Annotated in this window: 115 protein-coding genes, 4 tRNA genes and 2 pseudogenes (2 of these 121 cut by a window edge); 35 read left to right on the top strand and 86 right to left on the bottom strand. The window is 69.8% G+C overall.

What is annotated here, in order from left to right:
• Positions 1–617: the 3' portion of a DUF389 domain-containing protein gene (locus WJM95_RS19370; protein WP_339130951.1), read on the top strand. The gene continues 319 nt to the left of window position 1, outside the view; the window shows 617 of its 936 coding nt (coding positions 320–936); its start codon lies off the left edge, out of view; it ends in the stop codon at positions 615–617.
• 136 nt (positions 618–753) lie between these two features.
• Here WJM95_RS19370 and glmM read toward each other — a convergent pair whose 3' ends face one another.
• The 4 genes from glmM to WJM95_RS19350 all read right to left on the bottom strand — a co-directional run bounded on the left by glmM (position 754) and on the right by WJM95_RS19350 (position 4736).
• Entirely contained in the window at positions 754–2112 is a 1359-nt protein-coding gene (gene glmM, locus WJM95_RS19365; RefSeq protein WP_339130950.1) for a phosphoglucosamine mutase, read from the bottom strand.
• Positions 2113–2308: 196 nt separating this feature from the next.
• Complete coding sequence (rpsI, locus tag WJM95_RS19360; RefSeq protein ID WP_339130949.1) at positions 2309–2830, bottom strand: 30S ribosomal protein S9; 522 nt, start codon at positions 2828–2830, stop codon at positions 2309–2311.
• 42 nt (positions 2831–2872) lie between these two features.
• Positions 2873–3316, bottom strand: a complete 444-nt coding sequence (gene rplM, locus WJM95_RS19355) for a 50S ribosomal protein L13 (RefSeq protein ID WP_037626954.1) — start codon at positions 3314–3316, stop codon at positions 2873–2875.
• 223 nt (positions 3317–3539) lie between these two features.
• Positions 3540–4736, bottom strand: a complete 1197-nt coding sequence (locus tag WJM95_RS19350; RefSeq protein WP_339130948.1) for a glycosyltransferase 87 family protein — start codon at positions 4734–4736, stop codon at positions 3540–3542.
• 74 nt (positions 4737–4810) lie between these two features.
• On the opposite strand from WJM95_RS19350, the gene WJM95_RS19345 reads away from it, so the two are divergent.
• Complete coding sequence (locus WJM95_RS19345; RefSeq protein WP_339130947.1) at positions 4811–5698, top strand: hypothetical protein; 888 nt, start codon at positions 4811–4813, stop codon at positions 5696–5698.
• Positions 5699–5809: 111 nt separating this feature from the next.
• On the opposite strand, the gene truA is transcribed toward WJM95_RS19345, so the two are convergent.
• The 33 genes from truA to WJM95_RS19180 all read right to left on the bottom strand — a co-directional run bounded on the left by truA (position 5810) and on the right by WJM95_RS19180 (position 24988).
• Positions 5810–6676: a tRNA pseudouridine(38-40) synthase TruA gene (truA, locus tag WJM95_RS19340; RefSeq protein ID WP_339130946.1), complete on the bottom strand. Its 867-nt coding sequence runs from the start codon at positions 6674–6676 to the stop codon at positions 5810–5812.
• Between the two features lie 93 nt (positions 6677–6769).
• Positions 6770–7267 (bottom strand): 50S ribosomal protein L17, encoded by a 498-nt coding sequence (gene rplQ / locus WJM95_RS19335; protein ID WP_339130945.1) that lies wholly within the window; start codon positions 7265–7267, stop codon positions 6770–6772.
• 212 nt (positions 7268–7479) lie between these two features.
• Positions 7480–8502, bottom strand: coding sequence for a DNA-directed RNA polymerase subunit alpha (locus tag WJM95_RS19330; RefSeq protein WP_003966937.1), 1023 nt, complete (start codon positions 8500–8502; stop codon positions 7480–7482).
• Positions 8503–8680: 178 nt separating this feature from the next.
• Positions 8681–9085 carry a 30S ribosomal protein S11 gene (gene rpsK / locus WJM95_RS19325; protein WP_003956432.1) on the bottom strand — a complete coding sequence of 135 codons (405 nt, stop codon included), beginning with the start codon at positions 9083–9085 and terminating at the stop codon, positions 8681–8683.
• Between the two features lie 69 nt (positions 9086–9154).
• A complete protein-coding gene (gene rpsM / locus WJM95_RS19320; protein WP_060901485.1) occupies positions 9155–9535 on the bottom strand; it encodes a 30S ribosomal protein S13 in 381 nt (126 codons plus the stop codon).
• A gap of 217 nt (positions 9536–9752) precedes the next feature.
• Positions 9753–9866, bottom strand: a complete 114-nt coding sequence (gene rpmJ / locus WJM95_RS19315) for a 50S ribosomal protein L36 (protein ID WP_003998809.1) — start codon at positions 9864–9866, stop codon at positions 9753–9755.
• A 68-nt stretch (positions 9867–9934) separates the two neighbouring features.
• Complete coding sequence (gene infA / locus WJM95_RS19310) at positions 9935–10156, bottom strand: translation initiation factor IF-1 (RefSeq protein ID WP_003948620.1); 222 nt, start codon at positions 10154–10156, stop codon at positions 9935–9937.
• A 289-nt stretch (positions 10157–10445) separates the two neighbouring features.
• On the bottom strand, positions 10446–11285 hold the full coding sequence (map, locus tag WJM95_RS19305) for a type I methionyl aminopeptidase (protein WP_339130944.1): 840 nt from the start codon (positions 11283–11285) through the stop codon (positions 10446–10448).
• Positions 11286–11509: 224 nt separating this feature from the next.
• Complete coding sequence (locus WJM95_RS19300; protein ID WP_339130943.1) at positions 11510–12166, bottom strand: adenylate kinase; 657 nt, start codon at positions 12164–12166, stop codon at positions 11510–11512.
• On the bottom strand, positions 12166–13479 hold the full coding sequence (secY, locus tag WJM95_RS19295; protein WP_339130942.1) for a preprotein translocase subunit SecY: 1314 nt from the start codon (positions 13477–13479) through the stop codon (positions 12166–12168). The genes WJM95_RS19300 and secY overlap by 1 nt, the downstream gene beginning before the upstream one ends.
• 242 nt (positions 13480–13721) lie before the next feature.
• Positions 13722–14177: a 50S ribosomal protein L15 gene (rplO, locus tag WJM95_RS19290; protein WP_189190330.1), complete on the bottom strand. Its 456-nt coding sequence runs from the start codon at positions 14175–14177 to the stop codon at positions 13722–13724.
• 2 nt (positions 14178–14179) lie between these two features.
• Positions 14180–14362: a 50S ribosomal protein L30 gene (gene rpmD / locus WJM95_RS19285; RefSeq protein WP_055553514.1), complete on the bottom strand. Its 183-nt coding sequence runs from the start codon at positions 14360–14362 to the stop codon at positions 14180–14182.
• Positions 14362–14967 (bottom strand): 30S ribosomal protein S5, encoded by a 606-nt coding sequence (rpsE, locus tag WJM95_RS19280; RefSeq protein ID WP_006376045.1) that lies wholly within the window; start codon positions 14965–14967, stop codon positions 14362–14364. Before rpsE ends, rpmD begins: the two co-directional genes overlap by 1 nt.
• Before the next feature lie 66 nt (positions 14968–15033).
• Entirely contained in the window at positions 15034–15417 is a 384-nt protein-coding gene (gene rplR / locus WJM95_RS19275) for a 50S ribosomal protein L18 (protein WP_060901491.1), read from the bottom strand.
• 3 nt (positions 15418–15420) lie between these two features.
• Positions 15421–15960 (bottom strand): 50S ribosomal protein L6, encoded by a 540-nt coding sequence (gene rplF / locus WJM95_RS19270; protein ID WP_339130941.1) that lies wholly within the window; start codon positions 15958–15960, stop codon positions 15421–15423.
• Between the two features lie 24 nt (positions 15961–15984).
• The gene (rpsH, locus tag WJM95_RS19265) at positions 15985–16383 is read right to left on the bottom strand and encodes a 30S ribosomal protein S8 (RefSeq protein ID WP_010986352.1); all 399 of its coding nucleotides are present in this window, start codon (positions 16381–16383) and stop codon (positions 15985–15987) included.
• A 211-nt stretch (positions 16384–16594) separates the two neighbouring features.
• Positions 16595–16780 (bottom strand): type Z 30S ribosomal protein S14, encoded by a 186-nt coding sequence (locus tag WJM95_RS19260; protein ID WP_003948630.1) that lies wholly within the window; start codon positions 16778–16780, stop codon positions 16595–16597.
• Positions 16781–16785: 5 nt separating this feature from the next.
• Positions 16786–17343, bottom strand: a complete 558-nt coding sequence (gene rplE / locus WJM95_RS19255) for a 50S ribosomal protein L5 (protein WP_037626984.1) — start codon at positions 17341–17343, stop codon at positions 16786–16788.
• Complete coding sequence (gene rplX, locus WJM95_RS19250; RefSeq protein ID WP_006376030.1) at positions 17343–17666, bottom strand: 50S ribosomal protein L24; 324 nt, start codon at positions 17664–17666, stop codon at positions 17343–17345. Before rplX ends, rplE begins: the two co-directional genes overlap by 1 nt.
• A gap of 2 nt (positions 17667–17668) precedes the next feature.
• Entirely contained in the window at positions 17669–18037 is a 369-nt protein-coding gene (gene rplN, locus WJM95_RS19245; RefSeq protein ID WP_003998823.1) for a 50S ribosomal protein L14, read from the bottom strand.
• Between the two features lie 100 nt (positions 18038–18137).
• Entirely contained in the window at positions 18138–18422 is a 285-nt protein-coding gene (rpsQ, locus tag WJM95_RS19240; protein WP_037626988.1) for a 30S ribosomal protein S17, read from the bottom strand.
• A complete protein-coding gene (gene rpmC / locus WJM95_RS19235) occupies positions 18422–18646 on the bottom strand; it encodes a 50S ribosomal protein L29 (protein WP_003998824.1) in 225 nt (74 codons plus the stop codon). Before rpmC ends, rpsQ begins: the two co-directional genes overlap by 1 nt.
• Positions 18646–19065 (bottom strand): 50S ribosomal protein L16, encoded by a 420-nt coding sequence (rplP, locus tag WJM95_RS19230; protein ID WP_010986348.1) that lies wholly within the window; start codon positions 19063–19065, stop codon positions 18646–18648. Before rplP ends, rpmC begins: the two co-directional genes overlap by 1 nt.
• Positions 19066–19070: 5 nt before the next feature.
• The gene (rpsC, locus tag WJM95_RS19225; RefSeq protein WP_339130940.1) at positions 19071–19901 is read right to left on the bottom strand and encodes a 30S ribosomal protein S3; all 831 of its coding nucleotides are present in this window, start codon (positions 19899–19901) and stop codon (positions 19071–19073) included.
• Complete coding sequence (rplV, locus tag WJM95_RS19220) at positions 19901–20248, bottom strand: 50S ribosomal protein L22 (protein ID WP_003974262.1); 348 nt, start codon at positions 20246–20248, stop codon at positions 19901–19903. Before rplV ends, rpsC begins: the two co-directional genes overlap by 1 nt.
• A 42-nt stretch (positions 20249–20290) precedes the next feature.
• Positions 20291–20572, bottom strand: a complete 282-nt coding sequence (gene rpsS, locus WJM95_RS19215) for a 30S ribosomal protein S19 (protein WP_024755409.1) — start codon at positions 20570–20572, stop codon at positions 20291–20293.
• 12 nt (positions 20573–20584) lie between these two features.
• The gene (gene rplB / locus WJM95_RS19210) at positions 20585–21421 is read right to left on the bottom strand and encodes a 50S ribosomal protein L2 (RefSeq protein WP_081218889.1); all 837 of its coding nucleotides are present in this window, start codon (positions 21419–21421) and stop codon (positions 20585–20587) included.
• Positions 21422–21460: 39 nt separating this feature from the next.
• A complete protein-coding gene (gene rplW, locus WJM95_RS19205) occupies positions 21461–21877 on the bottom strand; it encodes a 50S ribosomal protein L23 (protein ID WP_037626998.1) in 417 nt (138 codons plus the stop codon).
• Positions 21877–22533: a 50S ribosomal protein L4 gene (rplD, locus tag WJM95_RS19200; RefSeq protein ID WP_037627000.1), complete on the bottom strand. Its 657-nt coding sequence runs from the start codon at positions 22531–22533 to the stop codon at positions 21877–21879. The genes rplW and rplD overlap by 1 nt, the downstream gene beginning before the upstream one ends.
• 4 nt (positions 22534–22537) lie before the next feature.
• A complete protein-coding gene (gene rplC, locus WJM95_RS19195) occupies positions 22538–23182 on the bottom strand; it encodes a 50S ribosomal protein L3 (RefSeq protein WP_339130939.1) in 645 nt (214 codons plus the stop codon).
• A gap of 17 nt (positions 23183–23199) precedes the next feature.
• Positions 23200–23508 (bottom strand): 30S ribosomal protein S10, encoded by a 309-nt coding sequence (rpsJ, locus tag WJM95_RS19190; RefSeq protein WP_003948644.1) that lies wholly within the window; start codon positions 23506–23508, stop codon positions 23200–23202.
• Positions 23509–23978: 470 nt separating this feature from the next.
• Positions 23979–24179, bottom strand: a complete 201-nt coding sequence (locus WJM95_RS19185; protein ID WP_339130938.1) for a DUF397 domain-containing protein — start codon at positions 24177–24179, stop codon at positions 23979–23981.
• A complete protein-coding gene (locus WJM95_RS19180; protein WP_339130937.1) occupies positions 24176–24988 on the bottom strand; it encodes a helix-turn-helix transcriptional regulator in 813 nt (270 codons plus the stop codon). The genes WJM95_RS19185 and WJM95_RS19180 overlap by 4 nt, the downstream gene beginning before the upstream one ends.
• A 175-nt stretch (positions 24989–25163) precedes the next feature.
• On the opposite strand from WJM95_RS19180, the pseudogene WJM95_RS19175 reads away from it, so the two are divergent.
• A pseudogene (locus tag WJM95_RS19175) lies at positions 25164–25583 on the top strand (ATP-binding protein); the annotation flags it as partial.
• Between the two features lie 230 nt (positions 25584–25813).
• On the opposite strand, the gene gdhA reads toward WJM95_RS19175, so the two are convergent.
• The 5 genes from gdhA to rpsL form a co-directional block, all read right to left on the bottom strand.
• Complete coding sequence (gdhA, locus tag WJM95_RS19170; protein WP_339130936.1) at positions 25814–27169, bottom strand: NADP-specific glutamate dehydrogenase; 1356 nt, start codon at positions 27167–27169, stop codon at positions 25814–25816.
• Between the two features lie 359 nt (positions 27170–27528).
• Positions 27529–28722 carry an elongation factor Tu gene (tuf, locus tag WJM95_RS19165; RefSeq protein WP_339130935.1) on the bottom strand — a complete coding sequence of 398 codons (1194 nt, stop codon included), beginning with the start codon at positions 28720–28722 and terminating at the stop codon, positions 27529–27531.
• Between the two features lie 143 nt (positions 28723–28865).
• Positions 28866–30995 (bottom strand): elongation factor G, encoded by a 2130-nt coding sequence (fusA, locus tag WJM95_RS19160; protein ID WP_339130934.1) that lies wholly within the window; start codon positions 30993–30995, stop codon positions 28866–28868.
• Between the two features lie 39 nt (positions 30996–31034).
• Entirely contained in the window at positions 31035–31505 is a 471-nt protein-coding gene (rpsG, locus tag WJM95_RS19155; RefSeq protein WP_003992340.1) for a 30S ribosomal protein S7, read from the bottom strand.
• 2 nt (positions 31506–31507) lie between these two features.
• Positions 31508–31879 (bottom strand): 30S ribosomal protein S12, encoded by a 372-nt coding sequence (gene rpsL, locus WJM95_RS19150; protein ID WP_003948652.1) that lies wholly within the window; start codon positions 31877–31879, stop codon positions 31508–31510.
• 431 nt (positions 31880–32310) lie between these two features.
• Between rpsL and WJM95_RS19145 the strand changes: the two genes are divergently transcribed.
• The 5 genes from WJM95_RS19145 to WJM95_RS19125 all read left to right on the top strand — a co-directional run bounded on the left by WJM95_RS19145 (position 32311) and on the right by WJM95_RS19125 (position 39277).
• Complete coding sequence (locus WJM95_RS19145; protein WP_339130933.1) at positions 32311–33024, top strand: Crp/Fnr family transcriptional regulator; 714 nt, start codon at positions 32311–32313, stop codon at positions 33022–33024.
• A gap of 216 nt (positions 33025–33240) precedes the next feature.
• Positions 33241–34128, top strand: coding sequence for a hypothetical protein (locus tag WJM95_RS19140; protein WP_339130932.1), 888 nt, complete (start codon positions 33241–33243; stop codon positions 34126–34128).
• Complete coding sequence (locus WJM95_RS19135) at positions 34125–36302, top strand: hypothetical protein (RefSeq protein ID WP_339130931.1); 2178 nt, start codon at positions 34125–34127, stop codon at positions 36300–36302. Before WJM95_RS19140 ends, WJM95_RS19135 begins: the two co-directional genes overlap by 4 nt.
• Before the next feature lie 3 nt (positions 36303–36305).
• A complete protein-coding gene (locus WJM95_RS19130; protein WP_339130930.1) occupies positions 36306–37757 on the top strand; it encodes a PE-PGRS family protein in 1452 nt (483 codons plus the stop codon).
• A gap of 92 nt (positions 37758–37849) precedes the next feature.
• On the top strand, positions 37850–39277 hold the full coding sequence (locus WJM95_RS19125) for a M48 family metalloprotease (RefSeq protein WP_339130929.1): 1428 nt from the start codon (positions 37850–37852) through the stop codon (positions 39275–39277).
• A gap of 86 nt (positions 39278–39363) precedes the next feature.
• On the opposite strand, the gene WJM95_RS19120 is transcribed toward WJM95_RS19125, so the two are convergent.
• From WJM95_RS19120 to WJM95_RS19070, 11 genes are all read right to left on the bottom strand, one after another.
• Positions 39364–43263, bottom strand: coding sequence for a DNA-directed RNA polymerase subunit beta' (locus WJM95_RS19120; protein ID WP_339130928.1), 3900 nt, complete (start codon positions 43261–43263; stop codon positions 39364–39366).
• Between the two features lie 114 nt (positions 43264–43377).
• Complete coding sequence (gene rpoB / locus WJM95_RS19115) at positions 43378–46863, bottom strand: DNA-directed RNA polymerase subunit beta (protein WP_339130927.1); 3486 nt, start codon at positions 46861–46863, stop codon at positions 43378–43380.
• Positions 46864–47511: 648 nt separating this feature from the next.
• Positions 47512–47892, bottom strand: a complete 381-nt coding sequence (gene rplL / locus WJM95_RS19110; protein ID WP_328449285.1) for a 50S ribosomal protein L7/L12 — start codon at positions 47890–47892, stop codon at positions 47512–47514.
• A 109-nt stretch (positions 47893–48001) separates the two neighbouring features.
• Entirely contained in the window at positions 48002–48532 is a 531-nt protein-coding gene (gene rplJ / locus WJM95_RS19105) for a 50S ribosomal protein L10 (protein WP_037627039.1), read from the bottom strand.
• Between the two features lie 322 nt (positions 48533–48854).
• Complete coding sequence (locus tag WJM95_RS19100; protein WP_339130926.1) at positions 48855–49715, bottom strand: DUF1396 domain-containing protein; 861 nt, start codon at positions 49713–49715, stop codon at positions 48855–48857.
• Positions 49716–49855: 140 nt separating this feature from the next.
• Complete coding sequence (locus WJM95_RS19095) at positions 49856–50803, bottom strand: hypothetical protein (protein ID WP_339130925.1); 948 nt, start codon at positions 50801–50803, stop codon at positions 49856–49858.
• A 215-nt stretch (positions 50804–51018) separates the two neighbouring features.
• Positions 51019–51744, bottom strand: a complete 726-nt coding sequence (rplA, locus tag WJM95_RS19090; protein ID WP_328449291.1) for a 50S ribosomal protein L1 — start codon at positions 51742–51744, stop codon at positions 51019–51021.
• 94 nt (positions 51745–51838) lie between these two features.
• Positions 51839–52273: a 50S ribosomal protein L11 gene (gene rplK, locus WJM95_RS19085; RefSeq protein ID WP_261705301.1), complete on the bottom strand. Its 435-nt coding sequence runs from the start codon at positions 52271–52273 to the stop codon at positions 51839–51841.
• A 193-nt stretch (positions 52274–52466) separates the two neighbouring features.
• A complete protein-coding gene (nusG, locus tag WJM95_RS19080) occupies positions 52467–53333 on the bottom strand; it encodes a transcription termination/antitermination protein NusG (protein ID WP_339130924.1) in 867 nt (288 codons plus the stop codon).
• Positions 53334–53410: 77 nt separating this feature from the next.
• The gene (secE, locus tag WJM95_RS19075; protein WP_153289137.1) at positions 53411–53692 is read right to left on the bottom strand and encodes a preprotein translocase subunit SecE; all 282 of its coding nucleotides are present in this window, start codon (positions 53690–53692) and stop codon (positions 53411–53413) included.
• A 109-nt stretch (positions 53693–53801) separates the two neighbouring features.
• A tRNA-Trp gene (locus WJM95_RS19070) sits at positions 53802–53874 on the bottom strand.
• 247 nt (positions 53875–54121) lie between these two features.
• Here WJM95_RS19070 and WJM95_RS19065 point away from each other — a divergent pair.
• Both WJM95_RS19065 and WJM95_RS19060 read left to right on the top strand, forming a co-directional pair.
• Positions 54122–55348 (top strand): pyridoxal phosphate-dependent aminotransferase, encoded by a 1227-nt coding sequence (locus tag WJM95_RS19065; protein WP_339130923.1) that lies wholly within the window; start codon positions 54122–54124, stop codon positions 55346–55348.
• A gap of 172 nt (positions 55349–55520) precedes the next feature.
• The gene (locus tag WJM95_RS19060; RefSeq protein ID WP_339130922.1) at positions 55521–56552 is read left to right on the top strand and encodes an adenosine deaminase; all 1032 of its coding nucleotides are present in this window, start codon (positions 55521–55523) and stop codon (positions 56550–56552) included.
• Here the strand turns inward: WJM95_RS19060 and WJM95_RS19055 are convergent.
• The gene (locus WJM95_RS19055; RefSeq protein ID WP_339130921.1) at positions 56549–57202 is read right to left on the bottom strand and encodes a helix-turn-helix domain-containing protein; all 654 of its coding nucleotides are present in this window, start codon (positions 57200–57202) and stop codon (positions 56549–56551) included. The genes WJM95_RS19060 and WJM95_RS19055 overlap by 4 nt on opposite strands.
• A 127-nt stretch (positions 57203–57329) precedes the next feature.
• Here WJM95_RS19055 and WJM95_RS19050 point away from each other — a divergent pair, with 127 nt between their 5' ends.
• Complete coding sequence (locus tag WJM95_RS19050; protein WP_339130920.1) at positions 57330–57962, top strand: NAD(P)H-binding protein; 633 nt, start codon at positions 57330–57332, stop codon at positions 57960–57962.
• A gap of 87 nt (positions 57963–58049) precedes the next feature.
• Here WJM95_RS19050 and WJM95_RS19045 read toward each other — a convergent pair whose 3' ends face one another.
• The 8 genes from WJM95_RS19045 to WJM95_RS19010 all read right to left on the bottom strand — a co-directional run bounded on the left by WJM95_RS19045 (position 58050) and on the right by WJM95_RS19010 (position 63441).
• A complete protein-coding gene (locus WJM95_RS19045) occupies positions 58050–59105 on the bottom strand; it encodes a UDP-N-acetylmuramate dehydrogenase (protein ID WP_339130919.1) in 1056 nt (351 codons plus the stop codon).
• Positions 59106–59264: 159 nt separating this feature from the next.
• On the bottom strand, positions 59265–60728 hold the full coding sequence (locus WJM95_RS19040) for a DHA2 family efflux MFS transporter permease subunit (RefSeq protein WP_339130918.1): 1464 nt from the start codon (positions 60726–60728) through the stop codon (positions 59265–59267).
• Positions 60729–60828: 100 nt separating this feature from the next.
• On the bottom strand, positions 60829–61398 hold the full coding sequence (locus WJM95_RS19035) for a TetR/AcrR family transcriptional regulator (protein ID WP_339130917.1): 570 nt from the start codon (positions 61396–61398) through the stop codon (positions 60829–60831).
• Positions 61399–61564: 166 nt separating this feature from the next.
• Entirely contained in the window at positions 61565–61993 is a 429-nt protein-coding gene (locus WJM95_RS19030; protein WP_339130916.1) for a MaoC family dehydratase, read from the bottom strand.
• Between the two features lies 1 nt (position 61994).
• Positions 61995–62447 carry a MaoC family dehydratase N-terminal domain-containing protein gene (locus WJM95_RS19025; protein WP_339130915.1) on the bottom strand — a complete coding sequence of 151 codons (453 nt, stop codon included), beginning with the start codon at positions 62445–62447 and terminating at the stop codon, positions 61995–61997.
• A gap of 550 nt (positions 62448–62997) precedes the next feature.
• Positions 62998–63162, bottom strand: coding sequence for a 50S ribosomal protein L33 (rpmG, locus tag WJM95_RS19020; RefSeq protein ID WP_003948671.1), 165 nt, complete (start codon positions 63160–63162; stop codon positions 62998–63000).
• Positions 63163–63249: 87 nt separating this feature from the next.
• Positions 63250–63322, bottom strand: a tRNA-Met gene (locus tag WJM95_RS19015).
• 46 nt (positions 63323–63368) lie between these two features.
• Positions 63369–63441, bottom strand: a tRNA-Thr gene (locus WJM95_RS19010).
• 383 nt (positions 63442–63824) lie between these two features.
• Between WJM95_RS19010 and WJM95_RS19005 the strand changes: the two genes are divergently transcribed.
• Positions 63825–65075 carry an amidohydrolase family protein gene (locus tag WJM95_RS19005; protein ID WP_339130914.1) on the top strand — a complete coding sequence of 417 codons (1251 nt, stop codon included), beginning with the start codon at positions 63825–63827 and terminating at the stop codon, positions 65073–65075.
• Positions 65076–65309: 234 nt separating this feature from the next.
• On the opposite strand, the gene WJM95_RS19000 is transcribed toward WJM95_RS19005, so the two are convergent.
• Positions 65310–66185, bottom strand: coding sequence for a hypothetical protein (locus WJM95_RS19000; protein WP_339130913.1), 876 nt, complete (start codon positions 66183–66185; stop codon positions 65310–65312).
• Between the two features lie 346 nt (positions 66186–66531).
• On the opposite strand from WJM95_RS19000, the gene WJM95_RS18995 reads away from it, so the two are divergent.
• Complete coding sequence (locus tag WJM95_RS18995; RefSeq protein WP_339130912.1) at positions 66532–67188, top strand: SDR family oxidoreductase; 657 nt, start codon at positions 66532–66534, stop codon at positions 67186–67188.
• Between the two features lie 31 nt (positions 67189–67219).
• On the opposite strand, the gene WJM95_RS18990 is transcribed toward WJM95_RS18995, so the two are convergent.
• From WJM95_RS18990 to WJM95_RS18975, 4 genes are all read right to left on the bottom strand, one after another.
• Positions 67220–67438: a hypothetical protein gene (locus WJM95_RS18990; RefSeq protein ID WP_339130911.1), complete on the bottom strand. Its 219-nt coding sequence runs from the start codon at positions 67436–67438 to the stop codon at positions 67220–67222.
• A 123-nt stretch (positions 67439–67561) separates the two neighbouring features.
• Complete coding sequence (locus tag WJM95_RS18985) at positions 67562–68116, bottom strand: NUDIX hydrolase (protein ID WP_339130910.1); 555 nt, start codon at positions 68114–68116, stop codon at positions 67562–67564.
• Entirely contained in the window at positions 68106–69476 is a 1371-nt protein-coding gene (locus WJM95_RS18980; protein WP_339130909.1) for a hypothetical protein, read from the bottom strand. Before WJM95_RS18980 ends, WJM95_RS18985 begins: the two co-directional genes overlap by 11 nt.
• A gap of 224 nt (positions 69477–69700) precedes the next feature.
• Positions 69701–70174, bottom strand: a complete 474-nt coding sequence (locus WJM95_RS18975) for a hypothetical protein (protein WP_339130908.1) — start codon at positions 70172–70174, stop codon at positions 69701–69703.
• A gap of 817 nt (positions 70175–70991) precedes the next feature.
• On the opposite strand from WJM95_RS18975, the pseudogene WJM95_RS18970 reads away from it, so the two are divergent.
• Positions 70992–71238: pseudogene (locus tag WJM95_RS18970) on the top strand (hypothetical protein); the annotation flags it as partial.
• Positions 71239–71275: 37 nt separating this feature from the next.
• Here the strand turns inward: WJM95_RS18970 and WJM95_RS18965 are convergent.
• A tRNA-Tyr gene (locus WJM95_RS18965) sits at positions 71276–71357 on the bottom strand.
• A 201-nt stretch (positions 71358–71558) separates the two neighbouring features.
• On the opposite strand from WJM95_RS18965, the gene WJM95_RS18960 reads away from it, so the two are divergent.
• Positions 71559–72047, top strand: a complete 489-nt coding sequence (locus tag WJM95_RS18960; protein WP_339130907.1) for a YajQ family cyclic di-GMP-binding protein — start codon at positions 71559–71561, stop codon at positions 72045–72047.
• A gap of 122 nt (positions 72048–72169) precedes the next feature.
• Here the strand turns inward: WJM95_RS18960 and WJM95_RS18955 are convergent, their stop codons facing one another.
• A complete protein-coding gene (locus WJM95_RS18955; protein WP_339130906.1) occupies positions 72170–72436 on the bottom strand; it encodes a GlsB/YeaQ/YmgE family stress response membrane protein in 267 nt (88 codons plus the stop codon).
• Between the two features lie 187 nt (positions 72437–72623).
• Between WJM95_RS18955 and WJM95_RS18950 the strand changes: the two genes are divergently transcribed.
• Positions 72624–73868 carry an APC family permease gene (locus WJM95_RS18950; protein ID WP_339130905.1) on the top strand — a complete coding sequence of 415 codons (1245 nt, stop codon included), beginning with the start codon at positions 72624–72626 and terminating at the stop codon, positions 73866–73868.
• A gap of 160 nt (positions 73869–74028) precedes the next feature.
• On the opposite strand, the gene WJM95_RS18945 is transcribed toward WJM95_RS18950, so the two are convergent.
• From WJM95_RS18945 to WJM95_RS18885, 13 genes are all read right to left on the bottom strand, one after another.
• The gene (locus WJM95_RS18945) at positions 74029–74595 is read right to left on the bottom strand and encodes an SMI1/KNR4 family protein (RefSeq protein ID WP_339130904.1); all 567 of its coding nucleotides are present in this window, start codon (positions 74593–74595) and stop codon (positions 74029–74031) included.
• 111 nt (positions 74596–74706) lie between these two features.
• A complete protein-coding gene (locus WJM95_RS18940; RefSeq protein WP_037627077.1) occupies positions 74707–75099 on the bottom strand; it encodes a YccF domain-containing protein in 393 nt (130 codons plus the stop codon).
• Positions 75096–75959, bottom strand: a complete 864-nt coding sequence (gene htpX, locus WJM95_RS18935; RefSeq protein WP_339130903.1) for a zinc metalloprotease HtpX — start codon at positions 75957–75959, stop codon at positions 75096–75098. The genes WJM95_RS18940 and htpX overlap by 4 nt, the downstream gene beginning before the upstream one ends.
• A 209-nt stretch (positions 75960–76168) precedes the next feature.
• Positions 76169–77668 carry an NADH-quinone oxidoreductase subunit N gene (locus tag WJM95_RS18930; protein ID WP_339130902.1) on the bottom strand — a complete coding sequence of 500 codons (1500 nt, stop codon included), beginning with the start codon at positions 77666–77668 and terminating at the stop codon, positions 76169–76171.
• Positions 77665–79263, bottom strand: coding sequence for an NADH-quinone oxidoreductase subunit M (locus WJM95_RS18925; protein WP_339130901.1), 1599 nt, complete (start codon positions 79261–79263; stop codon positions 77665–77667). The genes WJM95_RS18930 and WJM95_RS18925 overlap by 4 nt, the downstream gene beginning before the upstream one ends.
• 6 nt (positions 79264–79269) lie before the next feature.
• Positions 79270–81261: an NADH-quinone oxidoreductase subunit L gene (locus tag WJM95_RS18920; protein ID WP_339130900.1), complete on the bottom strand. Its 1992-nt coding sequence runs from the start codon at positions 81259–81261 to the stop codon at positions 79270–79272.
• A complete protein-coding gene (gene nuoK, locus WJM95_RS18915) occupies positions 81258–81638 on the bottom strand; it encodes an NADH-quinone oxidoreductase subunit NuoK (protein WP_339130899.1) in 381 nt (126 codons plus the stop codon). Before nuoK ends, WJM95_RS18920 begins: the two co-directional genes overlap by 4 nt.
• Positions 81638–82303, bottom strand: coding sequence for an NADH-quinone oxidoreductase subunit J (locus WJM95_RS18910; RefSeq protein ID WP_339130898.1), 666 nt, complete (start codon positions 82301–82303; stop codon positions 81638–81640). Before WJM95_RS18910 ends, nuoK begins: the two co-directional genes overlap by 1 nt.
• Positions 82300–82869 carry an NADH-quinone oxidoreductase subunit I gene (locus WJM95_RS18905; protein WP_339130897.1) on the bottom strand — a complete coding sequence of 190 codons (570 nt, stop codon included), beginning with the start codon at positions 82867–82869 and terminating at the stop codon, positions 82300–82302. The genes WJM95_RS18910 and WJM95_RS18905 overlap by 4 nt, the downstream gene beginning before the upstream one ends.
• A gap of 2 nt (positions 82870–82871) precedes the next feature.
• Entirely contained in the window at positions 82872–83840 is a 969-nt protein-coding gene (locus WJM95_RS18900; protein ID WP_339130896.1) for a complex I subunit 1 family protein, read from the bottom strand.
• Positions 83837–85429: an NADH-quinone oxidoreductase subunit C gene (locus tag WJM95_RS18895; RefSeq protein ID WP_339130895.1), complete on the bottom strand. Its 1593-nt coding sequence runs from the start codon at positions 85427–85429 to the stop codon at positions 83837–83839. Before WJM95_RS18895 ends, WJM95_RS18900 begins: the two co-directional genes overlap by 4 nt.
• Positions 85426–85998, bottom strand: coding sequence for an NADH-quinone oxidoreductase subunit B family protein (locus WJM95_RS18890; RefSeq protein WP_339135671.1), 573 nt, complete (start codon positions 85996–85998; stop codon positions 85426–85428). The genes WJM95_RS18895 and WJM95_RS18890 overlap by 4 nt, the downstream gene beginning before the upstream one ends.
• Before the next feature lie 110 nt (positions 85999–86108).
• Entirely contained in the window at positions 86109–86522 is a 414-nt protein-coding gene (locus WJM95_RS18885) for an NADH-quinone oxidoreductase subunit A (protein ID WP_339130894.1), read from the bottom strand.
• Between the two features lie 328 nt (positions 86523–86850).
• Between WJM95_RS18885 and WJM95_RS18880 the strand changes: the two genes are divergently transcribed.
• The 5 genes from WJM95_RS18880 to WJM95_RS18860 all read left to right on the top strand — a co-directional run bounded on the left by WJM95_RS18880 (position 86851) and on the right by WJM95_RS18860 (position 93729).
• A complete protein-coding gene (locus WJM95_RS18880; RefSeq protein ID WP_339130893.1) occupies positions 86851–88044 on the top strand; it encodes a sensor domain-containing protein in 1194 nt (397 codons plus the stop codon).
• A 245-nt stretch (positions 88045–88289) separates the two neighbouring features.
• Entirely contained in the window at positions 88290–89645 is a 1356-nt protein-coding gene (locus WJM95_RS18875) for a sensor domain-containing protein (RefSeq protein ID WP_339130892.1), read from the top strand.
• Positions 89646–89830: 185 nt separating this feature from the next.
• Entirely contained in the window at positions 89831–90490 is a 660-nt protein-coding gene (locus WJM95_RS18870) for a response regulator transcription factor (protein ID WP_339135669.1), read from the top strand.
• Between the two features lie 235 nt (positions 90491–90725).
• A complete protein-coding gene (locus WJM95_RS18865; RefSeq protein ID WP_339130891.1) occupies positions 90726–92657 on the top strand; it encodes a 2-oxoacid:acceptor oxidoreductase subunit alpha in 1932 nt (643 codons plus the stop codon).
• Positions 92650–93729 carry a 2-oxoacid:ferredoxin oxidoreductase subunit beta gene (locus WJM95_RS18860; protein ID WP_339130890.1) on the top strand — a complete coding sequence of 360 codons (1080 nt, stop codon included), beginning with the start codon at positions 92650–92652 and terminating at the stop codon, positions 93727–93729. Before WJM95_RS18865 ends, WJM95_RS18860 begins: the two co-directional genes overlap by 8 nt.
• Before the next feature lie 18 nt (positions 93730–93747).
• On the opposite strand, the gene WJM95_RS18855 is transcribed toward WJM95_RS18860, so the two are convergent.
• A complete protein-coding gene (locus WJM95_RS18855; RefSeq protein ID WP_339130889.1) occupies positions 93748–94161 on the bottom strand; it encodes a helix-turn-helix domain-containing protein in 414 nt (137 codons plus the stop codon).
• A gap of 91 nt (positions 94162–94252) precedes the next feature.
• Here WJM95_RS18855 and WJM95_RS18850 point away from each other — a divergent pair, with 91 nt between their 5' ends.
• The 3 genes from WJM95_RS18850 (at position 94253) to WJM95_RS18840 (ending at position 96986) form a co-directional block, all read left to right on the top strand.
• A complete protein-coding gene (locus WJM95_RS18850; RefSeq protein WP_339130888.1) occupies positions 94253–95107 on the top strand; it encodes an SDR family oxidoreductase in 855 nt (284 codons plus the stop codon).
• Between the two features lie 190 nt (positions 95108–95297).
• Entirely contained in the window at positions 95298–96350 is a 1053-nt protein-coding gene (rarD, locus tag WJM95_RS18845; RefSeq protein WP_339130887.1) for an EamA family transporter RarD, read from the top strand.
• Between the two features lie 153 nt (positions 96351–96503).
• Entirely contained in the window at positions 96504–96986 is a 483-nt protein-coding gene (locus tag WJM95_RS18840) for a VOC family protein (protein WP_339130886.1), read from the top strand.
• A gap of 60 nt (positions 96987–97046) precedes the next feature.
• Here WJM95_RS18840 and WJM95_RS18835 read toward each other — a convergent pair whose 3' ends face one another.
• Genes WJM95_RS18835 through WJM95_RS18825 form a run of 3 tightly spaced genes read right to left on the bottom strand, consistent with a single transcriptional unit; the run spans position 97047 to position 101205 of the window.
• Positions 97047–99392 (bottom strand): hypothetical protein, encoded by a 2346-nt coding sequence (locus WJM95_RS18835; protein WP_339130885.1) that lies wholly within the window; start codon positions 99390–99392, stop codon positions 97047–97049.
• Positions 99393–99400: 8 nt separating this feature from the next.
• Positions 99401–100156, bottom strand: a complete 756-nt coding sequence (locus WJM95_RS18830) for a hypothetical protein (RefSeq protein ID WP_339130884.1) — start codon at positions 100154–100156, stop codon at positions 99401–99403.
• A 14-nt stretch (positions 100157–100170) separates the two neighbouring features.
• Entirely contained in the window at positions 100171–101205 is a 1035-nt protein-coding gene (locus WJM95_RS18825; RefSeq protein ID WP_339130883.1) for a peptidoglycan DD-metalloendopeptidase family protein, read from the bottom strand.
• Between the two features lie 171 nt (positions 101206–101376).
• Between WJM95_RS18825 and WJM95_RS18820 the strand changes: the two genes are divergently transcribed.
• From WJM95_RS18820 to WJM95_RS18770, 11 genes are all read left to right on the top strand, one after another.
• Complete coding sequence (locus WJM95_RS18820) at positions 101377–101991, top strand: hypothetical protein (protein WP_339130882.1); 615 nt, start codon at positions 101377–101379, stop codon at positions 101989–101991.
• On the top strand, positions 101988–102245 hold the full coding sequence (locus WJM95_RS18815; RefSeq protein ID WP_339130881.1) for a hypothetical protein: 258 nt from the start codon (positions 101988–101990) through the stop codon (positions 102243–102245). The genes WJM95_RS18820 and WJM95_RS18815 overlap by 4 nt, the downstream gene beginning before the upstream one ends.
• Positions 102246–102584: 339 nt before the next feature.
• On the top strand, positions 102585–102884 hold the full coding sequence (locus tag WJM95_RS18810) for a hypothetical protein (RefSeq protein ID WP_328554028.1): 300 nt from the start codon (positions 102585–102587) through the stop codon (positions 102882–102884).
• Between the two features lie 39 nt (positions 102885–102923).
• Entirely contained in the window at positions 102924–103694 is a 771-nt protein-coding gene (locus tag WJM95_RS18805; protein ID WP_339130880.1) for a hypothetical protein, read from the top strand.
• Position 103695: 1 nt separating this feature from the next.
• A complete protein-coding gene (locus WJM95_RS18800; protein ID WP_339130879.1) occupies positions 103696–104841 on the top strand; it encodes a hypothetical protein in 1146 nt (381 codons plus the stop codon).
• A gap of 136 nt (positions 104842–104977) precedes the next feature.
• Positions 104978–106471 (top strand): SCO6880 family protein, encoded by a 1494-nt coding sequence (locus WJM95_RS18795; protein ID WP_339130878.1) that lies wholly within the window; start codon positions 104978–104980, stop codon positions 106469–106471.
• On the top strand, positions 106468–107991 hold the full coding sequence (locus tag WJM95_RS18790) for an ATP/GTP-binding protein (RefSeq protein WP_339130877.1): 1524 nt from the start codon (positions 106468–106470) through the stop codon (positions 107989–107991). The genes WJM95_RS18795 and WJM95_RS18790 overlap by 4 nt, the downstream gene beginning before the upstream one ends.
• 142 nt (positions 107992–108133) lie before the next feature.
• Complete coding sequence (locus tag WJM95_RS18785; protein ID WP_339130876.1) at positions 108134–109891, top strand: TraM recognition domain-containing protein; 1758 nt, start codon at positions 108134–108136, stop codon at positions 109889–109891.
• Entirely contained in the window at positions 109888–110340 is a 453-nt protein-coding gene (locus WJM95_RS18780) for a DUF4913 domain-containing protein (protein ID WP_339130875.1), read from the top strand. The genes WJM95_RS18785 and WJM95_RS18780 overlap by 4 nt, the downstream gene beginning before the upstream one ends.
• 18 nt (positions 110341–110358) lie before the next feature.
• Entirely contained in the window at positions 110359–110670 is a 312-nt protein-coding gene (locus WJM95_RS18775; RefSeq protein ID WP_339130874.1) for a hypothetical protein, read from the top strand.
• Positions 110667–110836: the 5' end (the start) of a zeta toxin family protein gene (locus WJM95_RS18770; RefSeq protein ID WP_339130873.1), read on the top strand. 1111 nt of this gene lie beyond the right edge of the window; 170 of the gene's 1281 nt are visible here — the first part of the coding sequence; its start codon is at positions 110667–110669; its stop codon lies beyond the right edge, outside the window. The genes WJM95_RS18775 and WJM95_RS18770 overlap by 4 nt, the downstream gene beginning before the upstream one ends.

Below are 110836 nucleotides of genomic sequence, written 5' to 3'. Positions count from 1 at the left end.
CCACGCACGAGGAGTCCACGCTGTCGGTCACCTACGTCGCGTTCATCACCATCGCCACGATGATCGCGGCCTGCGGCGTGGTGCTCGACAACGCGGTGCTGATCGTGGGAGCCATGGCCGTGGGGCCGGAGTTCGGCCCGCTGGCCGGGCTGTGCACCGCGATCGTGCAGAGGGGACGGCACCTCGCCCTGCGCTCCCTGACGGCGTTGCTGGCCGGCTTCGCGATCGCCATGGCGATGACGGTGCTCTTCAGCCTGTTCATGGACGGGGTGGGACTGTTCAGCGAGGCGAAGCTGGAGGGGCCGCGCCCCAACACCGGGTTCGTCTACGCCCCGGACTGGTTCTCGTTCGTCGTCGCGGTGCTCGCGGGCGCCGCCGGCATGCTGTCGCTGACCTCCGCGAAGTCCGGGGCCCTCGTCGGTGTCGCGATCTCCGTGACGACGGTCCCGGCCGCCGCGAACGCCGCGGTGGCCCTGAGCTACGGCGACATGGGCCAGACCTGGGGCTCCACCAAGCAGTTGCTGTTCAACCTGCTCGGCATCGTGGTCGCCGGCACGCTCACGCTGATGGCCCAGAAATGGTTCTGGGCGGCGCAGCGCAGGCGGCAGCCCGCCTAGCGGAGAAGCCCGGCGCCGGAAGAAGCGCCGGGCGGGAGGACGGCTCGGCGTGCGGATCGGCGGGCCGCCCGCCCCTGGACATGTGTGAGGCCCGGCACCTTCGGGGTGCCGGGCCTCACGGTTTCGTGCGGGGCTGCTAGCCGAGCGCCGACTTCACCGCGTCGGCCAGGCGCGCGGCCACCGAGCGGGCGTGCTCGATGTCGGCGGCCTCGACCATGACGCGGACGAGCGGCTCGGTGCCGGAGGGGCGCAGCAGCACCCGTCCGGTGGCGCCGAGCTCCTGCTCGGCGTCGGCCACCGCGGCGGCGAGTTCGGCGGAGGTGCCGACCCGCGACCGGTCGACGTCGGGGACGTTGACGAGGACCTGCGGCAGCCGCTCCATGACCGAGGCGAGGTCCTTGAGCGTGCGGCCGGTCTGGGCCACCCGGGCGGCCAGCAGCAGGCCGGTGAGCGTGCCGTCGCCGGTGGTCGCGTGGTCGAGGATGATGACGTGCCCCGACTGCTCGCCGCCGAGGGCGTAGCCGTGCGCCTTCATCTCCTCCAGGACGTAACGGTCGCCCACCGCCGTCTGGATGAGGGCGACGCCCTCGCGCTCCATGGCGAGCTTGAAGCCCAGGTTGGACATGACCGTCGCGACAACGGTGTCGGAGCGCAGTGCGGAACGCTCCCGCATCGCCAGCGCGAGAACGGCCAGGATCTGGTCGCCGTCGATCTCCTCGCCCGTGTGGTCCACGGCGAGGCAGCGGTCGGCGTCGCCGTCGTGCGCGATGCCGAGGGCGGCGCCGTGCTCGACCACGGCGGCCTTGAGCAGGTCCAGATGGGTCGAGCCGCAGCCGTCGTTGATGTTGAGGCCGTCGGGTGCCGCGCCGATCGTGATGATCTCGGCTCCGGCGCGCGCGAACGCCTCGGGCGAGACCCGGGCGGCCGCGCCGTGCGCCTCGTCGAGGACGACCTTCAGACCGTCGAGACGGTTCGGGAGGACTCCGATGAGGTGGGCGACGTACTGGTCGAAGCCCTGGTCGTAGGACTTCACGCGGCCGACGCCCGAGCCGGTCGGGCGGTCCCAGGGAGCGCCGGTGCGGTGCTCCTCGTACACGCCCTCGATCCGGTCCTCCAGCTCGTCGGCGAGCTTGTGCCCGCCGCGGGCGAAGAACTTGATGCCGTTGTCGGGCATGGCGTTGTGGCTGGCGGAGAGCATCACGCCGAGGTCGGCGCCCAGCACCCCGGTGAGATAGGCCACCGCGGGGGTGGGCAGCACACCGACGCGCAGGACGTCCACACCGGCGCTGGCGAGGCCGGCGACCACCGCGGCCTCCAGGAACTCCCCGGACGCACGCGGATCCCGCCCGACCACCGCCACGGGCCGGTGGCCTTCGAACGTGCCCGCCTCGGCGAGTACGTGCGCCGCCGCAACGGAGAGCCCGAGCGCGAGCTCGGCCGTCAGATCCGCGTTGGCGACACCACGCACGCCGTCCGTGCCGAAGAGTCGTCCCACTTGTCCTCCTGAGAAAGCTGCAAAGTACGGAAGTCCCCCGCAGGATACGGAGTCATCCGATCACATGAGCCTTTGAGCACCTTGTGCCGTTATACGCCCAACCACTGTGATAAACGAACGCCCCGGCAGCACGATGACCGTGCCGCCGGGGCGTTCGGAGCTACGCGTATCTCCGCGCAGAAGCAAGCAGCGAAGATTAACGCTTGCTGTACTGCGGAGCCTTGCGGGCCTTCTTGAGACCGGCCTTCTTGCGCTCGACCGCACGGTCGTCGCGCTTGAGGAAGCCGGCCTTCTTGAGGGCGCCGCGGTTGTTGTCCACGTCGGCCTCGTTCAGCGCGCGGGCCACGCCGAGGCGCAGGGCACCGGCCTGACCGGAGACACCGCCACCCGCGATGCGGGCGATGACGTCGTAGCGGTTGTCGAGCTCGAGCACCTTGAAGGGCTCGTTGACTTCCTGCTGGTGCACCTTGTTGGGGAAGTAGTCCTCAAGGGTGCGGCCGTTGATCTTCCACTTGCCGGTGCCCGGAACGATCCGGACGCGGGCGATGGCGTTCTTCCGACGGCCAAGGCCGGCGGCCGGCTGCGGGTCGCCGAAGCGGCCCGCGAGCGACTCCGAGGTGTACTCGCCCTCGACGGGGACCTCGGACTCGGTGGTGTAGTTCTCGATGTCGACGAGCTCAGTCTCTTCGACCGGCTGCTCAACGGTGGTCTCGGCCACGATTCTCCTCAGATTCTTTTTCGTCTTAGGGGGTGGCCGGAACTACTGCGCGACCTGGGTGATCTCGAACGGGACCGGCTGCTGCGCAGCGTGCGGGTGGTTCTCGCCCGCGTAGACCTTCAGCTTCGAGAGCACCTGACGGCCCAGGGTGTTCTTGGGAACCATGCCCCTGATGGCCTTCTCGACGGCCTTCTCGGGGTTCTTCGCCAGCAGCTCGTCGTAACGGACGGAGCGCAGACCACCCGGGTAACCGGAGTGGCGGTACGCCAGCTTCTGGGTCTTCTTGTTGCCGGAGAGGTGCACCTTGTCCGCGTTGATGATGATGACGAAGTCACCAGCGTCGACGTGGGGGGCGTAGATCGGCTTGTGCTTGCCCCGCAGGATGTTCGCAGCAGTGGTCGCCAGACGACCCAGGACGACATCCTGGGCGTCGATGACGTACCACTGGCGAGTGATGTCGCCGGGCTTGGGGCTGTACGTACGCACGGTCGTAGCCTTCGCTTCTTCAGTGAGTGGGTCCTGACATGGCCACCACGGACGATCACGACAGCCCTGACCGCACTGCGGTGACGCATACCGCGTGCTGGTCGCTGGTCATCGGCCCCGGTGGACCGGTGTAAGGGCCCCTCACGTGAGAATGAGCAAGCCAATACACATAACGAACCGCAAGCCTACCCGCGATGCCCCGGAAGGGTCAAAACGCGAGAGCTCACGCCCTCGTGGCCGGTCGTTCCCGTCGCTGAGCGACGAAGCGGACCGGTCCGGCGAGCGGCAGATGACGGTGATGCCAAAGCGCCACCGATGCAGTCATTACACACAGGGTAAAGCAGTCCCGGAACGAACGCCGGGTCACCGCTTCCAGCCAGGGCCAGTCGGCGCCGGGCACCTGCGGTACGAGCGCCAGCCAGAACCAGGGTCCACGGGCCGCCGAGGCGGGATACGGCAGGCCCGCGAGCAGCAGCGGCACCACGACGAGCAGGTAGTGGTCGTACGACGGTCTGGACACCAGGAACGCCGAGAGCATCAGCAGAACCGCGGTCTCGACCAGCCGCAAGGGCCCGGGAACACCGCGCGACCAGCGGCGGTACGCGGCCAGCACCCCGGACCCCGCCGCCACGCAGGCGAGCGCGACCGCGACGGGGGACGGCACGCCGAGACGCGGCAGAACGGCCACCGGAGAGGCCTCGTAGAGCCGTACGAAGCCGTCGTGGCCGCGCAGCAGGAACGGCAGCGTCCGTGTGACGAACGCCGCAGGATCGGGCATGAGCAGCGCCGCCCCGCCGGACGCCAGGGCCGGCACCAGGACCACCGCGGCCAGGGCCCGGCGGCGGCGCGCGAAGACGAAGAGGAGGGCCACCGGCGCGAGCAGCGGCTTCAGGGCCAGGGCCGCGCCGACGACCACCCCGGCCCACCCCCACCGCTCCCGCGCGGCCAGCAGCAGGGCGAGCGGCAGAGCCGCCGCGGCGGTCACGGTCCAGTTGCCGAGCGAGACCAGATGGCCGAAGGGGGCGAAGCCCAGAGCGAGCACCGCGGGTCCGAGCATTCCGAGCCGGCTGCGTCCGGGCACCCCGTGGACCCGCAGCGCGCAGAGCCAGCCCACCAGCAGCAGAACGGTCACCGTCAGCGGGACCAGCACCCGGAGCGCGTCCGGGGGCAGCAGGATCTGCGGCACGGCCGCGAGCACCGCGCTCGGGAGATAGAGGAAGTGCCGGTCCTCGTACGGCGAACCGCCGTTCAGCCAGGTCCGCGCCGCCCGCACGACGATCGCGTTGTCCATGCCGCCGTCCGAGGTGCTCAGCGCGACGCCCACGACATGCGCGCACAGCACCACGACCGAGGCCGCCCACGCGTGCCAGGAGGCCCTACGCACCAACCACCCGGAGATGTCACTTTTGCCCTTGCGCATTCAGATCACGCTAGGGGCTCAAGTGCCCGGTGGAGCTGACCGGCACCCCCCAACCCCCGTCTAAGATGCGGCGCATGAGTTATGGGCAGGGTGGGCAGGGGCAGCCCCCGTGGGACCCCTGGAAGCCGGGGTCTCAGCAAACGCCTCAGTGGAACAACCAGCGCTCCAGCGGGAATCCCGACTGGGCCGCCATGGCGGAGGCTTCCGAGACGCGCAACAAGCGCCGCAAGGTGCTGTTCATCGTGGGCGGGGCCGTGGCCACCGTCGCCGTCGGCGCTGCCGTGGCCATGGCGGTCGCCAACGCCAACGGGAACAACGAGGCCGGCAACCAGCCGTCCAAACTGCCCGCCAGTTCGGACATCCCCGGCGCGACGACTCCGGCGCCGTCCTTCGAGCCGACCTCGGCTCCGCCGCCGCTGGATCCCAAGCAGTTCATAGCCAGCGCGCAGAAGGACACCGCGCCGCTGAGCCCGGACATCCTCTTCCCCGGCACGCAGCTCACCATGGGCGACCGCGTGTACCGCAAGGGTCCGACGGCCGACACGAAGAACTGCGCCTCGGCCGCGAAGGACACGCTGCCGCCGGTCCTCACCAAGAACGGCTGCACCCGCTTCATGCGCGTCACCTACGTCAAGGACGGGGTGGCGGTGACGGTCGGCGTCGCGGTCTTCGAGACCGAGGCGCAGGCGAGCAAGGCCAAGGCCGAGACGAACGACAAGAGCATCATCGCCTCGCTCGCCGGCAACGGCATCAAGGCGTTCTGCGACTCGGCCGTCTGCCGTTCGACCCGCAACGCCTACGGCCGGTACGGCTACTTCACCCTCGCCGGCTTCACCAACGGCAAGGACGTGACGACGAAGGACACCGCGGTGTTCACGACCGGCGACGACCTCGCGGAGTTCACGTTCCGCCAGATCAGCCGGCGGGGCCAGGCCCAGGCGTCGGCCGCGGCTGGCCAGTAGCGGCTCCGGACGGCGGCCGCCACGATCCGGCCGCCGTCCCCTCCCCCGCGCGCCATGTGACGCCCGCTCAGGTTCACGGGATCGGTGGCAACGTGCACCGCCGAGCAGACGTCAGCAGGACTCGCATCCGGCCGCTCCGGGCAACGTCCGCTTGTTCCGCGCCTCCTTGTTCCGCGCGGCCAGCAACTCGTCGGCGGGGTAGCCGACTTCCTCCAGCGTCAGCCCGTGCGGCCGGACGACGTGAACGGCCGAGTCCCGTACGCCGGCGGCCAGCACCTTGCCTGGCCAGTCCGGCCCGCGGTGCCCGTCACCCACGAACAGCAGGGCCCCGATCAGCGAGCGCACCATGTTGTGGCAGAAGGCGTCCGCCCGCACCGTGGCCGTGATGACGCCGTCCTCGCCCCGCACCAGGCTCAGTTGCTGGAGCGTGCGGATGGTCGTGGCGCCCTCGCGCTTCTTGCAGTAGGCGGCGAAGTCGTGCTCCCCCACCAGCCCCCGGGCCGCCTCGTTCATGGCCTCCACGTCCAACGGCCAGTCGTGCCACAGGACATGACTGCGCAGCAGCGGATCGACACCGCCCGGCTCGTCGGTCACACGGTAGGCGTAGCGCCGCCAGATCGCCGAGAACCGCGCGTTGAAACCGGCCGGCGCCTCCGTGAGCGACCACACCCGCACATCCTTGGACAGCCGTCCGGCCAGCCGCTTCAGCAGCTTCTCCCGGTGCTCGGCCCACAGCTCTTCCGGCAGGTCGACATGGGCCACCTGGCCGCGCGCGTGCACTCCGGCGTCGGTCCGCCCGGCCACGGTCAGCTCGTACGTGGTGTCCCTCGTCCGCGTCACCGTCCGCAGCGCGTCCTCGATCTCGCCCTGCACGGTCCGGCGTCCGCCGGCCTGCCTGGCCCACCCCGAGAACTCGCTCCCGTCGTACGACAGGTCCAACCGCACCCGGACGAACCCGGGCTCCGCTTCGTCACTCACACCTAGATCCTCTCAAGGCCCGGGTCCCTCCCCGGGAACGCGAAAGCGGGCCCGCCCCCGAAGGGACGGACCCGCTCACAGCGAGGCAGTGCCTCAGGCGTCCTTCGACTCCTCGGCGGGAGCCTCGACGGCGTCCTCGGCCTTGGTGTCCTCGACCTTGGCCGGGGCCTCGGTCTCCTTGGCGGCACGCTTGGTCGCAGCCTCGGCCTCACCGGTGGCCTGCTGGGCCACGGTCAGGGCCTCCACCAGCTCGATGACAGCCATGGGCGCGTTGTCGCCACGACGGTTACCGATCTTGGTGATACGGGTGTAACCACCCGGGCGGTTCTCGTAGCGCGGGCCGATCTCGGTGAAGAGCGTGTGCACGATGCTCTTGTCCGTGATCACCGAGAGCACCTGACGGCGGTTGTGAAGGTCACCCTTCTTCGCCTTGGTGACCAGACGCTCCGCGTAGGGACGCAGGCGGCGGGCCTTGGCCTCGGTGGTGGTGATGCGGCCGTGCTCGAAGAGCGACTTCGCGAGGTTCGCGAGAAGCAGCTTCTCGTGCGCGGCACTGCCGCCCAGACGGGCACCCTTGGCGGGCTTCGGCATGGTTTCTCCTAGGTGTCTGCCCCGGCCGTACTAGGTACCGAGGTCAGTGTCCGAGCGGGCGATCGCCCGTCGAAGATCCGGCACTTTTCAGCACCGGAGGAACCGGGCCCCGTCAGGGGCGCGGGGAACTGCGCGACCAGCCACGGCCGGCCGGCCGTCGCGATCGGTCCGGCGGGACCACCGCCCAAGGACGGCTGTCCCGCCGGAGGCGATCAGTACTGCTCGGTCTCGACGAAACCGGCGTCCGCGTCGTCGTCGGCGCCGAAGGCGTCGGCGGCGGCGGTCGGGTCGAATCCGGGCGGGCTGTCCTTGAGGGCCAGGCCCATGCCGGCCAGCTTCGCCTTGACCTCGTCGATGGACTTCGCACCGAAGTTGCGGATGTCCAGGAGGTCGGCCTCGGAGCGGGCGACGAGCTCACCCACGGAGTGGATGCCCTCACGCTTGAGGCAGTTGTACGAGCGGACCGTGAGCTCCAGCTCCTCGATCGGCAGCGCGAGATCGGCGGCGAGGGCGGCGTCCGTGGGGGACGGGCCCATGTCGATGCCCTCGGCGTCGATGTTGAGCTCGCGGGCCAGACCGAACAGCTCGACCAGGGTCTTGCCGGCCGACGCCATGGCGTCACGGGGACGCATGGCCTGCTTGGTCTCGACGTCGACGATCAGCTTGTCGAAGTCGGTGCGCTGCTCGACACGGGTCGCCTCGACCTTGTACGTGACCTTCAGCACCGGCGAGTAGATCGAGTCGACCGGGATGCGCCCGATCTCCTGACCGACCTGCTTGTTCTGAACGGCGGAGACGTAGCCGCGACCGCGCTCGACGGTCAGCTCCATCTCCAGCTTGCCCTTGCCGTTGAGCGTGGCGAGGACGAGGTCGGGGTTGTGGACCTCGACACCGGCCGGGGGCGCGATGTCGGCGGCGGTGACCAGACCCGGGCCCTGCTTGCGCAGGTACATCACGACCGGCTCGTCGTGCTCCGAGGAGACGACCAGCTGCTTGATGTTGAGGATCAGGTCGGTGACGTCCTCCTTGACGCCCGGCACGGTGGTGAACTCGTGCAGGACACCGTCGATGCGGATGCTGGTGACAGCGGCTCCGGGGATCGACGAGAGGAGGGTGCGGCGCAGGGAGTTGCCGAGGGTGTAGCCGAAGCCCGGCTCCAGCGGCTCGATCACGAACCGGGAGCGGAATTCGTCGACGACCTCTTCGGTCAACGAGGGGCGCTGAGCGATCAGCATGTGGTGATCAGATCCTTCATTCGTGGACGCCCGCTATTTGACGCCCGACAAAACCTGGCCTCCGAAGAGACCGGGTACAGCAAGGGTACGGGCGATACGGCCCTTTTACGGAGCCGTACCGCCCGAAAACCTCTGTCCAGCACAGGGCCGTCGAGATCGACGACCGAGCGGCCGTGCGTCAGACGCGGCGGCGCTTCGGCGGACGGCAGCCGTTGTGCGGGGTGGGGGTGACGTCCTGGATCGAGCCGACCTCGAGGCCAGTGGCCTGGAGGGAGCGGATCGCGGTCTCGCGACCGGAGCCCGGGCCCTTCACGAAGACGTCAACCTTGCGCATGCCGTGCTCCTGCGCGCGACGGGCGGCCGACTCGGCGGCCATCTGCGCGGCGAAGGGGGTGGACTTGCGCGAGCCCTTGAAGCCGACGTGGCCGGCGGAGGCCCAGGAGATCACGTTGCCCGAGGGGTCCGTGATCGAGACGATCGTGTTGTTGAACGTGCTCTTGATGTGAGCGTGCCCGTGAGCGACGTTCTTCTTTTCCTTGCGGCGCACCTTCTTGGCGGCGCCCTGACGACCCTTGGGGGGCATCTGTTTCTCCTACGGGGAGGTGGTCGGTCCTACAGCGAAGACCGCTGATGAAGCGTTGTCCGCTGAGGACTACTTCTTGCCCGGCTTCTTCTTGCCGGCGATGGCGCGACGCGGGCCCTTGCGGGTACGAGCGTTCGTGCTGGTGCGCTGACCGTGGACGGGCAGGCCACGACGGTGGCGCAAACCCTGGTAGCAACCGATCTCCACCTTGCGGCGGATGTCGGCCTGAATCTCGCGACGGAGGTCACCCTCGGTCTTGATGTTGGCGTCCACGTACTCGCGGATCTTGACCAGCTCCTCCTCGGAGAGGTCACGAACGCGCGTGTTGGGGTTCACGCCAGTCTCGGCCAGCGTCTGCTGGGAAAGGGTCCGGCCGATGCCGAACACGTAGGTGAGGGCGACCTCCACACGCTTTTCGCGCGGGATGTCAACACCGGAAACGCGTGCCATTCAATGGCTCCAGTTGTCGTTCGGAGGTCTTCCGCAGAACCGGATCCCGCCCGCCGTCGTCCTCTGATCCAGGGATCGAGGAGTCGGTACGAACCGGGTCCCCGGCCTCCGACCGGGGGTGTCAGGCCTGATGAGACTCAGCCCTGGATCCTGCGTATGAACATGTACTGCTTGCGTCGCGCGAAGTATCTGCGGGTGCAGAAGGTGCGGTCGTGCGTCAGCCCTGGCGCTGCTTGTGGCGCGGGTTTTCGCAGATGACCATGACCCGACCGTGACGGCGGATCACCCTGCACTTGTCGCAGATCTTCTTGACGCTCGGCTTGACCTTCATTAGGTGAGGTTCTCCGGGTCAGTGCCACCCCCCGCGCCCCGGAACGGGAACACGGAGCAAGGCAAGATCTACTTGTAGCGGTAGACGATCCGGCCGCGCGTCAGGTCGTACGGAGACAACTCCACCACGACCCGGTCGTCAGGGAGGATGCGGATGTAGTGCATGCGCATCTTGCCGCTGATGTGCGCCAGGACCTGGTGGCCGTTCTGGAGCTCCACCTTGAACATCGCGTTCGGAAGAGACTCAACGACAGTGCCCTCGATCTCGATGGCACCTTGCTTCTTGGCCACGCTTTGCCCTTCGAATCGACTACCTTGATCGACTTCGTGCGAGCGCATGCAGACATGCGGGTGCACGAGAGCCGACGAGTCAGTCTACGTCAGGGCCCCCGGAAAGACGAATTGGTCTCCGTCCGCCATCGCTACTCATGACGATGCCCCACCCTTCGGCGCGGTATGCGCGAGGGGCGGGGCGGGCCGATTGCACGGCCGTCGAGGAAATGAGGCGGGCGAAATACGCCCCGCGATATCGAACACAGGATCGATGTCACGTGATCCTGCGAACAACCGGGCGGTCGGGTCAGCCCGCGAGGGGATCCGGCGCCGCCGTGACCCCGTACTCGGCGAGCTTGGCCCGGCCGCAGTCGGGAGCCGTGAGGACGAGCGGGCCCTCGGGCGTCAGCGCCACGGAGTGCTCCCAGTGCGAGGACCAGGTGCCGTCCGTGGTGATCACGGTCCAGTCGTCCTCGAGCACCTCGGTCCGCGGTGTGCCGAGCGACACCATCGGCTCGATCGCCAGGCACAGGCCGGGAACCAGCTTCGGCCCCTTGCCCCGCTTGCGCTCGACGTAGTTCAGCAGGTGCGGGTCCATGTGCATCTCGGTGCCGATGCCGTGGCCGCCGTAGTCCTCGACGATGCCGTACTTGCCGCCGCCCGGCTTGGGCTGGCGGCGGATGTAGGTCTCGATGGCCCGGGAGATGTCGACCAGGCGGCCGCCCGTCTTCATGGCCGCGATGCCCGCCCACATCGACTCCTCCGTCACCCGGGAGAGCTCGATCAGCTCCGGGGCGTGCCCGGAGCCCACGAAGGCGGTGAACGCGGCGTCACCGTGCCAGCCGTCCACGATCGCGCCGGCGTCGATGGAGATGATGTCGCCGTCCTTCAGGACGGTCTTGTCGTCCGGGATGCCGTGGACGACGACCTCGTTGACCGAGGTGCAGATCGTCGCCGGGAAACCGCCGTACCCGAGGAAGTTCGACTTCGCGCCGTGCTCGTCGAGCACCTTGCGCGCGACCTCGTCCAGATCCCGGGTCGTCGCACCGGGCACGGCCGCTTCCCGCGTGGCCGCATGGATGGCCGCGACGACCAGCCCCGCCTCACGCATCTTGGCGATCTGCTCGGGGGTCTTGATCTGCACCATGGTGGCTGCGGCCTTTCTGGACCGGAACTGCGGACTACTCCAACGATACGGGGGACTCGACCCGCCCCGCCCGGGGTCATGGGACCCCGTCGCGCACAGGGACCTCGCCCTGCCCGCCTCGCACGTCGGCCGCGGCACCCGGTGAGGGTGCCGCGGCCGATGCGACGTAACTCTTTCACGCCCCCCGCGGTGCCTGAGCACCCCGGAGCGGACCGCGCACGGACTTAGGCGTCCTCGCGGGCCAGCGCCTCCATCGAGCGCGCCGTGACGTCTTCCACCTTGCCGAGCGCCGGGATCGTGACGACCAGGCTCTGGGCGCGGTAGTAGTCGATGATCGGCTCGGTCTGCGTGTGGTAGACCTCGAGCCGCGTACGGACGGTCTCCTCGGAGTCGTCGTCACGCTGGTACAGCTCGCCGCCGCAGACGTCACAGACGCCTTCCTGCTTCGGCGCCTTGTACGACACGTGGAAGACGTGCGAGGAGTCGTTGCGGCAGATGCGACGGCCCGCGATACGGCGGACCACCTCGTCCTCGGGGACCTCCAGGTCCAGCACCGCGTCCAGCTTCATGCCCTCGGTGCCGAGCATCTCGTCCAGCGCCTCGGCCTGCGAGACGTTGCGCGGGAAGCCGTCGAGAAGGAAGCCGCTCTCGGCGTCGGGCTGCTCCATGCGGTCCTTGGCCATGGCGATGGTGACCTCGTCCGGCACCAGTTCGCCCTTGTCCATGTAGGACTTCGCCAGCTTGCCGAGTTCCGTCTGCTGAGAGATGTTGGCGCGGAAGAGGTCGCCCGTGGAGATGTGCGGGATCGCCAGATTCTTGGCGAGGAACGCGGCCTGCGTTCCCTTCCCGGCACCGGGCGGCCCGACGAGGACGATTCGCATCAGCGGAGGAACCCTTCGTAATTGCGCTGCTGAAGCTGACTCTCGATCTGCTTCACCGTCTCGAGGCCGACACCCACGATGATGAGGATGCTGGTGCCACCGAACGGGAAGTTCTGGTTTGCCCCGAAACCAACCAACGCCACCGTCGGCACGAGAGCGATCAGCCCCAGATACAGCGAACCCGGCCAGGTGATCCGGTTGAGTACGTAGCTGAGGTACTCAGCGGTCGGCCGGCCAGCCCGGATGCCCGGGATGAAGCCACCATACTTCTTCATGTTGTCGGCGACTTCCTCGGGGTTGAACGAGATCGCCACGTAGAAGAACGCGAAGAACACGATCAGAAGGAAGTACAGGGTGATGTAAATCGGGTGGTCACCCTTGGTCAGGTTCTGCGTGACCCACGTTTTCCACCCGGAGTTGCTCTTCGAGAACTGGGCGACCAGGCTCGGAATGTAGAGCAGCGACGACGCGAAGATGACAGGAATCACACCTGCCTGGTTGACCTTCAGCGGAATGTAGGTCGACGTCCCGCCGTAGGAACGGCGGCCGATCATGCGCTTCGCGTACTGGACCGGAATCCGGCGCTGCGCCTGCTCGACGAAGACCACCAGGCCGACCATGCACAGGCCCACCGCGATGACCGTGCCGAACTCGATCCAGCCACCGGCGAGCTTGCCCTGGACCTTGACGGTCCACAGCGCGCTCGGGAAGGTCGCGGCGATCGAGATGAACATCAGGATCGACATGCCGTTGCCGATGCCGCGGTCGGTGATCAGCTCACCGAGCCACATCACGACACAGGTGCCGGCGGTCATCGTGATGACCATCGTGATGGTGGTGAAGATCGACTGGTCGGGCACGATCTGGTTGGCCACGGGGCAGCCGGAGAACAGCGCGCCGCTGCGGGCGGTGGCCACCAGGCCCGTGCCCTGGAGGATGGCGAGGGCGACCGTCAGATAGCGGGTGTACTGCGTGATCTTCGCCGTGCCGGCCGAGCCCTCCTTCTTGAGGGCTTCCAGTCGCGGGATCACCACGGTGAGCAGCTGGAGAATGATGCTCGCCGTGATGTACGGCATGATGCCGAGCGCGAAGATCGTGATCTGGAGCAGCGCGCCGCCGCTGAACATGTTGATCAGGCTGAACAGCCCACGGTTCGAGTCGGCCACGTCGATGCACGACTGGACGTTCTTGTAGTTCACACCGGGGATCGGGATGTGGGTACCGACCCGGTAGACCACGATGATGCCGAGCGTGAAGAGCAGCTTCTTGCGCAGGTCGGGCGTCCTGAACGCCCGGGCGAACGCGGTGAGCACGGTGCCTCCTGCGACCCCCGCGCTACCGCGTCCGAGGGTGAGTCTTGAGGTTCGACGGATGACTGACAGCTAACCAACAGCCAAAGACCGCCCGGAGTTCCCATGAGGCACGCCGGACGAAAATTAACAGTGCAGGCCACCTTACCGGCGACACTGCCCCCCTAGGAACGACCAACCGGGGATGCCCCTTTTGTGGGCATCCCCGGTCGGGATCGTTCAGGTCATCGAGACGCCTGCTGAAATCAGACGAGCTCGGTGACGGTACCGCCGGCGGCGGTGATCTTCTCCTTGGCGGAACCGGAGACGGCGTCGACCGTCACCTGGAGCGCCACGGAGATCTCGCCCTGGCCGAGGACCTTGACGAGGCTGTTCTTGCGAACGGCACCCTTGGCGACGAGACCCTCGACGGTGACCTCGCCACCCTCCGGGTACAGCGCGCCCAGCTTGTCGAGGTTCACGACCTGGAACTCGGTCTTGAACGGGTTACGGAAGCCCTTCAGCTTCGGAAGACGCATGTGGAGGGGCATCTGGCCACCCTCGAAGCGCTCCGGAACCTGGTAGCGGGCCTTCGTGCCCTTGGTACCACGACCAGCCGTCTTACCCTTCGACGCCTCACCACGACCAACACGGGTCTTGGCGGTCTTGGCGCCCGGGGCGGGACGGAGGTTGTGGATCTTGAGCGGGTTGTTTTCCGCCATGATCAGTCGACCTCCTCGACCGTCACGAGGTGGCGGACGGTGTGAACCATTCCGCGGAACTCGGGGCGGTCCTCCTTGACGACCTGCGTGTTGATGCCCTTGAGACCAAGGGAGCGCAGGGTGTCACGGTGGTTCTGCTTGCTGCCGATGTACGACTTCGTCTGCGTGACCTTGAGGCGAGCCATTAGGCACCCGCCCCGGCACGTGCACGAAGGAGCGCCGCGGGGGCGACGTCCTCGAGGGGCAGACCACGGCGAGCCGCGATCTCCTCGGGACGCTGGAGGCCCTTGAGGGCCGCCACGGTCGCGTGCACGATGTTGATCGCGTTGGAAGAACCGAGCGACTTCGACAGGATGTCGTGAACGCCGGCGCACTCGAGCACTGCACGCACCGGGCCACCGGCGATAACGCCGGTACCGGGGGAAGCAGGCTTGAGCAGGACGACGCCCGCGGCCTTCTCGCCCGTGATCGGGTGCGGGATGGTGCCCTGGATACGGGGGACCTTGAAGAAGTGCTTCTTGGCCTCTTCAACACCCTTGGCGATCGCGGCCGGCACCTCCTTGGCCTTGCCGTAACCGACACCGACGGTGCCGTCACCATCGCCCACCACGACCAGCGCGGTGAAGCTGAAGCGACGACCACCCTTCACAACCTTGGCGACGCGGTTGATCGCGACAACGCGCTCAACGTACGCGGTCTTCTCGGCAGCAGCAGCGCCGCCGTCACGGCCCTTCCGGTCCCGCCGCTCGCCGCCACCGGCACCGCTTCCGCGGCGCTGGGGTCCAGCCATTGGATTACCTCTCTCTTTTTCCGCTAGCTACGCAGCGACAATCAAGTCGCTAGCGCGACGGGCGACTCAGAACTTGAGTCCGGCTTCGCGGGCGGCGTCCGCCAGGGCGGCGATGCGCCCGGCGTACTGGTTGCCACCACGGTCGAATACGACAGCCTCGACACCGGCGGCCTTGGCGCGCTCGGCGACCAGGGCGCCGACCGACTTCGCCTGAGCCGACTTGTCGGCCTCGCCACCGCGGATCGTGGTGTCCAGGGTCGACGCCGACGCGAGGGTGTGACCCTTAACGTCGTCGATGACCTGGGCCACGATGTGACGGTTGGAGCGCGTCACGACCAGGCGCGGACGCTCAGCCGTACCCGAGATGTGCTTACGGATCCGGATGTGACGACGCTTGATGGCAGCACGCTTGTAAGCGTCGCCCTTAGCAATCTTGACACCGTATGCCATGGCTTACTTACCCGCCTTTCCGACCTTGCGACGAATGACTTCGCCCTCGTACTTGACGCCCTTGGCCTTGTACGGGTCGGGCTTGCGCAGCTTGCGGATGTTGGCCGCAACCTCGCCGACCTTCTGCTTGTCGATGCCCTCGACCGAGAACCGCGTCGGGTTCTCGACCTTGAAGGTGATGCCTTCGGGGGCCTCGACAGTGATCGAGTGGCTGTAGCCGAGCGAGAACTCCAGGTTGGAGCCCTTCGCCAGAACGCGGTAACCGACACCGCTGATCTCGAGCTTCTTCACGTAACCCTCGGTCACGCCGGTGATCATGTTCGCCACCAGCGTGCGGGACAGGCCGTGGAGGGCCTTGTTCTGACGCTCGTCGTTGGGGCGGGTGACGTTCAGAACGCCGTCCTCACCCTTGGCGATCTCGATCGGCGCCACGACGGTGTGGGTCAGGGAGCCCTTGGGGCCCTTGACCGAGACCGTACGGCCGTCGATGGTGACGTCCACGCCGGCGGGAACCGTGATGGGGAGCTTGCCAATACGCGACATAGCTGTTTCCTCCGTTCCCTTCCGCTACCAGACGTAGGCGAGGACTTCTCCGCCTACGCCCTTCTTGCCGGCCTGCTTGTCGGTGAGGAGCCCGTGCGACGTGGAGATGATCGCCACGCCGAGGCCGCCCAGCACCTTGGGCAGGTTGGTGGACTTCGCGTAAACCCGGAGACCGGGCTTGGAGATCCGCTTGATGCCCGCGATGGAGCGCTCACGGTTCGGGCCGAACTTCAGCTCGAGAACGAGGTTCTTGCCGACCTCGGCGTCCTCGACCTTCCAGCCCGTGATGAAGCCCTCCTGCTGGAGGATCTCCGCGATGTGCGACTTGATCTTGCTGTGCGGCATACCCACGGTGTCGTGGTACGCCGAGTTCGCGTTACGCAGACGCGTAAGCATGTCTGCGATCGGATCAGTCATGGTCATGAATTGGCCTTCGGCCTCTCTCGCCGGGGTTTCCTGTATGCGCCATCCCTCTCCCCACTCATGGGCGGGACGGGTGCGGTGCGGGGACCTACGGCGTAGTAAGTCGTACGGGCGTCAGGCGCCCAACCCTCCTAGCCTAAGCCATGGAGAGCTGGGCACCCGACAGAGCCCATTGCTTACCGAGAGCCCTGGAATCCCAGAATTACGGGGACTACCAGGAGCTCTTGGTCACGCCCGGCAGCTCGCCACGGTGAGCCATCTCACGAAGGCACACGCGGCAGAGGCCGAACTTGCGGTACACGGAGTGCGGACGACCGCAGCGCTGGCAGCGCGTGTAGCCACGCACACCGAACTTGGGCTTACGAGCAGCCTTGGCAATCAGAGCCTTCTTCGCCATCTCGCTTACGCCTCCTTGAAGGGGAAGCCGAGGTGACGGAGAAGGGCGCGGCCCTCAGCGTCGTTGGTCGCCGTGGTCACCACGGTGATGTCCATGCCCCGGGTACGGTCGATCTTGTCCTGGTCGATCTCGTGGAACATGACCTGCTCCGTGAGACCGAAGGTGTAGTTGCCACGGCCGTCGAACTGCTTGGGGGACAGACCACGGAAGTCGCGGATGCGCGGGAGCGCGAGCGACAGGGTGCGGTCCAGGAACTCCCACATGCGGTCGCCACGGAGGGTGACGTGGGCACCGATCGGCTGACCCTCACGCAGCTTGAACTGCGCGATGGACTTGCGGGCCTTGGTGATGGCCGGCTTCTGACCGGTGATCGTGGTCAGGTCACGGACGGCACCGTCCATGAGCTTCGAGTCACGGGCGGCGTCGCCGACACCCATGTTGACCACGATCTTCACGAGGCCCGGCGTCTGCATGACGTTCTCGTAGGAGAACTCTTCCTGCAACTTCGCCGCGATCTCCTCGCGGTACTTCGTCTTGAGACGCGGAGTGGTGGTGGTAGCCATCAGATGTCCTCACCCGTCCGCTTGGCAACGCGGATCTTGTTGCCCTCGTCGTCGAAGCGGTAACCGACGCGCGTGACGACCTTGTTGCCGTCCTTCTCAACGACCAGCTGGACGTTGGAGACGTGGACGGGCGCCTCGGTCGTGACGATGCCACCGGCCTGGGAACCCTTGGCGGTCGGACCGGCCTTCGTGTGCTTCTTGACCCGGTTGACACCCTCGACCAGGACGCGGTCCTCGCGGGGGAAGGCCGCGATGACCTTGCCCTGCTTGCCCTTGTCCTTACCGGTGATGACCTGAACCAGGTCGCCCTTCTTGATCTTCATGCTTACAGCACCTCCGGCGCGAGCGAGATGATCTTCATGAACTTCTTCTCGCGCAGCTCACGGCCGACGGGGCCGAAGATACGGGTGCCGCGAGGGTCGCCGTCGTTCTTCAGAATGACGGCGGCGTTCTCGTCGAAGCGGATGTACGAGCCGTCCGGACGGCGGCGCTCCTTGACGGTGCGAACGATGACGGCCTTGACGACGTCACCCTTCTTCACGTTGCCGCCGGGGATCGCGTCCTTGACGGTGGCGACGATCACGTCACCGATGCCCGCGTAGCGGCGACCGGAGCCACCGAGCACACGGATGCAAAGGATTTCCTTCGCACCAGTGTTGTCGGCGACACGCAGTCGCGACTCCTGCTGGATCACGTCTATCTCCTGTTTGTCTGCCGGTTCCCGGGGCGGGGGCGCTCATCGCGACCCCGCCCCGAGCCTGGCGGAACCAACCTCAGGGAAACCCCTGAGGTACTTACTTGGCCTTCTCGAGGATCTCGACGATGCGCCAGCGCTTCGTCGAGGACAGCGGCCGGGTCTCCATGAGGAGGACGCGGTCGCCGACGCCGGCGGCGTTCTGCTCGTCGTGGGCCTTGAGCTTGCTGGTACGGCGGATGACCTTGCCGTACAGCGCGTGCTTCACGCGGTCCTCGACGGCGACGACGACGGTCTTGTCCATCTTGTCGCTGACGACCAGACCCTCGCGGGTCTTGCGGAAACCGCGGTCGGTCTTCTGCTCAGTCACGTTGCTCTCGCTCATCAGGCGCTCTCCACCGTCTCGATGCCCAGCTCGCGCTCACGCATCAGGGTGTAGATCCGCGCGATGTCCTTGCGGACGGCCTTGAGCCGCCCGTGGTTCTCGAGCTGACCGGTCGCCGCCTGGAAGCGGAGGTTGAACAGCTCTTCCTTGGCTTCGCGGAGCTTCGCGAGAAGCTCCTCGTCACCCAGTTCGCGCAGCTCGGACGCCTTGGTACCGGCCGACATCACGCTTCACCTGCCTCGCGCTTGACGATCCGGCACTTCATCGGCAGCTTGTGGGCTGCGCGAGTGAGGGCCTCACGGGCGATCTTCTCGTTGGGGTAGGACAGTTCGAACATGACCCGGCCCGGGTGCACGTTCGCGATCCACCACTCGGGGGAACCCTTACCGGAACCCATGCGGGTCTCGGCAGGCTTCTTGGTGAGCGGGCGGTCCGGGTAGATGTTGATCCAGACCTTGCCGCCACGCTTGATGTGACGGGTCATCGCGATACGAGCGGCCTCGATCTGGCGGTTCGTCACGTACGCCGGCGTGAGGGCCTGAATGCCGTACTCGCCGAACGAAACCTGCGTGCCGCCCTTGGCCTGACCACGGCGCTTCGGGTGGTGCTGCTTGCGGTGCTTGACCCTACGGGGGATCAGCATGTCGGTCAGGCCTCCGTTCCGGTGCTCTCAGCCGGAGCGGCAGCCGGAGCCTCGGCCTTGGGGGCCTCGGCAGCGGGAGCCGTCTGCGGCTTACGACCGCGACCGCCACGCTCGCCACCGCGGCCACCGCGGCCGGCCGGGCGGTCAGCGCCGCCACGGGCCGGGCGGTTGCCGGCACGGGCAGCGGCGTTCTCGGCGCGGACCTCGGCGATGTTCTTGACGTCGCCCTTGTAGATCCAGACCTTCACACCGATGCGGCCGAAGGTCGTCTTGGCCTCGAAGAAGCCGTAGTCGACGTTCGCGCGGAGCGTGTGCAGGGGCACACGGCCCTCGCGGTAGAACTCCGAGCGGGACATCTCGGCGCCGCCGAGGCGGCCGCCGCACTGGATCTTGATGCCCTTGGCGCCCGCCTTCATCGCCGACTGCATGCTCTTACGCATGGCGCGGCGGAAGGAGACGCGGGAGGAAAGCTGCTCGGCAACGGCCTGAGCAACCAGCTGAGCGTCCGTCTCGGGGTTCTTGACCTCGAGGATGTTCAGCTGGACCTGCTTGCCCGTGAGCTTCTCGAGGTCGCCGCGGATGCGGTCGGCCTCGGCGCCACGGCGGCCGATGACGATGCCCGGACGCGCGGTGTGGATGTCCACCCGCACACGGTCACGGGTGCGCTCGATCTCAACCTTCGAGATGCCGGCGCGCTCCATGCCGGACGTCATCATCCGACGGATGGCGACGTCTTCCTTGACGTAGTCCTTGTACAGCTTGTCGGCGTACCAGCGGGACTTGAAGTCCGTGGTGATGCCGAGCCGGAACCCATGCGGGTTAACCTTCTGGCCCATTACCGGGTTCCTTCCTTGCTGCTGACGACCACGGTGATGTGGCTGGTCCGCTTGCGGATCCGGTAGGCACGGCCCTGGGCACGCGGCCGGAACCGCTTCAGGGTCGGACCCTCGTCGACGTACGCCTCGGAGATGAAGAGGCTGTCGGCGTCGGTGTGGTCGTAGTTGTGCGCGGCGTTGGCAATGGCGCTGTCAAGCACCTTGCCGACCGGCACGCTCGCGGCCTGCGGGGCGAAACGCAGGACCGCCTGAGCCTCCGTGGCATCCATGCCACGGATAAGGTCCACCACTCGGCGGGCCTTCATGGGCGTAACGCGGATGTACCGCGCCTGGGCCCTGGCTTCCATGGTTGTCCTTCCAGTGTCTGTCATGGTCGATTCCACCCCGCGTTAGCGGCGCTTCGACTTCCGGTCGTCCTTGACGTGACCCCGGAAGGTGCGCGTCGGCGAGAACTCGCCGAGCTTGTGGCCGACCATCGACTCGGTGACAAACACCGGGATGTGGGTCTTGCCGTTGTGCACCGCGATCGTGTGGCCGAGCATGGCCGGGATGATCATCGAGCGACGGGACCAGGTCTTGATGACGTTCTTGGTACCGGCTTCGTTCTGTACGTCCACCTTCTTTACAAGGTGTCCGTCGACGAAGGGTCCCTTCTTGAGACTGCGCGGCATCTAAACCCGCTCCTAGCGCTTCTTGTTCGTCTTGCGGCGGCGGACGATGTACTTGTTCGAAGCCTTCTTCGGCGAACGAGTACGACCCTCCTTCTGACCCCACGGGGAGACCGGGTGGCGACCACCGGAGGTCTTGCCCTCACCACCACCGTGCGGGTGGTCAACCGGGTTCATCGCCACACCGCGGACGGACGGGCGAACGCCCAGCCAGCGCTTACGGCCGGCCTTACCCCAGTTGATGTTGCTCTGCTCGGCGTTGCCGACCTCGCCGACCGTGGCGCGGCAGCGCTGGTCGACCAGGCGGATCTCGCCGGAAGGCATACGAAGGTGGGCCATCGTGCCCTCCTTCGCGAGCAGCTGCACCGAGGCACCGGCGGAGCGGGCGAACTTGGCGCCGCCACCGGGACGGATCTCGATCGCGTGGATCGTGGTACCGACCGGGATGTTGCGGAGCGCCAGGTTGTTGCCCGGCTTGATGTCGGCCCCAGGACCGTTCTCGACGCGGTCACCCTGCGACAGGTTGCGGGGGGCGAGGATGTAGCGCTTCTCGCCGTCCGCGTAGTGCAGCAGCGCGATGCGCGCGGTGCGGTTGGGGTCGTACTCGATGTGCGCGACCTTCGCCGGCACGCCGTCCTTGTCGTGACGACGGAAGTCGATCACTCGGTAGGCGCGCTTGTGTCCGCCACCCTGGTGGCGAACGGTCACACGACCGGCGTTGTTACGGCCGCCCTTGCTGTGCAGCGGGCGGACCAGCGACTTCTCCGGCGTGGACCGCGTGACCTCGACGAAGTCGGCGACGCTGGAGCCACGACGGCCCGGCGTAGTCGGCTTGTACTTGCGGATTCCCATTTCTCAGTCCTCGTCCGATATTCGGACCAGGGCGCTCCGTTAGGAGGCCTGGCCGAAGATGTCGATACGGTCGCCCTCAGCGAGGGTCACGATCGCGCGCTTGCTGTCAGCACGCTTGCCGAAGCCCGTCTTGGTGCGCTTGCGCTTGCCCTGACGGTTGATCGTGTTGACCCCGGTGACCTTGACCGAGAAGACCGCCTGGACGGCCTGCTTGATCTGGGTCTTGTTGGCCCGCGGGTCCACGACGAAGGTGTACTTGCCCTCGTCGAGCAGCGCGTAGCTCTTCTCCGAGACGACCGGCTTGAGGAGGACGTCACGGGGATCCGTGAAGCTCTTGCTCAGCGGGGTCTCGACGGTGTTCTTGCCTTCGGCCTCGTGGCGCTTCGCCTTGGCGACGCGCGCGGCCTTGGCGGCCTTGGCGGCCTTCGAGGCAATGCTCGGGTGACGCGTAGCCATCAGGCTTCGCTCCCTTCGGTGTCAGCGGCCTGGGGGCCAGACACGAAGGACTCGAAAGCGGCCTGGGTGAAGACCACGTCGTCCGAGACGAGAACGTCGTACGTGTTCAGCTGGCCCGGCTCCAGGATGTGGACCTGGGGCAGGTTGCGCGCGGAGAGCAGCGCGGCCTCGTCGGAGCGCTCGATGACCAGGAGCACGTTCTTGCGCTCGCTGACCTTGCCGAGGAAGCTCTTCGCGGCCTTGGTGGAGGGGGTCTCGCCCTCGATCACGCCGGTGATGACGTGGATGCGAGCGTTGCGGGCCCGGTCGGTGAGGGCGTGGCGCAGGGCCGCGGCCTTCATCTTCTTCGGGGTCCGCTGCGAGTAGTCACGCGGGGTGGGGCCGTGGACGACGCCACCGCCGGCGAACTGCGGCGCGCGGGTCGAACCCTGACGGGCGCGGCCGGTGCCCTTCTGGCGGTAAGGCTTGCGGCCACCACCACGGACCTCGCCACGACGCTTGACCTTGTGCGTGCCCTGACGGGCCGCGGCCAGCTGCGCGACGACAACCTGGTGAAGCAGCGGGATGCTGATCTTCTCGACGTCGAAGATCTCGGCCGGGAGCTCTACAGTCCCGGCGGTGTCGCCGGAGGGCGACAGAATGTCAATGGTGCTCATGTCCTCAGGCCCCCTTGGCCGCGGTACGGACCAGGACGAGGCCGCCGTTCGGACCAGGGATCGCTCCCTTGATGAGGAGCAGGCCCTTCTCCGCGTCAACGGCGTGAACGGTCAGGTTCTGGGTGGTGACCCGCTCGTTGCCCATGCGGCCCGCCATGCGGACGCCCTTGAACACACGGCCCGGGGTGGCACAGCCACCGATGGAGCCGGGGGAGCGGTGCTTGCGCTGGACACCGTGTCCGGCGCCGAGGCCCTTGAAGTTGTGACGCTTCATGACACCGGCGAAGCCCTTGCCCTTGCTGTTGCCGGTCACGTCCACCTTGATGCCGGCCTCGAACACCTCAGCGGTGATCTCCTGGCCGAGGGTGTACTCGCTGGCGTCAGCGGTACGGATCTCGACGAGGTGGCGGCGGGGGGTGACGTCGGCCTTCGCGAAGTGGCCCTTGAGGGGCTTGTTCACCTTGCGCGGGTCGATCTCGCCGAACGCGATCTGGACGGACTCGTAGCCGTCGACGTCGTTCGTACGAACCTGGGTCACGACGTTCGGGCCGGCCTTGACGACGGTGACGGGAACAACACGGTTGTTCTCGTCCCACACCTGCGTCATGCCGAGCTTCTCGCCGAGGATGCCCTTGATCTGCTTAGCCATTCTCAGATCACCGATCCCTAGAGCTTGATCTCGATGTCGACACCGGCCGGGAGGTCGAGTCGCATCAGGGAGTCAACGGTCTTGGGCGTGGGGTCGAGGATGTCGATGAGGCGCTTGTGCGTGCGCATCTCGAAGTGCTCGCGAGAGTCCTTGTACTTGTGCGGCGACTTGATGACGCAGTACACGTTCTTCTCAGTGGGCAGCGGCACCGGGCCCGCGACCGACGCACCAGTGCGCGTCACCGTCTCGACGATCTTCTTCGCCGAGGAGTCGATGACCTCGTGGTCGTAGGCCTTGAGCCGGATGCGGATCTTCTGTCCCGCCATGGCTACTCAGTAGTCCTTTGTCTCGATTAAAACGCTCTGGCACTCGGGGGTTCGCGTTCCGTCTCCGACCCACGCGGTCGGGTGTGTCGCGCTCCTGGCGACAGAGATATCCATTACGGATTTCCCAACCAGGGACACGGCTCCGCCCGAAAGCAACCGCAGGACCGGGGGTGAGAACACCCACCGGGCGCCTGGCCTGCACCCCGCTGACACTTCCCGGAAGATTCCCGTACGTCCGCCCCAGTGCTGCCTGACGACAGATTGGGCGACGAGTACTGTGGGACTCGCTTCCAGTCCTCCCGACGAGAGGCGCGCAGCATCGGCACTCGACCGAGCAACCCCGTTAGTCTGCCATACAGGACACCCGCCTGGCCAATCGAGCCAGGGATCGTACCCCTAAGGTGACGCAGATCAAACCCGGCTCGGCCGGAACGTGAGACCCACCCGGAATGTCCCGCCCGGTACCGCCTCTACAGCGCCGCCACGAACGCCGTCCAGGCCGCGGGAGCCATGGCCAGGCGGCCGCCGCCCGGGTTCTTGGAGTCGCGGACGTGGATCGCGGTGGGGGTGGGGGCTATTTCGACGCAGTCGCCGGCCTCGCTGCTGCTGCTGTAGCTGCTCTTGAACCAGATCAGCCCCGAGGGGTCCTCGGGGGAGGTCACATGGATCATGTCTCTCCCAGCAGTTGCTCGATGAAGGTCAACGACTCCCTCGGGGTGAGGGCTCGGGCCCGGATGATGCCATAGCGCAGCTCCAGGATCCGCAAGTCCCTGGGGTCCGAGACAGGGCGACCGCTGAAAGCGCCGTCTGATCGCCCGACCGCCGTACCGTCATCGAACTTCAGCACCTCGATGAGCCCCTGCATCCCGGCGTGGTCCTCTCGGTCGGTCGGCATCACCTGAAACGACACGTTCCGCAACTGGCCGACGTGCAGTAGGTGTTCGAGCTGGCGACGCAGCTTCATCCTGCCCCCGATCGGGCGCCGCAGAGTCACCTCTTCCTGGATGAAGCTGAGCGCTGGGGCAGGCGACCTTTCGTAGATCACCCTCCGGCTCATGCGCGCGGCGGTCTCACGCTCCACCACTTCCTGCGGATAGGCGGGCTGGCGGGTCTCGAACAGCGCCTGCGCGTATTCGGGCGTCTGCAACAACCCATGGATGTTGTGGTTGCTGTACAGCAGCAGCTCGACGGCCCGCTCCTCCAGCATCTTCAGTTCGCGGACCTTCTTCGGGTACCGGGCCTTCTCCATGTCGTCCTTGAAGGCCCGGAGGTGCCCGCCGGCGTTCAGGACGTCGTCCGCGCGGTCCAGGAAGTCGGCCCGCGGGATCCGCGCCCCGCGCTCGACCTTCCGGACCAGGTCCTCCCCGTAGCCGATCGCCCGCCCGAACTCGACCACCCGCATCCCGGCCGCCTCCCGCCAGAGCCTGACCTGGCGGCCGGCCGCCTCGACCACCGGGGCGATCTCGTCCTCGGGGCTCACGTCCCACCCCGGCTCGTCCGCACTCCCACCGCTCACACCCACCCACCTCCAACGCGCACCGTTCCCGTACGACACCCGGGACAGCCGGGACAGATCGGGACAACGACCGGACAAAGCCTGTACGCACCGGCGTCATCGCTGCTCACCGTAGGCGGAGTCGGCCACGCTGAGTGACGTGAATCAGGAAACCTCCGGGCCCGGGGCCCAACGCGTCGACCCCGTCCGCAACTTCAGCGTGCTGCTGTCCCCCACATCACGTGGCGCCCGCTTGGGGAGGCTGCTCGCCACCGAACAACTCCGTTCCTGGGAGCTGCCGTTGACCCCGGCGGACCAGATCGTCGCCGAGCTCGCGGCCAACGCGGCGACGCACGGCCGCGTACCGGGACGGGACTTCCGTCTCACGCTGTACGTCGTCGGCGACACCCTCCGCATCGAGGTGACCGACACCATGGGTGACCGGCTCCCCCAACTCCGCTCGGGCGAGGCCGACATGGACTCCGGCCGCGGCCTGCTCCTCGTGGACGCGTACGCGGACCGCTGGGGCGCGACGCCGGGACCGCCCCCACGCAAGACCGTCTGGGCCGAACTGAGGCTCCGGAAACCGGATCCCGACGTCGGGGCCCCCACCGACCTCCTCGCGGCCGGGATCCGGCAGGAGGGGACGTGCCGGTACATCACATGCCCGCAGGCCGGACGGATCGGCACCCACCCGCACCGTGTGACCCCGCTGGGATCCGTTCGGATGCGGGCGGATGTACCGGCGCGGCCCCGACCCACCCACCGGACCGGGGCCGGACCGGAGCCGGGGCGCACGCCGGAACCCGGTCAGATCACGCCCTGCTCCAGCATCGCCCCCGCGACCCGCTCGAAGCCCGCGATGTTCGCGCCGCTGACGTAGTCGCCCGGGCCGCCGTAGCGCTCGGCGGTCTCGTGGCAGAGGGCGTGGATGGCGTTCATGATGCCGGTCAGCTCGTCCTCGACCCGCTCGCGCGACCACGAGGTGCGGGCGTGGTTCTGGCTCATCTCCAGCGCGCTGACCGCGACACCGCCCGCGTTGGCCGCCTTGCCGGGGCCGAAGGCGACGCCCGCCTTCTGGAAGAGCTGGACCGCCTCGGGGGTGGTGGGCATGTTGGCGCCCTCGGAGACCGCCTTGACGCCGTTGCCGACGAGGGTGGCCGCCGCGGTCGCGTCCAGTTCGTTCTGGGTCGCCGAGGGCAGCGCCACATCCCCCGGCACGTCCCAGACACTGCCGCCCGCGACGAACCGCGCCGACGCCCCGCGCCGCGCCGCGTAGTCGGAGACCCGTCCGCGCTCGACCTCCTTGACCTGCTTGAGCAGCTCGACGTCGATGCCCTTGTCGTCGACGACGTAGCCCGTCGAGTCGGAGCAGGTCACGGCGTTGGCGCCGAGGGCGGCGAGCTTCTCGATGGTGTACGTGGCGACGTTGCCGGAGCCGGAGACGACCGCGGTCTGGCCCTCCAGGTCCTCACCGCGCTCGCGCAGCATGGCGGCGGCGAACAGGACGTTGCCGTAGCCGGTCGCCTCGGGCCGGATCAGCGAGCCGCCCCAGTGCGTGCCCTTGCCGGTGAGGACGCCGGCCTCCCAGCGGTTGGTGATGCGGCGGTACTGGCCGAAGAGGTAACCGATCTCCCGGCCGCCCACGCCGATGTCGCCCGCCGGCACGTCCGTGTGCTCACCGATGTGCCGGTACAGCTCCGTCATGAACGACTGGCAGAACCGCATGACCTCGGCGTCCGACCTGCCGCGCGGGTCGAAGTCGCTGCCGCCCTTGCCGCCGCCGATGCCGAGACCGGTCAGGGCGTTCTTGAAGATCTGCTCGAAGCCGAGGAACTTCACGATGCCGAGGTTCACCGACGGGTGGAAGCGCAGACCTCCCTTGTACGGGCCGAGCGCGCTGTTGAACTCCACGCGGTAGCCCCGGTTGACCTGGACCTTGCCGTGGTCGTCCTGCCACGGCACACGGAAGATGATCTGCCGTTCGGGCTCCACCAGCCGCTCGACGAGGGCCGCGTCCGCGTACTCCGGGCGCCGCGAGAGCACCGGCTCCAGGGTTTCGAGCACCTCGTGCGCGGCCTGGAGGAACTCGGGCTGCGCCGGATTGCGCCGCTCGATGTCGGCGAGCAAGGAGGCGATACGGCTCTTCGTGTCGGGGCGGGTCACCTGGGGGTCCCTTCAGACGGGGCCGCCGGAACGGCCGACCCGGCTCGGTTCGACCGGTCGGCTCCGGCGACGTCGGTGCGCAGAGCAATCGGCCCCCTACCCACGGGCAGGAGACCGTCCCTACAGTCTTCCCTCTGAATTACGGACGCGTTACGTGATTCTTTCGATACACGCCAAGATTCGTTTCACCTGGGGGAACCAGTCCCGTACAGCAACGGGGTTCGAGATTCGTATACGAATTCGGTCACCGGGCGCGAGGCGGACCCGGGCAGCGGACCGGGCATGCGAAAGGGCCCGTACGACCGAAGTCGTACGGGCCCTCTCAAGGTGCTCGTGAAAGAGCTACCAGGTCAGATCACTTACTTCGTGATCTTGGTGACCTGGCCGGCGCCCACGGTCCGGCCACCCTCACGGATGGCGAACTTCAGGCCCTCTTCCATGGCGACGGGCTGGATGAGCGCAACGGTCATCTCAGTGTTGTCGCCCGGCATGACCATCTCCGTGCCCTCGGGGAGGGTCACAACACCCGTCACGTCAGTCGTACGGAAGTAGAACTGCGGACGGTAGTTGTTGAAGAACGGCGTGTGGCGGCCACCCTCGTCCTTGGACAGGATGTACGCCTGCGCCTCGAACTCGGTGTGCGGCGTGACCGAACCCGGCTTGATGATGACCTGGCCGCGCTCGACGTCCTCGCGCTTGATGCCACGGAGGAGCAGACCGACGTTCTCACCGGCCTGGCCCTCGTCGAGCAGCTTGCGGAACATCTCGATGCCGGTGACCGTGGTCGTGGTCTTGTCCTGCTTGATGCCGATGATGTCAACGGTCTCGTTGACCTTCAGGACACCACGCTCGATACGGCCGGTGACGACCGTACCGCGACCGGTGATCGTGAAGACGTCCTCGACGGGCATGAGGAAGGGCTTCTCGGTGTCACGCGGCGGGGTCGGGATGGCCTCGTCGACGGCGGCCATGAGGTCCAGAACGGTCTGGCCCCACTCCTTGTCGCCCTCGAGCGCCTTGAGCGCCGAGACCTTGACGACCGGAAGGTCGTCGCCCGGGAACTCGTACTCGGAGAGGAGCTCACGGACCTCGAGCTCGACGAGCTCCAGGATCTCCTCGTCGTCCACCATGTCGGCCTTGTTCAGGGCGACGACGATGTACGGAACGCCGACCTGGCGGGCCAGGAGCACGTGCTCCTTGGTCTGCGGCATCGGGCCGTCGGTCGCGGCGACGACGAGGATGGCGCCGTCCATCTGCGCCGCACCCGTGATCATGTTCTTGATGTAGTCCGCGTGACCGGGGCAGTCGACGTGGGCGTAGTGGCGGCCCTCCGTCTGGTACTCGACGTGCGCGATCGAGATCGTGATACCGCGCTGGCGCTCCTCGGGAGCCTTGTCGATCTGGTCGAAGGCCGAGGCCTCGTTCAGGTCCGGGTACGCGTCGTGCAGCACCTTGGTAATGGCGGCCGTGAGGGTCGTCTTACCGTGGTCGATGTGACCGATGGTGCCGATGTTGACGTGCGGCTTAGTCCGCTCGAACTTTGCCTTCGCCACTGGGGTCCTCCTGCGGAGTGGTTCTGGTACGCCTTACTCATCGGCGCCAGGTGATCTTTGCTGGGATGCCGCCCGCCGGGGTTTTCCCTTCCGGGTGAGCCCCGGCGGTCGGTGTCAAGCCTAAAGCGTGTAAACGGGGTGTGTTACTCGCCCTTGGCCTTCGCGATGATCTCCTCGGCGACGTTCCGGGGAACCTCGGCGTAGGAGTCGAACTGCATCGAGTAGCTGGCGCGACCCGACGTCTTGCTGCGGAGGTCTCCGACATAGCCGAACATCTCCGAGAGGGGCACGAGGCCCTTCACGACGCGAGCGCCGCTGCGCTCCTCCATGGCCTGGATCTGGCCACGGCGGGAGTTGAGGTCGCCGATGACATCGCCCATCGACTCCTCGGGCGTGGTGACCTCGACGGCCATCATCGGCTCGAGGAGCACGGGGGACGCCTTGCGCGCGGCCTCCTTGAACGCCTGCGAACCGGCGATCTTGAACGCGAGCTCGGAGGAGTCGACCTCGTGGTAGCCACCGTCGAGAAGAATGACGCGGACGCCCGTCATCTCGTAGCCGGCCAGGATGCCGAACTGCATGGCCTCCTGCGCACCGGCGTCCACCGACGGGATGTACTCCCGCGGGATACGGCCACCGGTCACCTTGTTCACGAACTCGTACGCCGGACCGTCGGTCTCGGTGATGGGCTCGATCGCGATCTGCACCTTGGCGAACTGACCGGTACCACCGGTCTGCTTCTTGTGGGTGAAGTCGTGACGCTCGACGGTCTTGCGGATCGTCTCACGGTAGGCGACCTGCGGCTTACCGACGTTGGCCTCGACCCTGAACTCACGCTTCATACGGTCGACCAGCACCTCGAGGTGCAGCTCGCCCATACCGCCGAGGATGGTCTGGCCGGTCTCCTCGTCCGAGTGAACGTGGAAGGAGGGGTCCTCCTCCGCGAGACGCTGGATGGCGACACCCAGCTTCTCCTGGTCACCCTTGGACTTGGGCTCGATGGCGACCTGGATGACCGGCGCCGGGAAGTCCATGGACTCCAGGATCACCGGGTTCTTGTCATCGCAGAGCGTCTCACCGGTCGTGGTCTGCTTCAGACCCATCACGGCGACGATGTCGCCGGCGCCCACCGCCTCGATCTCCTCACGCTTGTTCGCGTGCATGCGGTAGATCTTGCCGATGCGCTCCTTCTTGCCCTTGACGGAGTTCAGCACGGCAGTGCCGGTCTCCAGGCGGCCCGAGTAAACCCGGACGAAGGTGAGCTTGCCGAGGTGCGGGTCGCTCATGATCTTGAACGCGAGGGCGGACAGCGGCTCGTCCTCGGACGGCTTGCGCTTGACGACCAGCTCCGGGTCCTTCACGTCGTGGCCCTCGATGGCCTCGACGTCAAGCGGAGTCGGCAGGTAGCGCACGACCGCGTCGAGCAGGGGCTGAACGCCCTTGTTCTTGAACGCGGTGCCACAGAACACCGGGGTGACCGTGACGCCGTCGGACTTGCCGGACGCGATGGTGACGCGACGGATCGCGGCGTACAGCTGCTCCTCGGTGGGCTCCTGGCCCTCCAGGAACAGCTCCATGATCTCGTCGTCGTGCTCCGCGACGGTCTCGACCAGCTTGCCGCGGTACTCCTCGGCAGCCTCGGCGTGCGTGGCCGGGATGTCGACGACGTCGTACATCTCGCCCTTGGCGGCCTCGGCGGACCACACGAGCGCCTTCATGCGGACCAGGTCCACAACGCCCTTGAAGTCCATCTCGGCACCGATCGGGAGCTGCATGATGATCGGGACGGCGCCGAGGCGGTCCTTGATCATGTCCACGCAGCGGTGGAACTCGGCGCCGGTGCGGTCCAGCTTGTTCACGAAGCAGATGCGCGGCACGCCGTAACGGTCGGCCTGACGCCACACCGTCTCGGACTGCGGCTCGACACCGGCGACACCGTCGAACACCGTGACGGCACCGTCGAGGACGCGGAGCGAACGCTCCACCTCGACCGTGAAGTCGACGTGCCCCGGGGTGTCGATGATGTTGATCGTGTAGTCGTCGTCCTCAAGCGGCCAGTGACAGGTGGTGGCAGCAGAGGTGATCGTGATGCCACGCTCCTGCTCCTGCTCCATCCAGTCCATGGTGGCGGCGCCGTCGTGGACTTCACCGATCTTGTAGCTGACGCCGGTGTAGAAGAGGATCCGCTCGGTGGTGGTCGTCTTGCCCGCGTCGATGTGAGCCATGATCCCGATGTTGCGGACCCTGGCCAGGTCAAGTGAAGTGGTAGCCATAAGGCTTCAGTCTTCTCTCGGTCTCGATGTGGGTAGCGACTACCAGCGGTAGTGCGCGAAGGCCTTGTTGGACTCGGCCATCTTGTGGGTGTCCTCGCGCTTCTTCACAGCGGCACCAAGGCCGTTGGAGGCGTCGAGAAGTTCGTTGAGCAGACGCTCGGTCATGGTCTTCTCGCGACGGGCGCGGGAGTAACCGACCAGCCAGCGCAGCGCGAGCGTGTTGGCGCGACCGGGCTTGACCTCGATCGGGACCTGGTACGTCGCACCACCGACACGGCGGGACTTGACCTCGAGGGTCGGCTTGATGTTCTCCAGCGCGCGCTTCAGCGTGATGATCGGGTCGTTGCCCGTCTTCTCACGCAGACCCTCCATGGCGCCGTAGACGATGCGCTCGGCGGTGGAGCGCTTGCCGTTCAGCAGCACCTTGTTGATGAGGGAGGTCACCAGAGGGGAACCGTAGACCGGGTCGATGATGACCGGGCGCTTCGGGGCGGGGCCCTTACGAGGCATTTCTACTTCTCCTTCTTGGCGCCGTAGCGGCTGCGGGCCTGCTTGCGGTTCTTGACACCCTGGGTGTCGAGCGAACCGCGGATGATCTTGTAACGAACACCAGGCAGGTCCTTCACACGGCCGCCGCGCACGAGCACGATGGAGTGCTCCTGCAGGTTGTGTCCCTCACCCGGAATGTAAGCCGTGACCTCGATCCCGCTGGTCAGACGCACACGCGCGACCTTACGCAGGGCCGAGTTCGGCTTCTTCGGGGTGGTCGTGAACACACGCGTGCAGACGCCGCGACGCTGGGGCGAACCCTCGAGTGCGGGCGTCTTGTTCTTCTCGACCTTGTCCTGCCGGCCCTTCCGGACCAGCTGCTGGATCGTAGGCACTACTTCTCCGGTTTCTGTGTGCCGAATGGTGAAGCTAACCTGGAACGCCACCGACCCACGCGGTCGGGTGTGTCGAATACTGACGACCCCCCGCCGTGAGGCGAAAAGGGCGCAGATTGCGGTGGCCGCTTACGGCTCCCCTTGCGGTCTGAAGGCACGCACGAGAGCCAGGGCACACCCCAGGCACAAGGTAAGAGCGTACCTACCTCACGGACTTCGGTCAAAACAAATGCCGTGGTGCCCGACACGCCGGACTTCTCCCGATCCATTCTCGGGGCACTTCACACTTGGCGCAGCTTGTCATCGGTTCCGCGATGAAAGCCCACGATCGGCTCCGTACCGCACACACTGGGTGAGGACGTCGACCCGTTGCCGCACTCCGGTCACTGTGCGTGGGCGACGGGGCCGATCGGGGGACGGGGGATGGACTCATGGCGGCTGGATCCGCGGCTGGACCGTCGGGCGAGGACGAGAGTCTGGACGACCGGGTGCCGTTCCTGGCCCGGCTGGAGAGCGCCGACCGCTCCGCGCTGCTGGCCCTCGGCCGCGAGCTGTCCTTCACGCCCCGCATGGTGCTCCTGCACCAGAGCGAGCCCTCCTCGCACGTGCTGATCGTGACGCACGGCTGGACGAAGGTGACGGCCGCCGCCGCCAACGGCTACGAGGCGCTGCTCGCGCTGCGCGGCCCCGGTGACATCGTCGGGGAGTCCGCCGCGCTCACCGGCCGGCCGCGCTCCGCGACGGTGACGGCCCTGGAGCCGGTCCGCACGGTCGCGCTCGTACGGGAGCAGTTCAGGGACTTCCTCGCCCGCTCCCCCTCGGTCTCCTTCGCCCTCCTCGGCCTCACCTCCGACCGCACCCGCGCCGCCGACCGCCGCCGGCTGGAGTTCGCCTCCATGAGCGTGCGCGAACGCTTCGCCGCGCTCCTGCTGGACCTGGCCCGCACGAACGGGCGCCGCACCGAGGAGGGGGTCGAGCTCTCCGTCCCGCTGAGCAAACAGGAGCTGGCGGGCTCCGTGGGCGCGTCCCGGGAGATGGTCCAGCGCCTGCTGAAGGAACTGCGGGAGCGGGAGGCGGTGCTGACGGGCCGCCGGACCATGGTGATCCTGCGCATGGACGTCCTGAGGCGGATCGCCCGGGGATGAACCGGCAGCGCGTACCGGTGCCGGGACCCGACGGCCCGCACGGGTGTCAGGACCCGTACCGCCGGGGCTCCCGTGACGCGGGACCACCGGGGCTCCCGTGACGCGGGACCGCTTCTGTGCACACGGTCACACTTCAAGTGGGACATCCGCCCTCACACCCGGCCCACCGGTGACGCCAACCTGCATGCCAGGCGAGGCCCCCACCGAAAGGCGACCATGACCGACCCCGTGAGCCGGACGATCCTCCTGCTGGACATCGAGAAGTACAGCGACCGGGACGACGTGGAGCAGGCCTACCTGCGCCGGATGCTGTACGACATCACGGACCGCGCGCTGGAGAGCGCCGGCATCGACGAACGGCTGCGGCTGCGCGCGGACCGCGGCGACTCGGTGATGGAGCTGATCGACGCCAACGCCTCCGTCACGGCGCTGCTGCGCACCCTGCTCACCGAGGTGCCCGAGCTGCTCCGCGCGGTCAACCGGACCGCGTCCAGCTCGGCCCAGATCCGGCTGCGCGGTGTCGTCGCCACCGGGTACGTCGCCGTCGACGAGCACGACGGCTGGGTCGGCTCCGACCTCAACCACGCCTGCCGGCTCCTCGACGCCCAGCTGCTGCGCACGGCCCTGCGGGAGCGGCCGGACGACTTCGCCCTGTGCGTCTCCGAGAGCGTGCACGCGGGCATCGTGCGGCACGACCACCAGGGCATCCCGGCGCACGGCTTCCACCCGGTGACGGTGGACAGCAAGAACGGTCCCCTGCGGGCCTGGCTGCACGGCCCGGTCCCGCACGGGGCGGACGACCACGGTGAAACAGGGGGAGCCCCGGCGCCGGACTGCTCGGGGGAGAGCCCGGCGCCGGGGGCGGCCCCCCACGAAGCCCGGACGGAGCCTTCCGGGCAGCGGACCGAACCCGCGGGACCCCGGCCGGAGCCCCCGGCCCCGCAGCCGAGAGCGGCCGCGCCCGCCGCCGGCGTCGTCTTCGACTTCGGCGGCGGCTCCCCCAGCTTCGGCGGGAGCCTCGTCGCCGGGGACCAGCACGGGGTGTCGGGCGGACAGGTCACCGGAGACGTCCACCTGGGCAGGAGCGGGGGCGAGCCCGCGTGACGGCGCCCGCGCCCGCCCGGGGCGGCTTCGACGACGTACCACCGCCGGACGCGCCCCGGCCCGGAGGGGCGCACCCGGACTCCGGAGAGGTCCTCGACGCGGGCGAGCCCGAGGAGGAGTCACGGGAGGCCGGGGCCGCGCAGCGCGAACTCGTCGCGCACACCCCGGGATTCATCTTCGGCGAGGCCGCGTCCTTCGGCGGCAGCGCGGTCGCCGGGTCCCAGCACGGGGTGTCGGCGGGCGGCTCGGCCCGTGACGTGTTCCTGGGCGGCAAGACGGAGATCCACCACCACGGGACGGCCGCCTCGGCCGCGTACGTCTCCGGCGAGATCCCCCGCAGGCGGCTCGACGAGCTCGCCGCGGTCTTCGTCGAGGGTCCCTCCTTCGCCGCCGCCCTGGCCCGGCTGCGCGACGAGCGCGTCCTCGTCCTCACCGGCGCCCACTCCACCGGCCGCCACGCCGCCGCGCTCATGCTCCTGCACCACCTGGGCGTGCCCGCCGTGCACGCGCTGTCGGCCGAGACCGGACCGGCGAACCTGGGCGCCCAGCTCACCGCGCCCGGCGGCCACGTCCTGCGCGATCTGCCGCTGAGCCGCAACCGCCCGCTGCGCGACACCCATCTGTACGCGGCCCGCGACCGGCTCGCGAAGACCGGCGGGTACCTGGTCGTGACCCTGGAGAACTCCCCCTTCCTGCGGGGAGTCGCCCCCTCCGCCTGGGAACCCCCCGGGGCGGCCGAGGTACTGCGCGCCCACCTCCACGGCCTGCGCGAGGAGCCCGGGGACGTCACCGGCCTGCTCGCCCTCGGCCCCGTCCGTGACTTCCTCGCGCGCGGCGCCCACCGCCCCGCCGAGGTGGCCCGGTTCGCCGCCGAGGTCGCCCGCTACGACGGCGGCGAACAGGCGGCGGCCCGCCTCGCCGACTTCGGGCACGCGGCGGTCGAGCGGCAGTGCCGGGAATGGCTCGGCGACCCCGAGTCCACCCTGCGCGACAAGGCGTTCCTGATCTCGCTCGCCGTCTTCGACCAGGCGCCCTACGTGCTCGCCGCCGAACTCGCCGACCGGCTCTACGTGCACTTCCAGCGGCTCCAGCACCCCGAACAGCCGCCGGAGATCCCGGTGTTCGGGCTCGCGGCGGAGACCCGGCTGGAGCGGGCGTGGGCCGAGGGCGAGGTACGGGTCGAGACCACCAAATGGGGCGCGGTGCCGCAGTACACGGCCCGCTTCAAGAAGGAGAACACCCCTCGGGTGCTGCTCGGCGAGGTCTGGACGGGCCATCCGTCGGCGCGGCCCGCGCTGGTCTCCTGGCTGAAGGAGCTGGCCCACGACCGGCGTCCGGTCGTACGGACCCGGGCCGCCGCGGCCGCCGCGCTGCTGGCCCACGCCGACCTGCCCTCAGCGATGGAGCTGCTGATCGACGGCTGGGCGGTGTCCAAGACGTCCGGCTCCCGGCTCACGGCCGCGAACACGCTCACGCTCGCCCAGTTCCTCGACACCCCCGTCGTCCTGCGCCTGCTCACCCAGTGGTGCACCGACACCCACTGGGCCCGCCGCTGGACCGCGATCCGCGCCTTCGGCCTGCTCACCCCGCTGCGCCCCGACCTCGCGGCCCCGGCGCTGAGCGCGCTCGCCGCCCGTGCCCGTGCGGGCGGGGGCGCCAAGACCGAGTCGGACAACCTGGTCGACTCGACGGCCCTGCTGCTCTCCGTGGGCGCCCGGCGCGGCGAGATGCTCTCCGAGCTGGTGCGCCTGCTCCACCACGACACGCCCTCGGTCCGCACCCTCGCGCTGGCCGCGTTCGTGCGGGCCTGCGACAGCGCCGAGGAGGGCGCCCTCGTCGAGTGGTACGCCGACACCGGCATGTACGAGCCGGACTCCGCCCGCGACCTGGCCGCCCTGTGGCGGACCTCGCTCGGCGACCGCGGGCAGACCCGTGGCGCCCTGGCCGCCCTGCACACCTGGGTCCGGCTGGCCGAGCACCGCGCGGACGTCGCCCAGGCCCTGGAACTGCTGCTGCCCGCGCTGGTCGTCACGGCGGACGACCGCAGGCGCCTGAGCCACGAACTGGCCGGCCTGCGCACCCCGGACGGCGCCCGCCCGCCCCTGGCCGACCGGCTGCTCGGCCTCCTGATCCCCTCCACCCCAGATACGTCCAGAGATCCATCGAGGAGTTGACCCATGGCGGAGTTCCGCCGTCAGCCGGAGTGGCAGCAGGACGCCAACCGGCACACCGCGCTCATCGACCCGGTCCTCACCGTGCGGCCGATCGCGCGCTTCGACTACACCGTCCGCCGCGCGGTCAACGCGATCGACCACGCGCTGGTCTTCGTCACCGCGAAGGGCGAGTACGACGTCTACACCCCGCCGCACCGGCCCAGCCGCGCGGACGCGGCCACCCGCCGCTACACCTCCGTCTACGAGGTGGACATGGGCAGCCACCCCGTCCAGCTCGCGCTGGAGGTGCCGAGCGACGACGACGCCTTCTGCTTCGGCGCCACGGCCGATCTGACCTGGCGGGTCGCGGACCCGATCGCCTACGTGGCGAGCGGCGAGCGTGACGTGCCGACCCGGCTCACCCGCGAGCTGCACCAGCTCGCGCGGCCGGTGAGCCGCGCGTTCTCCATCGAGGACAGCCCGGCGGCCGAGCGCGCGGTCCAGCGGGCCGTGGAGGCGGGCGGCTTCGCCGCGGGCATCGGGCTCGCCGTGACCTGTGCCGTACGCCTGCGGCTGGACGACGAGGCGATCGCCCACCGGCGGCGGCAGCGGAGTCTGCGCTACGAGTCCGACATGCTCGACCCCGAGCACGAGTTCCGCCTGCGGCTGGCCCGCCAGCAGCACGAGCTGGAGATGCTGCGCCAGCAGCAGGACCACCATCTGATCGCCGAGAAGATCAACTTCTACCAGTACCACCTCCAGCACGGAGGGGTCGCCGCCTGGGCCCTGCACCTGTCCCAGCACCCCGAGGACACCAAGATGGTCGTCGGGTCCATCCAGAAGGACCAGCTGTCCCTCATCCGGGGCCAGCTCCAGGTCCTGGCCGGGGACACGCTGGAGGACTTCCAGAAGGCGGAGTCGGCGCGTTCGACCCTGCGGGCCGTCGACGAGCTGATCCAGCAGCAGACGCCTCCAGGGCCGCGGGACGGGCAGGGGGCACTGCCCGCCGGTGCGCCGCCCGGACCGCCGCAGACACCGCCCCAGCCGCCGTATCCGGGCCAGTCCCCCCACCCCGGCCCGTCGGCCCGGGCGCCGTACGCGGGGACTCCGTACGACCGTCCCGCGTACGACGGCGGCAGGCCCCCGTACGACGGGCACTCCCCGTACGCGGGCGGCCAGGTGCCCTCCGCGGGACAGCCCCCGTACGACGTCACGGGCGCCGCGGGCGGTCCGCCGCCGTACGCCGGACAGCCGCCCCACGCGGACGGCGGGCTCCCCCACGCCGGAGGTCCGGACGCCCGGTCACCCGTGGTGCCGGGGTGGCCCGAGGGACCGGCGGGCCCGTACGGACCGCCCGCCGCGACGCCCTACCCCGCCGTGGGACCCGCGCCGGCCGTCCCTCCGATGCCCGGACGCCCCGACGACCCCCGGGCCTCCGCGCCGCCCGCCCCGCCGCCGGAGGGCGAGCCCGCGTGAGCACGCCCTCCTGGGCACCGCCGGCAGCCGCCGTCCCGCCGCTCACCGGCTGACGTCACCGCACAGCCACCCGTCCCACCGAAGGAGCCGTCATGTCCCAGCCTCCAGGCCCGGCCCACGAACCCCCGTACCCAGGAGCCCCGTACCCGGGGACTCCGTACCCGGGGACCCCGTATCAGGGGACCCCGTATCAGGGGACCCCGTATCAGGGGACCCCGTATCAGGGGGCCACCACCCCGCCGCCCGAGTACCCGGCGGCCTCCGCTCCCCCGCCGCAGTACCCCGGGGGTCCCGCACCCCAGTACCCGGGCTCGGCGGGCCCGCCCCCTCAGTACCCCGGCGGACCGGCGCCGCAGTATCCGGGAGCCCCGGGAGCCGCTCCCTCGTACCCGGAAGCCGGGAACCCCGCGCCGCACTACCCCGGGACCCCCGGCCCCGGCGGACCCGCGCCCCAGTACCCGGGCGCGGCGGGGCCCGGGCAGCAGCACCCGGGAGCCGAGCCGCGGTTCGCGGGGGCCCAGCAGGCCGAGGCGAAGCCGTTCGTGCCGCGGCAGGCCGTCGCGCCCGACGATCTCGACTACCGCCACCAGGGCTCACGCGTCCATCTGGCGAGCCATCAGCGCGGTGCCGACGCCACCGCCGTCGGACAGCTGGCCACCCAGATCCCCGGCGCCCTGGTGAGCCTCGCCGTGGTGTCGGCCCTCGCGCTGGGGATCTGCGGCACGGTCGTGGGCTGGCTGGTCGTCGTGGCCTGGGTGGCCTCCGGGGCCCTCGTCTTCCACCGGCCCACCGAGCTGCGCTTCGCCCGGCACGTGCTCAAGCTGCGGACGCCGCTGGCCGAGGAACGCGCCCGGCTGGAGCCGATCTGGCGCGAGGTCACCGCCCGGGCCGGGATCGAGGCGGACACCTACGAGCTGATGGTGGAGAACAGCGACGACCTGAACGCGGTCGCGGCCGCCGGACATGTCGTCGGCGTCACCACCTACTCCCTCAACAAGATCCCCAGCAGCAACCTCGCCGCCGTACTCGCCCATGAGCTCGGCCACCACACGGGCGGTCACGCCTGGGCCGGGCTGCTCGGCTACTGGTACTCGCTGCCCGGCCAGCTCGCCTGGGCCTTCACCCGCGGCATGGCCAGGATCGCGCTCGCCGTCGCCGGGGTCTTCTCCGCGGCGGCCACCGGACTGCTGATCCTGTTCATGGGGATGTTCGTGGTCGCCGGGTTCCTCGTCGCCTGGTACATCACCATCCCCCTCGTCATCGCGCCGTACCTGCTCGCGTGGGCCGGCCGCCTCGGCGAGCTACGTGCCGACCAGCAGGCCGCGGCCCTCGGCTTCGCCCCCGAGATGGCCGAGGTCCTGCACCACTTCCAGGCCGAGGAGGACGCGGCCAAGGCGGTTGCCGCCGGACAGGGCAAGAAGCTCCAGGAGCCCACCGGCCTGGCCAGGCTGCTGTCCACCCACCCCGACAACTACACCCGGCTGCGCGCCCTGGAGCCGTATCTCCGGCTCCCGCGCTGAGACCGGGACGGACACCGGGAACGCACGCCGGAAACGCCGAAGGGCGGTCACCCCCCACCGGGGATGACCGCCCTTCGTACTACCGCTTACTGGTTGTACGGACCGTAGTCGTAGTCCTCCAGCGGGACGGCCTGGCCGGAGCCGGTGCCGAACGGCGAGTAGTCGATGTCGTCGTAGCCGACGGCCGAGTACATCGCGGCCTTGGCCTCCTCGGTCGGCTCCACCCGGATGTTGCGGTAGCGGGACAGACCCGTACCGGCCGGGATGAGCTTACCGATGATGACGTTCTCCTTGAGGCCGATGAGGCTGTCGGACTTGGCGTTGATCGCCGCGTCCGTCAGAACTCGGGTCGTCTCCTGGAAGGAGGCGGCCGACAGCCAGGACTCCGTCGCCAGCGAGGCCTTGGTGATACCCATCAGCTGCGGACGGCCGGAGGCGGGGTGACCGCCCTCGGTGACCACACGACGGTTCTCGGTCTCGAACTTCGAGCGCTCGACCAGCTCGCCGGGCAGCAGCTCCGCGTCGCCCGACTCGATGATCGTCACACGGCGCAGCATCTGCCGGATGATGATCTCGATGTGCTTGTCGTGGATCGACACACCCTGCGAGTTGTAGACCTTCTGGACCTCGCCGACCAGGTGGACCTGGACGGCACGCTGACCCAGGATGCGCAGCACGTCGTGCGGGTTGGTGGCACCCACGGTGAGCTTCTGGCCCACCTCGACGTGCTCGCCCTCGGACACCAGCAGACGGGCGCGCTTCGAGATCGGGAACGCCGTCTCGTCGCTGCCGTCGTCCGGGGTGACGACGAGCTTCTTGGTCTTCTCGGTCTCCTCGATCCGCACGCGGCCGGAGGCCTCGGAGATCGGGGCGACACCCTTCGGCGTACGGGCCTCGAAGAGCTCGACGACACGGGGCAGACCCTGGGTGATGTCGTCACCGGCCACACCACCGGTGTGGAAGGTACGCATCGTCAGCTGGGTACCGGGCTCACCGATGGACTGGGCGGCGATGATGCCGACCGCCTCACCGATGTCGACCAGCTTGCCGGTGGCCAGCGAGCGGCCGTAGCACATGGCGCAGGTGCCGACGGCGGACTCACAGGTCAGGACCGAACGGGTCTTGACCTCCTCGATGCCGTGCTTGACCAGCTCGTCGATGAGGACGTCGCCGAGGTCGGTGTTGGCCGGGGCCAGCACCTTGCCGTCGACGGTGATGTCCTCGGCCAGCGCACGTGCGTACACGCTGGTCTCGACGTTCTCCGTCTTGCGCAGCACGCCGTCCTCGCCGCGCTCGGCGATGGCCAGACGCAGACCGCGGTCGGTGCCGCAGTCCTCCTCGCGGATGATGACGTCCTGCGAGACGTCCACCAGACGACGGGTGAGGTAACCCGAGTCGGCGGTACGCAGGGCGGTGTCGGCCAGACCCTTACGGGCACCGTGGGTGGAGATGAAGTACTCCAGCACGGACAGACCTTCACGGAAGGACGCCTTGATGGGACGCGGGATCGTCTCGTTCTTGGCGTTCGACACCAGACCACGCATACCGGCGATCTGACGCATCTGCATCATGTTGCCTCGGGCGCCCGAGTTCACCATCATCGAGACCGGGTTGGTCTTCGGGAAGTTCGCGTTCATCGCCTCGGCGACCTCGTTGGTCGCCTTGGTCCAGATCGCGATGAGCTCCTGCGTGCGCTCTTCCTTGGTGATCAGACCACGCTCGTACTGCTTCTGGACCTTCTCGTCCAGGTCCTCGTAGCCCTTGACGATCGCGCGCTTCGCATCCGGAACGACGATGTCGGAGATGGCCACGGTGACGCCGGAACGGGTCGCCCAGAAGAAGCCCGCGGACTTCAGGTTGTCGAGCGTCGCCGCGACGATGACCTTGGGGTAGCGCTCGGCGAGGTCGTTGACGATCTCGGAGAGCTGCTTCTTGCCCACCTCGTAGTCGACGAACGGGTAGTCCTCGGGCAGCAGCTCGTTGAAGAGCGCGCGGCCCAGGGTCGTCCGCAGGCGGAAGGTGTCACCCTGCTGCCACTCCGGGTCGCCCTCCTCCTGCGCCGGCGGGGTCCAGCCGCGCGGCGGGATGGTGCCCACCGGGAAGCGGATGTCCACGCGGGACTGGAGGGAGAGCTCGCCGGCGTCGAACGCCATGATCGCCTCGGCGACGGACGCGAAGGAGCGCTCCTCGCCCTTGACGTTGCGCAGGTCGCCGTCGGTGGTCAGGAAGAACAGACCGAGGACCATGTCCTGGGTCGGCATCGTGACCGGGCGGCCGTCGGCCGGCTTGAGGATGTTGTTCGAGGACAGCATCAGGATGCGGGCCTCGGCCTGCGCCTCCGCGGAGAGCGGCAGGTGCACGGCCATCTGGTCACCGTCGAAGTCCGCGTTGAACGCGGTGCAGACGAGCGGGTGGATCTGGATGGCCTTGCCCTCGACCAGCTGGGGCTCGAAGGCCTGGATGCCGAGGCGGTGCAGCGTGGGCGCACGGTTCAGCAGAACCGGGTGCTCGGCGATGACCTCTTCGAGGACGTCGTACACGACCGTGCGGCCGCGCTCGACCATCCGCTTGGCGCTCTTGATGTTCTGCGCGTGGTTCAGGTCGACCAGGCGCTTCATCACGAACGGCTTGAAGAGCTCCAGCGCCATGGCCTTCGGCAGACCGCACTGGTGCAGCTTGAGCTGCGGACCGACGACGATCACGGAACGCGCGGAGTAGTCCACACGCTTGCCGAGCAGGTTCTGACGGAAGCGACCCTGCTTGCCCTTGAGCATGTCGGACAGCGACTTCAGCGGACGGTTGCCGGGGCCCGTGACCGGGCGACCACGACGGCCGTTGTCGAAGAGCGCGTCGACGGCCTCCTGGAGCATGCGCTTCTCGTTGTTCACGATGATCTCGGGGGCACCGAGGTCGAGAAGGCGCTTCAGGCGGTTGTTGCGGTTGATCACACGGCGGTACAGGTCGTTCAGGTCTGAGGTCGCGAAGCGGCCACCGTCCAGCTGCACCATCGGGCGAAGGTCCGGCGGGATGACCGGCACGCAGTCCAGGACCATGCCCTTGGGGCTGTTGCTGGTCTGGAGGAACGCGGAGACGACCTTGAGGCGCTTGAGCGCACGGGTCTTCTTCTGGCCCTTGCCGGTGCGGATGATCTCGCGGAGGCGCTCGGCCTCCTCGTCGAGGTCGAAGGACTCCAGGCGCTTCTGAAGCGCCGCGGCACCCATCGAACCGTCGAAGTACGTGCCGAAGCGGTCACGCAGCTCGCGGTAGAGGAGCTCGTCGCCCTCCAGGTCCTGGACCTTGAGGTTCTTGAAGCGGGTCCACACCTCGTCGAGACGGTCGATCTCGCGCTGCGCGCGGTCGCGCAGCTGCTTCATCTCACGCTCGGCACCCTCGCGCACCTTGCGGCGCACGTCGGCCTTGGCGCCCTCGGCCTCCAGCTCGGCCAGGTCGGTCTCGAGCTTCTTGGCACGGGCCTCGAGGTCGGCGTCGCGGCGGTTCTCGACCTGCTGGCGCTCGACGGAGACGTGGGCCTCCAGCGAGGGCAGGTCGCGGGTGCGGCGCTCCTCGTCGACGTACGTGATCATGTACGCGGCGAAGTAGATGACCTTCTCGAGGTCCTTCGGGGCGAGGTCGAGCAGGTAGCCAAGACGCGACGGAACGCCCTTGAAGTACCAGATGTGGGTGACGGGAGCGGCGAGCTCGATGTGGCCCATCCGCTCACGGCGCACCTTGGCGCGCGTGACCTCGACGCCACAGCGCTCACAGATGATGCCCTTGAAGCGGACACGCTTGTACTTGCCGCAGTAGCACTCCCAGTCCCGGGTCGGACCGAAGATCTTCTCGCAGAAGAGTCCGTCCTTTTCGGGCTTGAGGGTGCGGTAGTTGATGGTCTCGGGCTTCTTGACCTCGCCGTGGCTCCACTGACGGATGTCGTCAGCGGTGGCCAGACCGATCCGGAGCTCATCGAAGAAGTTGACGTCGAGCACTATGCGTCAATCCCTCTCAGGGTTGTAAGTCTTAGGGGTCTGATACGGGGGTCCTGGGGCCGGCGGGCCTTGATCACCTTTTCCACAGGTGGCCAAGGCCCGGCCGGACTCCCGTCAGACCTCTTCGACGCTGCTCGGCTCGCGCCGGGACAGGTCGATGCCGAGCTCCTCCGCCGCGCGGAAGACGTCCTCGTCGGTGTCGCGCATCTCGATGGACATGCCGTCCGAGGACAGCACCTCCACGTTGAGGCACAGGGACTGCATCTCCTTGATGAGCACCTTGAAGGACTCGGGGATGCCGGGCTCGGGGATGTTCTCGCCCTTGACGATGGCCTCGTAGACCTTCACGCGGCCGGTCACGTCGTCGGACTTGATCGTCAGCAGCTCCTGGAGGGCGTAAGCGGCGCCGTACGCCTCCAGCGCCCACACCTCCATCTCACCGAAGCGCTGGCCACCGAACTGAGCCTTACCACCCAGCGGCTGCTGGGTGATCATCGAGTACGGACCGGTCGAGCGGGCGTGCAGCTTGTCGTCGACCAGGTGGTGCAGCTTGAGGATGTACATGTACCCGACCGAGATCGGGTCCGGGAACGGCTCGCCGGAGCGGCCGTCGAACAGCCTCGCCTTGCCGGACGGGAGGACCAGACGGTCACCGTCGCGGTTGGGCAGGGTGTGCTCGAACAGGCCCGCGAGCTCGTCCTCGCGCGCACCGTCGAAGACCGGGGTGGCGACGTTGGTCCGCGGCGGGACCTGGTCGGCACCGATGGCCTGGAGGCGCTGCGCCCAGTCGTCCGCGAGACCGGAGACGTCCCAGCCGCGGCTGGCGAGCCAGCCGAGGTGGATCTCCAGTACCTGTCCCGGGTTCATTCGGGACGGGACACCGAGCGGGTTGAGGATGATGTCGACCGGGGTGCCGTCCTCCAGGAACGGCATGTCCTCGATCGGCAGGATCTTCGAGATGACACCCTTGTTGCCGTGACGGCCGGCGAGCTTGTCACCGTCCGTGATCTTGCGCTTCTGCGCCACGTAGACACGAACCAGCTGGTTCACGCCCGGGGGCAGCTCGTCGCCCTCTTCACGGTCGAAGACGCGGACACCGATGACCTTGCCGATCTCGCCGTGCGGGACCTTCAGGGAGGTGTCGCGGACCTCGCGGGCCTTCTCACCGAAGATCGCGCGCAGCAGGCGCTCCTCCGGCGTCAGCTCGGTCTCACCCTTGGGCGTGACCTTGCCGACGAGGATGTCGCCGGCGACGACCTCGGCACCGATACGGATGATGCCGCGCTCGTCGAGGTCGGCGAGGACCTCCTCGGAGACGTTCGGGATGTCCCGGGTGATCTCCTCGGGGCCCAGCTTGGTGTCACGGGCGTCGACCTCGTGCTCCTCGATGTGGATCGAGGAGAGGACGTCGTCCTGCACGAGGCGCTGCGACAGGATGATCGCGTCCTCGTAGTTGTGGCCTTCCCACGGCATGAACGCCACGAGCAGGTTCTTGCCGAGGGCCATCTCGCCGTCCTCGGTCGCGGGACCGTCGGCCAGGACCTGGCCCTCGATCACGCGGGCGCCCTCGTCCACGACAACCTTCTGGTTGACGGAGGTGCCCTGGTTCGACCGGGAGAACTTGTGCAGGCGGTACGTGGTGTACGTGCCGTCGTCGTTGGCGGTGGTGATGTAGTCCGCGGAGACCTCCTGGACCACACCGTCCTTCTCCGACTTCAGGACGTCACCGGCGTCGACCGCGCAGCGGTACTCCATGCCGGTGCCGACCAGCGGCGCCTCGGACTTGATGAGCGGAACGGCCTGGCGCATCATGTTCGCGCCCATGAGGGCACGGTTGGCGTCGTCGTGCTCCAGGAACGGGATCATGGCGGTCGCGACCGACACCATCTGGCGCGGGGAGACGTCCATGTAGTCGACGTCGTCACCGGGGACGTAGTCGACCTCTCCGCCACGACGGCGGACCAGGACGCGGGACTCCTCGAAGCGGAGCTCGTCCGTCAGCGGCGCGTTGGCCTGCGCGATGACGAACCGGTCCTCTTCGTCGGCCGTGAGGTAGTCGACCTCGTCGGTGACGACACCGCCGGTGACCCGGCGGTAGGGCGTCTCGACGAAACCGAACGCGTTCACGCGGCCGTAGGAGGCGAGCGAGCCGATCAGACCGATGTTCGGGCCTTCAGGGGTCTCGATCGGGCACATGCGGCCGTAGTGCGAGGGGTGCACGTCACGGACCTCGAAGCCGGCCCGCTCACGGGAGAGACCACCCGGGCCAAGAGCCGACAGACGGCGCTTGTGGGTGAGACCCGACAGCGGGTTGTTCTGGTCCATGAACTGCGACAGCTGGCTGGTGCCGAAGAACTCCTTGATGGAGGCGACGACCGGCCGGATGTTGATCAGGGTCTGCGGCGTGATCGCCTCGACGTCCTGGGTCGTCATGCGCTCCCGCACGACGCGCTCCATACGAGCCAGACCCGTGCGGACCTGGTTCTGGATGAGCTCGCCGACGTTGCGCAGACGACGGTTGCCGAAGTGGTCGATGTCGTCGGTCTCGACAACCATCGAGGTGCCGTTGTCACCAACGGTCTCGGTCTCACCGGCGTGCAGCTTCACCAGGTACTTGATCGTCGAGATGATGTCCTCGACGGTCAGGATCCCGGCGTCGAGCGGGGCGTCGCCGCCCAGCTTCTTGTTGACCTTGTACCGGCCGACCTTGGCGAGGTCGTAGCGCTTCGGGTTGAAGTAGAGGTTCTCCAGAAGCGTCTGCGCGGCCTCACGGGTCGGCGGCTCGCCCGGACGCAGCTTGCGGTAGATGTCCAGCAGCGCGTCGTCCTGGCCCTGGGTGTGGTCCTTCTCCAGGGTGGCGCGCATGGACTCGTACTCGCCGAACTCCTCGAGGATCTGCTCGGTGGTCCAGCCGAGAGCCTTCAGGAGAACGGTGACGGACTGCTTGCGCTTGCGGTCGATGCGGACACCGACCATGTCGCGCTTGTCGATCTCCATCTCCAGCCAGGCACCCCGGGAGGGGATGACCTTGGCCGAGAAGATGTCCTTGTCGGACGTCTTGTCGATGGAGGAGTCGAAGTAGACACCCGGCGAGCGGACCAGCTGCGACACGACGACACGCTCGGTGCCGTTGATGACGAAGGTGCCCTTGTTGGTCATGAGCGGGAAGTCGCCCATGAAGACCGTCTGGGACTTGATCTCGCCGGTCTCGTTGTTGGTGAACTCGGCGGTGACGAAGAGCGGGGCCGCGTACGTGAAGTCGCGGTCCTTGCACTCGTCGATGGAGTTCTTCGGGGGCTCGAAGCGGTGGTCGCGGAACGTCAGGGACATCGACCCGCTGAAGTCCTCGATCGGGGAGATCTCCTCGAAGATCTCCTCCAGACCGGACTTGGTGGGGACGTCCTGTCCGCTGTCCAGAGCCGCCTCGACACGAGCCTTCCACGCGTCGTTGCCGAGCAGCCAGTCGAAGCTCTCGGTTTGCAGCGCAAGAAGGTTCGGAACCTCGAGGGGCTCCTTGATCTTTGCAAAGGAGATGCGCAGCGGGGCGGTGCTGGCGCCGTTGTTCGTATTCGCGGTCGAGGCAGTGCGCGAGGCGGCCAAGAGGGGGTCCTTCCGAGGGCTCGGACTCACTACGCGCGTACCGGTCCCATGTCGGACAAAGCGTCGGGCCGTTCCCGATCCGGCCGAATGAAGGCCAGGTCAGAGATGGTCCAACCGTCGATGCTCAAACACGGGTATGCCCCTGGTGACGGGCAGGAGGCAGCTAACAGGCAGCGCAAAGGGTCAGTGTAGCCACTAGGCCCACTGATGTCCAGTCCCTGTTTTTTGAGACTCTCACTGTTCTCAACACCTGCGGCAAGCCACGCCCTCAATGCACATCGATACTGCCCTCTTCGTCAGCGATCCATGCCTCGGATACGGATCGTTGTGACGACGCGTCCTGAGAATTGCGCGCTGCGTGCGGTTCGTCAAGGCCCCCCATGCCCAAAGCAAGTGCCGCGATCGTCACGTGCGGCCCGTCTTGCAACCCGTCCCTCTGCCTGTCACAGGGCGGCCGGAGGCACAACGAAGATCACCATACTCGTCGCGGCCCGCAGCGCAAGGCTGCCGCTTCAGGCCCCTGGAAGGATCCCCTGAACGCCGAAGAGCGACCACCCAGTTGGGTGATCGCTCTTCGGTGCGTCAGCGTTACAGCGCTACGGGAGCGGCTGTGACAGCTTCACAGGAGTCCTCGGGGGACTCGTCGAGTTACTTGACCTCGACGGAGGCGCCGGCGCCCTTGAGGGACTCGGCAGCCTTCTCGGCGGCCTCCTTGGCGACCTTCTCGAGGACGGGCTTCGGAGCGCCGTCGACGAGGTCCTTGGCCTCCTTCAGGCCCAGCGAGGTGAGCTCACGCACGACCTTGATGACCTGGATCTTCTTCTCGCCGGCACCCGTGAGGATGACGTCGAACTCGTCCTGCTCCTCGACGGCCTCGACGGCGGCGGGGCCGGCCGGACCGGCAACGGCGACCGCGGCGGCGGCGGTGACGTCGAACTTCTCCTCGAAGGCCTTCACGAACTCGGCGAGCTCGATGAGGGTGAGGTTCTCGAACTGCGCGAGCAGCTCTTCCTGGGACAGCTTCGCCATGATGGCGTCCTTCCACTAATTCGGCAGGTGCCGGATGTACTGGTGAGGCGGGCGTACGTTCGGCCCGCTACGACCGTCGCCTCAGGCGGCGGTCAATGCGCGAGCCGAATTACTCGGCACCGCCCTGCTCGGCCTGCTTGACACGAAGCGCCTCCGCGGTGCGGACGAACTTCGAGGGCAGGGCCTGGAAGAGGCGAGCAGTCTGCGTCTGCTTGCCCTTGAAGGCACCCGCCAGCTTGGCGAGCAGAACCTCGCGGGACTCGAGGTCCGCGAGCTTCTTGATCTCGTCGGCGGACAGCGCCTTGCCGTCAAGGACACCGCCCTTGATGACGAGGTTCGGGTTGTCCTTGGCGAAGTCACGAAGACCCTTCGCCGACGTCACCGGGTCACCGGAGATGAAGGCGACCGCCGTCGGACCGTTGAACAGGTCGTCGAGCGTCGAGATCCCGGCCTCGTTGGCCGCAATCTTGGTCAGCGTGTTCTTCACCACGGCGTACTGGGCGTCTTCACCGAGCGAACGGCGCAGCGTCTTGAGCTGCGCCACGGTGAGACCCCGGTACTCGGTCAGCACGGCGGCGTTCGAGCTGCGGAACTGGTCCGCGAGCTCGGCTACCGCGGCAGCCTTGTCGGGCCTTGCCATAGAGCGTCGGCCTCCTTCCGGGTGATGAGGACCGCTCAGAAGGGGCCACAACAAAAACGCCCCGGCGCAGGCGCACGGGGCGTAGCTCGACCGGATTCCTCCGTGCGCTGGGCGCACGAACTCCGGGAACACATCCACGATCACCTGCGCGGGTCGTCCGCGATGCGGATCCTTCGGTCACCCTGCCCTCTTGCGAGAACGTGGCAACGACCAGCGGTCTTTGGCTTCTCGAGGAGCGTACGTGAAGGGGACGCCGTCAAGCAAATCCGGCCGAACGGCCCTGCTCCCGACGCCCTTCCCCGTCCGGCCGGGGCGGTGCGGATCAGCCCTGCCGGGCGTTCTTCATCATCCCGGCGAGGTCGACGGTGTCCTTGGCGGGCGGGGCGGTCACGGTCACGGGCTTGTTGAAGTCCAGGAAGGTGACGGTCATGTCCAGCGGGCCCTTGTCGGCGGTCCCCCGCATCCGGAACTGCTTGGTGTGGTCGGCGCCGTCGATCCACATGTCCATCGTGAGCGCGTCGATGCCCATCTTCGTGTACTGGTCGAGGGCCTTCTCGCGCTTCTCCCGGGTGGCCTTGTCCTGGTTCTTGAGCGACTTGCGGAAGGCGTCCAGGGGGATCGTCCCCTTGTAGTGCGTGGTCCTCACGCCCCCGACGGTCTCGGTGCCGACCTTCTTCACGTTCTTGGAGCCGGTGAGGAAGGTGGACTCGGTGGCGGGGTTCTTGTCGGTCTGCCCGCCGCCCAGCTGGTCCGTGTTCAGCTCCTTGTCGGCGCCCAGGGCGGCCAGGTCGAACTTGATCCAGCTCTTGCCGTCCATCTCCTTGGCGGCCTTGAGGCCCCCGCCGATGTACATCGCCTTGCCCACGAGCCGGATCTCGACCGGACCGTCGGTGGCCTGGTCCTTGGCGGTCATCTTCATGCTCATGGCCAACGGCTTCATGCTCATCGCCGCCTCACCGCTGATGCGGCCCTCTCCAGGGACCTCGCCCTTCATCCGGTAGTGGAGCGAGGTGATGTCCTCGGTCTTCTTCGCCGCCTTCGCCACGGCCGCGGCGGGCGTGAGCGCGGGCGACTCCTCCCCCGCCCCCTTCGAACAGCCCACGACGCCCCCGCCGAGGACCAGGGCCGCGAGGGCCGCCCCGGTCGCCCTGCGCCGTACCGCGTCGTTCACAGACAGCTTCAAGGTTCCCCCCAAGGAACAGATGCACGCTTCACGGATTCGGCGCGAGCGTAGCCCAGGAGAGCTGGACGATCACCTGGGTTTCCGCTCGACTCCGTTGTGTGCGAGGGGCCTTGGGGAGGAGCCGGACGGCGGCGAGAGGCTCAGGAAGGGGAGCCGCTTCCGGAACCGGTCGCGGTGTCCCCGCTGCCCGGCGTCACGCCCTGCGCCTTCAGCAGGTCCTTGAAGTCCTCGGTGTCACCGGCCGGAGGCGCGGCGGCGGAGACCTTCACCCCGTAGTCGCTGTAGTACGTCGTGGAGGACATCGTGCCGGTCGTCATCGCGGCCTTGGAGACCGCCTTGACGAGCAGGTCCTTGCCGTCGACCCAGATGTCCACGTCCTCGGTCGTGATGCCGGCCGTGGTGAGCTGCTTCTTCATGTCGGAGAGCTGGCTCGCGGTGAGGTGGGAGCTCCGGGCCGCGAGGTCGGTCACGTCCACCGTGCCCGCGTAGTGCGTGGTCCGCCGGCCTCGGACGGTCTCCTCGCCGACCTTCTTGACGTCGCCGGAGGCCAGCAGGAGCTTCACGGACTGGTTCGGCGAGCTGTTCTGCATCTGGTCCTTCAGAAGCGCGCCGGAGCCGCCCCCGAGCTTCGCCAGGTCGTCGTAGCCGTAGCGGATCCAGTGCTTGCCGCCGGCCTGCCGGGCGAAGGCGTCGCCCATCTTCGCGTAGTAGGCGTCGGACAGATAGCGGGCCTCCATGGAGTCGCTGCCCATCTTGCGCATCGTCTCGGCCATCGTGCCGCCGGTGTAGGTGATCGTCATGTCGCCGGTGAAGCCGTCGCCCCAGGCCATGGCGCCGCCCGACTTCATGGACATCAGCGTGCCCATCGTCGTCGTGGACTCGATCCTCGCGGAGTCGGCGCCGTCGGTGGACTTCTCCGCCGAACGCAGGGCCGCGATGGGGCTGACCCGGGTGGCGCTCCTGTGTCCGGCCTTGTCGCCGCTGCCCGAACTCCCTGAGGAACCCGAGGAGTTGCAGGCCGCGACCCCCGCGAGCGCGGTCGCCGCCGCGATCGAGACCGTCAGCCGACGCGCCATGGTGCTCTTCATTCGCCCCACCCCTATGAGAACTCTGTGAACCTCACGCTAGCGCGGCCCACTGACACCCGTACCCGGATTCCCGGCCGGGACGACCGCCCCGGAGAGGCCCCCGGGCGTCACCGCGAGAGGACCTCCGGACATGAGGACGGGCCCCGCACCTCGAAAGGTTGCGGGGCCCGTTCAGATACGCGTGCGCGACGCGGTCACCGGGGTGAGCGAATGGCTCAGACGGCGGCCGGGTCCTCCTCGACGAGGAGGTTGCGGGTGCGGTTCGGGTCGACGGGAACGCCGGGGCCGATCGTCGAGCTGATCGCGGCCTTCTTGATGTAGCGACCCTTGGCGGCCGACGGCTTCAGACGAAGGATCTCGTCGAGCGCGGCGCCGTAGTTCTCCACCAGCTTGGTGTCGTCGAAGGACACCTTGCCGATGATGAAGTGCAGGTTCGAGTGCTTGTCGACGCGGAACTCGATCTTGCCACCCTTGATCTCGGTGACAGCCTTGGCGACGTCGGGGGTCACGGTGCCGGTCTTGGGGTTCGGCATGAGACCACGGGGACCGAGCACGCGGCCGAGGCGGCCGACCTTGCCCATGAGGTCCGGGGTGGCGACGACGGCGTCGAAGTCCAGACGGCCCTTCGCGACCTCGTCGATCAGTTCGTCGGAGCCGACGATGTCGGCGCCCGCGGCCTCCGCGGCCGCAGCACGGTCACCGGTCGCGAAGACCAGGACCCGGGCGGTCTTGCCGGTGCCGTGCGGCAGGTTCACGGTGCCACGGACCATCTGGTCGGCCTTGCGCGGGTCGACACCCAGGCGGAAGGCGACCTCGACGGTGCCGTCGAACTTGCTCGTGGAGGTCTCCTTGGCGAGACGGACGGCCTCGAGCGGGGCGTAGAGCTTGTCCCGGTCGACCTTGGCGTCCGCAGCGCGGAGAGACTTGCTGCGCTTGCTCACTACTGCTCCTGATGTGTTCTGAGGAGTCGTGGTGCGGGCCGAGCAGGCCCTGCCACGTGCGGCCGAGGCCGCATGGTTCCTGTGAAGGTGGGTGTCAGCCCTCGACCGTGATGCCCATGGAACGGGCGGTGCCGGCGATGATCTTCGCAGCGGCGTCCAGGTCGTTGGCGTTGAGGTCGGGCATCTTGGTCGTGGCGATCTCGCGGACCTGCGCCTGGGTGATCTTGGCGACCTTGGTCTTGTGCGGCTCGCCGGAGCCCTTCTCGACACCCGCGGCCTTGAGGATCATCTTGGCGGCCGGCGGAGTCTTGGTCACGAAGGTGAAGGAGCGGTCTTCGTAGACCGTGATCTCCACCGGGATGACCCAGCCACGCTGCGACTCGGTCGCGGCGTTGTAGGCCTTGCAGAACTCCATGATGTTGACGCCGTGCTGACCGAGCGCGGGGCCGACCGGCGGGGCCGGGTTCGCCGCACCGGCGTTGATCTGGAGCTTGATGAGCCCCGTGACCTTCTTCTTCTTGGGAGGCATTCCGGGTCCTCTTTCGTTTTCGCCTTCCTACGTCCGAGTCGCCCCGGACGGCTGCCTTCAACGGAGGAAATGATCCGGATGAAGGCATACCGCACAACGATAACGGGTATCCATGCGCGGCTAAAAACCGAGCAGGTCAGACCGGCTGTGACAGCCCGTCTGACCTGTTCGGAAGACGTACGTCCAGAAGGTGTCAGTTCTTCTGGATCTGGTCGAAGGAGAGCTCGACCGGGGTCTCGCGGCCGAAGATCTCGACGAGGCCCTTGACCTTCTTCGAGTCGGCGTTGATCTCGTTGATGGTGGCCTGGAGGGTGGCGAACGGACCGTCGGTGACGGTGACCGAGTCGCCGACCTCGAAGTCCAGCACCTGGACCTCGACCTTGCGCTGCGGCGCGGGCTTGCCCTCGGCCTCGGCGGCCTCGCGGGCGGCCTTCTCCTCGGCCTCCGGGGCGAGCATCTTGACGATCTCGTCCAGGGTCAGCGGGTACGGGTCGTAGGCGTTGCCCACGAAGCCGGTGACGCCGGGAGTGTTGCGGACGACACCCCAGGACTCGTTCGTCAGGTCCATGCGGACCAGGACGTAGCCCGGGAGCTTGTTCTGCTTGATCGTCTTGCGCTCGCCGTTCTTGATCTGCGCGACCTCTTCCTGCGGCACCTCGGCCTGGAAGATGAAGTCCTCGACGTTCAGCGAGACGGCACGCTGTTCGAGGTTGGTCTTCACGCGGTTCTCGTAGCCGGCGTACGTGTGGATGACGTACCACTCGCCGGGGAGCAGGCGCAGTTCCTCGCGCAGGGCGGTGACGGGGTCGACGGGCTCGGCCTCGACTTCGGGCTCGGCCTCCTCGGAGGCGTCCTCGTCCTCGACGTCCTCGTCCGTGGCGTCCTCGACGTCCTCACCGGACTCGTCCTCGACGTGCAGGGCCGCTTCCTCGGCGTTCTCGCCGGCGGCGGCATCGGCAGCCTCGAACTCGTCCACGACGTCCGCTCCCTCGACGATCTCGAGCTCGTCGTCAACGGACTCGACCGACTCGGAGGCGTCGTTCAGGTTCGGGTCAGACACGGTGGCTGCTTCTTCCTGGTTACATGGGGGTGGAACGCGCGAAAGGGGCGCCGGTGACGGCGCCCTTCGCTCTCGGCTCAGCCGAAGACGTACTTGGCGGCGTGGTTGAGCCCATAGTCAATCACGGTGACCAGGCCGATCATGATGACGACGAACACAATCACCACTGTGGTGTACGTCGTCAGCTGATTGCGAGTCGGCCAGACAACCTTCCGGAGTTCCGCGACGATCTGGCGGTAGAAGGTGGCAAGGCGCTTCAGCGGGCCCTTCTTGGCACGCTTACCGCCCTTGCGGGCCTTCTTCTTGGACTCCGGCGCCTCGGCATCAGGCATGTCGATGGAGCCCACGGCGTCCGTCACTCGTCCTCACCTGATTCCCGGGTCGTGACCGTGCCGCGCCCGGTTGAGCCGCACGGCGGTGCATTGCAGTACGTACATGCGCACACATCCTGGCGAAAGGTGTGTGAAGCAGGGCCGGAGGGACTTGAACCCCCAACCGCTGGTTTTGGAGACCAGTGCTCTACCAATTGAGCTACGACCCTTTGTCATCCCCAACGTACCGCATCCGACCGGGTGCTCGGTGTGCACCGGTTGAGTGCGGCCGGTGAAGGCCAACGAGGTGAGAGTGTACGTGGTCCGGAGCCGGGCGTCGAACAGAAAGTGTCCGTCCGGGCTCACCGGGTCGAAGATCCACTGGTGGAACGCGCGGATCCGCACGGATGTTCTGCCCTTGTTCAGTCCGTGAAACCCGCGTGCCGGGGGTGTTTCCGGTCTGAAACGATGGGTGCCATGAGCCCTGCAACCCCTCCCACCGAGCGCCGGGTCTCCGCCCGAGTCGGCGCGATCTCCGAATCCGCCACCCTCGCCGTGGACGCCAAGGCCAAGGCACTCAAGGCCGCCGGACGTCCGGTGATCGGCTTCGGCGCCGGTGAGCCCGACTTCCCGACCCCGGACTACATCGTCCAGGCCGCCATCGAGGCCTGCTCCAACCCCAAGTACCACCGCTACACGCCGGCCGGCGGGCTCCCCGAGCTGAAGGCCGCGATCGCCGCGAAGACCCTGCGCGACTCCGGCTTCGAGGTGGAGGCCGCCCAGGTCCTGGTCACCAACGGCGGCAAGCAGGCCATCTACGAGGCCTTCGCCGCGATCCTCGACCCAGGCGACGAGGTCATCGTCCCGGCGCCGTACTGGACGACCTACCCGGAGTCCATCCGTCTCGCCGGCGGTGTCCCGGTCGAGGTCGTCGCCGACGAGACCACCGGCTACCGCGTCTCGGTCGAGCAGCTGGAGGCCGCCCGCACCGAGAACACCAAGGTGCTGCTCTTCGTCTCCCCGTCCAACCCGACGGGCGCGGTCTACACCCGCGAGCAGATCGAGGAGATCGGTCGCTGGGCCGCCGACAAGGGCCTGTGGGTCCTGACCGACGAGATCTACGAGCACCTGGTCTACGGCGACGCCGAGTTCCACTCGCTGCCCGTGGTGGTGCCCGAGCTGCGCGACAAGTGCATCGTCGTCAACGGCGTCGCCAAGACGTACGCGATGACCGGCTGGCGCGTGGGCTGGGTCATCGGCCCGAAGGACGTCATCAAGGCCGCGACCAACCTCCAGTCGCACGCCACCTCGAACGTCTCGAACGTGGCCCAGGTCGCCGCGCTCGCCGCCGTCTCCGGCGACCTCGCCGCCGTCGCGACGATGCGCGAGGCCTTCGACCGCCGCCGCAAGACCATCGTGCGCATGCTGAACGAGATCGACGGCGTGCTCTGCCCCGAGCCCGAGGGCGCCTTCTACGCCTACCCCTCGGTGAAGGCGCTGATCGGCAAGGAGATCCGCGGCAAGCGTCCCGCGGACACCGTCGAGCTGGCCGCGCTCATCCTGGAGGAGGCCGAGGTCGCGGTCGTCCCGGGCGAGGCCTTCGGCACGCCGGGCTATCTGCGGCTGTCGTACGCGCTCGGCGACGAGGACCTCGTCGAGGGCGTGAGCCGCATCCAGAAGCTGCTGGCCGAGGCCACGGACTGACCGCGCGCGTCCGCCCGCGCCCTCCGGGGCGCCGGTGACGCCGACGCGCTCCACGCGCGCGGACGGGGGCCGGTCACTCACGGAGTGACCGGCCCCCGTCCGTGTGTTCGGGCAAGCGCCCGATCAGGGAAAGCCCTACCGGCACGGCGTGCGCGTGGGGCAGGATCTCCGGATGGAGCGCGTACGTGATGTCAGTGAACTTCCGAAGGCCCATCTGCACCTGCACTTCACGGGGTCCATGCGGCCCGGCACCGTGCTGGAGCTCGCCGACAAATACGGTGTGCGGCTGCCCGAGACACTGACCGAGGCGCTGACCAGCGGGGAACCGCCGAAGCTCCGGGCGACCGACGAGCGCGGCTGGTTCCGCTTCCAGCGCCTGTACGACGCCGCGCGGTCCTGCCTCAGAGAGCCCGAGGACATCCAGCGCCTGGTGCGCGAGGCCGCCGAGGAGGATCTGAAGGACGGCTCCGGCTGGCTGGAGATCCAGGTCGACCCGACCTCGTACGCCCCGCGCCTCGGCGGTCTGATCCCGGCCCTGGAGATCATCCTGGACGCGGTCGACTCGGCGATGCGGGAGACCGGGCTCGGGATGCGCGTGCTGGTGGCCGCCAACCGGATGAAGCACCCCCTGGACGCTCGCACGCTGGCCCGGCTCGCCGTGCGGTACGCGGACCGGGGGATCGTCGGTTTCGGGCTCTCCAACGACGAGCGGCGGGGCATGGCGCGGGACTTCGACCGGGCCTTCGCCATCGCGCGCGAGGGCGGGCTGCTGTCCGCGCCGCACGGCGGCGAGCTGACCGGGCCCGCCTCGGTCCGCGACTGCCTGGACGACCTGCACGCCTCCCGGATCGGTCACGGGGTGCGGGCCGCCGAGGACCCCCGGCTGCTGAAGCGCCTCGCGGACCGCGGGGTGACCTGTGAGGTCTGCCCCGCCTCCAACGTCGCCCTCGGCGTCTACGAGAAGCACGCCGATGTCCCCCTGCGCACTCTGTTCGAATCCGGCGTTCCGATGGCCCTCGGCGCCGACGACCCGCTGCTCTTCGGCTCCCGGCTCGCCGCCCAGTACGACATCGCCCGCCGCCACCACGCCTTCACCGACCAGGAACTGGCCGAGCTGGCCCGGCAGTCCGTCCGCGCCTCGGCCGCGCCCCAGGACGTCCGGACGAAACTGCTGTCCGGCGTCGACGACTGGCTGGCCGGCTAAGGCGTCTCCTGGGCCGCCCCCGGGTCCCTGGGGGTGAGGCCGGCGAGCAGGGTGCGGGCGAGGGCCGGGGCGAAGGTGTCCAGGGCCGGTGGCGTGCCCTCCTGGGTGGCGTCGTAGGCGAACGCCCGCTGCGCGCACGCCCCCAGGAGCAGTGAGGCCGCCGCGTAGGTGTCGGTGTCCGGCCCGACGCGCCCGGCCCGCTGCTCCGCCAGCAGATAGGCGGCGAGACCCCTGATGGGGATGTGGGGGCCCGCGTCCATGGCCCGCATGGCCTCGTCGTGACGGCGCTTGAGCTGCGTCTCCGCGTACAGCGAGGCGGCGATCGGGAAGCTCTGTTCATAGAAGAGGGACGCCTGGCGGGCGATCTCCGTGAGGTTCTCCTCCAGGGAGTGCTCCCGCGGCTCGGCCGTCAGCCGCTCCAGGAGCGGGCCGAGCTGCGGCAGCCGCTCATGGAGGACCCGGATGAACAGCTCCTCCTTGCTCGCGAAGTACTTGTAGAGCGCCGCCTCGGAGCAGCCGGCCGCCCTGGCGATCTCCTTGGTGGTGACGCGGGAGAGGCCGAGCGTGAGCATGAGCTCGTGCGCCGCGTCGAGGATGCGGATCCTGGCCGGCTTCGACGGCGTGCGCTCCGTGGCGGAATTCTGCTGCATGGGGCCCAAGGATTCCATGACCCGTCCTCCTGGGGTTGACGGGTGGGTGAGTACTTACTCACTCTAGAGGGAGAAAGGGTGAGTGAACACTCACCCACCACGTCTCCACCTCCTAGGGGAGCAGGTCATGGAACTCACCGTTTTCGGTGCCACCGGAGGCATCGGCCAGGAGATCGTCCGTCAGGCCCTGGGCGCGGGGCACCGGGTCACGGCCGTCGTACGGGATCCCGCGCGGCTGACCGTCACGGGCGCGGGACTCGAGGTGTTCCGCTCGGATCTCACCGACCCCGAGTCGCTGCGCCCGGCCGTGGCGGGCCGGCACGCGGTCCTGTCCGGCCTCGGGGCACGCGCCCGCAAGGACGCCGGGGTGGCGGCCCGGCTCACCCGGACGGTGCTGGCCGCCATGGAGGCGGAGCAGGCACGGCGGCTCCTGGTGGTCAGCGCGGCCCCGGTCGGCCCCGGCCCCGAGGACGACACGCTCCTCGACCGCGCGATGCTGGGTCTGATCTCCGCCCTTCTGAAGGACGTCTACACCGACCTGCGGGAGATGGAGGGCGAACTGGCGGCCAGTGCCACGGACTGGACCGTGGTCCGTCCGCCCCGGCTCCAGGACAAGCCGCTGACCGGCTCGTACCGCACGGTCACGGGGGGTTTCCCGCCCAGGGGCCGTTTCATCGCGCGCGCCGACGTGGCCCACGCGATGCTGGCGATGATCGACGACCCGGGAACCGTGAAGCAGGGCGTGGGCCTCGCCTACTAGGGCCCGCCGGACGGACCCCGGCATCAGGGCCTGTCGGACCGGCCCCGGGTCCCGGGCGCCGGGTGTCCGTCGGACGCCGCGTGCCGGTCAGAGGCTCGCGTTCACCGTCACCGGCTCGTTGATGAGCGTGATCCCGAAGGCGTCCCGGACGCCCGCGACGACCTCGCGGGCCAGCGCGAGCAGGTCCTCGGTGGTCGCCGCGCCCCGGTTGGTCAGGGCCAGGGTGTGCTTGGTGGAGATACGGGCGGGCCCGGTGCCGTAGCCCTTGGTGAAGCCCGACTTGTCGATCAGCCAGGCCGCGGAGGTCTTGGTGTGACCCTCTCCGGCCGGGTACGCCGGCGGTACGGCCTCGGCGCCGAGCCGCTCCCGCACGCGCGCGCGGAACGCGGCGAACGCCTCGTCCGTGAGGATCGGGTTGGTGAAGAACGATCCGGCGGACCAGGTGTCGTGGTCCTCGGGGTCGAGCACCATGCCCTTCCCGGCGCGCAGCTTCAGCACGGTCTCGCGGGCGGAGTCGAGAGGCACACGGTCGCCGGGCTCCACACCGAGCACCCGGGCCGTCTCGGCGTACTTGACCGGCGCTGACAGCCCCCGCGCGTCCTCCAGACCGAACCGCACCCGCAGCACCACATGGCGCTCGGGGTCGGCCTTGAAACGGCTGTGGCGGTACGAGAACGCGCACTCGGCGTTGGTCAGCGTGACCGTCTCGCGCGTCCTCCGGTCGTAGGCGATCACTTCGGTGATCGTCGACGACACTTCCTGGCCGTACGCGCCCACATTCTGGATCGGCGTCGCGCCGGCCGAACCGGGGATGCCCGCGAGGCACTCGATCCCGGCGAGCCCGGCCTCCACGGAGCGGGCGACCGCGTCGGTCCACACCTCGCCCGCGGCCAGCTCCAGGCTCGTGCCGTCGAGCGAGAAACCCTCGGTGGCGATGCGCAGGGCGGTCCCGTCGAAGCCCTTGTCACCGATGACCAGGTTCGATCCGCCGCCGATGAGCAGCAGCGGCGTACCGGCGTCGTCGGCCTCGCGCACGGCGGCGATCACCTCGGCGTCGGTCGTGGCGGTGATCAGCCGGGCGGCCGGACCGCCGAGCCGGAAGGTGGTCAGCGGGGCGAGCGGGGCATCGTGGAGTTCCAGCACGGGCCCAAGGGTACGAGACGGCACCGGCCACTCCGGGCGCGCGGGTCGCGCGGGTGTCGGGGGACGGGGTCGCCGGGAGGGGCTGGGTGACGATCGCGGGGCACGCGCGCGTGGGGCCCCGCCCTGGTGGACGGGACCCTGCGCGCGCGTGCCCGGTGCTCAGCGGTCGGCGGTCTCCAGCACCGGGGCCGGCCCGGTGGAGCCGGAGCGGGCCGCGTCCGCCGCCCTTGGTGCGGTGCGGCGCCCGGCGGGGATCACCAGGGCGGCGACGCCGGCCACGGCCACGACCGCCGAACCGGTGACCAGCGCGGGCCGCAGTCCGTCCACGAAGGCCTGGGCGGACTCGTATCCGCCCTGGGCGGCGAAGATCGACGACATGATCGCGACACCGAGCGCGCCACCCACCTCACGCAGCGCGTTGTTGGCACCGGAGGCGATGCCCTGCTCCTGCGGGCGGACGCTGGACATGACCAGGTTGGCGGCCGGGGCGAAGTACAGCGCCATGCCGACACCGCTGATGATCAGAGCGGGCAGCTGAGCGCCGTAGGAGGCGTGGGTGGTGGCCACGGCGGCCATGTAGCCGAGGCCGACGGCCTGGAGGAAGAGGCCCGTGGCGACGACCGGGCGTCCGCCGATGCGATCGGAGAGGATGCCCGCGATCGGCGCGACGAGCATCGGCATCCCGGTCCAGGGGAGCATCCGCAGCCCCGCCTCGGTCGGCGAGTAGCCGAGTACGCCCTGCATGTACTGGCTGAGCAGGAAGATCGAGCCGAACATCCCGAGGAACATCAGCAGACTGGCCGCGTTGATCCCGGCGAAGGCGCGGGAACGGAAGAGCCGCATCGGGAGCATCGGGTTCTTCGCCCGGGTGCCGTGGACGACGAACCCGGCGAGCAGGGCGGCACCCGCGATCAGACCGGTCAGGACGAGCCCGCTGGTCCAGCCGTCGGCGGGCCCGCGGACCAGGCCGTAGACGATCCCGAAGAGGCCACCGCTGGCGAGCAGGGTTCCGGGGATGTCGAGCCGGGCGCCGGCGCCGAACGACTCGGACAGACGCAGCCGGGCGAGCGGGAGCACGGCGAGACCCAGCGGGACGTTCAGCCAGAAGATCCAGTGCCAGGAGACGTGCTCGGTGAGACTGCCGCCGATCAGGGGCCCGGAGGCGACCGCGAGTCCGTTGACGGCACCCCAGATGCCGTAGACCATTCCCCGCTTGGCCGCGGGGACCGCGGCGGTCAGCAGGGTCAGGGTCAGCGGCATCATGATCGCCGCGCCGACGCCCTGGACCGCACGGGCGGCGATCAGCGAGTCGATGCCGGGTGCCATGGCCGCGGCGGCGGAGGCGCCGGTGAAGACGCTCAGGCCGACCAGGAAGAGCCTGCGGCGGCCGAACCGGTCGCCGAGCGCCGCGCCGAACATCAGCAGGACGGCGAAGGTGAGCGTGTAGGCGCTCACGGTCCATTCCAGGTCGCCGAGCGCTCCCCCGAGATCCTTGCGGATGGAGGGCAGGGCGGTGGTGACGACGAGATTGTCGAGGGCCGCCATGAATCCGGCGACGCTCGTGATGAGAAGGGCCCAGGCGGCACTCCCGCGGCGTGCCGCGGCCTCGGTCTGCTGTGACATCTCTCCCCCAGAGAGATCGATGGTTAGTTATTGATGACTAACTTCAATGATCATGGAAATCCGCGGACCGTGGCCTCGGCGCCCGGCCGCTGCTTCCCGCCTACTCCTCGGGCCCGCAGATGACCCCGGGACCCGAGAACAGCCCCTCCCACACCCGGTGCTCCGACGGGAAGCCCATCGCCACGAGGGTGTTGATGAGCATTCCGGTCGACAGGAACGCCGTGGTCGCGCCCGGGTCCGCGCCGAGCGGCAGATGCACGGCGTCCCACAGCCGCGTCCAGCCGGCCCGTACGGTCTCGCCGAACTCGTGGTCGCCCTCCTGCTCGGCGGCGGCCACGGCGACGTACATCTGCATCTGCATCATCAGCCGCTCGGGCCGTTCCGCGATGACCTCGACATACGCGTTCCCCATGGCACGCTTCGCCTCCTCGCCCTCCAGGCCCTTCGCGGCCTCCTGGAAGGTCCGGATGGTGTCCTCGACGCACCGCTCGGCGGCGGCGAGAAAGATCGCCTTCTTGCCCGGGAAGAGTCGGAAGAGATACGGCTGCGAGACCCCGACGCGCTTGGCGATCGCCTCGGTGCTCGTGCCGTGATATCCACCACGGGCGAACTCGGTGGTCGCCGCGCGGATGACGCTCTCGCGCCGCTCCTCTGCACTCATCCTGACCATGCGACTAAGTTAGTACTCAATCACTAACTTTGCAAGAGGGTCGGATCGGGGCGGTCGGCGTCGTTCGGCCACGAGCAAGAGGCGCCCTCGAAGGAGGGCGCCTCTTGTCTCGAACTCGGCTGCCGGACGCGGAACCGGGCCGTCAGGCCAGTGGTACGACCGCTCGTCAGGCCAGTCGTACGACCGCTCGTGACATGCCCAGCACCTTCTGGCCCGCGCTGGTCGCCACGAGGTCCACGCGGACGGTGTTGTCGTCGAGCTTGGCGGCGACCTTGCCGGCGACCTCGACGGTGGCGCCCTTGTCGTCGTTCGGGACGACGACGGGCTTGGTGAAGCGGACCCCGTACTCGACGACGGCGCCCGGGTCGCCCACCCAGTCCGTCACCACGCGGATGGCCTCGGCCATGGTGAACATGCCGTGCGCGATGACGTCGGGAAGGCCCACCTCGACCGCGAACTTCTCGTTCCAGTGGATCGGGTTGAAGTCCCCGGAGGCCCCCGCGTACTGGACGAGCGTGGCGCGCGTCACGGAGAACGTCTGGGGCGGCAGTTCGGTGCCGACCTCGACGTCCGCGTAAGAGATCTTCGCCGCCATGTCAGCCCACCTCCGCCGCGCGGGCCACGAGCTTCGTGACAGCCGTCACGACATGCTCGCCCGCCTCGTCGTGGACCTCGCCACGGACGTCAAGGATGTCGTTGCCCGCGAGGGACTTGATCGACTCGATGGTCGAGGTGACCGTGAGCCGGTCGCCCGCCCGCACTGGGCGGGTGTAGGCGAACTTCTGGTCGCCGTGCACCACCCGGCTGTAGTCGAGACCCAGTTGCGGGTCCTGGACGACCACGCCCGCCGCCTTGAACGTGATGGCGAACACGAAGGTGGGCGGGGCGATCACGTCGGGGTGACCGAGAGCACGGGCGGCCTCGGGGTCCGTGTAAGCGGGGTTGGTGTCCCCCACGGCCTCCGCGAACTCGCGGATCTTCTCCCGGCCGACCTCGTAGGGGTCGGTGGGCGGGTAGGACCGCCCCACGAAGGACTGGTCGAGCGCCATGGGCTCGGCACCTCCTGGTTGTCTTCGCCGCGTCTGTCGTCTTCGCCGCGCTGGTTGTCTTCGCTGGGCCGGGTGGGTTCACCGTGTCGGGTCCGGGCCGTACCGGTACCCGCGCCGTGTCGGTTGTCACGGGTGCCGGTGCCGGTCGATGGTCACGGGCGTCGTGGCCTGTGGCCGGTGCCGGCGGTCACGGTTGCCGTGGCCGGTGGCTGTCGCCGTGGCCTGCGACTGGTGCCGTGGCCTGTGGCTGTCGCCATGACCGTAGCTGTCGCCGTGACCGTGGCTGCGCTTGCGCCTGTGACGGTGGCCACTGGCCGATGACCAGGACCCGTAGCCCCTCGTCACTGTTGCTGAGCGTCACGGTCGCCGATCTTCGGTCGTCACGGATGCCGTCGCCGGCTGCCGCAGCGGGACCGGCCGTTTTGGCCGGACGGCCCATCTTCGCTCGAAATCGCCGGTCCGCCTACGCCACCCGGTCCGTGCCGGACATCGGTTCCACAACGACGCGAGGCCGCCCCCCGAAGGGGACGGCCTCGTGTACGAGCCTGAATTATCGCGTTTCGCGGTGCGCGGTGTGCGCGTTGCAACGCGGGCAGTGCTTCTTCATCTCCAGTCGGTCCGGGTTGTTACGCCGGTTCTTCTTGGTGATGTAGTTCCGCTCCTTGCACTCCACGCAGGCCAGCGTGATCTTCGGGCGGACGTCGGTGGCAGCCACAGGAGTGCTCCTTGACGAACGGATGGGACATTAACGCATAGAAGAGTAGCCGATCGAAGGACCGACCCCACAATCGGCTACTGTCAGTAGCGGTGACCGGACTTGAACCGGTGACACAGCGATTATGAGCCGCTTGCTCTACCGACTGAGCTACACCGCTTTGATGGGTTCGGCCCCCGCCTCGCGACGGGAACCTCCCTCACCAGAGCCCCAATACGGAATCGAACCGTAGACCTTCTCCTTACCATGGAGACGCTCTACCGACTGAGCTATTGGGGCGAGCGATGAAGACATTACACGGTCCTCCGCCGATCGCCCAAATCCGTTTCCCGGCACCCACCCGGGCCTGATCACAGGCGTTTCCCCGGGCGTTCCCGGAACCCTTCACGCGCCTCTTGGGCCCCCTGGATCACGGGGGTGACGGAGGCTCCGGGCGGCCGGGGCCGGGGCCGTACGCGGCAGGCACGGAGGCGGGCCGTTCCCGGCCCCGGCCCGGAGGTGGCCGGCGCCCCGCCGGCCGACGGGCCACGCCGGTACGACTATTGCGCTCCTCCCCGACGTCGACGGGTCGCCGCCCTAGGCTCGACCCACGCTGCGTGATCTTGTGTCCCCACGCTCCGCAGTCGTCCCTCCCGAAGCCGTCCCCGAGCCACAGGAGCGCGATGCCCGACAGCCAGCAGCAGCCGCCCCACTCCCCCTCGGGACAGACCGACACGGCCGCTCTCCTGCTGTGCGGGGCGCGCCTCACCGACGGCCGGACCGTGGACGTACGGCTGGGCGGCGGTCGCATCGAGGCGGTCGGAACCGTAGGGAGCCTGGCGGCGGGTGCCCCGGGGGCTCTCCCCGCGAGGGTGGACCTGGCCGGCCACCTCCTCCTCCCCGCGCCCGCCGAGGCCCACGCGCACAGCGACACCGCCCTGACGGCCGAGGACCACGGACCCCTCGCGTACGACGACCGCGCGATCCGGCGCCGGGCCACCGAGGCGGCGCTGCTGCAACTCGGGCACGGGGCCACGGCCCTGCGGTCCCATGTGCGCGTCGGTGACGTACAGGGGCTGGACGCGCTGACGGCGGTCCTGGAGGTACGGCGGTCGCTGCGGGGGCTCGCCGAGCTGGCGACGGTCGCGATGCCGCGGGTGCTGACCGGGGCGGCCGGTGCCGACGGGCTCGCGATGCTGCGGGACGCCCTGAAGATGGGCGCTTCCGCGGTGGGCGGCTGTCCGGACGCGGACCCCGATCCGACGGGGTACGTCGAGGCCGTACTGGAACTCGCCTCCGAACACGGCTGCCCGGTCGATCTGCACACGGACGCCTCCGATCCGGCCCGGCTCGCCCGGCTCGCCGCGATGGCGGGCGGGCTGCGGCCCGGGGTGACCCTCGGACCGTGCGGCGGGCTCGGCGGGCTGCCCTCCGAGGTGGCCTCCCGCGCCGCGGACCAACTCGCCGCGGCCGGAGTGACGGTGGTGTGTCTGCCGCAGGGCGCCTGCGGCTCGGCCGACGGGCGCGGCACCGCTCCCGTACGGCTGCTGCGGGCGGCCGGCGTACGGGTCGCCGCGGGCAGCGGCGCCCTGCGTGACGTGTCCAACCCCGTGGGACGCGGGGATCCGCTGGAGGCCGCGTACCTGCTGGCCTCGCGGTACGGGCTGCGCCCCGAGGAGGCGTACGACACGGTGAGCCGTGCCGCGAGGGCCGCCCTCGGGCTGCCCGAGGTGCGCGTGGAGGCGGGGTTCCCCGCCGAGTTGCTCGCGGTGCGCGGGGACGGGCTGACCGGGGCGCTGTCCCTCGCGTACAGCCGCATCGTGATCCATCGCGGCCGCGTGGTGGCGCGGACGAGCGCGGTGCGGGAGTACTGCGACTCGGCGGCCGAGTCCGGGCTCGAACTGCCCCGGCAGGGACGGGAGGAACCGTCCTAGCCGGGGTGAAGCGCCGTTCTGGCCGGAGTGGGGCGCCGTCCTGGCCGGGGTGAGGCGCCATCCTGGCCTGGGTGGAGCACTGTCCGGGCCGGAGTGAGGCACCGTCCTGGCCGGGGTGAGGCACCGGCCCGGCCGGGGTGAGGCACCGGCCCGCCGGGGTGAGGCACCGGCCCGGCCGGGGTGAAAGCTCCGCCCTGGACCGAGTGCCGCCCTGGGGCCCTGGGGCCCGCCTCCCTAGAGCCCGCCGCCCATGAACGCGCCGCCCAGCGGGCTGCTCCCGGGAACCTTGCCGGCGGGGATCTCGGTGGCTCCCGACGGCGCGCTGACGTCGCCCGCTCCGGAGAACTTCAGGACGAGGGGCAGTTCGACCTTCTTCGGGCTGTCGCCGAGGACGGCCAGGTCGACCCTGATCTGCCGGAGGTCGCCGTTCTTCAGGGTGAAGTCGACGGTGGCCTTCTTGTCCGGCGCGTCCTTGAGGTCCTTGGCGGTGGGGAGTTCCGCGCCCGGCGGAAGGTCGCCCTGGAGCGGGCGGAGCTTGTCGAAGACGCCGGTGAGCAGGTCACGGACGTTGCCCGTGGCCACGACGTGCTCGACCCCGCCGCTGCCGCCCTTGGTCCGGAACGTGACCTCACGGCCGACGACGGTCCGTACGGCGTCGAGAACCTTCTTCTGGGTCTTCGCGTCGATGTCCCCCGCGGTCCCCTTCGAGGTGCCCCCGGCGGCCTTCCCCCTCCGCTCCAGCTCCTTGGTGTCGACCTTCACCCAGGCGCCTTCCAGGACCTTCTTGAACTCCTTCTGGCCCGGCGGAAGTTCATCGGCCGAGGGCATGGGAACGCCCATCGCCTCGCCGATGGCCTTCATGTCGCTGCGGTAGTACATGAAGTCGCCGACGACCCGGTACTCGACCAGGACCCCGTCGGGCCCCGTCACCTTCATGCTCATCCCGACGAGGTCCTTCTGGCCCGAATCCGCCAGCTTCTTCCTGGACTTGACGGAGACGTCGACGCGCAGGCCGCTGACCAGCTTCGCGAACTGCGGCGGAAGGGCCTCGTCCGGACCGCCCTGGCCCGCGAGGGTGTTGATGGCGGAGGCGGGGGCGTCCAGGTCCAACTGGAAGGCCAGCGACTTCTGTTCGCCGAGGTGCTCGACGGCGTGGTCGAGCTTCTGCCCGGCGGTGAGGTTCTGGACCGTGCCGCAGGCGGCCGCTGCGGTGAGGAGGACAGCGGTGCAGCCGACCGCGGTGACGGTCTTGCGTATGACGGTGATGATGGTCTCCTGTACGACACCGCGCGAGTCCGCACGGTGTTCCTTCGTCGTTCCTTCGTTCGCGTGTTCACTCGTTCCGGCGCGTTCCCGCGGCGATCACCCACGCGTTCTCAGCGATCACCCATGTGACTCATGAGTTGTGCACAGGGTTGTGCGGCGAACGCGGTCATCCGGGCGTACGGTCGGAAACATGCGCATTGTCATCGCTGGTGGTCATGGTCAGATCGCGCTGCGGCTGGAGCGGCTGCTCTCCGCGCGCGGGGACGAGGTCGCGGGGATCATCCGCCGTGCCGAGCAGGGGGACGACCTGCGGGCGGCGGGCGCCGAACCGGTCCTGTGCGATCTGGAGTCGGCGTCGGTGGAGGAGGTCGCCGCACATCTTCAGGGCGCGGACGCGGCCGTCTTCGCCGCGGGCGCGGGACCGGGCAGCGGTGCGGACCGCAAGCAGACGGTGGACAAGGGCGCCGCGATCCTGTTCGCGGACGCCGCCGAGCGCGCGGGCGTACGCCGGCACGTGGTCGTCTCCTCCATGGGCGCGGACCCGGCCCACCCGGGCGACGACATCTTCGACGCGTATCTGCGCGCCAAGGGCGAGGCCGACGAGTACGTGCGCGGGCGGGCCGGCCTCGACTGGACGATCCTGCGTCCCGGCGGCCTGATCGACGACGCCGGGACCGGGCTCGTACGTCTGGAGGCCTCGACCGGCCGCGGCATGATCCCCCGCGACGACGTCGCCGCGGTCCTCGCCGAACTGGTCGACACCCCGGCCACCACGGGTCTGACCCTGGAGGCCATCAGCGGTTCGACACCGATCTCGGTCGCGGTGAAGTCGGTGGCGGGCAACTAGGGCCTGTCCGCCGCATCCCGAGACCGGAGGATCAGAAGAGCGGGAGCTGACCGGGGAAGTCGGGAACGGCGTACCCGTCCAGCGTGGGCTGCGCCGCCCCGAGGAACGCCTCCCGGCGCGAACCGGGGCACGAGACCAGGTCCCCGCTCCCGCTTCCGCGCGCGCCGGACGGATCGTGCCGGGCGAACCGCCCCGCGACGACGGCGATCTCCCGACGGCACTCGGGGCAACTCCTGCGACGCGATGACATCTGCCCAGTGTGCCCCGGGTTCCCGGACTTCCGCCGCCGGCCTGTGACCGCCGCCCGGGCCGGCCTGCGGTTGCCGCCCCTGGTCCGCTCGGGGAAACCGGCACCTGCCGGGCGGCACCTCGCCTAGCCGCGGGCCGCGGCGGCCGCGCCGAGTGCGGCGAGGGTGAAGCCGTCCCGCAGCTCTCCCGCGCGGATCGCCTCGGCGAGGTCGTGCGGACTCCACCAGCGCGCGGCGGCGATCTCGCCGTCGTCGAGCGTGCCGGGGCGCAGCGGGGCATCGCCCTGGACCGAGACCTCGACGACGGCGACCTCGCTCTCCAGCAAGCCGGAATCGACGTCCAGGTACGCCAGCGCGACCGCTGCGGAGCCCACCAGACCCGTCTCCTCGACCAGTTCTCGCAGCGCGTCCGACACGGGATCGGTCTCGCCGAATCCGCGGGGCAGTTCCCAGGCCCACCGGCCGACCGTCGGCCGCCACTGGCGGACCAGCAGGATGTCGTCGCCCCGTCGTGCCAGCACCACGACTCCCGTACGGCCACCACCGACGCGGACGCGGTGCCGGACGGTCTCCGCGCCCGAGGGCAGGCGATAGGTGTCCAGGTAGACCTCGCACCATCGCCCGCCGTCGGCATCGGTGTAGGCCTTGTCGGTGCGCGTACGCGGCGCCTCAGTGTCCATCGGGCCCTCCCGGCAGCACCCCTGGGAGCTCTATCACGTCATACCGCCCTCGGAAGTCGTTCAAGCGGGTCACACCCGCTGCCACGGCCGCGACGACGACCGGCGCGAGCGCTCCGCCCGCGCCGGCCGCGAACACGCCTGGTGTCCCCTCGCCCAGCAGGCTGGTCGCCAGGCTCAATCCTCCGCCCGTGACCGTCTGAGCGGTGACCCCGCGCGCGCTCCGCGCGAACCGCTGGAGCCGGGTCACCGACACCTCGCCCGCGTCGGCGGCCGCCGGCTCCTTCGTACGCTCCGCGAGCAGGTCGCCAACTTCCTGCAAGGCGGCGAGGTCACGTCGGTGCCACCAGCCGGTGAGGGCATCGGCGGCGTCATCCGTGTAGCGCTGCCATTGAGCACCGCTCATCAGACCCAGCCGCAGCTCGAAGCGCGTCGGATAGATCACGACCGGTGTCCGCTCCCCCAGCGCCGCCGCCTCCCGGCGCCGGATGCCACGACGAGGCGAGGCGAGGCCGAGCAGGCAGCCTTCGCTGGCCGCGATGGCCCGGTAGTACGTCTCGTCGAAGGACTCGCGCAGCATCCGCGCGTCCGCCTGCGCCGCGGAGTCACCGGAGCGCAGCAGGGGGTCGAGGCTCTCGTACAGACGGCTGCGGCTGGGCAGCCCGTTCACGTCGAACTCCCCGCCGGTCCAGGCGGCGAGCACCGCCCGGCCCTCGTCACCGGCCGTCTCCTCCGGGCGCGGCGGAGGCCGCAGCGCGTACGCGGTCGCGTAGTCGGCGGGCACCAGGGGGCTGACGTCCAGGAGGCCGCGCTCGGCGGCTCGCAGCCAGTCGCCCCACCGGGCAACCGTGCGCCGCCGCAGCGGATCCTCGAGGACACCGGTCGCCGCCAGCAACCGGTCCGCCATGGCGACGGGCCCCTCCGTGGCCAGGGCGGCGACCGCCGACTCGACGTCCGCGCGCGCGGCCAGCTCCCGCTGGAGCCGCAGGCACTGGTCGTCGGGGATCGGCAGGGAGGAGAAGCGGAACCCGGTGGAGAGCATCGCCATCAGCTGGCCGGCCAGGTCCGCGTTCCGTGAGTTCACCCGGATCGGCAGCACGGCACCGCCGCCGATCCCCCGGATCGCCAACTCGTCCAGGAGTGCGGCGGGCCGGAGCGCGGCGAAGACGGCGCCGTCGAGCAGTTGAGGGTAGGTCAGGAACAGTGAGCCGCCCTGGAGGACTTCCCAGCGCAGCCGACCGAGCAGCTCCGCCCGCCCGAGCTCGGTCAGCCGCTCCATCGGGGCGGCGGCGCCGCCCACTTGGGCGGTCAGCCTGGCCCGCTGCCGTACGCTGTCCCACCCTGTACTGAGGACCGCGGTCATGTGCCAGCCCCTTCTGCGGCGTCCCTGGGTGAGCCAGTTCAGCACGTGCCGATCAGCTGGACAATGGACAGCCGGCACCGCATGCGGTCTCGGCTGTGCCCGGCACCGGGCAGCCATTCCCGGTGCCGCCGCGCGCTGCCGCGGAAGGGCCTTCGTGCAGTGACGCAGGAGAGCCCTCCAGGGGGCTGAAAGCGATCCCCTGGAGGGCTTCACACGACAAGCCATCACCCTGTCGCGAGGACCCGCCCCTTAGGGCTCACCTGAAGGTACGTACCCCTGATGGTGTGCCCCGAGTTGTCCGCGACCCACATCTCGGTGTAGTAGACCGATTTGTAGGACTTGGCTGCAATTGCCGCTTCGAACGAGCCGTTACTTTGCTTCTTTCCCCACGTGTGGGAATCGGCTCCGGCATTGTTCCTGTATGTGATCTCCACGTGAGGGTGGCAGCGCGGGTCACTGCCGCCGCCGGCGCTGTAGTAGGCCATGCCGGACAGGAATACATGCTTCCCACGATGCCCCGGAAAGTTCTCGGTGTCGGCCTGTATCCAGTTGTAGGTGCACTGGTTGTGACTGCCGCCGGCCACCCGCCCGGAGGTCTGCGCGTAGTGCGGCCCTTCGGCAAACGCCGCCGACGCGCCACCAAGCACGATGGCAGAACCAAGCGCCGTTGCGGCGACTGCCTTTTGCTTCCAGTTCACGATCTTTCCCCCTTGTTCAGTCGTGAATTGTTGCGCAAGGCTTTCCACCCCAGCGCTGCCCGTTCGACTGCCTGTAGTAGGTCGCGCACACCTCGGTGTTGTTCGGCCACCGCGTATTTACGGCGATATTCCGGTACAGGTCACCGTTCCCGCAGGGGATCGAATGATCGTGCCACTTGTAGTAAATGGTGGGGGAACCGTGGGGAGGGGTGAAGGTCACGCGGGCGTCCAGGCAGTACCTGAGCGAGGGGCCCCCGGCCCAGATGGCGACGGAGTCGACGTGCAACTTCTTCCCGTAGACGGAAAGGTCTACGTGGTTGTCTTTCTTGTCAGCGTCAGCGCTTGCCGGACCTGCGAAGGTCATGGCTGCGAGTACCGCTGACACGGCCACCGCCACCGTTCTGCCAATGTACTTCAATGCTCACATTCCTTTGCATGAGCCACACCCCACTGGTCAGGCGGGGGTGGTGCGGGGCTTGAGCGAACTGAAGTTCCCTTTGTGGCGAACGGAGTTGAACGTAGTCACTGGCCTTCTCGCGCTTCAATACAGTTGAGCTAGATCTGAGCCGCGACAGCGGGCGAGGCGCTCGCCACAACCTTTGGCAGCTCTCTTGGCCGGCGCCCTCTCAACGTCCGGCTCCACGGGACAATCGTGGATGCGGCTGGGCACCGGGCACCTACCGGGTTTTCGGACCGCGCGCGGCGGGGAGCACCTGCACTTCACCCAACCCCCGGGCCTGCGGCCGCACTCCACCAAAGGACGCCTCGCCCCCAACCGGAACCGCCGGGCAACGGCATGAGCACCCGCCGCCATCTCCCGTACGACCTCCGCCACGCTGCTGTGTCCACATGGCTCGGTTCGGGTGTGGAGCCGCAGCTCGTGGCGGAGCGGGCCGGCCACAGCGCGGGCGTCCTCTTCAGGGTGGTACGCGAAGTTCCTGAGAGGCGGAGGCGATGCCGCCAACGCCAAGATCTCGGCCCGCCTCGGACTGCGCGGTCCTTCGAACGCGAGGCAGTGTGAGGCAGCACACCGATCGTCCGAGGGAATGACTGAGGGCCCGTGACCTGCTGTTGCAGGTCACGGGCCCTTAGTCCCTACTGTGGCGGCGCCAGGGTTCGAACCTGGGTAGGCTTAGCCGGCAGATTTACAGTCTGCTCCCTTTGGCCGCTCGGGCACACCGCCATGTTCGCTGCCCTTGAGCCTCGCTTCCGCGGTGCTCCCTGGCAACGACGTAAACGATACCTGATGCTCGGGGATGCTTCGCCACCCAATTGATCGACGCTTGGGGGGAGGGGGATGGCTAGGCTTATGCGGATGCGGCCGGAGGCCTACGCCGGGCTCGACAGCCGCCCCTACGCACCCCGATACAAGGAGCCACAGGACATGGCCGACTCCAGTTTCGACATCGTCTCGAAGGTCGAGCGGCAGGAGGTCGACAACGCCCTCAACCAGACCGCCAAGGAGATCTCGCAGCGCTACGACTTCAAGAACGTCGGCGCCTCCATCTCCTGGTCCGGCGAGAAGATCCTCATGGAGGCGAACTCCGAGGAGCGGGTGAAGGCCGTCCTCGATGTGTTCGAGACCAAGCTGATCAAGCGCGGCATCTCGCTGAAGGCGCTGGACGCCGGTGAGCCGCAGCTCTCCGGCAAGGAGTACAAGATCTTCGCGACCATCGAGGAAGGCATCTCCCAGGAGAACGCCAAGAAGGTGGCGAAGATCATTCGCGACGAGGGCCCCAAGGGCGTGAAGGCCCAGGTCCAGGGCGACGAGCTGCGTGTCAGCTCGAAGAGCCGTGACGACCTTCAGGCCGTACAGGCCCTCCTCAAGGGCAAGGACTTCGACTTCGCCCTTCAGTACGTGAACTACCGGTAGACCGGTGGAACGCCCGGCAGGCGGCTACGAAGCCGCCGCCGGAGCGGCCGACGGCACGAGGAAGGGTGGGCACCCCGGTGTCCACCCTTCTCGTCCGCCGGCTCCGGCCCCGTGATGCGGGATCAGCGGCGGGAGTCGCCGAACAGGATGCGGTAGAGGATCAGCAGCACGAGCGAGCCGCCGATGGCGGCGACCCACGTGGCGCCGTCGTAGAAGTGCTTGCTGATGGGGTGGTCCAGCCAGCGGGCCGATATCCAGCCGCCGATGAACGCGCCCACGACGCCGATGACGGTCGTCCCGATGAAGCCGCCCGGGTCGCGCCCGGGGAGCAGGAACTTGGCGATGGCTCCTGCCAGCAGCCCCAGAATGATCCAGCTGATGATGCCCATGTTCTGAGCCTGCCCTTCCGTCGTGTACTCACGCTGTCCGAACCCTGTGATTTCGGCCCGGGCGGGCCGTGTCCACGCCGTCGTGTCCGGTGCGGAGCGCTTCTGTCGATGGCGTGGGGACGCCGCGCCGATGAACAGGACGCCACTGCGGATCCCGCCGGTTGCGGTGATCAGTAGGGTGCGGCCCATGACGCCGTCCAGTTCCGAGTTGCGCCGCACGCTGGGCGTCGGTGACGCCGTGGTCGTCGGGCTCGGCTCGATGATCGGTGCCGGGATCTTCGCCGCGCTCGGCCCCGCCGCGCGGGCCGCCGGCTCCGGGCTGCTGCTCGGACTCGCGGCCGCCGCGGTCGTCGCCTATTGCAACGCGATGTCCTCGGCCCGGCTCGCCGCCCTGTACCCCGCTTCCGGCGGCACGTACGTCTACGGGCGCGAGCGGCTGGGGGCCTTCTGGGGACATCTGGCCGGCTGGTCGTTCATCGTGGGCAAGACAGCCTCCTGCGCCGCGATGGCGCTCACCGTGGGCGCCTACGTATGGCCCTCGCAGGCACACGCGGTGGCGGTCGCCGCGGTGGTCGCCCTGACCGCCGTGAACTACGGCGGCGTGCAGAAGTCGGCGTGGCTGACGCGGGTGATCGTGGCGGTGGTCCTGGCGGTCCTCGCTTCCGTGGTGGTCGGGTGTCTCGGGTCCGGCGCCTCGGACGCCGGGCGGCTCGGCGTCGGGCTCTCGTCCGGTGCCGGCGGGGTGCTCCAGGCGGCCGGGCTGCTCTTCTTCGCGTTCGCCGGGTACGCGCGGATCGCCACGCTCGGCGAGGAGGTACGCGACCCGGCGCGCACCATTCCCCGCGCGATCCCGCTGGCTCTGGGCATCGCGCTCGTGGTGTACGCGGCGGTCGCTGTCGCTGTCCTTTCGGTGCTCGGTTCGGAGGCGCTGGGGACTGCCCCGGCGCCGCTGGCGGACGCCGTCCGGGCGGCGGGGCTGCCGGGGCTCGTGCCGGTCGTGCGGGTGGGGGCCGCCGTGGCCGCGCTCGGCTCGCTGCTCGCTCTGATCCTGGGTGTCTCACGCACCACGCTGGCCATGGCCCGCGACCGTCATCTGCCGGCCGCCCTGGCCGCGGTGCATCCCCGCTTCGAGGTCCCGCACCGGGCGGAGCTGGCCGTGGGCGTGGTGGTAGCGGTGCTCGCCGCGACCGTGGACGTGCGCGGCGCGATCGGCTTCTCCTCCTTCGGTGTGCTGGCGTACTACGCGATCGCCAACGCCACCGCGTGGACGCTGAGTCCGGCCCCGGCATCGCGGGTCGTGCCGGTGCTCGGCCTCCTCGGCTGTGTGACGCTGGCCTGTGCCCTGCCGTGGACCTCCGTGGTCGTCGGCGCTGCCGTCCTGGCGGTCGGGGCGGCTTCGTACGGCGTGCGTATGCGGGTGGCTTCTCGCTGAGACCCGTCCCGTGGTCCGCCACCGGCCGGATCGGCGCTTGGGGGCAGCGCCGCGCACGGCGGTGAGGCCAGGGGTGGTTGGCCGTGCCGGGGTGCGGGCCGTCGCCGTCCCGGGCGTGAGGGGCGTCGCCGTCCCGGGCGGGGGCTGGACGATCGGCGGGTCAGGAGGCCCGGGGCGCGGACGTGCGTAGGGAGAAGTCGGGCCAGAGGGGCAGATCCGCGCCGTCGTTGGACTCCTCGTACCAGCCCGTTCCCTCCAGCCACGCCAGCAGCCAGGTCGCGAGGTCGGGTGCGTCCACGTACCAGGAGTGGTCGGCCTGGTGCGCGTTCGGATCGAAGAGCAGGACCGTGCCGTCGGGACTCCGGCAGTCCACGCACGCGTACATTCCGCAGCCCCAGTGGGATATGGGCAGGAGACCCTCGGGCCACGGCCATTCCGGGTCCTTGCGGCCGCTTTCCCGGCCGGCGAGGTATTGCGGAACCGCCGCGGGTTCGCCGGACGGCGGGCCGTCGAGCAGGGGCAACAGACCGTATTCGGGCCCGAATCCGCCGTCCCCTATCCGGAGGTAGAGCGACGCGAGCAGCGCGGGCAGCGGGAAACCAAGGAGGGCCTCGGCGCGGGCGACCTCGTCCGGTCCCACGGGCGCGGGGAGCGAAGGCCAGCCCCACGGGCGGGTGTTACGGGCCTCCGCAGCGACCCGTGCCAGCAACTGCTCGATTTCGGTCATGGGTTCATGATGCAGCGCGCCACTGACAATCGGGGAGCCTGTGGACAACCCTCGTCCGGCTCGGACATCGGCACGATCTCGGTGAGGAGCGGGGCGAGTGGGCCCGTACGGTCAGCGACCCGCGAACGGCTCGTCCGTGCGCACGATTTCGCGTCCCAGCGGGAACAGCGAGATCGGGATGAGCTTGAAGTTGGCGATGCCGAACGGGATGCCGATGATCGTGATGCACATGGCGATGCCCGTGACGATGTGGGCCAGGGCGAGCCACCAGCCCGCGAGGACGAGCCACAGAACATTGCCTACGCAGGACGGGGCGCCGGCGTCGTGGCGCTCCACCGTCGTATAGCCGAACGGCCACAGCGCGTAGATGCCGATACGGAAGGCGGCGATGCCGAACGGAATGCCGATGATGGTGATGCACAGGATGATGCCTGCGGCGAGATATCCCAGGAACAGCCAGAAGCCGCTCAGGATGAGCCAAATGACGTTCAGAATTGTCTTCATTGCTGACGACCTGCCATCTGCTCGAGCCGGGCGATCCGCTCCGCCATCGGCGGATGCGTAGAGAACATCTTCGACATTCCCTGTCCCGGGCGGAATGGGTTTGCGATCATCATGTGGCTCGCGGTCTCGATGCGCGGCTCGGGAGGCAGCGGCAGCTGCTTCGTGCCCGCGTCGAGCTTGCGCAGCGCGCTCGCGAGGGCGAGGGGGTCGCCGGTGAGCTGGGCACCGGACGCGTCCGCCTCGTACTCCCTGGAGCGGCTGATGGCGAGCTGGATGAGGGAAGCGGCGAGCGGGCCCAGGATCATGACCAGGAGCATTCCGAGAATGCCGGGGCCGTCGTCGTCGTTGGACCGGCCGACCGGGATCAGCCAGGCGAAGTTGACGAGGAACATGATCACCGAGGCCAGGGCACCGGCCACGGACGAGATCAGGATGTCGCGGTTGTAGACGTGGCTGAGTTCGTGGCCGATGACACCGCGCAACTCCCGCTCGTCCAGGATGCGCAGGATCCCCTCGGTGCAGCACACGGCCGCGTTGCGCGGGTTGCGGCCCGTCGCGAAGGCGTTCGGCGCTTCCGTCGGCGAGATGTACAGGCGCGGCATGGGCTGGCGGGCCTGCGTGGAGAGATCACGGACCATGCGGTACAGGGCCGGGGCCTCGAACTCGCTCACCGGGCGGGCGCGCATCGCGCGTAGAGCCAGTTTGTCGCTGTTCCAGTACGCGTACGCGTTCGTCGCGATCGCGATGAACAGGGCGACGATCAGGCCGGTGCGCCCGAAGAAGCTGCCGATGACGATGATGAGTGCGGACAGTCCCCCGAGGAGTACGGCTGTCCTGAGCCCATTGTGCCGGCGGTGCACGGTAGCCCTCCAAGTCGTGCGGCGGGGGAACCCTTTGCTTGCTGATGGTCTGCTTCCACTCTTCAGTGGACCCTCCCGTACAGGTCAACGCCAGACGGGAAGCACTAGTTCCCTTGTGCGCGCTGCCCGGGGCGTGGGCCGTCCGGGTGATGCGGACGGCCGTTCCCCCGCACGCGTACCCCGTGATGCGGCCCTCGGGGAGTGGTGTTTCAGAAGAGGACGGTCTGTGAGAAGCGGAGGATCAGCTGGGGCGCCCCGGACAGGACGATTCCGAGGACGGCCGTCAGGGCGATGGCCGCGGTGAGGGGAACCGGTGCGCGGTGCGTGCCCGGCTCGCCCTCGGGGGCACGGAAGAGCAGCGCGGTCCACTGGAGGTAGTAGACGAGCGCGATCACCACGTTGACGGCCATGACGACGGCGAGCCAGCCGAGCCCGGCGTCGACGGCCGCGGAGAAGACGGTCACCTTGGCGAAGAGGCCGATGATGCCCGGCGGCAGTCCGGCGAGGCAGAGCAGGAAGAAGCCGAGGACCAGGGCGGACAGGGGGCTCTCGGCGTACAGGCCCCGGTAGTCGCTGACGCGGTTCAGGGGGCTTTGGCGGCCCACCAGGGCGGCCACGGCGAAGGCGCCGAGGTTGACCGCCGCGTACATGAGGGCGTAGGCGACCGTGGAGCCGATGGCCTTCTGGGCGTCCTTGGAGTAGGCGGCGGCCGCGATCGGGACCAGGAGGTAGCCGGCCTGGCCGACGGAGGACCAGGCGAGCAGCCGTACCGCGCTGTACGCGCGCGTGGAGCGCTGCCGCAGGGCGCCGACGTTGCCGACGGTCATCGTCAGGGCCGCCAGGCCCGCCAGCGCCGGGCCCCAGACGTCCGCGTACGAGGGGAAGGCGACGACGGTGACGAGGATGAGCCCGGAGAAGCCGACCGCCTTGCCGACGACCGACAGATAGGCGGCGATCGGCAGGGGCGCCCCTACGTAGGTGTCGGGCACCCAGAAGTGGAAGGGCACGGCGGCCGTCTTGAAGGCGAAGCCGACCAGGGTGAGGACGACGCCCGTCTGGGCGAGGGTGTGGAACTGCCCGTCGACGTGCTGGATCCGGTCCGCGATCCGGGTCAGGTGGAGGGTGCCCGTCGTCGCGTAGACGAAGCTGACGCCCATGAGGCTGACGGCGGTCGCGGTGACGGAGGAGAGGAAGAACTTCAGGGCCGCTTCCGAGGACTTCCTGTCGCCGCGTTTGATGCCGACGAGCGCGAACGCGGGCAGCGAGGCGACCTCCAGGGCGACGATGAGGGTCGCGAGGTCGCGGGAGGCGGGCAGGAGGGCGGCGCCGGCGGCCGAGGAGAGCAGCAGGAACCAGTACTCCCCCTCGGGGAGTTCCCTGTCGGCGTCCTTCAGGGCCGTGACCGACAGCAGGGCGACGAGGAGCGCGCCGCCGAGTACCAGGAGCTGGATGACCAGGGTGAAGCGGTCCGCCACGTAGCTGCACGTGTCGGTGGCGCCGGTCAGACAGAAGGCGGCCCGGTCGCCGTTGCGCAGGGGCAGCAGCAACAGCGCGGACGCGGCGAGTCCGGCGACGGACATCCAGCCGAGTACGGCCTTCCTCGCGTCGCCGATGAAGAGGTCGGTGACGAGCACGGCGAGTCCGACGACCGCGGCCACGGTGGGCGGCGCGATGGCGAGCCAGTCGACGGACTGGACCAGGGAACTCATCGGGTGCCTCCTGCGAGGAGCTGCTGTACGGCCGGGTCGGTCAGACCGAGCAGGGCCCGGGGCCACAGACCGGCGACGACGGTGAGGGCGACGAGCGGTGTCCAGGCGGCGAACTCGTAGGTCTGGACGTCGATGAGCTTCGGCGACTCCTGGGCCTTCGGGCCCATGCAGACACGGCGTACGACGATGAGCATGTACGCGGCGGTGAGCAGTGTGCCGAACGCGGCGATCGTCATGAACGTCAGATACGCGGGTCGGCTGAGGCCGGAGGCGGGTTCGAACGCGCCGAACATGGCCAGCATCTCGCCCCAGAACCCGGCGAGGCCCGGCAGTCCGAGCGAGGCGACGGCCGCGAAGGCCAGCAGGCCGCCGAGGTGCGGCGCCTTGCCGTACAGCGCGGCGCCCGACTCCTCGGCGAGCGTGTCGAGGTCGGTGGTGCCCGTACGGTCCTTCAGCGCTCCGACGAGGAAGAAGAGGAGGCCGGTGATGAGGCCGTGGGCGATGTTGGCGAACAGCGCGCCGTTCACGCCGGTCGCGGTCATGGTCGAGATGCCGAGCAGGACGAAGCCCATGTGGCCGACGGAGGAGTAGGCGATGAGCCGCTTGAGGTCGCCCCTCGCGCCCTGCTTGGCCAGGGCCAGGCAGGCCAGGGATCCGTAGATGATCCCGACCACGGCGAAGGCCGCGAGGTAGGGGGCGAAGGTCCGGAATCCGTCCGGCGTGATGGGCAGCAGGATCCGGACGAACCCGTACGTTCCCATCTTCAGCATGACGCCGGCCAGCAGGACCGAGCCGACCGTCGGGGCGGCGGTGTGGGCGTCGGGCAGCCAGCTGTGCAGCGGCCACATCGGCGTCTTGACCGCGAGCCCGATCCCGATGGCCAGAACGGCGATGACCTGCACGGATGTGCTCAGCGACCGGCCGTTGTCAGTGGCGAGTGCCACCATGTCGAATGTGCCCGCCTTGATTCCGATCAGGAGCAGGCCCAGCAGCATGACCACGGAACCGAGCAGGGTGAAGAGGATGAACTTCCAGGCCGCGGCCTGGCGCTGGGCGCCTCCCCACCGTGCGATGAGGAAGTACATCGGGATGAGCACCGTCTCGAACGCGAGGAAGAACAGCAGCAGATCGAGGACGGCGAAGGTCGCGAGCATGCCGGACTCGAGGAGGAGCAGCAGGGCGACGAACGCCTTCGGGGACGGGCCCGCGGCCCGCGGCGTCAGCCGCTCATGTTGCTGCTTGAAGTAGGAGTACAGCGCGCAGAGGAAGGTCAGCAGCGCGGTCAGGACCAGAAGGGGGAGGGAAATGCCGTCGACGCCGAGGTGGATCCGCACGTCGAGTGCGGGGATCCAGCTGATGTCCGTCGTGGCCTGCATCTTCGACGGGTGGTCGTGGTCGAAGCCGAGCGCGAGGACGATCGCGGCGATGAGGACCACGCCCGTGACGATCACGCCGTGCCGCAGCACCGCCTGTTGGGGCGACTTCCCCTTCAGTCCCGGCGGGGCCGGGAGAAGGGCGGCGGCGGCCCCGATGAGCGGGCCGACGACGATCAACGCGAGAAGAATCTGCATCACGGATTCACTGATATCGATCACGCCTGCTCACGCTCCCGTGGCGACGAGGAGGGCGGCGACCACCAGGACGACGGTGCCGGCGAGCAGCGCGCTCACATAGGTCTGCACGTTGCCGGTCTGGGCACGCCGTACGGCGGTCCCGAGCCAGCGGGGTAGGGCGCCCGCGGCGCGTACGTAGGTGTCGACGACCTCGCGGTCGAGGAACCGGACGAGCGTGGCTCCGGCCTGGACCGGGCGGACGAACAGCACCGAGTACACGGCGTCGAGATGGAAGCCGGCAGCCGCGTGGCGGTGCAGCGGGCCGAGCAGCAGCCGGCCCGGGTCCGCCGGGTCGGGAGCCTGGGCGATGTCTCCGTACACGGGTTCGTGGGAGGCGATGGCCTCGGCCTCGACACGTCCGGCGTCGGCGTCCGGGTGGGCCGCGACCGCGCCGAGGGGTACGCGGGCCGCCAGGGCGGCGGTGTGCCGCCAGGCTCCGTAGGTGACGATCCCGCCGACCAGGGCGAGTCCCGTGCCGAGCACCGAGGTGGTGAGGACGGGTGTCAGGTCACGGCCGTCGAACCAGTCGGGCAGCGGGCCGAACGCCAGGCCGAACGCGAGCGAGGGGACGGCGAGCACCCACAGCACGGCCGTCATGGTGACCGGCTGCCTGCCGTGGTCGGGGGCCTCGGCTCCCTGGCCCCGGAAGGCCAGCAGCCACAGCCGGGTCGCGTAGGCCGCGGTGAGGACGGCGGTGACCAGACCGGTGACCAGGACGATCCAGCCCGAGGCGCCGGGGGCCTGTCCGGTGTGGCCGGTGGCGACGTGCTCGGCGGCGCCGAGGACGGCTTCCTTGGAGAAGAAGCCGCTGAAGGGAGGGATCGCGGCGAGGGCGAGCAGCGCCACGGTCATCGTCCAGAAGGCGTCGGGGACTCGGGTGCGCAGGTCCTTCATCCGGGACATGGCGGCCAGCGAGTTGGTGCCGGAGGCGTGGATGATCACGCCGGCGGCGAGGAACAGCAGCGCCTTGAAGGCGCCGTGCGCGAGGAGGTGGAAGACGGCGGCACCGCGGTCGCCGACGGCGAGGGCACCGGCCATGTAGCCGAGCTGACCGATCGTCGAGTAGGCGAGGACCCGCTTGATGTCGTCCTGGGCGAGCGCGGCGAGTCCCGAACCGACCATGGTGACACCGGCCATGACGGCGAGGACGACCATCGCGGCGGCGGATGCCTGGAAGACGGGGAGGAGCCGGGCGACGAAGTAGATGCCGGCGGCGACCATCGTCGCGGCGTGGATCAGCGCGGAGACGGGTGTGGGGCCCGCCATCGCGTCGGGCAGCCAGGTGTGCAGCGGGAACAGCGCCGACTTGCCCGCCACGCCCGCGAGGAGCAGCAGCGCCACGACGGTGGGGTGGTGCAGCCCTCCGCTCGCCACGGTGCCGAGGACCCTGGTGATCCGGAACGAGCCGGCGTCGGTGGCGAGCGCGAACAGACCGATGAGGAAGGGGACGTCGCCGAGTTTGGTGACCAGGAAGGCCTTGAGGGAGGCGGCGCGCGCCTCCGGGGTCTCCCAGTAGTGGCCGACCAGGAAGTACGAGCAGATGCCCATGATCTCCCAGCCGACCAGGAGCACCATCAGGTCGCCGGAGTAGACGACGAGCAGCATCGCGGAGGTGAACAGGGAGACGAGCGCGGCGTACGAGGGATAGCGCGGGTCGTCGTGCAGATAGCCCGTCGAGTAGATCTGCACACAGGTGGCCACGACGCCGACGAGTACGGCGACGAGGGCGGCGAAGCCGTCGATGTGCAGGCCCAGTTCGATGGGGACCGAGCCGGTCGGGGTGAGTTCGGTGTGCGAGTCGATCGGCAGGCCGCCGCCCTGGTGGACCGCGACCGTCACGGCGAGGACGAGCGACGCGAGGGCCGGCAGGACGGCGAGCGGGCGGACGAAGCCCGGGGCCGTGCGGCCCAGGAGGAGTCCGGCGACGGCGCCGAGGAACGGGAGGAGGGGGACGAGGACGGCGAGGGTGGTCGTGGTCACGCGGTGGCCTCAGCCTTCTCGGCCGCGGGGGCGTCGCTGTCGGGGTCGTCGGGGCCGTGGCCCTCGGCGGTGTCGCGGAGCTTGTCGATGTCCGAGGTGCCCCGGTTGCGGTACACGGCGAGGACGATCGCCAGGCCGATGCCGATCTCGGCGGCGGCGATGGCGATGGTGAACAGGGTCAGGGCCTGACCGGAGTGCAGCGTGTCGCGGGCCGCTCTGGAGAGCCAGACGTCGAAGGCGACGAGGTTCAGGTTGACGGCGTTGAGCATCAGCTCGACCGACATCAGGACCAGGATCGCGTTGCGGCGTGCCAGGACTCCGTACAGGCCCGTGCTGAACAGGAGGGCGGCGAGGACGGCGGGATAGGCGAGGTGCATCAGCGGACACCTTCCTTGTTCTGCTTGCCGTCGCGGCTGCCGGGGACACGCGGGGCGGTGGCCGTCGTGGTCGCCGCGGCGGTGTCCGCCTTCGCCTTGCGGGAGAGGACGATCGCGCCGACCAGGGCGGCGAGGAGGAGGACGGAGAGCGCTTCGAACGGGAGGACCCAGTTCTGGAAGAGGCTCGCTCCGGTGACCTCGGTGGAACCGGAGGCGGCTCCGTCCAGATCGACCCAGGTCGTTCGGAAGGCGTCGACGACGACCCAGACCAGGGCGCCGGCCGAGGCGAGTGCCACGGTCAGGGCCGCCCAGCGGTTGCCCGAGTCGGCGTCCGGGGAGCGGCCGATCGGGGCCCTCGTGAGCATCAGACCGAACAGAAGGAGGACGACCACGGATCCGACGTAGATGAGGACCTGCACCCAGGCGATGAACTCGGCCGTCAGGAGCAGGTATTCGACGGCGAGGCCGCCGAGGGCGACCACCAGCCACAACGCGGCGTGCACCAGCTGCTTGGTGGTGACGGTGACGACCGCGGCGCCGAAGGTGAGCAGGCCGACGAGGAGGAAGGCGATCTCGACGCCGGTCGGGGAGAGGAAGCCGTGGTGCCCGGCGGCGCCGGTGGCCGCCGCGTGGGCCGCCGTGGCCGTGGCTGCTGCGAAGGTCACGACTGCCCCTCCTGCGGATCGGACGCCTCGGCCTGGGCCGCCTGTTCGGCCGCGAGTTTGTCGGCGGTCTTGCGGGCGGCCGCGATCTCCTTGGGCTCCTCGGCACCGGGGTCGAGGGCGGGCGGGGCCGGGACGGTCCACATCCACTCGCGGAGCTTGTCGCGCTCGTGGGTGAGTTCGTGGATGTCGGTCTCCGCGTACTCGAACTCCGGAGTCCAGAACAGCGCGTCGAAAGGACAGACCTCGATGCAGATACCGCAGTACATGCACAGGGCGAAGTCGATGGCGAAGCGGTCGAGGACGTTGCGGCTGCGCTCGCGGCCACCCGGGGCGGCGGGCGGGACCGTCTCCTTGTGGGAGTCGATGTAGATGCACCAGTCCGGGCACTCGCGGGCGCACAGCATGCAGACCGTGCAGTTCTCCTCGAAGAGGGCGATGACTCCACGGGTGCGGGGCGGGAGTTCGGGCTGGACGTCCGGGTACTGCGCGGTGACGGTCTTCTTCGTCATCGTGCGAAGGGTGACGGCCAGGCCCTTGGCGAGGCCGGAGCCAGGAATGGGGGCCATGGTTACGCGATCACCACCTTGACGATGCCGGTGAGGGCGATCTGGGCGAGGGACAGGGGGACGAGGAGGGTCCAGGAGAGTTTCTGGAGCTGGTCCTCGCGCAGGCGGGGGTAGGTGACGCGGAGCCAGATGACGACGAAGGCGAGGACCGCGGCCTTGAGGAGGGTCCAGACCCAGCCGAGGCCGTCGGCGCCCCAGGGGCCGTGCCAGCCGCCCAGGAAGAGGACGGTGGTCAGGCCGCACAGGACGACGATCCCGGCGTACTCGGCGAGCAGGAACAGGGCGAAACGCAGGCCGGTGTACTCGGTGTACGCGCCGAAGATGATCTCGGAGTCGGCGACGGGCATGTCGAAGGGAGGCCGTTGGAGTTCGGCGAGGCCGGCGACGAAGAACACGATCGCGCCGACGATCTGCCAGGGCAGCCACCACCAGCGGAAGGCGTCCACGATGCCGGGGAGCGAGACCGTGCCCGCCGCCATCGCGACCGAGGCCGCGGTCAGGAGCATCGGGAGTTCGTACGCGAGGAGCTGGGCGGCGGTGCGCAGGCCGCCGAGGAGGGAGAACTTGTTGGCCGACGCCCAGCCGGCCATGAGCGAGCCGAGGACGCCCACGCCCATGACGGCGAGGACGAAGAAGATGCCCGCGTCGACGACCTCGCCGACCGCGCCCTCGCCCGGGCCGATCGGGATGGCGAGGAGGACCAGGAGGTACGGGAGGAGGGCCACCGCGGGGGCGAGCTGGAAGATACGCCGGTCCGCGCCCGCGGGGACGATGTCCTCCTTCTGCGCGAACTTCACGCCGTCCGCGACGAGCTGGGCCCAGCCGTGGAAGCCGCCCGCGTACATCGGGCCGAGGCGGCCCTGCATGTGGGCCATCACCTTGTGCTCGGTCTGGCCGACGATCAGGGGGAACGTCAGGAACACGACGAAGACGACGAGGAGGCGGAGGGCGACGTCGAGAGCGTCGTTCACTGCGTACCTCCGGAGGGGTCTTCGGGGCTGGGGTCAGGGGTCTCACCCGGAGCGGGCACACCGGGCGAGGACTCCGGCCCGCTATCGGGCCCGGATTGCGGCCCGGCGTCCGGCCCGGTATCCGGCCCGGACTTCCGCTCGGAGTCCGGCTCGGAGGGCAACTCGGCATCCGGCTCGGCATCGGGGCCGGACTTCCGCTCGGATGGCGACTCGGCATCCGGCTCGGATGGCGGCTCGGCATCCGGCTCGGATGGCGGCTCGGCATCCGGCTCGGATGGCGGCTCGGCATCCGGCTCGGATGGCGGCTCGGCATCCGGCTCGGATGGCGGCTCGGCATCCGGCTCGGATGGCGGCTCGGCATCGGGGCCGGACTTCCGCTCGGAGTCCGGCTCTGACCCCGGCCGGGGTTCGGACGCCGGGAGCGGCTCGGACCGTGGCTGTGGCTCGGCCCCCTGCTCGGACGCCGGCTGCGGCTCAGGCTCCGGCTCGGACGCCGGCCGGGGCTCGGACTCCTGCTGCGGCTCAGGACCCGACTGCGGCTCGGACCCCGACGGGGGCTCTGGTGCCGGTGGAGGTGCGGCGTCCGGGTTCGGCTTCGGCTTCGTGTCGTCGAACGCCGGCTTCGGCTGGTGCCACGGCGCGTCCGAACCGCGCGGTGCGGCGGGCCTTCTGACGGGCGTCGCCGTCGGGGCGGTCGGCTCGTCCTCGCTCGCCGGCGAGGTCGGGGCCGGGGACGGCTGCTGCTCGGTTCGCTGGCTGGCCGAGCCCTGGCTCACGCTGCGGGATCGGCGTGCGGGTCGAGCGGTCTCGGCACCGGAGGCCGCACCCGCGGCGACCGAGCCCTCGGCCGCTCCCGCGGCACCCGCACCCGCACCCGCGGCCGGGGTCGTCGTGCCGCCGGTGCCGGCAGGGGCCGCCGGTGCCTGGCTCGCCGAACCCTCCCCCGCCGTGCGGGTCCTGCGGACCGGGCGGTCGCCGGCCGGGCGGGCCGCGCCGCGGGCCGGGCGGGACGGAGCAGGAGGGAGCTGGCCCTTGAGAGGGCCCCACTCGTTGGGGTCGGGGACGCCGGGCGGCAGCATCTGGCGGCGCTTGGGGCCTCCGTGCTCGGACTCGCCGGGTTCCTTCGCGCCGGGCCATGCCTTGGCGACGCGGGCGGCGAGGACGAAGTCCTTGCGGAGGGGGTGGCCTTCGAAGCCCTCTGGCAGCAGCAGGGGGTCGAGGCCGGGGTGGCCCTCGAACGTCACTCCGAACATCTCGTGGGTCTCGCGCTCGTGCCAGGCGGCGCCCGCGTAGACGGAGACCGCCGACGGGAGCGCCGGGGCCGTGTGCGGGACGGTCGTACGGACGAGGAGGCGGCGCAGCGGGGACAGGGCCACGACGTGGGCCGAGACGCGGAAGCCCGTGCCGGGTTCGTCGACGGCGCTCAGCCAGTCGAAGTAGGTGCAGCCCAGGGTGTCACGGGCTGTCTCCAGGGCCGCGATCCAGGAGGCCGGGGGTACGTCGACGGTCAGGACCTCGTACGAGTCCTCGGCCGTGGCGTCGGGGCCGAAGAGTTCCTCGGCGGGGCCGGGAAGCCAGCCGACGGTCATCGGTCCTCCTCACCGGGTGCACCGGGGGCGGCCGGATCCGTTCCCGGGTCGCTCGTCGCGGAAGCGGAAGGGACCGGTGGCTTCACCAGGCCGCTCTGGAGCGCGGCGGTCGACGGGCGCGGCGCGTCGGATCCGTAGCGCTCCCCCAGCGATTCCCGGGCGATCTTCTCCTGGAGCTTGAGGATGCCCTGGAGCAGCGCCTCGGGGCGGGGCGGGCATCCGGGGACGTAGACGTCCACGGGGATGATCTGGTCGACGCCCTTGGTGACGGAGTACGAGTCCCAGTAGGGGCCGCCGCAGTTGGAGCAGGCGCCGAAGGAGATGACGTACTTCGGCTCGGGCATCTGCTCGTACAGGCGCTTGACGGCGGGCGCCATCTTGTCCGTGACCGTGCCCGAGACCACCATCAGGTCGGCCTGGCGCGGGCCGGGCGCGAACGGGATCACGCCGAGGCGGATGAAGTCGTGGCGGGCCATCGACGCGGCGATGAACTCGATCGCGCAGCAGGCGAGGCCGAAGTTGAAGACCCAGAGCGAGTAGCGGCGGCCCCAGTTCAGGACCACCTTCATGGGCTCGGGGGCGAGGCGGGCGAGCGCGCCGAGCCGCTTCGGCTCGGGCAGCGGCACCGACACCGAGGCCGGCACCGACGCCGACGCGGGCTCGTCCGGGGCGGAGGGGGTCACGCCCATGTCAGGACGCCCTTCTTGTATGCGTACAGCAGGCCCACGGTCAGGAAGCCGAGGAAGACGAACATCTCGACGAGCGTCGCGGCGCCGTAGCCGGGAGCGGCGAAGACCGTGGCCCAGGGGAAGAGGAAGATCGAGTCGACGGCGAAGATGACGTAGAGGAAGGCGTAGACGTAGTAGCGGACCTGGGTGTGGGCCCAGCCCTCGCCGACGGGGTCGACACCGCACTCGTACGTCAGGAGTTTCTCGGGGGTCGGGACCACGGGCCGCAGCAGGCGGCCCGCCCCGAAGGCGACGGCGACGAACAGCACGCCGATGACGGCGAGCAGCCCGACGACCGAGTAGGACTGGAAGTAGTCCGCCGCGACGACGGCCCCGGTCGCCGTGACAACGGTCGGTTCCGGCACGTCAGCCCCTCACTCCCTGACCTCGTTGCGCCCCGTCGTGCGCCGCCGCGCACTCTGTGATGCGCCATGTTCGACGATCTGTACGGACGGGAGTCTAGGGCCTGCTAAAGAGAGCGTAAGCAGCCCGTCACGCCTCGACCATCCCTCACCCCTCGATGACGTGTTCACGTCCCACCGAGTGAGCACGTCACCGGCGGGACTCCGTCGCCCCTTCGTGTGCCGGGTCGTCGTCGCGTCCGGTGCGCACCCTGGGGGTGGGGTTATCCCCAGTGCATCGCGGCGGCCCACCTCATGGCGCGGCGGCGCGCCGCCGGGCAGGCTAGCGGATATGACCGAACGCATCACGCCCGCCGGTCCGTCGGACGGCCCGTCCGACGGTGACCGGCCGCCCGCCGTACGCCTGGCCCTCGACCCGCGGACGTGGAAGGAGATCTCCCATCTCCTGGTGAATCTGCCGGCCTCGATCGTCGGGTTCGTCTACGTGGTGACGATGCTCGCCACGGGCGCGGGGCTCGCCGTGACGGTCGTCGGACTGCCCCTGCTCGCGGCCGGGCTGCGGGGTTCGCGGCAGCTGGGCAGGCTGGAGCGGGCGCGGGCGCGGCGGCTGCTGGGGCTGCGGATCGACGAGCCGAGCCCGTTGCCCCGGACCGGGTTCTTCGGCTGGCTGTGGTCGAGCCTGAAGGACCCGGTGGGCTGGCGGGCCGTGCTGTACGGCCTGATCCGGCTGCCCTGGGGCATCATCACCTTCACGGTCACGCTCGTGTCGCTGATCGTGCTGTGGCCGGTGCTGCCGTTCATCGCACGCCGTCTGACGAACGTGGACCGGGCGATGGTGCGCGGGCTGCTGTCGCCCTCCGACGAGCTGGAGCGGCGGATCGCCGAACTGGAGTCGGACCGCGGGGTGGTGGTCGACACGGCCGCCGCCGATCTGCGCCGTATCGAGCGCGATCTGCACGACGGGGCGCAGGCCCGGCTCGTGAACCTCGCGATGGGGCTCGGCCTGGCGAAGGAGAAGCTCCTGGAGGACCCCGACGCCGCGGCGTCGATGGTCGACGAGGCGCACGGCGAGGTGAAGCTCGCCCTCCAGGAACTGCGCGATCTGGCCCGTGGGATCCATCCGGCGGTGCTCACCGACCGGGGTCTGGACGCCGCTCTGTCCGCGATCGCCTCGCGCTGCACGGTGCCCGTGAAGGTGACCGCCGCGCTGGACACACGGCCGGCCGCCGCGATCGAGGGCATCGCCTACTTCACCGTCTCCGAACTGCTCCAGAACGTCAGCAAGCACAGCGGTGCGAGGTCCGCGTCGGTCGACGTGTGGCGCACGGGCGACCGTCTGCTCATCCAGGTCCGCGACGACGGCCGGGGCGGGGCCGGCGTCGACGGCGGCACGGGGATGGCGGGGCTCGCGGACCGGCTCGGAGCGGTGGACGGGCTGTTCGTCGTCGATTCGCCGGTGGGCGGCCCGACGGTCATCACGGCCGAACTGCCGTGGCGCGACCGCCAGAACGAGCCCGCGCGGTAGCCGTGGGCCGCACCCACGGTGCACGTGGTTCACACGGTTCACCCGATGGAGACCTCCGGCCGGCGAGCCCGCGCGGGGGTCTCCGTCGTGTGGACTCCCGGGCCCGAGAACACCGGCTGCCGGTGGAGGTAGGGAAAACCCCCCGCTCAAGACGCCGATCCGCTCCATGTCCGGCAACCCTCCCGGGACGGCAGGCTTGGACAACAAGGCGAGGCGCAGAACGAGACGAGAGAACGGACGGACCGATGGCCACGGATTACGGACACGGATACGGGCACCCCGGCGGGTCCGGATTCGACGGGGCGGGCGCCGGCGAGCGGTCGCACCGCCTCCCGGCCCCGCTGCGGGCGCCGTTCGAGGCCCGCGCGTGGCGCGAGTTCGGCTATGTGCTGCTGGGCCTGCCGCTCGGGATCCTCATGTTCACGTTCGCCGTCACGATGTTCTCGCTCGGCGCGGGCCTGCTGATCACCTTCCTGGGCGTTCCGGTGCTCGCCGCCGCGCTGGCCGGCTGCCGTGGTCTCGGATCGCTGGAGCGGGCGCGGGCGCGCGGGCTGCTCGGGGTCGAGGTGGCCGAGCCCGAGCCGCTGCGGACGAAGGGCCACGGGACGATGGCGTGGATCGGCGCCGTGCTCAAGAGCGGTACCTCGTGGCGGCACCTGCTGTACGCGGTGGTCCAGTTCCCGTGGTCGGTGTTCTCCTTCGTCGTCGCGCTGAACTTCTGGGTCTACGGGTGGGCGCTGCTCACCTATCCGCTGTGGTTCTGGGTCTTCCCGATGTACGGCGGTCAGGACGGAATCCAGCTGTACGGCGACAGCACGCACGCGATCTACCTGGACAACCCGTTCGAGATCGCGGTGACCGCGCTGGTGGGACTGCTCTTCACCATGGCGACCCCGTGGATCGTGCGGGCGCTGACGACCGTGGACCGGCTGATGGTGCGCGGGCTGCTCGGGCCGTCGCGGCTGGCCACGCGTGTGGTGGAGCTGGAGTCCGACCGCGGGGTGGTGGTCGACACGGCCGCCGCCGATCTGCGCCGTATCGAGCGCGATCTGCACGACGGGGCACAGGCCCGGCTCGTGGCCCTGGCCATGGATCTCGGGCTCGCCAAGGAGAAGCTGGCCGAGGACCCCGAGGCCGCGGCGCGGATGGTGGACGAGGCGCACGGCGAGGTGAAGACGGCGTTGCAGGAGCTGCGGGATCTCGCGCGCGGCATCCATCCGGCGGTGCTGACGGACCGCGGGCTCGACGCGGCGCTGTCCTCGGTGGCCTCGCGGTGCACGGTGCCGGTGCGGGTGGAGGTGGATCTGGCGGCGCGGCCCGCACCCGCGATCGAGGGGATCGCCTACTTCACCGTCTCCGAGCTGCTCCAGAACATCAGCAAGCACTCCCGTGCGACGCGGGCGAGCGTGGACGTGTGGCGGGTGGAGAACCGGCTGATGATCCAGGTCGGCGACAACGGGGTCGGCGGGGCCGAGGCCGGCTCGGGGTCGGGTCTGGCGGGGCTCGCGGAACGGCTCGACGCGGTGGACGGGATCCTGGTGGTGGACTCCCCGCCGGCCGGTCCCACCCGGATCACGGCGGAGCTGCCCTGGCGGGGCTGAGACCCCCGGCCGCGGACACGCGGGGGACCCCGGTGCGGTGCACCGGGGTCCCAATCATGTCGCTCGGGCGCGCCCCGGTCCGAATGCTGGAATGCTGGGGTCTGTCGTACGAACGGGCACGAACCCGGTGGAGCCGGGGGCGGCCGGGGCGGGCTACGGGGGGCCGAGGAATCGTGGAGGACAGGGTGCGGGTCGTGATCGCCGAGGATTCAGTGCTGCTCAGGGAGGGCCTGACCCGGTTGCTGACCGACCGTGGGCATGATGTCGTGGCAGGGGTCGGTGACGGCGACGCGCTGATCAAGACCATCACCGAGTTCGCGGCGCAGGACGCGCTGCCGGACGTCGTCGTCGCGGACGTACGGATGCCGCCGACGCACACCGACGAAGGCGTGCGGGCGGCCGTGCAGCTGCGCAAGGCGCACCCGGAACTCGGTGTGCTGGTGCTGTCACAGTACGTGGAGGAGCGCTACGCCACCGAACTGCTGGCCGGTTCGAGCCGTGGCGTCGGCTATCTGCTCAAGGACCGGGTCGCCGAGGTGCGCGAGTTCGTGGACGCGGTGGTGCGGGTGGCCCAGGGCGGCACCGCGCTGGATCCGGAGGTGGTGGCACAGCTGCTGGGCCGCAGCCGCAAGCAGGACGTGCTGACGGGGCTGACGCCGAGGGAGCGCGAGGTGCTCGGACTCATGGCCGAGGGCCGGACGAACTCCGCCATCGCCCGCCAGCTGGTGGTGAGCGACGGCGCGGTCGAGAAGCACGTCAGCAACATCTTCCAGAAGCTGGGTCTGTCACAAAGTGACGGGGATCACCGGCGTGTTCTGGCCGTCCTCACATACCTGAACTCATGACGAACTGACAGTCTGTCAGTTGTCGAGCGGAACCAAAGGGTGAGCGGGGAACGTCGTCCGAGGAAGGACCTGGGGCGGCAGAAATCGTGACACATCACCATGTCAAGACGTCTCAAAACAGCGTCCATCATGCGAATGGCCGAAGGAAGGCGACCCTTACCGACGTAGGGTTGACATAGGAAGGGTCTGCGGGAAGGCCACTCCCGGACAGCCGCCTCAAAGGAGGTCCAGTTCAGTGACGAGCAAGGTCAGCAGCCCAACGGAACAGGCCGACGAAGCCGTCGTAGGAGAACAGCGCAAACCGCCGGGGGCGAAGGACGTCCGTCGGCTCGACCGGGTCATCATCCGGTTCGCGGGGGACTCCGGTGACGGCATGCAGCTCACCGGCGACCGGTTCACCTCGGAGACCGCCTCCTTCGGCAACGACCTGTCGACCCTGCCGAACTTCCCTGCCGAGATCCGCGCGCCCGCAGGCACACTGCCGGGCGTTTCGTCGTTTCAACTGCACTTCGCCGACCACGACATCCTCACGCCGGGCGACGCGCCCAATGTGCTGGTGGCCATGAATCCGGCGGCCCTGAAGGCGAACATCGCCGACGTGCCGCGCGGCGCCGAGATCATCGTCAACACGGACGAGTTCACCAAACGGGCGATGCAGAAGGTCGGCTACGCCACCAGCCCGCTGGAGGACGGCTCACTGGACGGCTACAACGTCCATCCCGTCCCGCTCACGACGATGACCGTCGAGGCGCTGAAGGACTTCGAGCTCTCCCGTAAGGAGGCCGAGCGCTCCAAGAACATGTTCGCGCTTGGCCTGTTGTCGTGGATGTACCACCGGCCGACGGAGGGCACGGAGAAGTTCCTGCGGACCAAGTTCGCCAGGAAGCCCGACATCGCGGCGGCCAACCTCGCCGCGTTCCGGGCGGGGTGGAACTTCGGTGAGACGACGGAGGACTTCGCGGTCTCCTACGAGGTGGCGCCGGCGTCGACGGCGTTCCCGACCGGCACCTACCGCAACATCTCCGGGAATTTGGCCCTGTCCTACGGCCTCATCGCCGCCTCCCGGCAGGCCGATCTGCCGCTGTACCTGGGCTCGTACCCCATCACCCCGGCCTCGGACATCCTGCACGAACTGAGCAGGCACAAGAACTTCGGGGTGCGCACCTTCCAGGCCGAGGACGAGATCGCGGGGATCGGCGCGGCGCTGGGCGCGGCGTTCGGCGGCTCGCTCGCCGTGACCACGACGTCCGGTCCCGGTGTGGCGCTGAAGTCGGAGACGATCGGGCTGGCGGTCTCCCTCGAACTGCCCCTGCTCGTCATCGACATCCAGCGCGGCGGGCCCTCGACCGGACTGCCGACCAAGACCGAGCAGGCCGACCTGCTCCAGGCGATGTACGGGCGCAACGGCGAGGCGCCGGTGCCGATCGTCGCGCCGCGCACCCCGGCCGACTGCTTCGACGCGGCGATGGAGGCGGCCCGGATCGCGCTGACCTACCGGACACCCGTCCTGCTGCTGTCGGACGGCTACCTGGCCAACGGCTCCGAGCCGTGGCGGATCCCGGAGACCGACGAACTCCCGGACCTGCGGGTGCAGTTCGCCCAGGGACCCAACCACACCCTGGACGACGGCACCGAGGTCTTCTGGCCCTACAAACGCGACCCGCAGACCCTCGCCCGCCCCTGGGCCGTCCCCGGAACGCCCGGTCTTGAGCACCGGATCGGCGGGATCGAGAAGCAGGACGGCAGCGGGAACATCTCCTACGACCCCGCCAACCACGACTTCATGGTCCGCACCCGCCAGGCCAAGATCGACGGCATCGACGTCCCCGACCTCGAGGTCGACGACCCCACCGCCGGCGCCGACACCCTTGTCCTGGGCTGGGGTTCGACATACGGGCCCATCACCGCCGCGGTGCGCCGGCTGCGGACCGCCGGGGAGCACATCGCGCAGGCGCACCTGCGCCACCTCAACCCCTTCCCCCGCAACCTCGGCACGGTCCTTCGGGGTTACGACAAGGTGGTGATCCCCGAGATGAACCTCGGCCAGCTCGCCACCCTCGTGCGGGCCAGATATCTGGTCGACGCGCACTCCTACAACCAGGTCAACGGCATGCCCTTCAAGGCCGAGCAGCTCGCCACAGCTCTCAAGGAGGCCATCGATGGCTGACACGTCAACGGAAGGCCCGGGCACGATCGAGGCGCTTTCCCTGGTCCCCAAGGCCGACGCCCGGCAGTCCATGAAGGACTTCAAGTCCGATCAGGAGGTGCGCTGGTGCCCGGGCTGCGGTGACTACGCCATCCTCGCCGCCGTCCAGGGCTTCATGCCCGAACTCGGCCTGGCGAAGGAGAACATCGTCTTCGTCTCGGGCATCGGCTGCTCGTCCCGCTTCCCGTACTACATGAACACCTACGGGATGCACTCCATCCACGGCCGCGCGCCCGCCATCGCGACCGGGCTGGCCTCCTCGCGCCGCGACCTGTCCGTATGGGTCGTCACCGGCGACGGCGACGCCCTGTCCATCGGCGGCAACCACCTCATCCACGCCCTGCGCCGCAACGTGAACCTGAAGATCCTCCTCTTCAACAACCGGATCTACGGCCTCACCAAGGGCCAGTACTCACCCACCTCCGAAGTCGGCAAGATCACCAAGTCGACACCGATGGGCTCCCTGGACGCCCCCTTCAACCCGGTCTCCCTGGCCATCGGCGCCGAGGCCTCCTTCGTCGCCCGGACCGTGGACTCCGACCGCAAACACCTCACCGACGTCCTGCGCCAGGCCGCCGCCCACCCCGGCACCGCCCTGGTGGAGATCTACCAGAACTGCAACATCTTCAACGACGGCGCCTTCGACGTCCTCAAGGACCGACAGTCCGCCGAGGAGGCCGTGATCCGCCTGGAGCACGGCCGGCCCATCCGCTTCGGCGCCGACGGCTCCCGCGGCGTGGTCCGCGACCCCCGCACCGGCGACCTCCAGGTCGTCACCGTCACCCCGGACAACGAGGCCGACATCCTGGTCCACGACGCCCACACCGCGTCCCCGACCACCGCGTTCGCCCTGTCCCGGCTCGCCGACCCCGACACCCTGCACCACACCCCCATCGGCGTGTTCCGCTCCGTCGACCGGCCCGTCTACGACACCCAGATGGCCGACCAGCTCGACGCCGCCATCGAACAGAACGGCAAGGGCGACCTCGCCGCCCTCCTCGCCGGCGGCGACACCTGGACCGTCATCGGCTGAACTCGTCCGCAGGCGGTTCTACGAGGCCCGGGGCGCGCGTCCCCGGGCTTCGTCGTACGCGCCGCGGGCTTTCTCGACGTCGGCCATGCGCTCACTGGTCCACAGGGCCAGCGACCGCACCTGCTCGGCGGCCTCGCGGCCCAGGTCGGTCAGGGAGTAGTCGACGCGCGGCGGGATGACCGGCTTGGCGTCGCGGTGGACGAGCCCGTCGCGCTCCAGGGTCTGGAGGGTCTGGGTGAGCATCTTCTCGCTGACCCCCTTCCCGACCCTTCCGATCGCCCGGCGCAGCTCGCTGAAGCGGTACGACCGCTCCAGCAGCTCGATCAGGACGAGGACGCCCCAACGACTGGTGACGTGTTCCAGGACCAGGCGGTAGGGGCACATCGCCTCACCGGCGTCGTACCCGTCCGCTGCCTTCATACTTACGGCCATGCCAGTACCTTACTTCAAGGTGGGTACTTTCCAACAGTTAGTGCAGCTCTTAGGGTGAGTGACATCCGCACCCCACAAGGAGATGTACGCCATGAGCATCGTCGTCACCGGAGCCACCGGACACCTCGGCCGTCACGTGGTCGAGCAGCTGCTGGAGAAGGTCCCCGCCGAGCAGATCACCGCCGTCGTGCGGGACGAGTCCAGGGCAGCCGACCTCGCGGCACGCGGTGTACGGCTCGCGGTCGCCGACTACAACACGCCCCGGACCTTCGACGGCCTGTTCTCGGCCGGTGACAAGGTGCTGCTGATCTCGGGCAACGAGTTCGACAAGGGCCGCGTGGAGCAGCACCGGGTCGTCATCGACGCGGCCAAGGCGGCCGGGGTCTCCCTGCTCGCCTACACCAGCGCCCCCGGCAGCCTGACGGCCGCGCTGGCCGACGACCACCGCGCCACCGAGGAGGTCCTGCTCGCCTCCGGACTGCCCTACTCGCTGCTGCGCAACGGCTGGTACCACGAGAACTACACCGAGAACCTCGCCCCGGTGCTCGCGCACGACGCCGTGGTCCAGGCCGCCGGGGAGGGCCGGATCGCCTCCGCCTCGCGCGCCGACTACGCGGCCGCCGCCGTCGCGGTGCTGACCGGCGAGGGCCACGAGAACACCACGTACGAGTTGAGCGGCGACCGGGCCTGGGGCTTCGCCGAGTACGCCGCCGAGCTGAGCCGGCAGACCGGCAAGGAGATCGCCTACAACCCCGTGTCGCCCGAGGTCTTCGCCTCGATCCTGACCGGCGCCGGGCTGCCCGAGGCCTTCGCCGGGATCCTCGCAGGCGTCGACGTCTCCATCGAGAAGGGCGAGCTGGCCGCCACCCCCGGCGACCTGTCCCGGCTCACCGGCCGCCCGACCACGCCGATCGCCGAGGCCGTCGCGGTGGCGCTGAAGGGCTGACGCCCCGGCGGCTCCGGGCGCACTCCCCCACACCCCCGCCTGTCATGACCGTATGGCGATACGGGCATGACAGGCGGGGGTGTCCGGCGCTACCTTCTTTCATGCTGCACGGAAGTTCCCCGACCTCACGGGGGCTACGGGGCGCGGGGCGCGACAGGCGTCCGAGGGACCGTGGGAGAAGGAGACGCCGGTGGCCGGGACGTCGAGGGGCGAGCAGCGCATAGGTCTGCTGAACGGCTTCGCGGCCTACGGGATGTGGGGGCTCGTCCCCCTGTTCTGGCCGTTGCTGAAGCCCGCCGGAGCCATCGAGATCCTCGCCCACCGGATGGTGTGGTCGCTGGCCGTGGTCGGTGTCCTGCTGCTGGTGATGCGGCGCTGGGCCTGGGCCGGCGAGCTGCTGCGGCAGCCGCGCAAACTGGGGCTGATCACGATCGCGGCGGCGGTCATCACCGTGAACTGGGGCGTCTACATCTGGGCGGTCAACTCCGGCCACGTCGTCGAGGCCTCGCTCGGCTACTTCATCAACCCCCTGGTCACCATCGCGATGGGCGTGCTGCTCCTCAAGGAGCGGCTGCGGCCGGTGCAGTGGACCGCCGTGGGCGTCGGCGCCGCCGCGGTCCTCGTCCTGACCATCGGCTACGGCCGCCCGCCGTGGATCTCGCTCTGCCTCGCGTTCTCCTTCGCCACGTACGGCCTGGTGAAGAAGAAGGTCAACCTCGGCGGCCTGGAGTCGCTCGCCGCCGAGAGCACGATCCAGTTCCTGCCCGCGCTGGCGTACCTGCTGTGGCTGGGCTCGCGGGGCGAGGCGACGTTCGCCGCGCAGGGTCCGGGGCACGGCGCGCTGCTCGCGGCGACCGGCGTGGTCACGGCGATCCCCCTGATCTGCTTCGGCGCCGCCGCGATCCGTGTGCCGCTGTCCACGCTGGGCCTGCTCCAGTACATGGCCCCCGTGTTCCAGTTCCTCCTCGGCATCTTCTACTTCCACGAGGCCATGCCGGCCGAGCGTTGGGCCGGGTTCGCGCTGGTGTGGCTCGCGCTCTCGCTCCTGACGTTCGACGCGCTGCGTGCCGCGCGGCGGGGTGCGCTGGCCCTGCGGCAGGCGGCCCGCGCGGCCGCCGGACCGGCCGCGGCCGCGAGTGTCCCCGCCGAGGCCGTCGCCCTGGCGGTCCCCGCCGAGGCCGCGGGCATCGCCGCCGATGCCGTCGCGTCCGCCGGGCCGGCCGGTTCGCACGGCACCGTCTAGCGGACGAGTGGACGAAGGGGCGGCCGCGCCGGGGATGACCCGGCGCGGCCGCCCCTTCGTGTCGTACGACCCGTACGACTTCCCGTACGACATGGGGACCGGCCCCGGCGAGTGACCTTGCCCGCCCGGTCGTGCAAGCACTATGAGTGGCCCATGACGCCGACTCCCGAGCCCGCGCCCGCAACCGCACCCGTCCACTGGAAGCTCGTCATCGACTCCGCCGATCCGCACGCGCAGGCCGACTTCTGGTCCGCCGCGCTCGGTTACACGGCCGAGGACAACAGCGCCCTCGTCGAGCGGCTGCTGAGCCTCGGCGCGCTTCCGGCCGAGGCCACCGTCGGCTTCCACGGCCGTCCGGCGTTCCGGGACCTGATCGCCGTACGGCATCCCGAGGACCCGTACGACCAGGAGAGCGGCACCGGCCTCGGGCGGCGGCTGCTGTTCCAGCGGGTTCCCGAGCCGAAGACGGAGAAGAACCGGCTCCACCTCGACCTGCACCCCGGCGAGGGCCGCCGCGCCGACGAGGTCGCGCGGCTGACGGCGCTCGGGGCGAGCGTGCTGCGCGAGGTGAGGGAACCGGCGGGGGCGTGGACCGTGATGACGGACCCCGAGGGGAACGAGTTCTGCGTCCACTGACGCCCTGCGCTCCCCCCTTCGGCGCTCGGCGCCCCCGGCTCCGTGCGGGGGCGCCGTTCCTCACTCGCCGTGGGCGCGGGGCGTCCGGGTGTACGGGTTCTCGGCCGCGACGCGGGCGCGTTCCGCGAGGCGGGCCATGCGGGTGCGGGCCGATTCGAGCTGTTCGAGGTCGTCGGCGGCGGGGCCGTCGTCGGCCGCGAGCTCGGTCCACAGTCCGATCAGATCGCGTCCCAGGTGCAGACCCTGGAGGGGGTCGCGGACGGCACGCCACGCGGCGGCCGCGCTCTGCACGTTGCCGTAGGCCGCACCGGTGTCGCGGTGGCGCCTGCGGACCCTCGCGAGGTCCAGCGACAGATGGAACGACCTGAGCGCGTCACCGGCCAAGTAGGCGATGTACGCGGTCAGTTCGCGCAGCTTCAGCACCTCGGGGTGTTCCTGGCCCAGCGAGTGGGCCGCCTCGGTGACCGCGCGCTCCGCCATGCCCGCGGCGGCCTCGATCCGGCCCATCTTCACGGCCTCGTTGATCCGCGCGACGGGCTCCGCGAGGAACGCCGACGCGGGGTCCCGTTCCGGGGCCGGCCCCTGGGGACCGGCCCCGAGGACCGCCTCGGCCACGGCGTCGAACCCGCGGGCGGGAGTGGGCTTCGGGTCCGGTTCCGGCTCAGGACCCAGCAGTGACAGGGCCTCCATCGCGGACACGGGCTTCCGCTCCGGAGCGGGAGCCTGCGCTTCGGGGGCGGGCGCCGACGCCGGGGCAGGGGCCTGTGCTTCGCGGGCGGGCTTCGGCTCCGGGGTGGCCCCGGTCACCGGAGCCGGGCCGAACGCGCCCGTCGGGGCGGACACCGCGGGGGCCGCCGACTCCGGCACCGCCCGCAGGACACGCGTCGACGCGGCCCCGGGCAACGGCCTCGGTTCCGGCACCGCCCGCAGCACGAAGGTGGACGGCGTGGGAGTACCGGGTGCGGCGGGCTGCTCGGCCGGGGGCGCCTGATCGGCTCCCGGGACGGAACCCTCGCCCGCCGGGCCGGTGCCGTCGGCAGGAAACACCGGCTCACCCATGGCCGCGGGAGCGGGCGCCGACGCGGGCACTTCCACGGAGGGAGCCGACAGCGCGGGCTGAGACTGCGGCAGCTGCGGCACGAACTCGGCGGTCACCGCGGGCTCGGACCGACGCACGGGCGCGGGCTGCGGCTCGGGGCGCATCGGCGGCTCGGGGCGCATCGGCGGCTCGGGCACCGGGTGCGGCACGTACTCCGCCTGCTCCGGCCCGCGGACCGGCGTCGGCCGCGACTCCGGGACGAGGGGCGGCTCCGGCACCGGATGCGGGACGAACTCCGCCGTCACCGCGGGTTCCGGCGCGGGCCGCGGCTGCGGAGCGAACTCCGGGCGCGCCGGCGGCTCGGGCGCGGGCCGCCCCGTGGGCGGGTGTACGGGCGCTGGTGCCGCCTCGGGCCTCGCCGCCGGGGTCGCGGGAACGCCACTCTCCGGTGCCCGAACCGGCCCTCCGGGTTCCGGCACCGCGCGCAGGACGTACGTCGCCTTGTCCCGGCGCGGAGCGGCCGGAGCGGGTGCCTCGGCGGACACCGGAACGGACGGGAGCGGAGCGGCCGGCTCCTCCGGGCGCCGCTGAGCCGGCGGCTGCGGTGGCCCCTGGACCGGCGCCTGCGGAACCTCGCCGGACGGGCGCCGCGGGTGCTCCAGCGCCGGGGACCGCGGGTGCTCCTGAGCCGGGGATCGCGGGTGCTCCTGAGCCGGGGATCGCGGGTGCTCCTCGGCCCCGTAGCCCGAGCGCTGTTCCTGAACGGGCGCCTGCGGGTGCCGGTCCGGAGCCTGCGGCTGCGGCCGGTGCTCCGGGGTCGCTCGCTGCGGGGCCCGGTGCTGTGCTCCCTGGTCCGGGGACTGGGGCCGCGGAGCCCGGTGCTGCGCGCCGCTGTCCGAGGCCCGGTGCTCCGGAGCCGCTTGCCGGGGAGCCCCGTGCTGTGTGCCGCCGCCCGGGGACTGGGGCGGGACAGGCTGGTGGTGGGCGGGGGGTGCCACGCGGACCGGTTCCGCCGTGTAGCGGCTGGAGCCGTCGACGTGCACCTGGAGCGGTACGACGTAGCCGATGCGTTCGTCGTGGATGCTGGCCAGGACCGGGTGACCGGTGGCGAGTGCGAGGCGGTGGAGGTAGCCCAGGATCGCGCCCTGGACCGTCTCGCCGTGCGCGGCCACGACCGGCATCCCGCCGACCGTGGCACAGCCCCGCGCCCCCGCGGCACCGGGCGCAGCGGCCCCCGCCACCGCGTCCGCGGACGCCGGTACGTGCACCTCGATCGGCGTCGTCCCCGCGGCCGGCTGCCCTCCGGCACCGGCCGCCGAGCGCTGCCGCTTGAGTTCCCGCTTCTGTTCGCGGCTGAGTCGAGACATCGGTTCCCTCACGAAGGGGTGATCGAGGACGGAGTCGGGGACGGCATCGAGGCCGGGGGCGACGATGAGAGCGCGGGCTCGGAGGGCGACGGCAGGGGCGGCGGGTCGGCCGCCTCCACGGTCGTCACCTCGGCGACGTGCCAGGGACGGCCGCCACCCGCCCGGGTGAGCTTGAGGTAGACGTTCGCGCGCGGACCCGTGCCCGTCCAGCCGTCACGGCCGTGGGCGGTGCCGTCCACGAACAGCGCTCGGTAGGCGAGGACCGCCGTGTCGGCGGGACCGTCGGCGTCGTCGTCCGCGGTCACCTTCACCGTGGTCCAGGCCCGGTGCCCGGCCCAGGAGTTCCACTCGGCGCCCGCCCCGCTCGCGGGGTGGTACGACCGTTCGGACGCGGCCTTGGCCGGGGTCAGCCAGCGGGCGGAACGCAGCATGGCGTCGTGGGGACCGTAGTCGTACTTCGTGTCATAGCCGTACGCCACCTCCGCCCACGCCTCCGATACTTCCGTAGCGTCCGTCCCGTCGACACCCGACGGGCTCGGCACGTGTGCGTCCGCGCCCAGCGCCCTGCCCGGAGGGAGGGACGCCTTCGGCGCCACGGACGGCACCGCGGAGGGCGACGAACCCGGAACGCCCACGTCTTCACGATGGTCCCGCAGGCCACAGCCCGTCAACGTCAGGATCCCGGTGACGGACACGACCGCCAGTGCGGCGAACCTCTTTCCGCGCGTCCGGGCACGGACCGCCGTCCCCCGTGTCGTCCTCATCCTCGCCTCCCTCCTCACTTCAGTCCCAGCCAGGGTGCCGGATCCACGTACGTGCCGTTCTGCTGAACCTCGAAGTGGGCGTGCGGCCCCGTCGAGTAGCCGGTGGAACCCACCTCGCCGACCTGCTGGCCGACCTGCACGTGCTGGCCCACGTGAACGCTGAGGCTCCGCATGTGGTTGTACGTCGTCGAGATCCTGTCCCCGTTGATGGTCCCGTGCGAGATGACCACACGGTTGCCGTATCCGTTGGACCAGCCCGCGAAGGTGACGGTGCCGTCCCGGGCCGCCCTGAACGGCGTACCCGCCGCGGCGCCGAAGTCGATGCCGGTGTGCAGCTTGTAGACGTGCAGGATCGGGTGCATGCGCATGCCGAACGGCGAGGTCACGGGCGGGTTTCCGGCGATCGGCATCGCCAGTTCCTGCCCGGCGGGGATCTTTCCCGGCGGATCGTCCACCGACGCGTACTTGGGTATCAGGGACTTGATGCGGGCGACGTAGTTCCGGGTCTCGGTGTACGGCGGCATGCCGTGGTACTGGTGGATCGCTCCGGGGCCCGCGTTGTAGGCGGCGAGCGCGAGGTCGAGCGTCTCACCGCTCGCCTCGCCGCGGTTCTTGTACCCCTCGACCGTCTTGGCGAGCGCGCAGTCGTAGCGGCCCTGGGCCATGATCGCGTCACCGGGGTCGAAGGGCGACGCCCGGCCGTTGCCGTCGTCGTCCCTGCCCCAGTTCGGCCAGGTCCCCGGCATGAACTGCGACAGCCCCTCGGCACCCACCGGAGAGCGGGCCTCGGGGTTCCAGCCCGACTCGGCCTCGATCTGCGCGGCGATGACGGCCGGCTTGATGACGTCGCACATGGCGCCCGCCTTGAGCACCCAGGGAACGTAACTCTGCGGCACGGAACCGTTCTTCAGGCCCCCGCCCGCACCCGGTCCCGGATCCTCCTCGCTCGACGCTCCGCTCACCGCGACCATCATGACCACCGGCATCATCACGGCGGCCAGACAGCCGCCGACGACCCAGGTCATGGTGGACCCGCCCCCGTTGGACATCGGCCCCCCTCAGCCTCATGTTCCGGTCGTGTACATGCAGTCGAGTCTCTCCGTTCCCACCCGATTCCCGCGTCACCGCGGCGTCACAGGCTCGTCCCAGGAACTCACGCCCCGTTACCCAACTCCCCCGCGCACCGGGAGGATCGGCGCACCGACGAGGGGAGAGGACCCATGCAGGGGATCGAGGGGGTGGCGGTGCGGGCCGACGCGGACGCGGCCGTGCGCGGGAGGGGCGGCGCGCTGCCGCACGAGCACGAGCCACGCGGGCCGGGCACACCGGACGGGCCCGGGATATGGATCCGCGGGGCGGTCCGAGAGGCGGAACAGCCGCCGCGGCGGTACGAGGAGGAGCGCCGACCCGCTCCGCGCGTACGGCAGTTCTCGTGGATAGCCACGCACGGCGGGGCCGGCTCCTCCACGCTCGCCACCGTCTTCGGCGGCCATGACGCGGGCCGCGACTGGCCCCGGCCGGACCGGGGCGAGCCGGCCTCGGTCCTGCTCGTCGGGCGTACGCACGCGGCGGGCCTGGACGCCGTGTCGCACACCTTGGACATCTTCCGCCGCGGCGACGCCCCGCCGGGACTCGACCTCGACGCCATCGTGCTGGTCGCGGACGCGCCCGGCCGGCTGCCGCGTCAACTCACCCAGCGCATCAAGGTGATCAACTCCGTCATCGACGTCTACCGGGTGCCGTGGATGCCCGCGTGGCGCACCGGCGACCTCGACGGACCGCTGCCGCGCGAGGCGGCCGCCCTGGCCCGGCTCACCGGAAGGACCGCGCCATGACCGCCCTGCACACGCTCGCCGCCACCCCGCTGGCCGTGCAGGCGGAGGTCACCCACCAGCTCGACTTCGTCCTCGGCATCATCGCCTGGCTCGTCACGGCCGCCGGTGTGGCGGGCCTGATGATCGTGGGCTCGCGGATGGCCCTGGCCGTCAAGTCAGGTGAGTTCGAAGAGCACTTGAACCAGTTCCTGATGGTGCTCGGCGCCTGTGTCATCGGCGCCACGGCGGGCCCGATCGTCGGTTTCGTCCTCTGACCCACGCCCGTACGTCTCCTGAGACACCATCTCATCTGATGGTGTCTCAGCTTTTTTCCGGGTCCCCCACCTCGTATTTCATGACGGTCTCTTCCCGTCTGTCACGGACACGTCACCGACAGGTGCTGGTCTCCCACATCGCTTGGCCTCGGCCCACGGAAGTCGCCAAGCTCACTGTGCACCGGGAAACACAGGGCGTCCCACGGATCCTCATCGCCCTCAAGTACCGCTCACGGCAAGCAGGTACCGCTCGTACCGAGCACGTGCCGCTCAGCTCCGGCGAGTTCCGCGGGCGTCCACGAAGGACGCGCGAGCCGCCGGCCATATCGGGGAGACAGCATGTTCAAGGCGATAGCAGCCCAGGCCCATCAGTACGTCTATCTGGCGGACGGGAAGATCCCCGACCCCAACCGTGACGCGCCGGGCGCGCTGACCGGCAAGGTCGACACCGTCCTCGGCATCCTCGCCTGGGCGGGCACCGCGGCGGGTGTCGCGGGCGTGCTCATCACCGGCGCCATGATGGCGATCTCGATGCGCCGCGGCGAGGGCTCCGAGCACATGGGCCGCCTCGGCATGGTGCTCGGCGGCTGTGTCCTGGTGGCCACCGCGGGCCCCGTCGTCACCTTCGTGTTCGCCTGACCGACGCCCTGTCAGAGCCTGAGCGAAGGGAGCGCAACCATGCTGAACTCCGGTCGGCCCCAAGGGGGCAGCGGGGAGTGGGAACAGCCGTTCTGGCAGCAGCGGGGCTGGATCCTGTCGGCCGGCTTCCTGCTGGTGCTGCTCGTGCTCGCCGGTTTCACGATGATCGGCGGAGGCGGCCGGGCACCGGCGAACGCGTCGGGCGACGACAGGACCGTCCCGTCCGCGGACACGGACCGGGACCGCGGCGGCCGGCCGGACACCCGCCCCGCCGGCTGCCGCACCGACGACAGCGACCAGGCCAAGCCCACCCGGGCCCCGAAGGACTTCACGTGGAAGGCCGACGGAACGGGCCTGGTGCCGGTCTCCAGGACGACGGGCCCGCTCACGTTCGACGGACCGGTCTGGTCCTGCTTCGCCCACACGCCGATGGGCTCCGTCATGGCCGCCCACTCCATCACCGACCATCTGAGCTACCCGGGCTGGCGGAAGGTCGTCGACCGGCAGGTCGTCCCCGGCGCGGGTCGCGACGCACTCGTCGCGACCCGTACGGCGGCGGGCGACAGGCCGACCTCGGGCGAACCCGACGGGGGCGGCTACGCGGGCTTCACCGTCCTGTCGTACGACAAGGAGAAGTCGACCGTGATGTTCGTCGTCCGGGTCCCCGGCAAGAACGCCTACGGCACCGCCTCGGTGACGCTGCGCTGGCTGGACGGCGACTGGAAGATCGCGCCCGACGCCGACGGGACCGTCTATTCGGGCATGTCGCAGATCAGCGGCACCAAGGGCTTCGTCACCTGGGAGGTGTGAGATGTCGTGTTCCTGGCGTGTGTACGACTGCGTGATCAGCGAGGTCGGGACGCAGCTCACCGACAGTGCCGTCGTGGCCTTCGCCAAGGCGATCGGCGACGCGACCGCGGCCGTGCTCAAGGCGCTCAACGGCGTATGGATGCACGTCGACGTGGGAGACGCCTCCGGGCCCATCGCCAAGATCGACGGGGAGGTGGACTGGCTCGTCGGCTACGTGGCCGTGGCCTCGCTGCTGATCGCGGCGATCCGCATGGCCCTGGAGCGCAAGGGCCAGCCGATGAAGCAGGCGTTCCTGGGGATGTGGAAGGTCATCCTCGTCGGCGCGGTCGCCGTGCCGGTGGTCCTGGCGCTCACCAAGGCCTCCGACCTGTACGCGCAGGAGGTGTACGACAAGTCCGACCTCGGCGACAAGGCGTCGACGATGCTCGGGGTGCTGACCCTCGACCAGCCGGGCCTCATCCTCATCTTCGGCCTGCTGGTGATGCTGTCGAGCTTCGTGCAGATCTGTCTGATGTACATCCGCATCGGCGTCATGATCATGCTCGTCGGCACGCTGCCGCTGGCCGCCGTCTCCTCCATGACCGGATGGGGCGAGGGCTGGTGGAAGAAGCACATCGGCTGGCTCGCGGCCTGGCTGCTGTACAAACCGGCGGCCGCGCTGATCATCTACTCGGCCACGTCGATGACGGACGGCACCAAGAACCTCGACCAGACCATCGCCGGCCTGGGCATGTTGATCATGGCGGTGTTCGCCCTCCCGGCCCTGCTCAAGCTGATCGTTCCGGCGACGGCGGCGCTCGGCGGCACCTCGGGCGGCACGGTCACCCTGAACGCGGTCAACAACGTCGCCACCGGAGCCGTCAGCATCGCCGCGGGCGGTGCCGGCGGAGGCGGCGGGGGCGCCGCCGGTCCCCAGGGCTCGCCCTCCGCGGGCGCCGGCGCTCCGGCGAGCGGTGGCGCGGGTGCGGCCGGAGGCGCCGGTGGCGCGGCGGCGGCGGGCGGCGCGGCCGCCGCGGGCGCGGCCACGGGCGGCGCGACCCTCGCCGTGCAGGCCGCCGCGGTCGCCGTGCAGACCGGCGTCGCGGCGGCGAGCGAAGTGGCCAACTCCCTGAACGACAACGACGGGATGAAGGGCCACAACCAATAGCGGCCACGAGGCCGAGGAGCCACGGCGCTCAGCGGGTTCCGGGGCGGCGCACGAGTCACCGTCTCCGGGCGGGCCGCCGCCCCGGAACCCCACCCCAGTCACGCATCCAGCGCTTCGAGCCGGAAGAAGGAACCCCATGTCCACCGACGCCATGACGCGTCCCACGTACGGGAACTGGCGCAGGCCCCGCCGTCCCGGACTCGGTCCGCTGGGTCTGCTCGGCACCGTCGTCGCCTTCGGCGGACTGCTGGTGGCGCTGCTGGCCTCCCTGGTGTCGCTGACGGCCGCGATCGTCGTCCTCGTACCGGTCGGGCTCTTCCTCGCCCCGCTGGCCCTGCGCACGGTCGACGGACGCAACGTCTACCAGGTCCTCGCGATCCGCGTCGGCTGGACGCGGCGCAGGTCCTCCGGCTCGCACACGTATCTCTCCGGGCCGCTGTCCAAGCGCCCCGGCGGCCGCTACCAGCCGCCGGGACTGCTCGCGCGCACCCGGATGCACGAGGGCCGCGACGCCTACAACCGTCCCTTCGGCGTGCTGCACCACCCGGGCCGCGGTCTGTACACGGTGGTCCTGGCCTGTGAACCCGACGGCGGTTCGCTGGTCGACCCCTCCCAGATCGACATCTGGGTGGCCTCCTGGGGCGACTGGCTCGCGCGGCTCTCGCACGAACCGGGCCTGCGCGGCGCCCAGGTCGTCGTGGAGACCGCCCCCGACACCGGGACCCGGCTCGCGGCCGAGGTGCTCCCCCGGATCGCCCCCGACGCGCCGGCCGCCGCACGCGCCGTGATGGAGGAGGTCGTCGAGCGCTACCCGTCGGCGTCCTCCGAGATGCACACGTACATCGCCCTGACCTACGGTCCGACGGGCGGCCCCAAGCGCGGCACGGACGACATCGTCACCGACCTGTCGATGCGGCTGCCCGGCCTGCTGTCCGGGCTGGTCGCGGCGGGCGGCGGCAGCGCCTACCCGCTGGCGGCCGACCGGCTCGCCGAGATCGTCCGGGTCGCGTACGACCCCGCCATCGCGCCCGATGTGCTCAGCGCCCGCGCCGAGCACGCCGAGACCGGGGTGGAGTGGGCCGACGCCGGCCCGGCCGCGGCCGTGGAGACCGTCACCTCGTACAAGCACGACTCGGGGGTCTCGCGCACCTGGATGCTGACCCTCGCGCCGCGCGGCACCGTCCGTTCCAGTGTGCTGCGCGGGCTCCTCGAACCGGCTCCGGGCACCCGGCGCAAGCGGGTCTCCCTGATCTACCGGCCCATCGACCCGGCGACCTCGGCCCGCATCGTCGAGTCCGACCGGCGCACCGCGCACTTCATGGCGGGCTCGCGGCGCGGTCTCGTCCAGGCGCGGGCCAGTTCCGAGATGCAGGCCGCCGAGCAGACCGCGGCCGAGGAGGCGGCGGGCGCGGGGCTCGTGGAGTTCTCGCTGATGGTGACGGTCACCGTGGACGGCGAGGAGCAGTTGCAGGACGCGGGCATCACCGTGCGCAACCTCCAGGCCTCCTCCCGCATCCTGATGCGCCCCGCCGACCGGATGCAGGCCGCGGCCTTCACCTGCACGCTGCCGGTCGGTCTGCTCCCGTGGGAGCACACCCTCGTTCCGTACCAGATCAGGGAGGCACTGTGAGCAGGCGGCAGGCGCAGGGGAACCCGGTCACCGCGCCGCCGCGCGGCTGGTACGGCCCCGCGGGCGGCCAGGTCGGGCACGTCGACCCGCCCGCCCTGTGGCGCGCGACCACCGTGCAGGCCTGCGGGCTGTGGCCGTTCACGGCCGGCTCCGGCGCGCCGATGACCGGTGTCCCGCTCGGGCAGCATCTGCACACCGGGGCGACCGTGTGCGGCGATCCCATCTCCTGGTTCACCCGGGCCCGTTACATCTCCAACCCCTCGCTCTTCATGCTCGGCATGCCCGGTCTCGGCAAGTCCACCCTGGTCAACCGCATGCTCATCGGCATGTCGGCGACGGGCATCACGCCGCTGGTCCTCGGCGACCTCAAGCCCGACTACGCCGACACCGTACGGGCGCTCGGCGGCCAGGTGATCTCCATCGGGCGCGGGGTCGGCGGCATCAACGTCCTCGACCCGGGCGCGATGGGCGAGGCGGCGGCCCGGATCGGCGGCGAGCGCGGCCGGATCCTGGCCGCGGAGGCGCACGGCCGGGTCCTGAACATGGTCGCGGCGCTCATCACCATCGTGCGCGGGCGTCCGATGGACGACCACGAGCAGTCGGTGCTGTCCGCCTGTCTGCACCACCTGGCGGAGCGTACGAAGCCGGGGCGCGCGCCGCTCCTGCCGGATCTGCTGAAGGTGCTGGACGAGGGTCCGGACCGGGTCCGCGCGGTGACGCTGGACCGTGGGAACGAGGCCCGCTACCAGGAGGCCGTCGACCCGCTGCACCGCTCGCTCCTCGGTGTGCTCGACGGCCCGCTCGGCGACACCTTCGCCAGCGAGACCTCCACCCGGATCAACCCGGCGTCGCCCGCGGTCTGCGTGGACATCTCCCGGATCGGCGAGGCCGACACCCAGCTGACGGCGGCCGCGATGCTCGCGGCCTGGTCGGACGGGCTCGGTACGGTCGCCGCGGCGCACGCGCTCGCCGACGCCGGACTCGCCCCGCAGCGCTGGTTCTTCACCGTCCTCGACGAGCTGTGGCGCCCGCTGCGGGCCGCCTCCGGCATCGTGGAGCGGATCGACGCGCTGACCCGTCTGAACCGGTCGCTCGGCCTCGGCGACGCGAAGATCACTCACACGCTGAAGGACGCCGAGGCCCTCGGCAGCGAGTCCGACCGCGCGAAGGCGCGGGGCTTCGTGGAGCGGGCGGGCATGGTCGTCTGCGCCGGGCTCCCGCGCTCGGAGATGCGGGAACTCGGCGAGATCGTCGGCATGTCCGAGCGCGAGATCGAACTCGTGTCGTCCTGGTCGTCCCCGCCCGGCTGGGCCAGCACCGGCGGCAACGAGGAGCCGCCCGGACGCGGACGCTTCCTGATCAAGGTGGGCGGCCGTCCCGGCATCCCGATCAAGGTGTCCATCACGGACACCGAACGGGCCCTGCACAACACGAACACCCGCTGGTCGGAGGCGAACAAACCGTCCCTGTACAAGGCTTCCGGCCCGTCCGGGGGAAGTTCTGGCCCGTCCAACGTCTGAGGACGAGGGCCGAATTTCCAGCCCGTCCGGCGTTTGAGGACCCGCGCGGAGCGCGGCGGGGGCGGGGGGTCCGGGGGCACCACCCCGGGACGGGACGGGCAGGGGCGGCGGGGGCGAAAGAAATCCAACGGGGGGAGCAGAGATGAGCAGCACACGCAGGACGGGACCCGGAGCAGGGGAGGACCTCCTCCCCTGGATCGTGCCGGGGACCGCGTTCCTCGTCGGCACCGCGTTCTTCGGCGCCTGGCTGGGCGGAACCCTGGGCGCGGCGGTGACCGGCGCGGGCTGGCACCCGCCCCCCTTCGCCCTGTCCACCCTCTCGACCCTGGTGAAGGAGGGCCCCGGCCCCCTGTGGCCGACGGCGTCACCGACGGCGCTCACCGCGGGCATGGCCACCGTCTTCGGCACGGTCGTGGCGGTGATCACCGTCCTGACCGTGCTCGTACGACGCCCGCTGACCGCGCCCACCGGTCTCGCGGGCCGCAAGGAACTGGCCGCCCTGCTGCCCAAGGGCGCCGCCCGGCGGGCCCGTGAGCTCCGGCCGGGGCTGGCCAAGCAGGGAAAGGTCACCGCGGACGACACCGGGAACCTGATCGGCGACCTGGAACCCCGGGGCCCGGAACTGCGCTCCAGCTACGAGGACGTCGAGCTCGACCTGATGGCGCCCCGCGCGGGCAAGTCCACCGGCATCGCGGTCCCGCGCGTCCTGCGGGCCCGCGGCAGCGTGCTGCTGACCTCGAACAAGGCGGACGTGTACAGCGTGACCCGGGCGGAACGCGAACGGGTGGGCCGGGTCTGGACGTTCGACCCGCAGGGCATCGCCCACACCCCGCGCGGCCTGTGGTGGGACATGCTCGCGGAGGCGGCCACGATCGAGGGCGCCCGCCGGCTGGCCGGGCACTTCGTCGGCGCGGTCAACGACGACGCCTCCCGCCGCGACTTCTGGATCTCGGCCGCCCAGAACACGCTCACCGCCCTGTTCCACGCGGCCCAGCGCGGCGGCCGGCCCATCGGCGAGGTCCTCGCCTGGCTGGCCGACCCGGCCGACCGCACCCCCGTCGACCTGCTGCGCGACGCGGGCATGACGGCGCTCGCGGAGCAGCTGAACGGCACGGTGCAGGGCGCGGTGGAGACGCGGGACGGCATCTACGAGACCAGCCGCCAGTGCGTGGCCTGCCTCCTGGACCCGGGGATCGCCGCCTGGGTGACCCCGGATCCCGCGCTGCCCCAGTTCTTCCCCGACCGGCACGTCCTGTCCCGCGACACGCTCTATCTGCTCTCCAAGGACGGCGGCGGCTCGGCGGCCGGTGTCGTCGCCGCCGCCGCGGACTCCGTACTGCGTGCGGGAGTCGTCGCCGCCGAACGGATGGGCGGACGCCTCGAACCGCCGATGACGGCGGTGCTCGACGAGGCGGCGAACGTCTGCCGGATCTCCGATCTCCCCGACCTGTACTCGCACTTCGGCTCACGGGGCATCAACATCGTGACGCTGCTCCAGAGTTACCGGCAGGGCTCGCGGGTCTGGGGCGAGGCGGGCATGGACGCGCTCTGGTCGGCCGCGACCATCAAACTGCTCGGCGCGGGACTGGACGACGCCGACTTCGTGGAGAAGATCTCCCGGCTGGTCGGCGAGTACGAGGTGTCGACGGTCAGCTGGTCCAAGGGCAGGGAAGGACGGTCCCGGTCGACCTCGTACCGCCTGGAGCGCATCCTGCCCGCCGACCGCATCCGCGCCCTGCCCAAGGGCACCGCGCTGCTCCTGGCCACCGGCATCAGGCCCGCCCTGGTCCGGCTGCGCCCCTGGTACGCCGAACCGGGCGCCGACCGCGTCGCGAGCGCGGCGCAGGCCGAGGTGAAGGCCATCACCGCCCGCGCGACAGAGAGGATCACCAGCCGATGACGACCGTCGACTCCGGTCAGCAGCACTCCGACGCACCGCCGTTCATCCTCTGCCTCGACGGACCCGAGTACGCCGAGGAGATGAGCCGGCTGGCCGTCTGGGTGGGTGACCTGCTCCTGCCCGTCTACGGCCGGGAGGTCACCTCGCAGCAGCCCTGGTGCCCTCGCTGGTGGGAACACCCGGAGGCGGTCGCGAGGCTGCACGGGCTGTGGCTGGCCTGGCAGGAGCACACCGACCCGGCGGCGGGCGCGTCGGGGCCCGCCGTCTGGCACCGGGACCACCTCGGGGCCGTACTGTCCGAACTACGTTCGCCCAGTGGTCCGTTCGCGGGCTGCAAGGGCGACAGCCACCGCCCGAAGACACCACCCGCGGTCGAGTCGTACGAGGACGCCGTCGCCGCGTCCCGGCAAGGCCCCGACCCGGATCCGTACGAGACCAGTCTCTGGTGAAGGAGGAACACTCCGCCCATGAACGACACCCCCGCACCCGGCGCGTCCGCCGCCGGCTCGGCCCCCTCGCTCCGCGCCTACCTCGGCCTCTACGCGGCCGGATTCGTGGAACGTGAGCGGATGATCGCGACCGTCGCCGCCTGGCCCTTCGAGACCGAGGAGGCACGGGACGAGGGGCACCCCGAGCCCACCCACCAGGACAACACGCTGTCCGTGCTCGCCGCGGCACGGCTGCTCGGGCAGGTGACCCGCGAGGACGTGGAGGAGATCCAGCGCAGGATCGACGGCCGGCCGGACGGCCCGCCGGACGGGGCCGAGCGGCGGCCATGACCACGGGCGAGAGGCCGGAGGCGGGGCTCAGACCCGAATACCGCGCGCTGTACCGGGAGTTGCAGACCCGGATGTCACCCGGCGGCGACCTCGCCCCGGGCGGCGCCGACACGTTCGGACGGTTCAGGCGCGGCGCGCTGTGGACGCCGGACCGGGAGCGGATGCA

Origin of the sequence: Streptomyces sp. f51 (assembly GCF_037940415.1) — a bacterium.
In the GTDB taxonomy this organism is placed as follows: Bacteria; Actinomycetota; Actinomycetes; order Streptomycetales; family Streptomycetaceae; genus Streptomyces.
The sequence above is the reverse complement of the archived record's forward strand: the minus strand, read 5'-3'. Positions and strand labels throughout refer to the sequence as shown.

Excerpts from the sequence above, each read along its gene's own strand:
- WJM95_RS19350 (WP_339130948.1), bottom strand. The coding sequence starts at position 4,736 with ATGCGCAAGGGCAAAAGTGACATCTCCGGGTGGTTGGTGCGTAGGGCC.
- WJM95_RS19345 (WP_339130947.1), top strand. The coding sequence starts at position 4,811 with ATGAGTTATGGGCAGGGTGGGCAGGGGCAGCCCCCGTGGGACCCCTGG.
- rplQ (WP_339130945.1), bottom strand. The coding sequence starts at position 7,267 with ATGCCGAAGCCCGCCAAGGGTGCCCGTCTGGGCGGCAGTGCCGCGCAC.
- WJM95_RS19330 (WP_003966937.1), bottom strand. The coding sequence starts at position 8,502 with ATGCTGATCGCTCAGCGCCCCTCGTTGACCGAAGAGGTCGTCGACGAA.
- rpsK (WP_003956432.1), bottom strand. The coding sequence starts at position 9,085 with ATGCCCCCCAAGGGTCGTCAGGGCGCCGCCAAGAAGGTGCGCCGCAAG.
- rpsM (WP_060901485.1), bottom strand. The coding sequence starts at position 9,535 with ATGGCACGCGTTTCCGGTGTTGACATCCCGCGCGAAAAGCGTGTGGAG.
- rpmJ (WP_003998809.1), bottom strand. The coding sequence starts at position 9,866 with ATGAAGGTCAAGCCGAGCGTCAAGAAGATCTGCGACAAGTGCAGGGTG.
- map (WP_339130944.1), bottom strand. The coding sequence starts at position 11,285 with ATGGTGCAGATCAAGACCCCCGAGCAGATCGCCAAGATGCGTGAGGCG.
- WJM95_RS19300 (WP_339130943.1), bottom strand. The coding sequence starts at position 12,166 with ATGCGAATCGTCCTCGTCGGGCCGCCCGGTGCCGGGAAGGGAACGCAG.
- rplO (WP_189190330.1), bottom strand. The coding sequence starts at position 14,177 with ATGGCGGAAAACAACCCGCTCAAGATCCACAACCTCCGTCCCGCCCCG.
- rpmD (WP_055553514.1), bottom strand. The coding sequence starts at position 14,362 with ATGGCTCGCCTCAAGGTCACGCAGACGAAGTCGTACATCGGCAGCAAG.
- rpsE (WP_006376045.1), bottom strand. The coding sequence starts at position 14,967 with ATGGCTGGACCCCAGCGCCGCGGAAGCGGTGCCGGTGGCGGCGAGCGG.
- rplR (WP_060901491.1), bottom strand. The coding sequence starts at position 15,417 with ATGGCATACGGTGTCAAGATTGCTAAGGGCGACGCTTACAAGCGTGCT.
- rplF (WP_339130941.1), bottom strand. The coding sequence starts at position 15,960 with ATGTCGCGTATTGGCAAGCTCCCCATCACGGTTCCCGCCGGCGTGGAC.
- rpsH (WP_010986352.1), bottom strand. The coding sequence starts at position 16,383 with ATGACCATGACTGATCCGATCGCAGACATGCTTACGCGTCTGCGTAAC.
- WJM95_RS19260 (WP_003948630.1), bottom strand. The coding sequence starts at position 16,780 with ATGGCGAAGAAGGCTCTGATTGCCAAGGCTGCTCGTAAGCCCAAGTTC.
- rplE (WP_037626984.1), bottom strand. The coding sequence starts at position 17,343 with ATGGCTACCACCACCACTCCGCGTCTCAAGACGAAGTACCGCGAGGAG.
- rplX (WP_006376030.1), bottom strand. The coding sequence starts at position 17,666 with ATGAAGATCAAGAAGGGCGACCTGGTTCAGGTCATCACCGGTAAGGAC.
- rpsQ (WP_037626988.1), bottom strand. The coding sequence starts at position 18,422 with ATGAGCGAGAGCAACGTGACTGAGCAGAAGACCGACCGCGGTTTCCGC.
- rpmC (WP_003998824.1), bottom strand. The coding sequence starts at position 18,646 with ATGTCGGCCGGTACCAAGGCGTCCGAGCTGCGCGAACTGGGTGACGAG.
- rplP (WP_010986348.1), bottom strand. The coding sequence starts at position 19,065 with ATGCTGATCCCCCGTAGGGTCAAGCACCGCAAGCAGCACCACCCGAAG.
- rpsC (WP_339130940.1), bottom strand. The coding sequence starts at position 19,901 with ATGGGCCAGAAGGTTAACCCGCATGGGTTCCGGCTCGGCATCACCACG.
- rplV (WP_003974262.1), bottom strand. The coding sequence starts at position 20,248 with ATGGAAGCCAGGGCCCAGGCGCGGTACATCCGCGTTACGCCCATGAAG.
- rpsS (WP_024755409.1), bottom strand. The coding sequence starts at position 20,572 with ATGCCGCGCAGTCTCAAGAAGGGACCCTTCGTCGACGGACACCTTGTA.
- rplB (WP_081218889.1), bottom strand. The coding sequence starts at position 21,421 with ATGGGAATCCGCAAGTACAAGCCGACTACGCCGGGCCGTCGTGGCTCC.
- rplW (WP_037626998.1), bottom strand. The coding sequence starts at position 21,877 with ATGGCTACGCGTCACCCGAGCATTGCCTCGAAGGCCGCCAAGGCCGCC.
- rplD (WP_037627000.1), bottom strand. The coding sequence starts at position 22,533 with ATGAGCACCATTGACATTCTGTCGCCCTCCGGCGACACCGCCGGGACT.
- rplC (WP_339130939.1), bottom strand. The coding sequence starts at position 23,182 with ATGGCTAAGCAGATCAAGGGCATCCTCGGCGAGAAGCTCGGCATGACG.
- rpsJ (WP_003948644.1), bottom strand. The coding sequence starts at position 23,508 with ATGGCGGGACAGAAGATCCGCATCCGGCTCAAGGCCTACGACCACGAG.
- WJM95_RS19185 (WP_339130938.1), bottom strand. The coding sequence starts at position 24,179 with ATGATCCATGTGACCTCCCCCGAGGACCCCTCGGGGCTGATCTGGTTC.
- fusA (WP_339130934.1), bottom strand. The coding sequence starts at position 30,995 with ATGGCTACCACTTCACTTGACCTGGCCAGGGTCCGCAACATCGGGATC.
- rpsG (WP_003992340.1), bottom strand. The coding sequence starts at position 31,505 with ATGCCTCGTAAGGGCCCCGCCCCGAAGCGCCCGGTCATCATCGACCCG.
- WJM95_RS19145 (WP_339130933.1), top strand. The coding sequence starts at position 32,311 with ATGGCGGCTGGATCCGCGGCTGGACCGTCGGGCGAGGACGAGAGTCTG.
- WJM95_RS19140 (WP_339130932.1), top strand. The coding sequence starts at position 33,241 with ATGACCGACCCCGTGAGCCGGACGATCCTCCTGCTGGACATCGAGAAG.
- WJM95_RS19130 (WP_339130930.1), top strand. The coding sequence starts at position 36,306 with ATGGCGGAGTTCCGCCGTCAGCCGGAGTGGCAGCAGGACGCCAACCGG.
- WJM95_RS19125 (WP_339130929.1), top strand. The coding sequence starts at position 37,850 with ATGTCCCAGCCTCCAGGCCCGGCCCACGAACCCCCGTACCCAGGAGCC.
- rplL (WP_328449285.1), bottom strand. The coding sequence starts at position 47,892 with ATGGCGAAGCTGTCCCAGGAAGAGCTGCTCGCGCAGTTCGAGAACCTC.
- rplJ (WP_037627039.1), bottom strand. The coding sequence starts at position 48,532 with ATGGCAAGGCCCGACAAGGCTGCCGCGGTAGCCGAGCTCGCGGACCAG.
- WJM95_RS19095 (WP_339130925.1), bottom strand. The coding sequence starts at position 50,803 with ATGAAGAGCACCATGGCGCGTCGGCTGACGGTCTCGATCGCGGCGGCG.
- rplK (WP_261705301.1), bottom strand. The coding sequence starts at position 52,273 with ATGCCTCCCAAGAAGAAGAAGGTCACGGGGCTCATCAAGCTCCAGATC.
- WJM95_RS19065 (WP_339130923.1), top strand. The coding sequence starts at position 54,122 with ATGAGCCCTGCAACCCCTCCCACCGAGCGCCGGGTCTCCGCCCGAGTC.
- WJM95_RS19060 (WP_339130922.1), top strand. The coding sequence starts at position 55,521 with ATGGAGCGCGTACGTGATGTCAGTGAACTTCCGAAGGCCCATCTGCAC.
- WJM95_RS19055 (WP_339130921.1), bottom strand. The coding sequence starts at position 57,202 with ATGCAGCAGAATTCCGCCACGGAGCGCACGCCGTCGAAGCCGGCCAGG.
- WJM95_RS19050 (WP_339130920.1), top strand. The coding sequence starts at position 57,330 with ATGGAACTCACCGTTTTCGGTGCCACCGGAGGCATCGGCCAGGAGATC.
- WJM95_RS19040 (WP_339130918.1), bottom strand. The coding sequence starts at position 60,728 with ATGTCACAGCAGACCGAGGCCGCGGCACGCCGCGGGAGTGCCGCCTGG.
- WJM95_RS19035 (WP_339130917.1), bottom strand. The coding sequence starts at position 61,398 with ATGGTCAGGATGAGTGCAGAGGAGCGGCGCGAGAGCGTCATCCGCGCG.
- WJM95_RS19030 (WP_339130916.1), bottom strand. The coding sequence starts at position 61,993 with ATGGCGGCGAAGATCTCTTACGCGGACGTCGAGGTCGGCACCGAACTG.
- WJM95_RS19025 (WP_339130915.1), bottom strand. The coding sequence starts at position 62,447 with ATGGCGCTCGACCAGTCCTTCGTGGGGCGGTCCTACCCGCCCACCGAC.
- WJM95_RS19005 (WP_339130914.1), top strand. The coding sequence starts at position 63,825 with ATGCCCGACAGCCAGCAGCAGCCGCCCCACTCCCCCTCGGGACAGACC.
- WJM95_RS18995 (WP_339130912.1), top strand. The coding sequence starts at position 66,532 with ATGCGCATTGTCATCGCTGGTGGTCATGGTCAGATCGCGCTGCGGCTG.
- WJM95_RS18990 (WP_339130911.1), bottom strand. The coding sequence starts at position 67,438 with ATGTCATCGCGTCGCAGGAGTTGCCCCGAGTGCCGTCGGGAGATCGCC.
- WJM95_RS18985 (WP_339130910.1), bottom strand. The coding sequence starts at position 68,116 with ATGGACACTGAGGCGCCGCGTACGCGCACCGACAAGGCCTACACCGAT.
- WJM95_RS18980 (WP_339130909.1), bottom strand. The coding sequence starts at position 69,476 with ATGACCGCGGTCCTCAGTACAGGGTGGGACAGCGTACGGCAGCGGGCC.
- WJM95_RS18960 (WP_339130907.1), top strand. The coding sequence starts at position 71,559 with ATGGCCGACTCCAGTTTCGACATCGTCTCGAAGGTCGAGCGGCAGGAG.
- WJM95_RS18955 (WP_339130906.1), bottom strand. The coding sequence starts at position 72,436 with ATGGGCATCATCAGCTGGATCATTCTGGGGCTGCTGGCAGGAGCCATC.
- WJM95_RS18950 (WP_339130905.1), top strand. The coding sequence starts at position 72,624 with ATGACGCCGTCCAGTTCCGAGTTGCGCCGCACGCTGGGCGTCGGTGAC.
- WJM95_RS18945 (WP_339130904.1), bottom strand. The coding sequence starts at position 74,595 with ATGACCGAAATCGAGCAGTTGCTGGCACGGGTCGCTGCGGAGGCCCGT.
- WJM95_RS18940 (WP_037627077.1), bottom strand. The coding sequence starts at position 75,099 with ATGAAGACAATTCTGAACGTCATTTGGCTCATCCTGAGCGGCTTCTGG.
- WJM95_RS18930 (WP_339130902.1), bottom strand. The coding sequence starts at position 77,668 with ATGAGTTCCCTGGTCCAGTCCGTCGACTGGCTCGCCATCGCGCCGCCC.
- nuoK (WP_339130899.1), bottom strand. The coding sequence starts at position 81,638 with ATGCACCTCGCCTATCCCGCCGTCCTCGCCGCCCTCCTGTTCAGCACG.
- WJM95_RS18905 (WP_339130897.1), bottom strand. The coding sequence starts at position 82,869 with ATGGCCCCCATTCCTGGCTCCGGCCTCGCCAAGGGCCTGGCCGTCACC.
- WJM95_RS18895 (WP_339130895.1), bottom strand. The coding sequence starts at position 85,429 with ATGACCGTCGGCTGGCTTCCCGGCCCCGCCGAGGAACTCTTCGGCCCC.
- WJM95_RS18890 (WP_339135671.1), bottom strand. The coding sequence starts at position 85,998 with ATGAAGGTGGTCCTGAACTGGGGCCGCCGCTACTCGCTCTGGGTCTTC.
- WJM95_RS18880 (WP_339130893.1), top strand. The coding sequence starts at position 86,851 with ATGACCGAACGCATCACGCCCGCCGGTCCGTCGGACGGCCCGTCCGAC.
- WJM95_RS18875 (WP_339130892.1), top strand. The coding sequence starts at position 88,290 with ATGGCCACGGATTACGGACACGGATACGGGCACCCCGGCGGGTCCGGA.
- WJM95_RS18860 (WP_339130890.1), top strand. The coding sequence starts at position 92,650 with ATGGCTGACACGTCAACGGAAGGCCCGGGCACGATCGAGGCGCTTTCC.
- WJM95_RS18855 (WP_339130889.1), bottom strand. The coding sequence starts at position 94,161 with ATGGCCGTAAGTATGAAGGCAGCGGACGGGTACGACGCCGGTGAGGCG.
- WJM95_RS18850 (WP_339130888.1), top strand. The coding sequence starts at position 94,253 with ATGAGCATCGTCGTCACCGGAGCCACCGGACACCTCGGCCGTCACGTG.
- WJM95_RS18840 (WP_339130886.1), top strand. The coding sequence starts at position 96,504 with ATGACGCCGACTCCCGAGCCCGCGCCCGCAACCGCACCCGTCCACTGG.
- WJM95_RS18835 (WP_339130885.1), bottom strand. The coding sequence starts at position 99,392 with ATGTCTCGACTCAGCCGCGAACAGAAGCGGGAACTCAAGCGGCAGCGC.
- WJM95_RS18830 (WP_339130884.1), bottom strand. The coding sequence starts at position 100,156 with ATGAGGACGACACGGGGGACGGCGGTCCGTGCCCGGACGCGCGGAAAG.
- WJM95_RS18825 (WP_339130883.1), bottom strand. The coding sequence starts at position 101,205 with ATGTCCAACGGGGGCGGGTCCACCATGACCTGGGTCGTCGGCGGCTGT.
- WJM95_RS18820 (WP_339130882.1), top strand. The coding sequence starts at position 101,377 with ATGCAGGGGATCGAGGGGGTGGCGGTGCGGGCCGACGCGGACGCGGCC.
- WJM95_RS18815 (WP_339130881.1), top strand. The coding sequence starts at position 101,988 with ATGACCGCCCTGCACACGCTCGCCGCCACCCCGCTGGCCGTGCAGGCG.
- WJM95_RS18810 (WP_328554028.1), top strand. The coding sequence starts at position 102,585 with ATGTTCAAGGCGATAGCAGCCCAGGCCCATCAGTACGTCTATCTGGCG.
- WJM95_RS18805 (WP_339130880.1), top strand. The coding sequence starts at position 102,924 with ATGCTGAACTCCGGTCGGCCCCAAGGGGGCAGCGGGGAGTGGGAACAG.
- WJM95_RS18800 (WP_339130879.1), top strand. The coding sequence starts at position 103,696 with ATGTCGTGTTCCTGGCGTGTGTACGACTGCGTGATCAGCGAGGTCGGG.
- WJM95_RS18795 (WP_339130878.1), top strand. The coding sequence starts at position 104,978 with ATGTCCACCGACGCCATGACGCGTCCCACGTACGGGAACTGGCGCAGG.
- WJM95_RS18785 (WP_339130876.1), top strand. The coding sequence starts at position 108,134 with ATGAGCAGCACACGCAGGACGGGACCCGGAGCAGGGGAGGACCTCCTC.
- WJM95_RS18780 (WP_339130875.1), top strand. The coding sequence starts at position 109,888 with ATGACGACCGTCGACTCCGGTCAGCAGCACTCCGACGCACCGCCGTTC.
- WJM95_RS18775 (WP_339130874.1), top strand. The coding sequence starts at position 110,359 with ATGAACGACACCCCCGCACCCGGCGCGTCCGCCGCCGGCTCGGCCCCC.